The organism is Streptomyces asoensis, from assembly GCF_016860545.1.
GTDB lineage: Bacteria > Actinomycetota > Actinomycetes > Streptomycetales > Streptomycetaceae > Streptomyces > Streptomyces asoensis.
In genome coordinates, this window is sequence record NZ_BNEB01000002.1 from 857,143 (window position 1) to 972,485 (window position 115,343).

The window sequence follows — 115,343 nt, forward strand, 5'->3', positions numbered from 1 at the left end:
AACAGTCGTCGACCACAACAGCGCGTGCCGGGCTCTGATTCCGGTCCCTGCCTGCGAAGTCGGGCCCGCCCGCCTAGGCTCGCCTCGTGCTGCGCATCATCGACGCCCGAACCGGCCAACCCGTCGTCGCCGCCCCCGTCCGCCGTGGGCTGACCCGGGTGGAGGCCCATGCCTCGGGGTACGGGGCCGGGTCGCTGCGGATCCTCCTCGTCGCCGATCTGCTCGTCCGCGCGCTGGAGCTGGGCGGCACGCCCGTGTGGGCGCTGCTGTCGGGCGAACGCGAGCAGGCGGAGCTGAGGGCGGGGGCCACCGCCCTCGGTACGCACCCTTTCGAGGACGGCCGTGACCCCGGCGCGGGCGCCGGGGTGGGCGAGGCGCAGATCCTGCACGTGGTGGGGGAGGAGGGTGCGGCCCCCGACGGCGTGCGGGTCGCCGTCGCACCCGCGCAGGGGACCGTTCCCGGGGGCCGCGGGGCGGGCCCCGCGGCCGAGAGGGCGGCCACCGACCACGCCGTGCTGCGGTTCGCCCTTCTCTCCCGGCCCCGCACGGAGCCCGTGCGGCTCGACGAGGACGCGCTGGGCGAGGCCCGGGACACCCTCGCGCGCTGGCGGCGCGCCGTCGCCGACTGGGCGCGCCACCCCTCCCGGCCCGTGCCCGACGAGGTCCGGGCACGGTTGCGCTCCGCCTGGGAGGACGACCTGGACCTGCCCGGGGTGCTGCGGATACTGCGGGGGGTGGAGGACGCCGGGCCCGAACTGCCCGAGGGCGCCCGCTTCGAGACGTACGCCTACGCCGACCGTCTGCTCGGCCTCGACCTCCTGCGCGGAGTGGGGGCCCCGGCGTGACCGGCCCCGGCGGGACGCCGCCGCGCCGGCTGGTCGTGCTGAGGCACGCCAAGTCGGCCTGGCCGCCGGGTGTCCCCGACCACGAGCGGCCGCTCGGCCCGCGCGGACGCCGTGACGCGCCGGCCGCGGGCCGGGTGCTGGCCGGGGCGGGCTTCCTGCCCGACCTCGCCCTGTGCTCCACCGCGGTCCGCGCCCGCGGGACCTGGGAACTGGCCGCCGCCACCTGGGACACCCCGCCTCCCGTGCGCTTCGACCCGCGGCTGTACGGCGCCGGCGCCGGCGAACTCGTGGACATCGTCCGCGAGACGCCCGCGGAGGTCGGCACCCTGCTGCTGGTGGGCCACAACCCCGGCCTGGAGGAACTGGTCCTCACCCTCGCGGGGGACGGCCCGGCGGACCTCCTGGACGAGGTGCGGACGAAGTTCCCCACCTCGGCGATCGCCGTCCTGACCTCGCACGCACCCGACTGGTCCGCCCTGACACCGGGCACGGCCGCGCTGACCGCCACCGCGGTGCCGAGGGGCACGGCGCCGCGGAAGGACGGACGCGGGGACGGGCCGCGGGGGGACTAGCCGACGTGCACGCGCGGCCGGCGTCCGGGTTCGGGCTCCGCGCGGCGCAGCACCTCCCGGGTCACCGGGGCCACCTCGCCGTCCCCGAAGACCAGGAAGCGGATCAGATGGCTCACCGGGTTCCCCTCGGTCCAGCTGAAGTACGCGTGCGGCACCTGCCCGGTGCGGTCGCGCAGCTTCAGCAGCACCGCGGCGATCGCGTTGGGCACCGTGGGACCGGACACGCGCAGCCGGCGGACGCCGTGCTTCTCGTCGCCGCGCACGGTGATGTCCGCCGTGAAGTCGGAGGAGTCCCGCACGAACACCTCGATGAACAGCACCGGGCCGCCACCGGCGATCGGGGTGTGCTCCCGCTGGTCCCACTCCTTGGCGCGGTACGCGCGCGTGCTGTGTTCGCGCGGCTCGTTCGCGATCAGCTGGAGCGGACCTTGCCGCGCGGCCTCGTCGACGAACCGGGTCGCCGTCTCGTCGAGGGAGACCTCGGCGGCGCGCAGCTCGAAGGCACGGCGCACCCGTGAGCCGAAGGACGTGACCAGGATGGCGAGGATGAAGATCGCCGCGATCTTGATGCCGTCCGGCCGCTCGATGACGTTCGCCACGAGCGTGTAGACGAACACGGCGGTGATGACGCCGAAGCCGACGGTGGCCCGGCGGTGTCCGCGCCGGTGGACGGCGACCGTCGACGCGAACGCCGCCGAGACCATGAGGACCAGCACGCCGGTCGCGTAGGCGCCGCTCTGGTCGTCGACGTCGGCGTTGAACCACAGGGTGATGAGGACGGCGGTGGCCATGAACACCAGCACCAGGGGACGCACCGCGCGCGTCCACTCGGGCGCCATGCCGTAGCGGGGCAGATAGCGCGGGACGAGGTTCAGCAGACCGGCGAGCGCGGAGGCGCCCGCGAACCACAGGATCGTGATCGTCGAGACGTCGTAGACCGTGCCGAAGGCCTCGCCCAGGTGCTCGTGCGCGAGATAGGCGAGAGCGCGCCCGTTCGCCGGACCACCGCTCTCGAAGTCCGCCTGCGGGATGAGGACGGTCGTCGCGAGCGACGACATCAGCAGGAAGCAGCTCATGATCAGCGCGGCCGTGGTGAGCAGCTTCCGGGTGTCCCGCACCCGCCCCTTCGGCTCCTCGTAGGTGTCCGTCGGATCGCCCTTGACCTGCGGCATCACCGCCACGCCGGTCTCGAAGCCGGACATGCCGAGAGCCAGCTTCGGGAAGACCAGCAGGGACACCCCGACCATGGCCCAGGGCGAGGAGTGCTCGGCGGTCATTGCGTCCGTCCAGTCCCTGATCCGCACGGGGTGGGTGAAGATCTCCCAGGCGGAGGCGCCGAGCACCACCAGGTTGAGCAGGAGATAGGACGCCACGAGCGGCACCGCGATGCCGATGGCCTCCCGGAAGCCCTTGAGGAACACCGCGCCCAGGGCGCCCACCAGGACCAGGGTGATCCACTCGTTGCCGGAGCCCATCCAGTGCGGGGCGAAGGGGTTCTCCACGACGTGCGCGGCGGCGTCCGCCGACGACAGGGTGATCGTGATCATGAAATCGGTGGCCGCGAAGCCCAGCAGCACCAGCACGAAGATCTTCCCCGACCACCACGGCAGCAGCCGCTCCAGCATGGCGATCGATCCCTCGCCGTGCGGACTCTCGTGCGCCACCCGGCGGTACACGGGCAGCGCGCCGCACAGGGTCAGCGCGATCAGCACCAGGGTGGCGAGCGGGGACAGCAGGCCGGCCGCGAGGGCGGCGATGCCCGGCTGGTAGCCGAGGGTGGAGAAGTAGTCGACGCCGGTCAGGCACATCACCCGCCACCAGCGGTGGCCCGCGCGCTCCTCGTCCGGTGTCGCGTGCGGGCCCGGGTGACGGGCGCTCTGCTCGCTCAGCCCCTCCAGAAGCCAGCCGCGCCACCGGGAGGACGGCGCGGCCGCGCCCTTCTCCTTCTCCCGGGTGCCGGTCATGCCGCACGCTCCCTGTACCTCGGCGGGTCCTCGTTCTCGGTCACCCTCGTTGGTTACCCCGGACATCGTCGCCCGCACCTGTGCCGGCGTCGACCCCGCGATCACCGCTTACGCTGGCCCGATGCAGGACGAGTACCGCACGGTCGCCCACGCGGGCGTGCACGAGACCGAGGTCAACCGCTCCCGCTTCCTGTGCGCCCTCGCCCCGGCGGCCACCGAGCAGGAGGCGCAGGAGTTCATCGCGTCCGTCCGGAAGGAGCACGCCGACGCCACGCACAACTGCTGGGCGTACGTGGTGGGCGCCGACGCCGGCGTGCAGAAGGCGAGCGACGACGGGGAGCCCGGCGGCACGGCGGGCGTCCCGATGCTCCAGATGCTGCTGCGCCGCGACGTGCGGTACGTCGTCGCCGTCGTCACCCGCTACTACGGCGGCGTCAAGCTCGGCGCGGGCGGCCTCATCCGGGCCTACGGCGGCGCGGTCGGCGAGGCGCTCGACGCCGTCGGCACCCGCACCCGCCGCCGCTTCCGCCTGGGCACGGTGACCGTGGACCACCAGCGGGCCGGCAAGGTCGAGAACGACCTGCGTTCGACGGGTCGCGCGGTACGGGACGTCCGCTACGGCGAGCAGGTCACCATCGAGATCGGTCTGCCGGACTCGGAGGTGGACGCCTTCCGCGCGTGGCTCGCGGACGTGACGGCGGGGACGGCGCGTTTCGAGCCGGGCGGCGAGGCCTACGGCGACGTGTGAGCACCCGGCCGCGGCCCCCCCGTACCGCCGTGGCGCGCGAGCCGTCCCGCCCGACCCGTCCCACCCGGCCCGTACCGCGCACGCTCCCCGCGCCGCCCGTGACAAGTGACACGTGGCGTGGCGCGACGGGCAAAGGTGTGGTCGGTATGTCCTTGAATGGGGCTTATCCGCACCGGTATGACGGGGCGATACGGGAGTAACCGCCCGTGCTGTCGGACCCGGCCGTTAGTCTCGGGGATCATGAGGCTCCTGCACACGTCCGACTGGCATCTGGGCCGGGCGTTCCACCGGGTGAACATGCTCGGCGCCCAGGCCGCGTTCATCGGTCACCTCGTCACGACCGTGCGTGAGCGCGAGGTCGACGCGGTCGTCGTGTCGGGAGACGTGTACGACCGCGCGGTGCCCCCGCTGGCCGCGGTCGAGCTGTTCGACGACGCCCTGCACCGCCTCGCGGACCTCGGCGTGCCCACCGTGATGATCTCCGGAAACCACGACTCGGCCCGCCGGCTCGGCGTGGGCGCAGGGCTCATCGGACGCGCGGGCATCCACCTGCGGACCGACCCGGCGGCCGCGGGCACGCCGGTCGTCCTGGAGGACGCCTTCGGCGAGGTCGCCTTCTACGGACTGCCCTACCTCGAACCCGCCCTGGTGAAGGACGAGTTCGCGGTGGAGAAGGCCGGACACGAGAGCGTCCTGGCCGCCGCGATGGACCGGGTGCGCGCCGATCTTGCCGCCCGCCCCCGCGGGACCCGGTCCGTCGTCCTCGCCCATGCCTTCGTCACCGGCGGGGAGCCGAGCGACAGCGAGCGGGACATCACCGTCGGCGGGGTCGCCTCGGTGCCCGCCGGCGTCTTCGACGGGGTCGACTACACCGCCCTCGGGCACCTGCACGGCTGCCAGACCCTCACCGAGCGGGTGCGCTACTCCGGTTCCCCGCTGCCGTACTCCTTCTCGGAGAGCGAGCACCGCAAGACCATGTGGCTCGTCGACCTCGACGCGGACGGCGGGATCGGGGCCGAGCGGATCGACTGCCCGGTGCCGCGCCCCCTGGCCCGTGTCCGCGGCCCCCTGGCACAGCTCCTCGCCGACCCCGCCCTCGCACGCCACGAGGACGCGTGGGTCGAGGCGACCCTCACCGACGCCGTCCGCCCGGCCGACCCCATGGCCCGCCTCGCCGAGCGCTTCCCCCACACCCTGAGCCTCGCCTTCGAACCGGACCGCGCGCCCGGCGACCCCGACGTGTCGTACGCCCGGCGCCTGGCCGACCGCAGCGACCAGGAGATCGCCGAGGACTTCGTGGCCCATGTCCGCGGGGCCGCCCCCGACGCGCGCGAACAGCGCGTCCTGCGTGACGCCTTCGACGCGGTGCGCGCCGACGACACGGTCCGCGAGGTGGCGCGGTGAGGCTGCACCGGCTGGACCTGACGGCCTTCGGCCCGTTCGGAGGCGCCCAGCGCGTCGACTTCGACGACCTCTCCGCCGCCGGACTGTTCCTGCTGCACGGGCCCACGGGCGCCGGCAAGACCTCCGTCCTGGACGCCGTCTGCTACGCGCTCTACGGCTCCGTGCCCGGCGCCCGCCAGAGCGGCCAGGGCCTGACCCTGCGCAGCGACCACGCGGCCCCCGGCACCCGCACCGAGGTCACCCTCGAACTGACCGTCGCCGGACGCCGGCTGGAGATCACCCGGCAGCCGCCCTGGGAGCGGCCCAAGAAGCGCGGCACGGGCACGACCGTCGAGAAGGCCCAGAGCCTGCTGCGCGAGCACGACACGGCCGCCGGCGCCTGGAAGGACCTCAGCCGCTCGCACCAGGAGATCGGCGAGGAGATCACGCAGCTGCTCGGCATGAGCCGCGAGCAGTTCTGCCAGGTCGTCCTGCTGCCCCAGGGCGACTTCGCGCGGTTCCTGCGCGCCGACGCCGAGGCGCGCGGCCGGCTCCTGGGCCGCCTCTTCGACACCCGGCGGTTCGCCGAGGTCGAGAAGCGGCTCGTCGAGCGCCGCCGGACCACCGAGGCACGCGTGCGTGAGGGCGACTCCGCCCTGCTGGCCGACGCGCACCGGATGCAGCAGGTGGCCGGGGACGCCATGGAGCTGCCCGACGCCGCGCCGGGCGATCCGGGACTCGCCGAAGCGGTGCTGGCCGCGGCCGCCGTCGCCCGCAGCACCTCCCGCGAGCGCCTCACGACCGCCCACTGCGCCCGCCTCGCCGCCGAGTCCGCGCAGGCCGCCGCCGAACACGCCCTGGCTCAGACGCGCGAGCGGGCCCGGCTCCAGCGCCGGTTCGCCGAGGCGAGCGAGCGGGCCGCGGCGCTGGAGGACGGCGCCGGCGCCCACCGGGACGCGCTGGAGCGGATGGAGCGGGGACGCAAGGCGGAGTCCGTCGCGCCCGCGCTCGAACTGCGCGAGAGCGCCGACGCCGAGCACACCGCGGCGGCCGCCCGCGCGGCACGCGCGCGTGACCTGCTGCCCGCACGGTTCGCGGACTCCGGGGCCGCCGGACTCGCCGCCGCCGCCCGCCGGACCGCCGAGGAACTGGGCGGACTGGAGTCGGCCCGCCGGGCCGAACGGCGGCTGGCCGACCTCGTCGCCGAACGCGCCGACCTGGACCGGCGCGAGCGCGACGACGAGGACGTCCTGACCGAGGCCGGAGCCTGGCTCGCGGGCTGGGACACCGCGCGCGAGGACCTCCGGGCCCGCGTCGAGTCCGCGCAGGAGGCCGCCACCCGGGCCGAGCAGCTCGACGGCCGGCGCGAGCCCGCCCAGCGGCGCCTGAAGGCCGCCCGGCGGCGCGACGACCTCACGCGCGAGCTGGAGAGCGGGCGCGCCCGGGCCCTCGCCTCCGGGGAGCGGGCCCAGGCGGCCCGGTCCCACTGGCTCGACCTCAAGGAACAGCGCCTGAACGGCATCGCCGCCGAGCTGGCCGCGACCCTCGCCGACGGCACGCCGTGCGCCGTCTGCGGCGCCACCGAGCACCCCGCGCCCGCCCGCAAGGTCGCGGGACACGTGGACCGCGAGGCCGAGGAGCGGGCGCTCACCGCCTCCCGGCAGGCGGACGAACGGCACGCGCAGGACGAACGGGACCTCGGTCTCGTACGGGAGGCGCTCGCCGCCGCCACTGCCGAGGCCGGCGACACCCCGGCCGACCGGCTCGCCGCCGAAGCGCGCGAGGCGGAGGAGCTGTACGCGCGGGCCCGTCGGGACGCCTCCGCGCTGCACCCCGCGCGCGAGGAACTCCGCCGGGCCGAGCAGGAGCACGAGCACCGCACGCGGGCGCAGCGCGAGGCCGCGGTACGGGCGGCCTCCCGGGTGGGCCACCGGGAGCGCCTGGACAGCGAACGGCTCGTCCTGGAGGAGGAGCTGACTCAGGCCCGGGGCACGGCGGCCGGCGTCGCCGCGCGCGCCGCCGAGCTTGAGGAGCTTGCGGCCCGGCTCACCGACGCGGCCGACACCGCCCGCCTCGCCGAGGAGAGCGCCGTACGCCTCAAGGCGGCCGACGGACGCCTCGACGAGGCCGCGTTCCGGGCGGGCTTCGACACCCCGCGGGCCGCCGCCGACGCCCTGCTCGACGCCGCCGCCCACCGGGAGCTGCAACGGCTGCTGGACGCCCGGCAGTCCGAGGAGGCCGCCGTACGGGCGGTCCTCGCCGAACCGGAGACCGTGGCGGCCGCCCGTCGGCCGTCCGCCGATCTCGCCGCGGCCGAACGCGCGGCGGCGAGCGCGGCCGAGCGGTTGCGCACGGCCGCCTCCGCGCAGGACGCCGCCGCCCGCCGCTGCGCCGAACTCGACCAGCTCTCCGCGCGCGCGGGCGACGGTGTGCGCCGGCTCGGCCCGCTGCGCGAGGAGTACGACCGGGTGGCCCGGCTCGCCGGTCTCGCCGCCGGCACCTCCGCGGACAACGAGCGCAAGATGCGGCTGGAGGCGTACGTCCTGGCCGCCCGGCTGGAACAGGTGGCCGCCGCCGCGACCGCCCGGCTCCAGCGCATGTCCTCGGGCCGCTACACCCTCGTCCACTCCGACGACCGGACCGGGCGCGGCCGCAGCGGGCTCGGTCTGCACGTCGTCGACGCCTGGACCGGGCGCGAGCGCGACACCGCCACCCTGTCGGGCGGCGAGACGTTCTTCGCCTCGCTGGCCCTGGCCCTCGGTCTGGCGGACGTCGTGACCGACGAGGCGGGCGGGGTCCGTCTCGACACCCTCTTCATCGACGAGGGGTTCGGCAGCCTGGACGACCAGACGCTGGACGAGGTCCTCGACGTGCTCGACTCGCTGCGCGAGCGCGACCGCAGCGTGGGCATCGTCAGCCATGTCGCCGACCTGCGCCGCCGCATCCACGCCCAGCTGGAGGTCGTCAAGGGGAGAACGGGCTCCGTGGTGCGGCAGCGCGGCTACCGGCCCAGCGGACGGCGGGGCAGCGGCGAGGAGTAGACGACGCTCGTCGTCACCGAACCCAGGGCGCCGATCTTGCCGGACACCTCTTCGAGGTGCCGCATGGATCGGGCGGTCACCTTGATCACGAAGCAGTCGTCGCCGGTCACGTGGTGGGCCTCCAGGATCTCGGGCGTGACGGCCACGAGGTCGTGGAACGGCTTGTAGTTGCCGTTGGGGTAGCGCAGCCGTACGAAGGCCAGGATCGGCAGGCCCAGCCGTTCGGGGTCGACCACCGCCGCGTACCCCTGGATGACGCCCGCCTCCTCCAGCCGCCGTACCCGCTCGGTCACGGCGCTCGGCGACATCGCCACGGCACGCGCCAGGTCGGCGAAACTGGCCCGTCCGTCGCGCTGGAGGACCTCGAGAATGCGCCAGTCGGTGGCGTCCGGGGAATACGCGGTCATCAGCGAGAGATAGCAGGGGAATCCCCGGCGGAGCAAGGCGCGGGCCGGGGAATGAGCCTTCAGGGCGCCGTCCGCCCCGCGTAGATTCTTCGCCAGGAACCGCGGTGACCAGCCGGAACACCGCCCGCGGAAAGGCGTGCCATGACCTCTGTGACCACCCCGACGACCGTCAGTCCCGTCCTGCGCGTCGCTCCCGCCGCCCCCGCAGAGGCCGCCGCCCACTTCCGGGCGAGCCTCGCCCTGTACGCCGACGTGTCCGACGTGGCCGCGTCCCTCGCCGCCGGAGGCGACCCCGGGTTCGTCGTCGTCGACTCCCGCTCCACCGAGTCCTGGGACCAGGGGCACGTGCCCGGCGCCGTGCACCTGCCCACCGCGCTGATCGCCGGGCAGGCCGCGGGTCTCCTCGTCCGGGACGTGCCGGTCGTCACCTACTGCTGGGGCCCCGGCTGCAACGGCGCCACCCGTGCGGCCCTCGCGCTCGCCGAACTCGGTTACCGGGTCAAGGAGATGCTCGGCGGCTTCGAGTACTGGGTGCGCGAGGGCTTCGCCTACGAGACCTGGGAGGGCCCCGCGCGGCGCGCCGCCGATCCGCTCACGGCGCCCGTCGACGCGCCGGACTGCGGCTGCTGACGGGCGCGCCCGGAGCCGCGCGGCGGGTGGGTGCCGCGCGGCCCCGGGACCGGGTCTCAGAGCCGGGCCAGCTCGTCCACCAGGTCGTCCAGGCCCAGGGAGCCCTGCGAGAGGGCGGCCATGTGCCAGGACTTGAGGTCGAAGGCGTCACCGTGGCGTTCGCGCGCCTTCTCCCGGCCCAGCAGCCAGGCCCGTTCGCCGAGCTTGTAGCCGATCGCCTGGCCGGGCATGGTCAGGTAGCGGGTGAGCTCGCTCTCGACGAAGTCCGCGGGGCGGCTGCTGTGCCCGCCGAAGAACTCCTGGGCCAGATCCGGGGTCCAGCGCTCACCCGGGTGGAACGGCGAGTCCGCCGGGATCGCCAGCTCCAGGTGCATGCCGATGTCGACGATCACCCGGACCGCCCGCATCATCTGCGCGTCCAGGTAGCCGAGCCGCTGCTCCGCGTCGGTGAGGAAGCCGAGCTCGTCCATCAGCCGCTCCGCGTACAGGGCCCAGCCCTCCACGTTGGCGCTGACGAGCCCGACCGAAGCCTGGTAGCGGGAGAGGTCGCCGGCGATGTGCGCCCACTGGGCCAACTGGAGATGGTGGCCGGGAACGCCCTCGTGGTACCAGGTGGAGACCAGGTCGTAGACCGGGAAACGGGTCTGGCCCATCGTCGGCAGCCAGGTGCGGCCCGGCCGCGAGAAGTCCTCCGTCGGAGGCGTGTAGTACGGGGCGGCCGCACCCCCGGGCGGGGCGATCCGCGACTCCACCCGCCGTACCCGCTCGGCGAGTTCGAAGTGCGTTCCGTCGAGCTGCTCGATCGCCCGGTCCATCAGGCCCTGGAGCCAGTCGCGGACCTCGTCGACGCCCTCGATGTGCCTGCCGTGCTCGTCGAGGTGGGCCAGGGCCTCCCAGGGCGTCTTCGCGCCCGGCAGGATCTTCTCGGCCTCCCGCTCCATCTCCGCGAGCAGCCGGTGGTACTCCGCCCAGCCGTACGCGTACGCCTCGTCGAGGTCGAGGTCGGTGCCGTTGAAGTAGCGGGACGCGCGCGCGTAGCGCTCACGGCCGACCGTGTCCGGGGCGCCCTCGATCGTCGGCGCGTACACGTCGCGCATCCAGTCCCGCAGCTCCACGACGGCCGCCGTCGCCGCCCGGGCCGCCTCGTCCAGTTCGGTGCGCAGCGCGTCCGGCCCGGCGGCGGCGAAGTCCTCGAACCAGCCGCGGCCCGCGCCGTCCGTGTCCGACCACTCGGTGAGCTGTCCGACGAACGTGGCGGTCGGGCGCGGCGCCGCGTAGAGCTTGCGCTCCAGGCCGAGCGCGAGCGACTCCCGGTAGCCGGCCAGCGCCGCGGTCACCGCGCGCAGCCGCTCCGCGACCGCAGCCCAGTCGGCCTCGGTCCCGGTGGGCGTCACGGTGAACACGTCGCGGACGTGGTGCGGCGGCGTGGCCATATTGCCCACGGCGCGCAGTCCCTCGTCGGCGTCGAGCACGGCGAGTTCGGCGGTGAGCCGCTCACGCAGCAGCCGCGCGCACCGGCGCTCGATGTCACTGTCCGCGCCGGGCCTGCGTTCCGCCTCGTCGAGCTCGGCCAGGGTGTCGCGCGCGAGCCGCGCGAGCGCCTTCTGCCCGGCGGGCGAGTAGTCGGGCAGCCGGCTCGAGCTCTCCTGCACGCCGAGGTAGGTACCGGTCACCGGGTCGAGGGCGATGAAGCCGTCGACGTAGGCGTCGGCGACCTCGCGGGGAAGCGGGTTGCTGGTGTGTGACATGCGCCCCATCCTCGTACGGGGCGGCGGCGCGCGTCACGCCGTTTGTCCCGAACCCGTCGGCGGCAGCAGCGGTCCGCACTCCCACTGCTGGAAGATCAGCCGGGTCTCGACCCGCGCCACCTCCCGGTGCGCCGTGAACTCGTCGAGCACCAGCCGCTGGAGATCGGCCATGTCCGCGACGGCGACATGGACGAGGTAGTCGTCGGGGCCCGTGAGGTGGAAGACGGTGAGTGCCTCGGGCAAGGCCCGGATCCGCTCCACGAACGGTCCCACCAGTTCCCGGCGGTGCGGCCTGACCTGCACCGACAGCAGCGCCTGGAGCCCGCGCCCCAGTTTGGCCGGATCGAGCCGCAGCTGGTGCCCCAGGATCACCCCCGAGCGGCGCAGCCGGGTCACCCGGTCCAGGCAGGTCGACGGCGCCACACCGACCTGCGCCGCGAGGTCCCGGTAGGTGGTCCGGGCGTCGTTCTGAAGCAGCCGCAGCAGCTGGAGATCGACCGGGTCCAGTACGACGGATTCAGCCATCGGCCGAACGTAGCACGGTGTTCGCACGCAGCGCCCCGTTCGATGTTCACCCTGCCGTCCATGGACTCAGCCCCAGCGAGCACGCACGCGTACGACGACGTACGCCGACCCGCGTCGAGAGCGCCCCGCGCACTGGCCACCGAGGCCGTGCACGCCGGGCGGGACGATCTGGCCCGGCAGGGTCTGCACGCCCCGCCGATCGACCTGTCCACCACCTACCCCTCGTACGACAGCCGTGCCGAGGCGGCCCGCATCGACGCGTTCGCCGCCACGGGGGCGGAGCCGGACGGACCGCCCGTGTACGGCCGGCTGGGCAATCCGACGGTCGCCCGTTTCGAGACGGCCCTCGCCCGTCTGGAGGGCACCGCGAGCGCGGTGGCGTTCGCCAGCGGCATGGCGGCGCTGAGCGCGGTGCTCCTCGCGCGCGCCTCGACGGGACTGCGGCACGTCGTCGCCGTCCGGCCCCTCTACGGGTGCAGCGACCATCTGCTGACCGCCGGGCTGCTCGGCTCGGAGGTCACCTGGACCGACCCCGCCGGGATCGCCGACGCGCTGCGCCCGGACACCGGTCTGGTCATGGTCGAGTCGCCGGCCAACCCGACGCTCGCCGAGGTGGACCTGCGGGCCGTCGCCCATGCCTGCGGCTCGGTGCCGCTGCTCGCCGACAACACCTTCGCGACGCCGGTGCTCCAGCGTCCCGCCGAGCAGGGCGCGCGGCTCGTCCTGCACAGCGCCACGAAGTACCTGGGCGGCCACGGGGACGTGCTGGCGGGGGTGGTGGCCTGCGACGAGGAGTTCGCGGGACAGCTCCGGCAGATACGTTTCGCCACGGGTGGCGTGCTGCATCCGCTGGCCGGCTATCTGCTGCTGCGGGGCCTGTCCACCCTGCCGGTGCGGGTACGGGCCGCCTCCGCGACCGCCGCGGAACTGGCCCGGCGGCTGGCCGCCGACCCGCATGTCGCCCGCGTCCACTACCCGCGCATCGGCGGCGCGATGGTCGCCTTCGAGGTGCACGGCGACCCGCACGAGGTGATCGCGGGGGTCCGTCTCGTCACCCCGGCCGTCAGCCTCGGCAGCGTCGACACCCTCATCCAGCACCCCGCGTCGATCAGTCACCGCATCGTGGACGAGCGGGAGCGGCGGGGCGCGGGCGTGAGCGACCGGCTGCTGCGGCTCTCGGTCGGCCTGGAGGACGTCGACGACCTGTGGGACGACCTCCGGACGGCACTCGCGGCGAGCGCGACCGCGAGCACGACCGCTCCTGTGCCGGAGCGCGGCGCCGCCGTCGTGTGAGGGACGCCGGGCCCGCGGCCGGGACCGGCCGGGCAGGACTTCACCACCGCGCGAACGGCGGTGGTGAGGTCCTGCCGGGGGTGTGGGCGGCACGGGGCCGGCGCGGTGCCGACGGCGCCGCGTGCGCGCCCGGCCCGGCGGTGTCGCCGCGCCGGGCCGGGCGGCGTCGGCCGCCTCGCAGGTCAGTCGCGGCTCGGTCGCTGGTCAGTCGCGGGTGACGCGACCGTCGTACCGTTCGGAGGCCGCCCGCGCGCCGCCGGCGGTTTCCAGGCGGGCGGTGATGACCAGGGTCCCGTCCTCGATCTGGTAGTCGAGGGGGAGGCCCAGACCACGCATCGCGGCGACCATGCCGGTGTTGGAGGCCTGCGTCACGGCGTAGACGCTCTCGCAGCGTGCCTCGACGGCCATCGCCACCAGACGTCCCAGCAGTTCGGCCCCGATGCCGCGCCGCTGCCACTGGTCCTCGATCAGCAGCGCGACCTCCGTCTCGTCGCCGTCCCACAGCAGGTGACCGAGGCCGACGACGCGGCCGGACGGTGTCTGCACGGCGAGGGTACGGCCGAAGCGGGGGCTGAGCAGGTGCCGGAGATAGCGGTCCGCGTCGCCCACGGGCCCGTGGTACCGCATGCCGAGCGTGCGCGGCGAGCACCGCTCGTGCATGGCCTTCGCCGCCGCCAGGTCACCGGTGTCGGCCCGGCGCACGGCGATCGCGTTGCCCTCGGGCAGCGTCAGCACGTCCTGGCCGTCCGGGACCCGGGGCCCGAGCCTGGCGTCCAGCTCCACCAGCGCACGCGCGCGTGCGAACTCGGTCGGCGTGAACGGCAGGTACGGCCGCTCCACGGTGATCACTCCGCCCTCCGGCGCCCGCAGGCGCATCACGGTGTCCTCCAGCACCCCTTCCACGGGCACGCCCTCCGGCCCGCGGCCGCCGCCCCCCGCCGTGGCGGGCAGCGAACGGATCGTGCAGCGGCCCAGCAGCTGACGCAGCGCCAGGGGCAGTTCGGCCGCGTCGAGGGCGGTGCGGGTGGCCAGGCCCAGGACCCGGGTCGGCGCGTCCACCAGGTCGTGGGCGTCGGCCCGTTCGATCCAGGTGCGGCTGCCGCCGGCCAGCGCCACGGCCCGGGTGATCCCGGCGGCCGCCAGGGATCCCGGGGCGCGCAGCAGGAACTCGTCCACCGTGTCCTCGCCCAGCGGGTGGGTCTGGAGGCTCAGGATGTCCACCCGGTGGCCGGCCAGCGCGGCGCAGAGCGCGGCCAGCGACCCCGGGGCGTCCTTCACCGTCGTACGCATCCGCCACAGCGCGCTCTGCGCGGTGTCCCCGGTGGGGACGGCGGACGGCCCGGCCTGCGGCTCCTCGGAGTGCGGCCGGGCGTCGGTATCGCTCGTGGGCGGCGCGTGACCGTGGCGCCGTGCCCACCAGGTGTGGAAGCCGGCCGTGGCGACGAGGAGCGCGGCGGAGACGGAGAGCAGCACCGGACCGTCGGGTCCGTGGCCCACCAGGTTCGCCACACCGTCGGCCACCGCGACCGCCGTGAACAGCGCGGCGAGCTCCACCACGTCCCGTCGCCAGTGGTGCACAGGGCGTCCGCGTTTCGCACGCGTCACATCAGACATGTCTCGAGTCATGCAGCCACTGTGGAGGAATGGTGTTGCGTGATCACGAACGGTTTGTGACTGATGGGTAAAGGTTCCCAATGCCCGTTTTGTAAATTCTTCTACGATCACGCCCCGCACGGACGTCACGACCGTGCCGCGCACCGGGGGATGACGCCGGTGCGCGGCACAGCTCCGAGGGTACGGGACGCCGTCCTACTGCCCGACGCGTCCCGGCTGGAGCACCTGTGTGAACAGCACGGTCCCGTCCTGCTCGCGCAGACGCACCGTCAGCTCCCCGCTCGCGCCGTCGATGTCGACCTCGCCGAAGAACTGGTAGCCGCCGGCCGGTGACACGTTGGACGCGGTCGGCGCCTTCACGAAGACCCGCTCCGGCCCGAAGGTGCCGTCCAGCGCGCTCGCCGGGAAGGCGCCCGCGTTGAGCGGACCGGAGACGAACTCCCAGAACGGCTCGAAGTCCTTGAACGCGGCGCGCGACGGCTGGTAGTGCTGCGCCGAGGTGTGGTGCACGTCGGCCGTCAGCCACACCGTGCCGGTGATCCGCCGGTGCTTGACGAAGCGCAGCAGCTCGGCGATCTGGAGCTCACGGCCCAGCGGCGCGCCCGGGTCGCCCTGCGCCACGGCCTCGATGTTCGCCCTGCCCTCGGTGGCGTCCGGCACGACCAGCCCGAGGGGCATGTCGGCGGCGATCACCTTCCACACCGCGCGCGAGCGGGACAGCTCCCGCTTCAGCCATTCCAACTGCTCGGCGCCCAGGATGCCCTGCGGGTCCGTCCGCTGGTCGTCGGGCGAGTTGGCGTTGCGGTAGGTCCGCATGTCCAGCACGAACACGTCGAGCAGCGGACCGTGGCGCACGACCCGGTGGACCCGGCCCTCCCGGGCGCCCGGACGCAGGGTCGAGACGGGGAAGTACTCGCTGAACGCCCGCCGGGCACGCCCCGCGAGCACGTCGACGCTCTTCACCGTGTACCGGGTGTCGGAGTCGGCGATCACCTCGCCGGGATACCAGTTGTTGCGGACCTCGTGGTCGTCCCACTGGATGATCGAGGGCACACGCGCGTTGAAGCGCCGCAGGTTCTCGTCGAGCAGGTTGTAGCGGAAGTTGCCGCGGAACTCCGCGAGGGTCTCGGCGACCTTGGACTTCTCCTCGGTCACGACGTTGCGCCACAGGGTGCCGTCGGGCAGCGCCTGGGTCGCGGTGATCGGACCGTCGGCGTAGATGTTGTCACCGCTGCACAGGAAGAAGTCGGGATCGAGCGCGGCCATCGCGTCGTAGATGCGGTAACCGCCCCGTTCCGGGTTGATGCCCCAGCCCTGCCCGGCGAGGTCGCCGGACCACAGGAAGCGCACGCCGCTGCGTCGCCCGAGGGGTGCGGTCCGGAAGGTGCCCGTCACCGGTTCGCCGGTGCGGCGCGGGTCGTCCGGATCGGCGAGCAGCACGCGGTAATGGATCTGCTCGCCGGCCGGCAGACCGTGCAGCCGGGTCGTGCCGGTGAAGTCGGTACCGGCGCCGAGCAGCGGGCCGTGCCGGCGGCGGGCACCGCGGAAGGACTCGGTCGCCGCGGTCTCGACGACCATCCGCGCCGGGCGGTCGCTGCGCACCCACACCAGACCGGAGTCGGAGGTCACGTCCCCCGTCTGGACACCCCACCCCGCTCCGGGCCGCCCGGAGAGCGCGAGGGCGGGGGCCGCGCCGACGGCGGAGGGCAGGGTCAGGGCCGCGGAAGCGGCGAGCGAGCCGCGCAGGACGCCGCGGCGCCCGGGGAACGGACTGGGTGACATGGAGGGGCCTCCTGGGGCGGGAACCGGCCGGTGTGCACCGCCACAACTACTGGTACGGCGCTGCGCACACGCAAACCGCAAGTGAACAACCGGCCGCGCATCCGCGGGATCCGCCGCGCCCGCCGGGCTCACCCGTCGGCGAGGGCCTGCGCCATCAGGCGTACGCCGTCCCGGATGCGCGCGGGCGGCACGTGCGCGTAGCCGAGGACGAGACGCGGACCCGGGTCGCGCTCGTCACGCGCGTGTGCGTACTGCGCCAGGGCCCGCACCTCGATCCCGGCCGCCGACGTCCTTTCCAGGAACCGTTCCTGCGGCCCGTACCGGGCGGGGAGTTCGGCGATGACGTGCAGTCCCGCCGCGATCCCCGACACCTGGGCCCCGGGGAAGTGCTCCCGCAGGGCGTCCACGAGCGTGTCCCGGCGCTCGCGGTAGGCCCGCTGGCAGCGGCGCAGCTGACGGTCGTAGTCGCCGCGTTCCACGAACCGGGCGAACAGCGCCTGGTCGAGGGCCGGGTGGCCGAGGTCCGTCGTCCGCTTGCGCTCGACGACCTCCTCGGCCAGTGCTCCGGGGACGAGCAGCCAGCCGAGCCGCAGTCCCGGCGCGAGCGACTTGCTGACCGATCCGGTGTACGCCACCCGCTCCGGGTCCAGGCCCTGGAGCGCGCCCACGGGAGCCCGGTCGTAGCGGAAGTCGCCGTCGTAGTCGTCCTCGACGACGAAGCCGTCCTCGGACCGTGCCCAGTCCAGCAGTTCGGCGCGCCGCCGCGCGGAGTAGGCGATGCCGGTGGGGAACTGGTGCGCCGGAGTCGTCACCACCGCCCGGACACCCGACGACCGCAGCGGCTGCACGGCCAGTCCCTCGTCGTCGAGCGGCAGCGGTACGACGGTGACACCGGCCGCCGCGTACAGGGCGGTGTGCCGCGGGCTCCCCGGGTCCTCGACGCCGACGGCCCGCGCCCCGCGCGCGTGCAGCGCCAGGGCGAGCAGCGCCGTCGCCTGGGCCACCCCGGAGACGACGACGATCCGTTCCGGGTCCGCGACCACGCCCCGGCGCCGGGCGAGGAGACCGGCGAGCGCGGTACGCAGCCGGGGCAGCCCGCGCGGGTCGGGGTAGCCGAGGTCCTCGTGGGGCAGGTCGGTGAGCACGGCCCGCTGTGCGGCGGCCCAGGCGGTGCGGGGGAACAACGACAGGTCCGGGGTGCCGGGCACGAAGTCGGCCCGTAGGCCGGGGGCGTGCGGGGCGAGGTCACGCGCGTGTGGCCTCGCGGCCCGCACCGCGCCGCTCACCCAGGTCCCCGCGCCCCGGCCGCTGCGCAGATACCCCTCGGCCGTGAGCTGCTCGTACGCCTCCGTGACCAGGCCGCGGGAGACCCCGAGGTCGGACGCGAGATCCCGGCTGGACGGCAGCCGGGTGCCCGGGGCGAGGCGCCCCGACCGGACCGCGTCGCGCAGAGCGGCCTGGAGGGCGCGCCCTCGCGCGCGTGCCGGAGCCGAAGCGGCCGGCAACAACACCTCCCAGGCCACGGACCCGCCCTCGGAGCCGCCCGAAGGGCCGTGCGGCGGGGCGGGCGCCGGGCCGGACGGCGGCTCGGGCGGAGTACCGGACGCAGCACCGTACGCCGGGGCGGGCGGAGTACCGGGCGCAGGTCCGGACGGAGCGCCGGGCGGGGCATCGGGTGGCGCGTCGGGCAGAGTGCCGGGCGCAGGGTCGGACGCCGTACCGGGTGGCAGGCCGGACGGAGCACCGTACGTCGGGGTGGGCGGAGGGCCGTGCGGCGGGGCGGGATTGGTCCCCGATGGCGTCATGGAAGTGGACCTTAACCGGGGCCGCCGGTCTTCCTAGCGTCGCCTGCATGAATGCCGACACCCGGCGCGGGTCCCTGCTCGCCGCGCTCGCCTGCCTCCTCGTCGGAGGCTCGTTCACCGCCAACAGCGTCCTCGGCGCCTACCCCTACGCGGGCGGTCAGGCGCTGCGCTACGGCCTCGCCTGTCTGCTGCTCGTGCCGATGGCGGGCGCGGGCGCACCGGCCCGGCTGCGGGCGCTCGGCCCCGGCCCGTGGCTGCGTCTGGCGGTGCTCGCGGCGGTCGGCACGGTCGGCTTCAACGTGGCGGTGCTGGCCGCCGAGCGGTCGGCGGAACCCGCCGTGCCCGGCGTCCTGGTGGGCTGCGCGCCGGTCGTCGTGGCGGTCGTCGTCCCGTTCCTCGACGGGCGGCGGCCCCGCCGGCCGGTCCTCGCCGGGGCGTCGCTGGTCGCCCTCGGCGCGCTGACGGTGCAGGGGTGGGGCCGCACGGACGGCGCGGGACTGGCCTTCTCGGTCTGCGCGCTGGCGGGGGAGGTCGGCTTCGCGGTGCTGGCGGTGCCCGTCCTGCGGCTGCTGGGGCCACGGTTGCTGGCCGCGACGGTGTGCGGGATCGCCGCGGCCGAGGCCACCGTGGCCGGGGTGCTCCTGGACGGCGGTGCGTGGCTGCGGCGGCCGGACGGCACGGAGGCCGCCGCGCTGCTGTGGCAGTCGGCCTTCGTCACCGTCGTCGGCTTCGTGTGGTGGTACATGGGCATGCAGCGCATCGGCGCGGAGCGCGCCACGCTCTTCTCCGGGCTCATCCCGGTCGCGGCGGCGGCCACCGCGCCCCTGGTGGGCACGGGGTACTACGGCCCCGCCCAGGCCGTCGGCAGCGCCCTGGTCGGGGCCGGGGTCGTCCTGGGGGCGGGGGCGCCGGGGCGTGTCGCCGCAGGGTCAGCGGCTGCTGCCGTCGAGCAGCACGCGCGCGACGAGCGCGGGATCGTCGCTCATCGGGACGTGGCCGCAGCCGGGCAGCCGCACGAGGCGCGCGCCGGGGATGATCCGCTTGGCGCGGACGCCCTGGCGGCGTACGAGCAGCAGGTCGCGGGTGCCCCAGCCGACCGTCACCGGGACACCGGGGAGGTCGTCGGTGAATTGCACGGTGATGCCGGCCAGGAGGGTCTGGTCGAATCCGGTGGCACCGGCCAGGGCCAGCGTCTCGGCGACCACGGCCTCGGGTGAACGCCGGGCCGGACGGGCGTAGATGGTGCTGGTGAGAGCCGTGCGGCCGGCCGCGGTCCCCGCGAGCCGCCGGACGAGCGGCAGGGGCAGACGGCGGGCGATTTGGCGCATGGTGACCAGGACGCCGAAGGCGTAGCGCCGCTCGGCCTGCGACCAGAACCCCGCGGGGGACAGTGCGGTGACGGACCGTACGAGCTTCTCGCGCCCGAGTTCCAGGGCGATCAGACCGCCGAGGGAGTTGCCCGCGACGTGCGGCCGGTCGAGTCCCAGCGCCTCGCAGAAGGCGCCGAACACGGCGGTCGTGGTGGGCAGGTCGTAGGCCAGCCCGTCCGGCAGCGGCGGTGACACGCCGAAGCCGGGCAGGTCCACGGCGATGACCTCGCGCTCGGTGGCGAGGATGTCCACCACCGGGTCCCAGGCCTGCCGGTGGTGTCCGATGCCGTGCAGCAGGAGCAGCGGCTCGCCCCTGCCCACGCGTGCGTAGGAGACGGTGACGGGCAGCGGCCCTCCGGGGGAGGGGACCGTGAAGGAGACGGTGTCGGACATGGGGAGCTCCTCGACTGGACGGGCCGTGGGCCGGCCGGCGGACGCCGTAGACAGCTTGTCAGCAAAAGCTACCGACCGGTAGCCCCGAGGGTGGTGCCGAACTTCGCCGTCACGACGGCCGAACTCCTCCGTCGCCCCGGCCGAACTCCGGCGTTGCGACGGCGAGTTTGCCGGAGTGTCACGAGAACGCGCCCGTGCGAACGCCCCGTGAACGCTTGCGTGCCCGCGGGCCGCCGGGCCCCCGCAGGATCGAGGATCGGTCTGGGGGATTGGTCTTGACCAAGGGTGGGGGCCGTCCTATGGTCGCAGAGAAGTACAACAACCTTTAATAAACAAGGGCGCGAAAAAACGCCGCCGGACCACGGTGATTGCGGAGGACAGGGTGGGGACCACGCAACTGGAATCGGTACCGGAACCGAAGTACTGGCACCTCAAGACCGTGCTCAGCGAGGCACTCGACTCGGAGTTCACCGTCGGTGAGATCCTGCCCAACGAACGTGACCTGGCGGCCCGCTTCGGCGTCGCCCGCGCCACGCTCCGCCAGGCGCTCGAGCAACTCGAACTGGAGGGCCGCCTCCAGCGCCGCCGCGGGGTCGGCACCACCGTCGCACCGCCGCGCATGGGGGTCGCGGTCGGAACCGGACGGCAGGTCTGGCCCAGCACGGGCGACGACGCCTGGCAGCCCGTCGACTGCGCGCTCGCGGCGCCACCCGCGGCCGTGGCCACCGCACTGGAGAGCGCGCGCGACCAGGCCGTGCACATCGTGCGGCGCTCACGGGTCTCGCACGGCCAGCCCGTCGCCGCCGAACTGCTCTACATCCCCTCGACGTCGGTGCCCGACCTCTCGGCGATCGACGCCCCCTCCGAGGCGGCACGCGCACGTGCGGTGCTGCGCGAGCTCCAGCGCCTCGAACTCCAGGGCCAGGACAGCGCCGTGGAGCTGGGTTCGGCCCGCGCGGACGACGCCAGGGAACTGGACCGGCTCCCCGGCGCGCCCGTCCTCGTCGTCACCACCCGCTTCTTCGCCGAGGGGCGCACGGCGGCGCTCTCCGTCGCGACCTACCGCGCGGACACCTGCCGGCTGACCTTCACCGCCTCCGGCGGCGTGGAGATACACCACGGCCCGCAGCAACAGGCCTCCTGAGACACCCCGGCCGCCCCGGCCGGACACGGCGGGCTCCCGCACGGCCCGCACCCCGCCGCCGCACGGACGGCCCGACCGCGCCCCGGAATCCCACCGGGGCGCGGCGCGTGCCACGGCCGGTCACCGCCGCGCCGTCACCGTCCCCTCCACCGCGAACAGCTCCTCCTCGACGTGGTCGAGGGCGAGCCGCAGCGCCCCCGTGGCCACCGCCGCCTCACCCAGCATCGACAGCGCCACCTTCGGCGGGCGCAGGCAGTAGCGCGCCAACTCCTGCCGCAGCGGCTCCAGCACGCCGTCCAGCCCCGCCGCCCAGCCGCCGATCACGACCAGTTCGGGATCGAGCGCCAGGACCAGCGCGGCCACGTCGTGCACGAGCCGCTGGATGAAGCGGTCCACGGCTGCCCGGGCCTCCTCGTCCCCCTCGCGGGCCTGGGCGAACACCCTCGCGACCGCCTGCTCGTCCAGTGGGTGCAGCGGCTCGTCGGTCACCGAGAGCAGCGTCTCCGGCGTCACCTCCCGGCCCAGCAGGTGCAGCGCGCCGATCTCCCCGGCCGCCCCGCCGTATCCCCGGTGCAGCCGCCCGCCGATCAGCGAGCCGGCCCCCGGACTCAGGCCGGCCAGCACGAAGACGACGTCGTCGGACTCGGTCGCCGCGCCCTTCCAGTGCTCGGCCACGGCCGCCGTGTTGGCGTCGTTCTCCACCAGCACCGGGCACTTGAAGGAACGGCTCAGGCGCTCGCCCAGCCGCAGCCCCGTCCACTCGGGCAGGGCGGTGCCCAGCCGGACCGTTCCGTCCGCCTCCACGATCCCCGGCGTCGCGACACCCACGGCCCGCAGCGAGCTGCGCGGCACACCGGCCCGGCGCAGCAGCTCGGCGACCGCCGTCCGCAGCCGGTCCAGCCGCTCGTCCGCGGGGGCCGACTCGTCGACCTCCTTGGCCTGCGCCCCCAGGATCCGGCCGTCCAGGTCGGACAGCAGCGCGGCCACCCGGTGCGAGCCGATCTCCAGGCCCAGCAGGTGCCCGGCCTCCGCCCGGAACCGGAAACGCCGCGCGGGCCGCCCCTGCCGCCGCGCGACCCCCTCGTCGGCCGCCTTCTCCACGACGAGTCCCGCGCCGATGAGGTCCTCCACGACCCCCTCGACGGTGGGCCGGGACAGACCGGTGACGCGGGTGATCTCCGTCAGCGTCGCGCAGTCCGCGGCACGCAACGCGTGCAGCACCACCGCGGAATTGATCCTTCGCAGCAGCGAGGGATCCCCGCCCGTCAGCTGCCCCAACGTACGTCCTTCCAGCTCGTGCGCGTATTGGGCGGATCGTACTCGGCGCGGCGGACCCCGGCGAGCATGGATTCCGTACCGAGACCTCCGGTGCCGCGCGCACACCTGCGGGAGGGGTCCGGGCGGAGGGCCGCGCCGGGGTCGCACACCGAGGTGACGGCCCGCCAATTGTCAGTGCCGGCGGGTTTACTGGAACTCATGGACATCGACAGGTACCTCGGGCCCGGTCACCGTACGGCGGCCTTGGTGACCAGTCACGGCCTGAGGACCGCGGACGCCGCGGTGCGTCTCGCCGAGGTGGAGCGGTTCCACGAACGGAGGGAGGAGCTGGCCGCGAGCCTCACGCATCGGTGGGGGGCGCCGTACCACTGGGGCCTCCAGACGGTCCGGCTGCGGACGGCGACCGAGGAGATACCCGAGCCCTGGGCCGGACTGAGCCTGCGCGCCGACGACGTCTACCTCTGGCGGACGGATCGAGCGCCGCAGCCCGCCGACCAAGGGCCACCGGCCGGCCAAGAGCCACCGGCCGACCGAGCGCCGGGGACGGACCCGGCGGGGGAGTACGGCCGATGGGTGGCGCTGGGCGTGGCCGATCGCGATCCGTGCGACGAGGTCCGGCTCCTGCTCGTCGTCACCGACACCGACCCGCCCTGACGGCCGGACACCGGACCACCCGACACCGGCACCGGGTGCCGGACCACCGGACGTCAGTCCTCGGCCGCCGTCCGCAACCGGGCGAACTCCTCGGCCATCGTCGCCGCCGTCCAGTGCGCGTTCAGGCCGCTGGGGTTGGGCAGCACCCACACGCGGGTGTCCCCGATCAGCCGCTCCTGCGGGCCCACCACGGCCTTGCGGTCGTCGAAGGCCGCCCGGTACGCCGTCACGCCGACGACGGCCAGCCAGCGGGGCCCGAGCCGGGTCACCTTCTCCGCGAGCAGCCGCCCCCCGTCCCGGTACTCCTGCGCCGACAGCTCGTCCGCCCGTGCCGTCGCCCGCGCCACCACGTTGGTGATGCCGAGCCCGTAGGACAGCAACTCCCGCTGCTCGGACGGTTTCATCAGCCTCGGTGTGAAGCCCGACAGGTGCAGCACCGGCCAGAAGCGGTTGCCGGGGCGGGCGAAGTGGTGGCCGGTCGCCGCCGTCATCAGGCCCGGGTTGATACCGCAGAACAGCACACGCAGGCCGCCCGCGACGACGTCGGGTACGAGCCGGTCGCGGGCGGCCTCCAGTTCCGCCGGGGTGAAGCGGGTCAGAGGATCGCTCCGGGGGTGTAACCGGCCGCCTCCGGGCGCTGCTTCACGATCTCCTCGATCCGGCCGACGACCGTCGCCACCTGGGCCGCCGCGGCGCCCGTGAACGACAGCTTGTCGGCCATCAGCGCGTCCAGCTGCGCGCGGTCCAGCGGCAGCCGGCCGTCCGCGGCCAGTTTGTCCAGCAGCTCGTTGCGCTCGGCGCCCTGCTCGCGCATCGCGAGGGCCGAGGCGACGGCGTTCTCCTTGATCGCCTCGTGCGCGAGCTCACGGCCCACGCCCGCGCGCACCGCGCCCATCAGCACCTTGGTGGTGGCGAGGAACGGCAGGTAGCGGTCCAGCTCACGGGCGACGACCGCCGGGAAGGCGCCGAACTCGTCGAGGACCGTCAGGAAGGTCTCCAGCAGGCCGTCCAGCGCGAAGAACGCGTCCGGCAGCGCGACCCGGCGGACCACCGAGCAGGACACGTCGCCCTCGTTCCACTGGTCGCCCGCCAGCTCACCCGTCATCGACGCGTAGCCCCGCAGGATCACCATCAGGCCGTTGACGCGCTCGCAGGAGCGGGTGTTCATCTTGTGCGGCATCGCCGAGGAACCGACCTGGCCCGGCTTGAAGCCCTCGGTGACCAGCTCGTGCCCGGCCATCAGCCGGATCGTCTTGGCCAGCGAGGAGGGGGCCGCGGCGAGCTGCACCAGCGCGGTGACGACCTCGTAGTCCAGCGAACGGGGGTACACCTGGCCGACGGAGGTGAAGGCCTGCGCGAAGCCCAGGTGACCGGCGATCCGGTCCTCCAGTTCGGCCAGCTTGGCCGCGTCGCCGCCGAGCAGGTCCAGCATGTCCTGCGCGGTGCCGACCGGGCCCTTGATGCCCCGCAGCGGGTACCGCGCGAGCAGTTCCTCCACACGGCCGTACGCGACGAGCAGCTCGTCGGCCGCGGTCGCGAACCGCTTGCCCAGGGTGGTGGCCTGCGCGGCCACGTTGTGCGAGCGTCCGGCGACGACCAGCTCGCCGTACTCGCCGGCCAGCTTGCCCAGACGCGCCAGGACGGCCACCGTGCGGTCGCGGACGAGCTCCAGCGAGAGCCGGATCTGGAGCTGCTCGACGTTCTCCGTCAGGTCGCGGGACGTCATGCCCTTGTGGACCTGCTCATGGCCGGCGAGGTCGTTGAACTCCTCGATGCGGGCCTTCACGTCGTGCCGGGTGACCTTCTCGCGCTCGGCGATGGAGGCCAGGTCGACGGTGTCCAGGACACGCTCGTAGTCGGCGATCGCCGCGTCCGGCACCTCGATCCCGAGGTCCTTCTGGGCCCGCAGCACGGCGAGCCAGAGCTGACGCTCCAGCTTCACCTTCTGCTCGGGCGACCAGAGCGTGGCGAGCTCGGCGGAGGCATAGCGGCCGGCGAGGACGTTGGGGATACGGGGCTTGGCGGGAGCAGAAGTCACGTGGACGGATTCTACTGGCGATTCGTGCAGGTCGGCGCACCGCTCCGTTCGGCCGATCCTACGAGAGCGGCGTCACTCCGGACGTCCCCGGGCGGGCGGGGACGGGATCTCCGCCCGGCCCGCGTCGCCGTCCGTGCCGTGCCGCAGGCTCCGCCTCCTAGGCCCGTTCCTCCTGCGCCCGTTCCTCGTACGGCAGCAGATCGGGCCGCTTCGGCGGCAGACCGTCGCCGGAGGAGCGGCCGGTCAGCCGCCGGCCTATCCAGGGCAGGAGGTACTGCCGGGCGAACCGGGCGTCCGCCACGCGCCGCGCGCCCCAGCCGGGCGGCAGCGTCGCCGGCATCGGCGTGTGCCACTCGGTGTCCTCGGCGTCGTGCCCGAGGGTCTGCCAGACGGCCTCCGCGACCCGGCGGTGGCCCTCCGCCGTCAGGTGCAGCCGGTCGACGTCCCACATGCGCGGGTCGGCGAGCGACGGGGCGCCGTACAGGTCCACCACGAGCGCGCCGTGCCGTGCGGCCAGCTCCTCGACGTGGGTGAACAGCTCCTCCATGCGGGGGCGGAACCGCTCGAGGACCGGCCCCTGCCGGCCCGGGCTGCGCATCAGCACCAGCTCCTTGCAGGCCGGGGTCAGGCGCTCCACGGCCTCCGTCAGCAGGCCTTTGACCCGGCCCATGTCGCACTTGGGACGCAGGGTGTCGTTGAGGCCGCCGACCAGGGTGATCACGTCGGCGCCCATCGCGGCGGCCACCGGCACCTGTTCCTCGACGATCTGCCCGATCAGCTTGCCGCGCACCGCCAGGTTGGCGTACCGGAAGCCGGGGGTGCGGGCGGCCATCCGCGCGGCGAGGAGGTCCGCCCAGCCCCGGTAGGAGCCGTCGGGCAGCAGGTCCGACATGCCCTCGGTGAAGGAGTCGCCGAGAGCGACCAGGCTGGTGTGTGTGGGGTTCGTCTGCATGGCGACATAGATGGTAGCCCGAGTCCCATACTTAGTGGTCGGTCCCCTTCGGCCACCGGGCCCCCTTCGGCCACCGAGCCCCGCGTGACCGCGGGCCCGGTCCGGTGGCGGCGTCGCCGCCCCGTGGACCGGGCCCGCGGTCACGGCCTCTCACCTACCGCTCACGCCCGCTGCCCGAACAGCTCCTGGAGCACGTCCTCCATGGTCACCAGACCGGACAGCCGCCCGTCGGAGCCGAGCACGGCCGCCAGGTGCGTACGGCTGCCGCGCATCGCGGTGAGGACGTCGTCCAGCGGGGTCGCCTCCCGCACGCGCGCGATGGGCCGCATGTCCGCCGAGCGGAACGGCCGCTCGCGCGGCGACGCGTCCAGCGCGTCCTTGACGTGCAGGTAGCCGACGATCCGGCGGCCCTCGTCGACCACCGGGAACCGGGAGAACCCGGATTCGGCCGCCAGCCGCTCCAGCTCCTCCGGCGTGACGCCCACGCGCGCGTAGACGACCCGCTCCAGCGGCAGGACGACGTCCCGCACCGGCCGGCGGCCCAGTTCCAGGGCGTCGTGCAGGCGTTCCAGGGCGCGGTCGTCGATCAGACCCGCCTCACCCGCGTCCTTGACGATCTGGGCCAGCTGGGCGTCCGAGAAGGCCGCGGCGACCTCGTCCTTGGTCTCGATCCGCAGCAGCTTCAGCAGCCCGTTCGCGAACGCGTTGATCGCGAAGATCACCGGACGCAGCGCCCGGGCCAGCGTCACCAGCGGCGGGCCGAGCAGCAGCGCGCTGCGCACCGGCTCGGCGAGCGCGACGTTCTTGGGCACCATCTCGCCGAGGAGCATGTGCAGGTACGTCGCCACCACCAGCGCGATCACGAAGGACACCAGGTGCCCCGCGCCCTCGGGCACGCCGACCGCGTGGAACACGGGTTCCAGCAGGTGGGCGATGGCGGGCTCGGCGACCACACCGAGGATCAGCGTGCACAGCGTGATGCCCAGCTGCGCCGCCGCCATCAACGCGGACACGTGCCGCAGGCCCCACAGCACGCTGCGGGCGCGCCGGTCGCCCTGCGCTCCCTTCGCGCCGTTGCCGTCCTCGAGGTACTGCTCGATCTGGGAGCGCCGTACGGAGATCAGCGCGAACTCGGCGCCGACGAAGAACGCGTTCACGACCAGGGTCGCCAGTGCGACGAGCAACTGGATGGCGGTCACTTTCCGGCCTCCTGTTCCGAGCCCTCGGCCGGGGCGAGCGGCGCGTGCAGCAGCACCCGCGCGGCCCGGCGGCCCGAGGCGTCCACGACGTCCATGCGCCAGCCGGCCACCTCCACGGTGTCGCCGACCGCCGGTATCCGGCCCAGCTCGCTGGCGACCAGGCCGGCGAGCGTCTCGTACGGTCCCTCGGGGGTGTGCAGCCCCACGCGCGCGAGCTGGTCGGTGCGGGCCGCGCCGTCGGCCGAGTAGAGGGTGCGGCCGTCGTCGTCGGTGCCGGCGGCGGCCAGGTCGGACGTCTCGTGCGGGTCGTGCTCGTCGCGGACCTCCCCGACGACCTCCTCGACGATGTCCTCCAGGGTGGCCACGCCCGCGGTGCCGCCGTACTCGTCGATGACGACGGCCATCGTCCGCTTGCCGGACAGCCGGTCCAGCAGGCGGTCCACGGTCAGCGACTCGGGCACGAGCAGCGGCTCGCGCATCAGCTCGGCGACGGGCACGCGCGGGCGGCGCTCCGCAGGGACGGCCAGGACGTCCTTGATGTGCGCGGTGCCGACGACCGAGTCGAGGCTGCCGCGGTACACCGGGAACCGGGACAGGCCCGTCGCCCGGGTCGCGTTCGCCACGTCCTCGCAGGTCGCGCTCGCCTCGAGGGCGATGACCTGCACGCGCGGGGTCATCACGTTCTCCGCCGTGAGGTCGGCCAGGTTCAGCGTGCGCACGAAGAGCTCCGCGGTGTCCGCCTCCAGGGCGCCCTCCTTGGCGGAGTGCCGGGCGAGGGCCGCCAGCTCCTGGGGGCCGCGGGCGGCGGCCAGTTCCTCGGTGGGCTCCACCCCGAACCGGCGCACGATGCGGTTCGCCGTGTTGTTGAGGTGGGTGATGAAGGGGCGGAAGGCGGCGCTGAACCAGCGCTGGGCGTTGCCCACGCGCTTGGCGACCGTCAGCGGGGAGGAGATCGCCCAGTTCTTGGGCACGAGTTCGCCGACGACCATCAGGAACACGGTCGACAGGGCCGTACCGAGCACCAGCGCCACCGAACTCGCGGTGGAGCTCGACAGGCCGAGCGACTCCAGCGGCCCGGAGATCAGCTTGGCGATCGACGGCTCGGAGAGCATGCCGACCACCAGGTTGGTGACGGTGATGCCGAGTTGGGCGCCGGAGAGCTGGAAGGTGAGGTTCTTCACCGCCTTGAGGGCTCCGGAGGCGCCGCGCTCGCCGCGCTCCACCGCCCGTTCCAGTTCGCTGCGCTCGACCGTGGTGAGCGAGAACTCCGCGGCGACGAAGGCGCCGCACGCGAGCGACAGCAGGATCGCCACCAGGAGCAGCAGGATTTCGGTCATCGGTTCACCTCCGTCCCATGGTCGGACAGGGTGGTGCCGGGCGCGCGGTGTCGCGTGGTGGTGGGGGTACTGGGAGGCTCGCCCATGGGCGGACGCTCACACCTTTCGTCAAGTCATCGGGGGACCGCGCGGACGATCCGTGCGGTCCCCCCAATAGTAAAGGATCGGCAAAAGGGCCCCGAAGAGGCTCCGGTCAGGCTCCGAGTGGCTTCACCCAGCGCCGCCACTTCTCCTCGGGCGCGTACCCCGCCGCGCGCCAGGCATGATGCGCCGTCTCGTTACGGGTGAGGACCATCGCGTCGCCGCGCCGACCGCCGAGCGCGACGAACCGTTCCTCCGCGGCGGCCAGCAGTGCCGCCCCGATGCCCTGACGGCGGTGCCGCGGATCGACCGCCAGCCGGTACAGGTGGCACCGCCAGCCGTCGAACCCGGCGATCACCGTCCCGGCCAGCGCGCCGTCCCGCTCGGCCAGGATCAGAGCTCCCGGGTCGCGCGTGATCAGCCGTTCCACGCCGCTTCGGTCGTCGCTGATGCTCGTGCCCTCGGCGGCGCTCTTCCAGAAGGCCAGCACGGTGTCGAGGTCCTCGGGCCCGGCGGCCCGAATCCGCAGATCGATCATGGGCCGATCCCACCACGGGCGGTCCCGGCCCGGACGCGATTTCCAGCATGCGGACCGCCCGTGCGACCCGCTCCGGCCGGGCGCCCGTCACTCGTGCGCGATCGCCGCCAGAACGTTCATCCGGGAGGCGCGCAGCGCGGGCAGCAGGGCCGCCACCACTCCGACGACCGCGGATCCCACCACGACCGCGACGATCGTGCCCCACGGGACGGCGAACGCCTTCATGCCCTGCAAGGCCAGCACCTGCTGTATGCACACGCCCCACACCAGGCCGAGCCCGAGCCCCAGCACCGCGCCGAACACGGCGATCACGACCGACTCCAGCCGGATCATCCGGCGCAGCTGCCGCCGGCCGAGACCGATGGCGCGCAGCAGCCCGATCTCCCGGGTCCGCTCCACCACCGACAGCGCCAGGGTGTTGACCACACCGAGCACCGCGATGACGATCGCGAGCCCGAGCAGCGCGTACACCAGGTACAGCAGGACGGCGATCTGATCGTGCACCAGCTTCTTGTAGTCGGCCTGGTCGCGCGCCTGCACCTGCGGATAGGCGTCGAGGGTGCGCTCCAGACGGGGACGCAGCGTGTCGCCGTCCGTACCGGAGGACGCGTTCACGTACAGCGCGGAGTCCTGGCCGCCCGGCACGTACTTCTCGACGGTGGCGATGCCCAGGAACAGCCCGCCCTCCATGCCGAAGCCGTCGCCGCCGTCCTGGTCGGTGAGGGCGCCCACCTTCAGCGTCGTGGTCCGGCCGCCGGGGAACTGCACCGGCAGCACGCTGCCCAGCCGCACCCCGTGGTCGCGGGCGAAGTCGACGTCCATGCCGAGAGCGCCGTCGGCCAGCGCGGCGGCCGTACCGCCCGCGGCGTACGTGACGTGCGCGACGTCGTCCACCTGGTCGTCGTAGCCGCTGGCGGTCGTCTCCACCCGCTTGCCGTCCGGCAGCCGCACGGCCAGCGGCGCGAACCGCTGCCGTACGACGAGGCCGACGCCGTCGGTGCGGCGCACCGCGTCGGTGACCTCCGCCGAGAACGGCGTGAAGTTGGCGTTCTGGACGACGAAGTCGGCGCCCAGCGTCTTGTCGATCTGCTGGTCGAACGACTTGGACATCGAGGCGCTCGCCACCGACATCCCGCCGACCAGCGCGAGCCCCACCATGAGCGCCGCCGCCGTCGCGCCCGTGCGGCGGGGATTGCGCAGCGCGTTGCGCTGGCTCATCCGCCCGACCGAGCCGAACAGGGCGGGGAAGGCGCCGCCGAGCACCCGGATCACCGGGCGGACCAGCAACGGCCCCGCGATGACGGTGGCGACGAGGGTGAGGACGACCCCCAGACCCAGCAGGGAGGCGGCGGACGCCGTCTTCGAGGCGGCGGCGCAGCCGGCCAGCGCCGCCACGCCCAGGGCGCCGACCACGGATCCCACCACCGCGCGCACCTTCAGCGGCCGGCCCGTACCGGCGATGTCGGCGTCCGCGAGGGCCGCCATCGGCGACACGGTCGCGGCCCGCCGGGCCGGGAGGTAGGCCGCCACGAAGGTGACGCCGACACCGACGACGTACGCCGAGACCGGGGTCGCCCAGCCGACGACCATCTCCGCGGCGTCGAGGTTCATGCCGAACGTGCTCATCAGCTTGATCAGCCCGGCCGCCAGACCGATGCCGGCGGCGAGGCCGAGGGTGGATCCCACCAGACCGAGCAGCACCGCCTCGGTGAGCACCGAGCGGCGCACCTGGCGGCGGTCGGCGCCCAGGGCACGCAGCAGGCCCAGCTCGCGCGTGCGCTGGGCGATCAGCATGGAGAACGTGTTGACGATCAGGAACACGCCGACCAGGACGGCGATCCCGGCGAAGCCGAGCATCACGTACTTGATCACGTCGAGGAAGCCGCCGAGGGCCTCCGACGACGACTTCGCCTGCTCCTCGGCGGTCTTCACGTCGTAGGTGCCGGTGCCGACCGCGGCCACGATCCGCCGCTTGAGCACGTCGTCGCTCACGCCCCGCGCGGCGTCGACGGAGATGCTCGTGGCCTTGTCCGCGGACCCGAGGAGCTGCGTGCCGGCGGTCGCGGGGTCGAGGTAGACGAGGGCCGCGCCCGGGTTGGTCGTGGTGAAGGTCGCGATGCCGACGATCTTCACCTCGAAGCTGCCGGGCTGGGCCATCACGGTGAGGGTGTCGCCGATCCCGACGTGCTTCTTGTCGGCGGTGTCGGCGTCCAGCATGGCCTCGCCGCCGCCCCGGGGGGCGTGGCCGGAGGTCAGCTTCACCGGGCTGCGGTCGGTGACGAACCAGTCGGTGGCGATGGTGGGCGCGCCGGTGGTGGGCCCGACCGACTCGTTGTCGCGGTCGACGACGGTGATGTTCTCCACGCTCACGTCCGCGTGGGTGGCCGCGACGCCCTCGACCCGGGCGACCTGCCGGGCGAGGGAGGCCGGGACGGTCTGCACGGCGCCGGTCGGCACGGACGCCTTCAGGTCGTCCTCGGGCTGGACCGTGACGTCCGGGGACGTGGAGGCGAAGAGCCGGTCGAAGGTGCGGGTCACCGTGTCGGAGAAGATCAGACTGCCCGCGACGAACGCCACCGACAGCACGACGGCGAGCGCGGACAGCAGCAGCCGGCCCTTGTGCGCGAGGAAGCTGCGCAGAGTCGCTCTCAGCACCGGATCACTTCTCCTCGGCGTCGGCGCGGGTGTCCGGGACGGCGGTGCCGTCCTCGCCTTCGCCGCCGTCGAACTGGGCGCGGATCACGTCGAAGCGTTTCATGCGCTCCAGCACCGCCTCCGCCGTCGGCCGCTCCATCTCGTCGACTATGCGGCCGTCGGCCAGGAAGAGCACCAGGTCGGCGTGGGCGGCCGCGCCCGGGTCGTGGGTGACCATGACGACGGTCTGCCCGAGGTTGTCGACGGCCTCCCGCAGGAACGCCAGGACCTCGAGCCCGGCCCGCGAGTCGAGGTTGCCGGTCGGCTCGTCCGCGAAGATGAGCTCGGGGCGGGAGGCGAGCGCCCGGGCGCAGGCCACCCGCTGCTGCTGGCCGCCGGACAGCTGGGCGGGCCGGTGCTTGAGCCGGTCGCGCAGCCCGAGGGTGTCGATCACCCGGTCCAGCCACTCCCGGTCGGGCTTCTGGCCCGCGATGTCCATGGGGAGGGTGATGTTCTCGGCCGCGTTGAGCGTCGGGATCAGGTTGAACGACTGGAACATGAACCCGATCCGGTCCCGCCGCAGCCGGGTCAGGTCCCGCTCCTTCAGCCCCGTGATCTCGGTGCCGCCCAGCCACACCTGGCCGGCCGACACGGTGTCGAGTCCCGCCAGGCAGTGCATCAGCGTCGACTTGCCGGAGCCGGACGGGCCCATGACGGCGGTGAAGCGCCCGCGCGCGATGTCCACGTCCACCGAGTCCAGGGCGAGCACGGCCGTCTCCCCCGAGCCGTACGCCTTGGTCAGAGCACGGGCGCGGGCCGCGATCCGGTCGGCCGGGGCCGGACCGGGGGCGTGCTCCGCAGCAGGTGTGGACAAAGCTGCCTCCTCGCTCATGGGGACGTGCCGGGTCTGCCGGTCGCCCGGCCGAGCGTAGTGTGACCCGGCGCACACCCGGTATCCGTTTTCGGATCCCGTGCGCCCTTGCCGTTGCTAGCGGTCCGGCGCTAGCTTCGAGGTATGGCGAAGACCCAGCTGAACGTCCGCGTCGACGAGGGCACGGCCCGCGCGGCCCGCGAACGCGCCACGGCCCGCGGCATGAGCGTCAACCGCTACATAGAAGAGCTGGTCAGACGGGACGCCGGCGAGGTCGGCCACACGTTCGTCGAGGCCGCGAGCGACTTCATGAAGCAGTACGAGGCGCTCTTCGTGGAGGAGTTCGGCGCCGAGCGCGAGGGCGGCACGCACGAAGGTCGCCGCTGATCCCTTGAGCGACCTGCGCATCGACCTCGCCTGGCTTCTCATGCTCGCCGAACAGAACACCCCGGGCGACCCCCAGGTCACCGACTGGGGAGCCCTGGTCGCGGCCGTGGCCCGCCACCAGGCCGAGATATTCGACGTCCCCGTGTACGACGACCCGGCCGCCCGTGCCGCCGCGCTCCTTCAGCTCCTCATCCACGTCCCGGCGCTGGAGCGCTCCAACGCCCTCTTCGCCTGCGCCGTGGCGTACGCCTACCTCGTCGCCAGCGGACTGAAGGTCGCCACCTCGCCCGAGCAGGTCCGCGACCTGGCCCGCCTGGTCAAGGACGGCCAGACCTCGGTCGCCGACATCGCGCGGGAACTGCGCGCCTGGAGCCGGTGAGCCGCTGCGCGCACAGCGCGGACGGGCCCGCCCGGGACGCTCCCCGGACGGGCCCGCCGCACGGCCGCGGCCGTACCCGTGTGCGGTGCCGCACGCGTCACCTGACGAAGTCGCGCACCTTCTCGTACACGCCGTGGTCGTTGTTGATGTCGGTGTGCGAGATGCATCCCACGCCGACGTTGGTGGCCCCGCTCAGCAGCGCCGAGGAGTCCGGGTCGATGGCCGAGTCGCAGTTCGACCAGTAGGTCGCGTAGTTCACGCTGCCGGGGGTCTCGTCCCCGGAGTTGAGCGCGGTGAGGAAGGAACTGCCGGTCACCATCTCGGCGCAGGAGGTGTAGAGCCAGCTGCACCACGAGGCGACCGACGTGCCGTGGTTGGTGCCGGCGACGGAGACGAAGTCGTCCACGTACGCGGTGCCGCCGAGGTTCTTGAGGTAGTAGCGGGAACTGAGCGTGCCCATCGAATGGACGACGACGTCGACCTTGGACGCACCGGTTCTCGCCCGTACGTTCTTGATCTCCGTGGCCAGTTGGGAGGCGGTGGTGACGTTCGACTGCGACCAGCTGTACGTCCAGGCGTCCAGCTCTGCGGCCGTGTAGCCGTCGGCCTTGAAGTCGGCGACCCAGTCGGACCAGCTGCCGGAGTCGCTGCTGATGCCGTGCACGAAGACGATCGGGTCGTGCGTCGCGGCATGGGCTGTGGGGGCGGAGAACGACAGTGACAGAAGGAGCGAAGAGACCACGGCCGAGAGGGCCGCGGCGATGCGACGCTTGTGGCGCTGCATGATGCCTCCTGAAACGTGTGGGGTTGCCAGGAGTGTCGGCCGGGTCTACGCGCGGCGCATCGGCAGAATCGCCAGTCTTTACGGTTCAAGTAACCCGCCAGTAACGTCTTGTGGGTGGTGACACCGGTGAACCCCTGGCCCCTGGAAGGCACTTCGCCACCGACGCCCCGGAACGCCGCCCGCCTACCGGGCCCGCCGCTCTCCGAAGGCGTACGCGTGCGGGTGCTGCGCCTCGTGCACGGCGACCCGCGCGCCGCCGCCGAACTCGTCGCGCGGCTGACCGGCAGGCAGGCGGCCGGCCTCGACCCGCTGCCGGCCGAACCCGCCGACCTCGCCCCCGAGACGCTGCGCGCCCACCGCGGCGAGGTCCGCGCGCTGCCCGACGGCACCCGGCTGGTGCTGCTGCTCGCCGCCGCCGACCAGTACCCCGTGGCCACCCACGCCTTCCTGCGCGCCGTCGCCGCCGTCCGCCTCGACACCCGCCCCCTGGAGGTGGCCGAGGCGGCCGGGATCGCCTACGCCACCGCCGGCGGCGTCGGATTCCGCGACGCCTGGACCCGGATCGCCGCCTACGAGACGGCCGCACCGGCCGACCGCCGGGAAGCCCACCGGCTGCTGGCCCGCGTCCTGCACGGCCCGGCCGAGGCACCCCGCCGGGCCTGGCACCGGGGCGCCGGTGCGCTCGGCCCCAGCGCACGGCTCGCCGCGGAACTGACGGCCGCGGCCGCCCGGGCGCGCGCCGCCGGCGACCCGGCGCTCTCCGGAGCCCTCGCCGAACGCGCCGCCGCGCTCTGCGCCGACTCCCGCGAACGCGCCCGGCTCCTCGCCCACGCGGCGGCCGACGCCTGGTACTCCGGCGACGGCGACCGGGCCCGCGCCCTCGCCGCCCGCACCGCCGCCGACGCCCTCACCGGTGTCCTCGCCCTGCGGACCGGACACGCGGGGGAGGCGTTCGACGCGCTGCTGGCCGCGGCGGTACGGGCCGCGCGCCCGCACCCGGCGCGCGGCGGCCCGCAGCGGCCCGCGCCCGCCGCCCCCGCCCCCGGCGCGGTCCGGGCGCCGTCCCCGACCGCCCACCTGCTGGCCCGGGCCGCCGAAGCCGCCGTCTACACCGGCGACCTGCGCCGGTCCCCCGAAGCACTGCTCGCCGCACAGCAGCTGGGCATGGAGGCGCCCGGGGTGCTCGGCGGGCTCGCCGCGGCCGTGGACGGACGGTACGAGGACGCACGGGACCTGCTGGAAGCCACCGCCGGGCGGTGCGGTCCGGGCGGCGACCCCACCCTCCTGCTGCACGCGGGCATCGCCGCGCTGATGCTCGGCGACCACCCCCGCGCCGTCACCGCCACGGTCCGGGCGGCAGCGGCGGCCCGCGCCCGCGGCGTCACCGCCGCCGTGTCCCAGGCCATGGAGTTCCGCGTCTACGCCGAGTTCTGGACCGGCCGTCCGCGCGCCGCCGAGGCCGCCGCCCTGGACGCCCTGCGACAGGCGTACGCCACCGGACAGGACAACGGCGCCTGCCACCTCCAGGCGGCCCTCGCCATGTTCGCCGCACTCACCGGCGACGACGACCTGTGCCGGGAGCGCGCCGCGGCCGCCCGCTCCCACGCCCTCGCCCACGACCTGGGCCTGCCCGCCGCCCTGGCGCAGTGGGCTCTGGCCTTCCTCGACCTCGCCTCCGGCCGCTTCGACGCCGCCGCGGCCGGGCTGCGCGCGCTCGCCGCCTCCGGTCCCGGACACGGCCACCGGGCGATCCGTCACCTCGCCACGCCTCACTACGTCGAGGCCGCGGTCCGTACCGGCGAGATACGCGTGGCGCGTGTCGCCCACGCCGGCTACGACCGCTGGGCCCGCGCCGTCGGCGGCGCCGACGACCTGGCACTCAGCGCCCGCTGCCGGGCCCTGCTCAGCCCGGGCGCCGACGCCCTGGACCACTACCGCGAAGCCCTCGCCCTGCACGCCGACGGCACCCGCGCCGTCGAACGCGCCCGTACCGAGCTGCTGTTCGGCAGCGCGCTGCGCCGGCTGCGCCGCCGTACGGAGGCCCGCGACCGGCTGCACAGCGCCCTGGCGGCGTTCGAGTCCTTCGACGCCCCGCACTGCGCCGAGGCCGCCCGCGCCGAACTGCGCGCGCTCGGCGCGCCCGCGAGCCCCGTCCGCGACCACCGGAGCCCCACGGCCCAGCTGACCGCCCAGCAGCTCCTGGTCGCCCGGATGGCCGCCGACGGCGCCACCAACCGCGAGATCGCCACCCGCCTGGCCCTCAGCCCGCGCACCATCGACCACCATCTGCGGGGCGTCTTCACCCGCCTGGGCATCCGCTCCCGCATCGAACTCGTCCGCCTTCTCGCGGACCCGGCCGACGAGTAGGCCCCCGCCCCCCGGCACCGGTGCCGGAGGTCAGGGGCCTGTCCGCAGGCGATACGGCGGTCAGCTCTCCGCGCCGGTCCGCTCCCGGAAGGCCTCCGCCTCCCAGGTGCCGTCCAGCCGGGGCGCCAGCCAGCCCGGCGCCGCGGCACGGAAGCCGGCCGGGGGGAGCGCGCCGGCACCCGAGGGCAGCGCGCCGAGCAGCGGGGCCCCGGCCACCTCCGGCAGATCCACGACGTTGCAACGGGACGCGAGGTCGGGGGAGTCGGGCCAGCTGCCGATCACCACACCCAGCAGCTCGACACCGCGCGAGCGCAGCTCTCGGGCGGTCAGCTCCGTCGTGTTCAGCGTGCCCAGCCCCGCCGACGCCACGACCAGCACCGGCGCCCGCAGCAGCTGCGCCACGTCGGCCAGCGTGCCGCCCGCCTCGTCGAACCGTACGAGCAGCCCGCCCGCCCCCTCCACGAGCACCAGGTCGTGAGCGGCGGACAGCTTCTGCGCCGCCTCGACGACGTCGTGCGGCCGCACCGGCGCCAGGCCCGCCCGGCGCGCCGCCGTCGCCGGGGCCAGCGGCTCCGGGAAGCGGGCCGGTTCGGCCGTCGTCACCGCGCCCGCGAGCCGCGCCACCTCGTCGGCGTCCCCGCGCTCGTCCGGTCCCACACCGGTCTGCGCGGCCTTCAGCACCGCCACCGACCGGCCGGCCGCGAGCGCCGACGCGGCGATCGCGGCCGTCGTGACGGTCTTGCCGACCTCCGTGCCCGTCCCCGTGATCACCAGGATCGGCATGTTCATCCCTCCCGCGCCGCGGCGCACACCGCGCGCGCGATCCGTGCCACGTCCGCGTCGTCGGTGACGTAGGGCGGCATCGTGTAGACCAGGTCGCGGAACGGCCGCAGCCAGACGCCCTCGCGCACGGCCGCCCGGGTGGCGGCCGCCATGTCCACCGGGTGATCGAGCTGGACGACACCGATCGCACCGAGGACCCGGACGTCCCGTACGCCCGGGATCTCCGCGGCCGCCGCGAGACCGTCCCGCAGCCCCGACTCGATCCGCTTGACCTCCGCCTGCCAGTCCTGCCCGAGCAGCAGCTCGATCGACGCGCAGGCGACGGCCGCGGCGAGCGGGTTGCCCATGAACGTCGGCCCGTGGGCCAGGACCGGTACCTCGCCCCGCGAGATCCCGTCCGCCACCCGCGAGGTGCACAGCGTGGCCGCCATCGTGAGATAGCCGCCGGTCAACGCCTTGCCGACGCACATGACATCCGGTGTCACCGCGGCGTGCTCCGCCGCGAACAGCGCGCCCGTGCGCCCGAAACCGGTCGCGATCTCGTCGAACACCAGCAGCACGCCGTGCGCGTCGCACGCCTCGCGCAGCACCCGCAGATAGCCGGGGGAGTGGAACCGCATCCCGCCCGCGCCCTGCACCACCGGCTCCACCACGACCGCGGCCAGCTCGTGGGCGTGCCGCTCGATCGTCTCGCGCAGCAGGTCGGCGTACGCCTCCTCGAACTCCACCGGAGGCGCGTCCACGAAGACCTGACGGGGCAGCACCCCGCTCCACAGACCGTGCATCCCGCCCTCGGGATCGCACACGGACATCGGCTGCCAGGTGTCGCCGTGGTAGCCGCCGCGCCAGGTCAGCAGGCGCTGCTTGGCCGGACGGCCCAGCGAGCGCCAGTACTGGAGGCACATCTTCACGGCGACCTCGACCGACACCGACCCGGAGTCGGCGAGGAACACGTGCTCGAGACCTTCGGGCGACATGTCGACAAGGTGCTTCGCCAGGCGGACGGCCGGCTCATGGGTGAGTCCGCCGAACATCACATGGCTCATCCGGCCCAGTTGCTCGCGCACGGCCTCGTCGAGCACCGGGTGCCGGTAGCCGTGGATCGCCGACCACCAGGACGACATGCCGTCGACCAGGTCGTCCGAGCCGTCCGCCGGCCGCAGCCGGACCCCGCTCGCCGACTCCACGACGAGCGGCTCGGCCCGGCCCGGCATCGGACCGTACGGGTGCCACACGTGCCGCCGGTCGAGCTCCAGCAGCTCGGGCACGCCGAGCGGCGCCCGCTCAGGCATTGGGCGCGAGGTCCGTCCCGGCGCCGCGCCGGCGCACCGCGACGAGGTCCGTACGGGCGTCACCGGCAGCCGGAACCGGGGCCCCGGACGCGGCCGGGGCCGGGGCCGACGCCGCGGCCGGCACGGACCCGCACACCCCGCCCTCCTCGTGCGACCCGCACGCACCGCCCTCGTGCGACCCGCACCCGCCGCCCTCGTGCGACCCGCAGCCCGCGCTCTCGGAGGAGCCGCAGCCGCCGCCCCCCGCGACCCGGTGTCCGGGCAGGGTGACCTGCTCCGCGCCCTCCACCTCGAACCCGGCGTCCGCGATCATCTCCAGGTCGGCCTTGCCCGCCTGGCCCTCGGTGGTGAGGTAGTCGCCCAGGAAGATGGAGTTGGCCAGGTGCAGCGCGAGGGGCTGCATGGTGCGCAGGTGCACCTCGCGGCCGCCCGCGATACGCACCTCGACGTCCGGGCAGACGAACCGCACCATCGCCAGGATGCGCAGACAGCGCTGCGGGGTGAGGTTCCACTCCTTGGCGAGCGGGGTGCCCTCCACCGGGATGAGGAAGTTGACCGGAACGGAGTCCGGGTCCAGCGCGCGCAGTGAGAAGACCACGTCCACGAGGTCCTCGTCGGACTCGCCCATGCCGGCGATCAGACCGGAGCACGCCGACAGACCGGCCGCGTGCGCCTTCTGCACCGTGTCCACCCGATCGGCGTACGTGTGGGTGGTGGTGATCTCCCCGTACGTGCCCTCGGAGGTGTTCAGGTTGTGGTTGTAGGCGTCGGCGCCCGCCTCGCGCAGCCGTTCGGCCTGGCCGTCGGAGAGCAGGCCCAGACAGGCGCACACCTCGACGCCCTCGTTCCCGTCCTTGATGGCCTTGATGGTGCCGGCCACCCGGTCGACGTCACGGTCCGTCGGACCGCGCCCGGACGCCACCAGGCAGACCCGCTTGGCCCCGCCCGCCAGCCCGGCCGCGGCCGCCCGGGAGGCCTCCTCCGGCTTCAGCCAGGTGTACTTCAGGATCCCGGCCGTCGAGCCGAGCCGCTGAGAGCAGTAGGAGCAGTCCTCGGGGCACAGTCCGGACTTCAGATTGACCAGGTAGTTCAGCTTCACCCGGCGCCCGAACCACTGCCGGCGCACCCGGCCGGCCGCGGCCACCACGTCCAGCACGTCGTCGTCGGAGGTGGCCAGCACGGCCAGCGCTTCCTCGCGGGTCGGCAGCTCGCGCCGAAGCCCCTTGTCCACCAGCGTGTTCAGCAGGTCCATGAGAGCCGATCCTGTCCTACGCACCCGCTCCCGGCCAAGGTAGGGATCACACAACACACCCGGTTCGACGTGTGGGTATTGCCACACCGTGGGCGGGCGACCGTGCCGCTAGTGTCTGTCCGCTACCTACAAAAGCACCGGAGGACCCATGGCGTTCGGCTGGATCGACGAACAGGCGGAGCTGCGCCGCCGGGCCGGCCTGGTGCGGACATTGCGGCCCCGTCCTGCGGACTCGCCGCTCCTCGACCTCGCGAGCAACGACTACCTGGGCCTCGCCCGCCACCCCGAGACCGTGGCGGGTGCCGCGGCGGCGGCACGCGCCTGGGGCGGCGGAGCGACCGGCTCACGGCTCGTCACCGGCTCCACCGAACTCCATGCGGAGCTCGAGCGCGAGCTCGCCGAACACTGCGGGTTCGAGTCGGCCCTCGCCTTCTCCTCCGGCTACGCGGCCAACCTCGCGGCGGTGACCGCACTGGCCCCGCACGGCTCGCTGATCGTCTCCGACGCGGGCAACCACGCCTCGCTCATCGACGGCTGCCGCCTGGCCCGCGGCACCACCCAGGTCGTCGCGCACGCCGATCCGGACGCGGTGCGCAAGGCGCTCGGCACGCACGCGGGCCCCGCCGTGGCCGTCTCCGACACGGTGTTCTCGGTGGACGGCGACGCCGCCCCGCTGGCCGCTCTGGCGGCCGCCTGCCGGGCGTACGGCGCCGGACTGGTCGTGGACGACGCCCACGGACTGGGCGTGCTGGGGGAGGGCGGGCAGGGCGCCGCGCACGCGGCGGGTCTGGCGGGTGCGGACGACGTCGTCGTCACGGTCACGCTGTCCAAGTCGCTGGGCAGCCAGGGGGGCGCGGTGCTCGGGCCCGCCCGGGTCGTCGAACACCTGGTGAACGCGGCCCGGACGTTCATCTTCGACACGGGGCTCGCGCCGGCGGCGGCGGGCGCCGCGCTGGCGGCGCTCAGGCTGCTGCGCCGGGAGCCGCAGCGCGCGGCACGCGCGCGTGCGGTGGCGGGGGAGCTGCACGCGCGCCTGACGGCCGCGGGTCTGGAAGCGGTGCGTCCGGACGCCGCGGTCGTCTCCGTGCGTGCGCCGTCCCCGGAGGCGGCCGTGCGGTGGGCGGCGGACTGCCGCTCGGCGGGTCTGGCCGTGGGCTGCTTCCGTCCTCCCTCCGTGCCCGACGGCATCTCGCGCCTGAGGCTCACCGCGCGTGCGGACCTCTCCGGGGCCGAGCTGGAACGCGCTGTACGGGTGATCGGCGAAACACGGCCATGAGTCGGCGTGACACGGCCGGGAACCGCCGCCGACCGATCGCGGTGCGGTCGGTCAGCGGAACACGGCCGTGAAGTCCGTCCAGCTCTCGGGGGAGAAGAGCAGGGCGGGCCCGGCCGGGTTCTTGGAGTCGCGCACGGCGAGCAGACCGGCCAGGGGACCGGCGGCCGGCCTGGCCGTCTCGACGCAGTTGTTCGCTCCCGTGCTGTAGCTGCTGCGCAGCCACCGCACGTCCGGGAGCCGGTGGGGGTCGGTGCTGGAAGGTACGTTCCGCGGCAGTGCGGACATGGTGCCTCCTTATGCGCCTGCTATCGCGGCGATGTAATCCGATGAGTCCCCGGGCGAAAGAGCGTGCGCCCGAAGGGCGTTGAAGGCCTCGGTGTAGGCCTGGAGGTCTTCTTTCCGTTCGAGATAGAGGCTACTCGTCAAGTGGTCTAGAACAACCACATCCAGATCAGAAGTGCGCGAAAATGAGAAGATAACGAAAGGGCCGGTGACGCCGATATGTGCTCCGGCGGCGAACGGCAGTACCTGGAGCCGTACTTGGGGCAGCCGGGCGGCCTCCACGAGCCGGCCGAGCTGGCGCGCCATCACCTCGGGTCCGCCCACCTCGCGCCTCAGCACCGACTCGTCCAGCACCGCGTTCAGCTCCAGCGGAGGCGTCGCCCGCAGCACGTCCTGGCGGGCCATCCGGACCTCGACCAGGGTGTCGAGCTGGTCCTCGTCCGCCCCTTCCACGGCCGCCCCCGTCACCGCACGGGCGTACTCCGGCGTCTGGAGCAGCCCCGGGACCACCGTCGTCTCCAGGGTGCGCATCGCGCTGGCCTGGGACTCCAGGCTGATGAAGTCCCGGTAGGCGGGCGGCAGCACCCCGCGGTAGGCGTGCCACCAGTGGTCCCGGCCGCCCCCGCCGTCGGCGGCGCCCGCCAGGGCCAGCATCAGTTCCCGCAGCTGCGGATCGGCCACCTCGTAGGCGTCGAGGAGTAACCGCACATCGGCCGGTTTTGACCCACTGATGCCCGTCTCGATGCGGCTCACCTTGGACTGGTGCCAGCCCACGAGCCGGGCCGCCTCACCACTGGTGAGGCCGGCCCGGGTGCGCAGATTGCGCAGTTCGGCACCCAGTTTGCGGCGGCGCACCGCGGGACCGTGCTGCACTGCCTCCTCCTTACCCCTGACGGGTCGGCCAAATACGCTCTGCCGTCGCAGAGTTCACCGCATCGGGCGACAGATATATGCATAACTTGGTGGATCGCCACCCGTTACCGGCGCGGTAATGGCAGTCTGGCGAAGAAGCACCAGTCCGGGACCGTACTCGAACGATCCGCACCGTGTCGGGCTCCCGGTCCCGTGGAAAGGGACGACGTCGCCATGGCAGATCACCTGGAAGCATCCATCACTCTGCCGAGCGACCCCGCCTCGGTCCGCGCGGCCCGTGCCTTCGTGGCCGACGCCCTGGGCGAGTGGGGCCTGCCGGCGGAGGCGGATCAGGCCGACACCGTCCGGCTCATCGTCTCGGAACTCGCCACCAACGCCGTGCAGCACACCTTCGGGCAGTCGCCCACCTTCACGGTCGCCCTCGCGCTCGTCCGCGACGAACACCTGAGCGTCGGCGTCACCGACAGCCACCCGAGGTTCCCCAAACGACTGCCGGCCGCGGTCCAGCAGGACAACGGCCGAGGCATGGTGATCATTCGCTGGCTGACCGCGGAGTGCGGCGGCAGGCTGAGAGTGCGGCCCACCCGGGAGGGCGGCAAGACGGTCATCGTCGAGCTCCCGTGGGCCGTCCCGGCGGCGGAGCCGGTGGCCGGCGCCCTGGCGGCACCGGCGGAGAGTGAGCTCCCGGGGCGGTGAAGGCGCGTCAGGACGCCCTGTACCGCCCCGGGAGACACCGCCCCGGGAGAACCCCCGGGGAAGCGCCACCCCGGCCGTGGACCGGCTCGTGAGGCCGGTCCACGGCCGGGGTCCGGTACCACGGCCCGTCCTAGCGGACCCGGCCGTACCAGACGCTCTTGGTCCAGATCTTCTGGAGCTTCACCACGTCACCGGTCTTCGGCGAGTGCCATATCTTGCCCTTGCCCGCGTAGATCCCGACGTGGTAGACGTTCGACCCCGAGTGGAAGAAGACCAGGTCGCCCGCCTTGCGGCTGGACGCCTTGATGTGCTTCGTCTTGTTGTACTGCTGGGCCGCCGTCCGGGGCAGGCTCTTGCCCGCCTTCTTGAACGAGTACAGCGTGAGCCCCGAGCAGTCGAACCTCTTCGGTCCGGTGGCCCCGTACTTGTACGGAGCACCTTTCTTGGAGGCCGCGATCTGAAGTGCCTTGGCCGCCGGTGTGGCGGCCGCGGCGTCGGGGGACAGCCCCGGGACCACGACCGACCCGCCCACGGCGGCGATGGCGAACGCCGAGGCCGTACCGGCCCGGACCATGAGCGACGGGACCCGATTGAGCGCAGTCATGCGCAACCCTTCGTCAGCCGCCTGTGAAGGATGACCTGTCGGATTCGGGCTGGCGAAGTTGCCCGGCCGCTCGCGCGGCTTCACCCCAAGGGCTGCTCGGCCCGGTCATGGCGTGACCGTCCCGGCGACCCGTCGTGCTTGGGTCCTCCACTCCTGCCGATGCACTCCTGTCGACCGGTCATCCGGGCGGCGGCAGGACTCGGCGTCCGCCCGGACCGCCCCGCCTCTTGTGGCGGGGGCTTGTCGTCAGTCAGGGATCTTGGCTCACGGATGTCCGAAAATCCCAACGGAACCGGGGATTTGTGGGGTTACTCACCACTCACCCGTTCGGGTGAACACTCTGATGGATCATCAGGTGCCGGGGCGCCTCGGGGCCTCCCACCAGCCACGACGTCCCGCGATCCGCTCCCCGGGCGCCCTTTCGCGCAACTTCCTGGCGTCCGGGCGAACAGTAGACGTTCTGCCGAACGGGGGTACGCCTTCTGGGTCGTTTCGACTCCGGCCGGGTCGTCGCGTCCGGCCGCGGGCCGGCCCGGCCGAAGGTGTGGCGCGGTCAACTCTCGTCGAGCGGCGGCAGCGTGACGGGAGCCGTGCGGCGCTCGCCGTCCAGCACGCGCAGCGCCCGCGCGAGCGTCGGCGCGAGCAGCTCGCTCTCACCCCTTCGGTGCATCGGCGAGAGCGCGTCGCGCAGCGCGATCGCCTTGGTCACCAGCGCATGGGCCGCGCGCAGTCCGCGGTAGGTGTCGCCCTGGTGGGCGGGGTTGATGCGGCCGAGCATGTCGACACGTCGAGATAATCGTCGATCAGCTCCGCCTCCGCGCGGGTCGGCGCGGGCAGCGGCGGCAGCTCGGGCACCATCGCCGGCTCACCGCCCGCCGTGCGGGCGGCGGGCCGAGGGCCTGCGGCCGGGGACGATCCCGCCGACCAGGCCGTACGCCACGGCGTCCTCGGCGGTCAGGAACGTCTCCCGCTCGACGTCCGCGGACACCTGCTCCGGCGTCCGTCCGGTGTGCCGCACCAGCAGTACCCGAGTCCGGCTTGCCGGCCGATGACTCCGCGCCCGGCGGGGCGGGCGGCCCGGTCCGCGGCGGCGCGGCACCTACTCGGCCGGCCGGCCTGCGAAGGCTTACGCGACCAGGGCCCGCCTCGGGGTTTCGGGGGTGGGGGCGGCCGGGGTCGGGGGCTGCTTCAGGAGGCTGCCCGGTACCACCGCTCCGAGGCCGAGCGCGGCCCACCACAGCAGCGTCAGCGCGGGGCCGACCGCCGCCGCGCCGTCGAAGAACGACACCGAGCGCAGCAGGGTCGTACCGGCACCCGGCGGCAGCCACTGGCCGATCGTCCCGACCGGCTCCGGCAGCATGCGCGGTGCCGAAGCCGCCCCGGAGAACGGGTTGCCGAGGAACATCACGAGGAACGACACCGCCCCGATGCCCGGCGTGCCGACCAGCGCGGCGCAGCCGGCCACCGCCGCGCTCACCGCCAGCGTCGACAGCAGCACCGCGGCCTCCGCCCACCAGTCGCCGGTGAGCACCCCGAGCCAGCTGTGGGCCAGCGCGGCCGCGACCAGGCCCACCAGGGTGGCGGCGCCGACCAGCGCGCCCACCGTGCGGATCCCGCGCAGGCCCAGCAGGGACACCACCGCACCCGCCGCGATCCCGGCAAGGGCCGGCGGCAGCACGCTCGCGCCGAGGGCCGCGCCGCGCGGATCGGTGGCCGGGGCCGCGACGACGTCCACGGTCCGCAGTCCGGCGCCCGTGGCGGCCGTCCGCTCCGCGACGGCCTCCCGGAGCAGCTGGGCGACGACCGGACTCGCGGCCGAGGCGGTCGGCAGTTCGGGTCCCTCGGCCGTGACGACCACCGCGCCGTATACGGTCCGGTCCTCGACCGCCGCACGGGCGGCCTTCCCGTCGGCGTAGTGGTGGAGGTCGAAAACCCCTTCCTGCTGGGCCGGTTGCCGCTCCAGCGGGGCCGTCGCGGCGGCCGGACCGGCGACGCCGAGCGGCAGGACGACGGCGACGAGGCGCCGGGACGCGGACATGGCTTCTCCCAGAAGCGGACGGGTCGCTGTGGACCGTGCAGAGCGGGCCGTGCCGAGCGGACGGGTCACAGCAGGCAGTGCACGCGGATGGTTCGTGGCGGACGTTTTAAAGAGAAGGATCGTTCGTTCTGTGTTGGGGGCCATGGCCCGTGTATCCCAGGCGCACCTCGACGCCCGCCGTCGGCAGATCCTCGACGGCGCGTCGGTCTGCTTCGCCCGCAACGGCTTCCACGCCACGTCCGTGCAGGACGTGCTCAAGGAGGTCGACCTGTCCGCCGGGGCCGTCCACCGGTACTTCAGCGGCAAGGAGGAGCTGATCGCGGCGATCGTCGGCGAGGTGCTCGGCCAGGTGCGCGAGGCCTTCGAGGAGGAGTCCCGGCACGTCCCGCCACCGCCGCCCGACGCCCTCGTCTCCTCGGTCCTCGGCCGTTTGCTGGCCGCCCGGGAGTCCCTGACCGTCGACGGGCGGCCGGCCTTCCCTCGTCTGATCATCCAGGTGTGGACGGAGACCCTGCGCAACGAGGACCTGGCGGCGCTGCTGTACGAGGGCTGCACCGGCGTGCGCGAGGCGTGGAGCCGGATCGTCGTCGCCTATCAGGACGCCGGCATGATGCGGGCCGACGTGCCCCCGGACCATGTGGCGCGCACGATGATCGCCGCCGTCCTGGGCTTCCTCGTCCAGCAGTCGCTGTTCGGGCCCGCCCCGGTCGAGGTGCTGCGCGACGGCCTGCGCGCCCTGATGAGCGTGTCGCCCCCGCTGTCGGGCGCCTGAACCGATCACAGCTCGGTTAACTTCCTCGAAATGCGGCCCGATTAGCCTGCCGGTCCACGCCACCAGGGGTCTTCACCCCGTGGCAGCGGCAGCCGGGCCCCGCACGGCCCGGAGCGAGGATGTGAGGTGGGACGTGCAACTGACCCCGCACGAGCAGGAGAGGCTGCTGATCCACGTGGCGGCCGACGTGGCAGAGAAGCGCCGGGCCCGCGGCCTCAGGCTCAACCACCCGGAGGCCGTGGCCCTCATCACGTCGCACATCCTCGAAGGCGCGCGTGACGGCCGGACGGTGGCCGAGCTCATGTCCTCCGGCCGCAAGCTGCTCACCCGCGACGACGTCATGGACGGCATCCCCGAGATGATCCACGACGTCCAGGTCGAGGCCACCTTCCCCGACGGGACCAAGCTCGTCACCGTCCACGACCCGATCGTCTGAGGGGCTCGATGATTCCCGGAGAGATCCTGTTCGCGGACGGGCCCGTCGCGTACAACGCGGGCCGTGAGGTCACCCGGCTCACCGTCCTGAACGCCGCCGACCGGCCTGTCCAGGTCGGCTCCCACTACCACTTCGCCGAGGCCAACCCGGGCCTGGAGTTCGACCGCGCGGCCGCCCGCGGCAAGCGGCTCGACGTCGCCGCAGGGACCGCCGTGCGCTTCGAGCCCGGCATCCCCGTGGAGGTCCGGCTCGTGCCGCTGGCCGGCGCCCGGATCGTGCCCGGGCTGCGCGGCGAGACCGGAGGTGCCCTCGATGTCTGAGATCTCCCGTGCCGCCTACGCCGACCTGTTCGGCCCGACGACCGGCGACCGTATCCGGCTCGCCGACACCGACCTGCTGATCGAGATCGAGGAGGACCGCTGCGGCGGCCCCGGACTCTCCGGCGACGAGGCGGTGTTCGGCGGCGGCAAGGTCATCCGCGAGTCCATGGGGCAGTCCCGGGCCACCCGCGCGGACGGCACCCCCGACACCGTCATCACGGGCGCGGTCGTCGTGGACCACTGGGGTGTGGTCAAGGCCGACATAGGCATCCGCGACGGACGCATCACCGGCATCGGCAAGGCGGGCAACCCCGACACGATGGACGGGGTCCACCCGGACCTGGTGATCGGCCCCGAGACGGAGATCATCGCGGGCAACGGGCGCATCCTGACGGCCGGCGCCGTGGACGCGCACGTGCACTTCATCTGCCCGCAGATCGCCGACGAGGCGCTGTCCGCCGGTGTCACCACGCTCGTCGGCGGCGGCACCGGGCCCGCCGAGGGCTCCAAGGCGACCACCGTGACGCCCGGCCCGTGGCACCTCGCCCGGATGCTGGAGGCGATGGAGCAGTACCCGCTGAACATCGGCTTCCTCGGCAAGGGCAACACCGTCTCGCAGGAGGCGATGCTGTCGCAGATCCGCGGCGGCGCGCTCGGGCTGAAGCTGCACGAGGACTGGGGGTCGACACCCGCCGTCATCGACGCCTCGCTGACCGTCGCCGACCGGACCGGCATCCAGGTCGCGATCCACACCGACACCCTCAACGAGGCCGGTTTCGTGGCGGACACCCTCGCCGCGATCGCCGGACGCGGCATCCACGCCTACCACACCGAGGGCGCCGGGGGCGGGCACGCCCCGGACATCATGACCGTGGTGTCCGAACCGCACGTCCTGCCGAGCTCCACCAACCCGACGCGGCCGTACACGGTGAACACCGCCGAGGAACACCTCGACATGCTGATGGTGTGCCACCACCTCAACCCCGCCGTCCCCGAGGACCTGGCGTTCGCCGAATCGCGGATCCGGCCCTCGACCATCGGCGCCGAGGACGTCCTGCACGACCTCGGGGCGATCTCGATCATCTCCTCCGACTCGCAGGCCATGGGCCGCGTCGGTGAGGTCGTCCTGCGCACCTGGCAGACGGCGCACGTGATGAAGCGGCGCCGCGGACCCCTGCCGGGGGACGGCCGTGCCGACAACCACCGGGTACGCCGCTACGTCGCCAAGTACACGATCAACCCGGCGCTCGCCCAGGGCCTGGCCCGCGAGATCGGCTCGGTCGAGAGCGGCAAGCTCGCCGACCTGGTGCTGTGGGAGCCGGCGTTCTTCGGCGTCAAGCCGCACCTCGTCATCAAGGGCGGGCAGATCGCGTACGCGCAGATGGGCGACGCCAACGCGTCGATCCCGACGCCGCAGCCGATCCTGCCGCGTCCGATGTACGGCGCGATCGGCCGGGCGCCCGCGGCGAACTCGTTCAACTTCGTCGCACCACTCGCCATCGAGGACGGGCTGCCGGAGCGGCTGCAACTGGGCAAGCGGTTCGTGGCCATCGACTCCACCCGCGCGGTGACCAAGGCGGACATGCGGGAGAACGACGCCCGGCCGCGCGTCCAGGTCGACCCCGACAGCTTCGCCGTGCACATCGACGGCGAACTCGTCGAGGCGACCCCGGCCGCCGAACTGCCCATGGCACAGCGTTACTTCCTGTTCTGAGGCCCGCTCCCGACATCTGCACCCGACATCTGCACCTACACCCGGCACCTGGCCCCGGGCGCGGAGGAGACGACTGTGACAAGGGCAGCACTGCTCGTCCTGGCCGACGGCCGCTTCCCCGCCGGAGGGCACGCGCACTCCGGCGGGGCGGAGGAGGCCGTGAAAGCGGGCCGGATCACCGACGCGGCGAGCCTGGAGGCCTTCTGCCGGGGGCGACTGCACACGGCGGGGCTGGTGTCGTCGGCGCTGGCCTGCGCGGCCGCGGCCGGCGCGGACCCGGCGGAGCTGGACGCGGCGGCGGACGCCCGTACCCCGTCCCCGGCGCTGCGGCTGACCGCCAGGAAACTGGGCCGGCAACTGGTGCGGGCCGCCCGCGCGGCCTGGCCGAGCACCGAACTCGACGCCCTGGCGGCGCGGTTCCCCAAGGGGGCGCATCAGCCGGTGGTGCTGGGCCTGACGGCGCGGGCCGCCGGGCTCGGGCCGCAGGACGCGGCGTACTGCGCGGCCTACGAGAGCGTGAGCGGACCGGCCACCGCGGTGGTGCGGCTGCTGGGTCTGGACCCGTTCCGGGCGACGGCGGTGCTGGCCCGGCTCGCTCCCGAACTGGACCGGGTCGTGGACCGGGCGGTGTCCGCCGGGACGGCGGTGCCGGCGCGGGGCACCGACGTGCTGCCCGCGGCGTCCGCGCCGCTGCTGGAGATCGGAGCGCAGGCCCACGCCGCCTGGCCGGTACGGCTGTTCGCCTCGTGACAGCCCGCCGGCCCCACCGGAGGAGGCAGCCGTCCGCGCCCCGCTTCCCCTTGCCGACCTCCGGGGCACCGACCCCCGGGGGCAGTCCTCGGACGCCCGTTCGCACCGGAACGGGTCCGTCCCCAAGCGCCGGGCCGGCTGAAGCCGTCCGGACCGGCTGAACAGGAGTCGCTGTGCACCTCGACCACCCCCATGGCGGCCCCGCCGCCGTCGGCGCCGACGCCCGCCGCGCGGACGGCACGCGCCGCGCCCTGCGCATCGGCCTCGGCGGTCCCGTCGGGTCCGGCAAGACCGCCACCGTCGCCGCCCTCTGCCGGGCCCTGCGCGACGAACTGTCCCTCGCCGTCGTCACCAACGACATCTACACCCGCGAGGACGCCGATTTCCTGCTGCGCGAGGCTGTGCTGCCGCCCGAGCGGATCACTGCCGTCGAGACCGGCGCCTGCCCGCACACCGCGATCCGGGACGACATCTCCGCCAACCTCGAAGCCGTGGAGGACCTGGAGGACGAGGTCGGGCCGCTCGACCTGATCCTCGTGGAGTCCGGCGGGGACAACCTCACCGCCACGTTCTCCAAGGGGCTCGTGGACGCGCAGATCTTCGTCATCGACGTGGCGGGCGGGGACGACATCCCCCGCAAGGGCGGCCCCGGCGTCACGACCGCCGACCTCCTCGTCGTCAACAAGACCGACCTCGCGCCCCATGTCGGATCCGACCTCGCCCGCATGGCGGCCGATGCCAAGGCCCAGCGGGCCGAACTCCCGGTCGTCTTCCAGTCGTTGCGCGGTGAGACAGGCGTCGGGGACGTGGCCGCGTGGGTGCGGGCCCGGTTCGCGGCCTGGACGGCGTGACATGAGCGGGGTGCACGCCACCGCACGGATCGTGGCGCGCGACGACGGACGCGGCGGAACCGGTCTGCCCGTCCTGGAGAGCGACGGACCGCTCGCCCTGCGGCGCACTCGGGGAACGGGCGACGAGGCACGCGTGATGCTCGTCGGTGCGATGAGCGGGCCGCTCGGCGGTGACCGCTTCGCCGTCGAGGCGGACGTCGGCAACGGCGCCCGCCTGCACGTCCGTTCGGCCGCCGCCACCATCGCCCTGCCCGGGCAGACGAAGGAGGAGGCCCACTACGATGTACGGCTGTGCGTCGCGGACGGCGGCGAACTGCACTGGATGCCCGAGCAGTTGATCTCGGTGAAGGGGAGCGGCCTGTCCGTCACCACCCGGGCCGACCTCGGGGCCGACGCGCGGCTCGTGCTGCGCGAGGAGCAGGTGCTCGGACGGGCGGGGGAGGAGCCGGGGACCCTCACGAGCCGGCTCTGCGTACGGGTCGCCGGACGGGTCGTCCTCGACCAGGAGCTGTCCTGCGGCCCCGGTGCGCCCGCGGGCTGGGACGGGCCGGCCGTCCTCGCCGGACATCGGGCGGTGGGTCAGATCGTGCTGGTGCGACCGGAGTTCGCAACGGAGCCGGTGACGGCGCGGAGCGTCGGAGAGCACGCGTGCGTGGTGCCGCTGGCCGGCCCCGCCGCCCTGGTCACCGCGGTCGCGCCCGACGCGCTGCTCCTGCGGCGCGTGCTGGACACGGCGCTCGCCGATCTCCACATCCGGTGAGCGGGACATCACGTTCCGGTTATCGGATTGGCAAAGAAGGTCAACGACACCTTTTCTCGGACGCCTCACAGCCGCGAGGATCCCTCTGCCGCCATCACCAGGTAGGGGAGTTCCCACTTGAAGGACATACGACCGAACAAGCGCGTCACCGCGCTCGGCTCGGCCGGCGTACTCGTCGCCGCGACGATGCTCGCCGGCGCTTTCGCGGCGCCCACCGCGAGCGCGACCAGCGGCCGTTCGGGCCAGGACAGGGAGGCGCGCGGCGCCGCCGTCGCCGCGGAGCGTGCCGCCGAGGCCGGCGTCGACTGGCAGGACTGCCCGGCCGACTGGGGCCTCGAGAAGCCGATCCAGTGCGGCTGGGTCAGCGTGCCCCTCGACTACGCCAAGCCCAACGGCAAGCAGATCAAGCTCGCCGTCGACCGCATCGGCAACACGGGCACGGCCAAGGAGCGCCAGGGCGCCCTCGTGTACAACCCCGGCGGCCCCGGCGGCTCCGGGCTGCGTTTCCCGCGCCGCGTCACCACCAAGGCCCCCGTGTGGGCCAACGTGGCGAAGGCCTACGACTTCGTGGGCTTCGACCCGCGCGGTGTCGGCCACTCCGCGCCCATCTCCTGCATCGACCCGCAGGAGTTCGTCAAGGCCCCCAAGGCCGACCCGGTCCCGGACAGCGAGGCCGACAAGCTCGCCCAGATCAAGCTCGCCCGCGAGTACGCCGACGGCTGCTACGAGCGCAGCGGCGAGATGCTCCCGCACATGACCACGCCGAACACCGTGCGCGACCTGGACGTCATCCGCGCCGCCCTCGGTGAGAAGAAGCTCAACTACCTGGGCGTCTCCTACGGCACCTACATCGGCGCCGTCTACGGCACCATGTTCCCGGGTCACGTGCGCCGCATGATCGTGGACAGCGTGGTCGACCCCTCGCGGGAGAACATCTGGTACGAGGCCAACCTCGGCCAGGACATCGCCTTCGAGGGTCGCTGGAAGGATTGGGAGGACTGGGTCGCCGCCAACGACGCGACCTTCCACCTCGGCACCACCCGTGCCGCCGTCCAGGCCAAGTGGCTGGCGCTGCGCGCCACCGCGAAGAAGAGCCCCCTCGGCGGTCTCGTCGGCCCGGCGGAGCTGATCTCCTTCTTCCAGAGCGCCCCGTACTACGACTCCTCGTGGATCCCGGTCGCCACCGTCTTCAGCAAGTACGTCGCCGGGGACACCCAGGCGCTCGTCGACGCGGCCGCGCCGGACCTCACGGACACGGCGGGCAACATCGCCTCGGAGAACGGCAACGCCGTCTACACCGCGGTCGAGTGCACCGACGCCAAGTGGCCCACCAGCTGGCGCAAGTGGAACGCCGACAACACGCGGCTCCACAAGGACTACCCGTTCATGACCTGGGCCAACGCGTGGATGAACCTGCCGTGCGCCTACTGGCCGGTCAAGCAGCAGACGCCCGTCGAGGTCAAGACCCACAAGGGCCTGCCGCAGGTGCTCATCGTGCAGTCCACGAACGACGCGGCCACCCCGTACAAGGGTGCCGTCGAGCTGCACAAGCGGTTCAAGGGCTCGCGTCTGATCACCGAGAAGGACGCCGGTTCCCACGGCGTCACGAGCCTGGTGAACACCTGCATCAACCCGCGGGTGGACGCCTACCTGCTCACCGGCAAGCTGGACACCGCGGACGTGACCTGCGCGCCGCACGCCACGCCCAAGCCGTAGGCACCGGCCGCCCCCCGGCTCGCACGGTGGGGCGGCGGTGACGACGAGGGGCGGCCGGATCACTCCGGCCGCCCCTCGCTCGTCGCGTGCCACCCGTCCCGCGTGCGGGGCGGGCGCGTGATGACGAAGCGTTCCCCGACTGTCCGTCAGCGGGACGGCAGTCGGGGGAACTTGCTCCCCTTCTCGGCCTTCGCCGCCTTCGCCGCGGCCTGTTCCTCCGCCTTGACCACGGCCGCGTACTCGTCCACGTACTCCTGCTCGGACAGCGTCAGGATCGCGTACATGATCTCGTCGGTGATGGCGCGCAGCACCGCCTTCTCGTTCTCCATGCCGAGGTAGCGGGAGAAGTCGAGGGGTTCGCCGAAGCGGATCGCCACCGGGTGCAGGGTCGGGATCTTCTTGCCGGGCGGCTGCGCCTCGAAGGTGCCGATCATCGCGCAGGGGATCACGGGCGCCCGGGACTTCAGCGCCATCACCGCCACGCCGACCTTGCCCTTGTACAGGCGGCCGTCGTGCGAGCGGGTCCCCTCGGGGTAGATGCCGAGCAGTTCGTCCTTGCCCAGTACCCCGAGGCCCTCGCGGATCGCGGCCTGTCCCGCCTCCTTGCCGGAGCGGTCGACCGGGATCTGGCCCGCGCTGCGGAAGAAGGCCGCGGTGAGCCTGCCCTTGAGACCGGGACCCGTGAAGTACTCGGCCTTGGCGAGGAAGGTGATGCGGCGCTTGAGGATCGCGGGCATCAGGAAGTGGTCCGAGAACGACAGGTGGTTCCCGGCGATGATCGCCGCGCCCGAGTCCGGTACGTGCTCGAGGCCTTCGATCCGCGGCCGGAAGGCCAGTCTCAGCAGGGGGCCCAGCAAGACGTACTTGAGCACGTAGTAGAACAAGGGGTCGCTCCTCACTCCGGCGGATCGGCGGGATGGCCGCCTGACCAGGGTGCTGCTCCTGGACGGTCCGCAGCAAGCCGCAGGGAGCCTCCGGCAGCCGTCGCGCGGCCGTCGGTGGGGCGCGCGCGGCGCTTTTTCGTCGAATCTCCACGGATCCTGCCGCAACCGTGTCGGGTCTCACATCAGGCGCGGGCGAGACGTCGCAGATGTCGCATTGATTTCGATGGATCTTCATCAAGTTCTTACTTACCCTCCGTCATTGACCATCTTTTCTCAGTGCTTTCTCACTGAGTCGTGTTGTGAACTGCGAATGCGGGGGCGCGTGTTGACGCGAAGACATGCCCGGACGTCGGCCTTGGCGCTGGCGCTGGTGACGGCCATGGGGATCGGGGTGACGCCGGTGACCGCGGCGGTCGCCGCCGCCCCGACCGCACCGACCCGGACGAAGACCACGGCCGGGAACGGGGCGGCGACCACGCAGGACGCCCTGGCCGAGGCGAAACGGTCCGGCAGGAGCGTCGAGGTCGGATCTCTCCGGTCGGAGAGCAGCGATGTGTACGCCACGCCGGACGGAAACCTGGAGGCGCGCGAGTATCTGCGTCCCGTACGGACCCGCGTCGGGGGCGAGTGGAAGCCGGTCGACACCGATCTGGTGAAGACCTCGGAAGGGACGGTCGCCCCGGGCGCGACCACCGTGGGTCTCGAGTTCTCCGGGGGCGGCGACGCGCCCTTGGTGCGGATGGAGAAGGCTGGGCGCGAACTCGCCCTGTCCTGGCCGGGCGAGCTGCCCGCCCCCGTCCTCGACGGGGCCACGGCGACCTACCGCGACGTCCTGCCGGACGTCGACCTGCGGATGGGCGCCCAGGAGGACGGCTTCACCCAGTTGCTCGTCGTCAAGTCCGCCGATGCGGCGGCCGACCCCGAGCTGACCCGGCTGCGCCTGAAGCTCTCCGCCGACGGGATCGACGTCCGTGAGACGTCCGAGGGTGGCTTGGAGGCCGTGGACGAGGGCGCCGGCAGCGCGGTGTTCGAGGCGCCCAAGCCCGTGATGTGGGACTCCAGCACCCGGGAACCCGCGCAGCGGGACGAGGCGCCCCCCGCGAGCGCCCCAGCGGGGAACGCCACCCCGGAGGGGAAGGCGTCCCCGGCCGGGAAGGCCGCCTCGGGAGGCAGGGCTGCCTCCGTCCCGGATTCCGGTGGCGGGGAGACGGCCACCGCTGCCGCCGCGGCGGCGGGGCCCGGCGCGGGCGGACAGACCGGCGCCGCGGGTGACGAGCCCGCCGCCGGGGAGTCGGCGAAACTCGCCCCGGTCGGGGTGGACATCCCGGCCGGCGGCAAGGAACTGGTCCTGACCCCGGACGCGGAGGTGCTGAAGGGCGAGGACACCACCTACCCGGTGTTCATCGACCCCCAGTGGTACTCGCCGCGCGCCGGCGCGTGGACGATGGCGTCCAAGTACTGGGCGTCCTCACCGCAGTGGAAGTTCAACGGCGAGAACAACGCCGGCCTCGGCTACTGCGGCTGGGCCTACTGCCAGCCGAACGACACCAAGCGGCTCTTCTACCGCATCCCGGTGTCCAAGTTCGCGGGGAAGACCGTCCTGTCCGCCGAGTTCGTGGTCCGGAACGTGTGGTCCGCGTCGTGCAGCGCGCGCAGCGTGGAGCTGTGGCGCACGAAGGACATCTCCTCGTCGACCACCTGGAACTCGCAGAACGCGGCCGGCTTCTGGATCGACAAGCTGAGGACGGACTCCTTCGCCCATGGCTTCGAGGGCTGCTCGGCCAAGGACGCCGAGTTCGACGTGAAGTCGGCCGTGCAGACGGCGGCCAACGCCAGGTCGTCGACGATGACGTTCGGCATGCAGGCCGCGAGCGAGAGCGACATCTACGGCTGGAAGCGGTTCTCGGACAAGGCCTACCTCCGGGTGAAGTACAACCGCCCGCCGTCGCAGATCAAGATGTCGCAGCTCACCATGGAATACGGCGGCACCTGCAAGCGCCCGGCGGACGCACCGCGCGTGCGCACCCTCGGAAAGATCTACGCCAATGGCGTCACGGACCCGGACGGCGACACCGTCGGCGTGCAGATCGAGGCGGCCTGGGACGCCGGCGACGGCAAGGGAACGATCGCCCGTTGGAAGCCCGCCCGGACCGGCTTGAAGAAGTCCGGCTCGAGCTTCTCGCTGACCCTGCCCTCCTCCCTGCCCGAGAACAAGCAGATCAGCTGGTACGCACGCAGCTACGACGGAGCGCAGTACTCCCCGTGGTCCAGCGCGGGGGATCCGACCGGCTGCTACTTCACCTACGACACGAAGGTCCCGAAGGCCCCGGCCGTCACGTCCGCCGAGTACCCGGCCTCCGACCCGGAGAATCCGCAGGACCCGTGGTTCGACGGGGTCGGCCAGTACGGCTCGTTCCAGCTCAAGGCCGCCGACACCGATGTGACCAAGTACTGGTTCGGCATCAACGGTGACCCCACGTCGAAGAACACGATCACCACGGCCGCGGGCGCGGCGAAGATCGCGAGGATGCTGCCGGCCAAGTCCGGCCTGAACTTCGTCACCGCTCGGGCCTTCGACGCGGCCGGCAACGGTTCCGAGATCCGGACCTACCAGTTCCGGGTCAAGGCGGGGCAGCTCGAACGCGCCGACTGGGCGATGGACGAGGCGACCGGCGCCACCGAGGCGGCCGGCAGCGCCCCCGAGCAGACCGCTGCCCTGTACGGCGGTGCGACGCCGGGCGTGGAGGGCAGGTTCGGCAAGGCGGTGCAGTTCGACGGTGTCGACGACTACGCCGCCACCGACGTCGCCACGATCAACACCGACGTCAGCTTCTCGGTGTCGGCCTGGGTGAAGCTGTCCGCCGTGCCGTCCGGTGCGGCGGTCGTGGCCTCCCAGCGGGGCAACAACGCGCCGGGCTTCGAGCTGTACTACTCCAAGGGCTACGACCGCTGGGTGTTCAACCAGTACAGCGCCGACAGCACCACCGGCACCCCCGTACGGGCCATGCAGGCCGCGGCGGGCGGGGTCGCGGCCGGGGAGTGGACGCATCTGGTCGGTGAGTACGCCGCCGGGGAGAAGCTGCTGAAGCTGTACGTCAACGGCAAACTGGCCGGGACCACCGCCTACTCCACCGCGTGGAACGCGCGGCGCGGCATGGTGATCGGCGGCAGCTTCCTCGGTGACACGCCGACGTCGCCCTTCCCCGGCGCCATCGACGAGGTGAAGACCTTCGAGAAGCCGCTGTCGGCGGGCGAGGTGTCGAGCCTCTACGACGCGAACACGATCGGTGCCGGACGCCCGGCCCGCGCCGTCTTCCACCTGGACGAGGCGGCCGACGCGACCACGCTGGTGGGCCGCGCCGATGTGAATCCCGTGGTCCTCAAGGGCGGCGCCACCGCGGGCTCGCCCGGGGTGGACGGCAGGGCGCTGACCCTGGACGGGACGGACGACTACGCCGCCACCAGCGGTCCGCACATCAACACCTCGTACAGTTTCGCCGTCTCGGCCTGGGTGCGGCTGCCCAAGACCAAACCCTCGCACGCGGCGAGCGTCGCCTCGCAGACCGGCGACGTGGTGACGGGGCCGGAGCTGTACTACTCCAGCTCCTTCGACCGCTGGGTGTTCAACCAGCACAGCGCCGACACCGCCGACTCCACGGTGGTGCGGGCCATGCAGCCGGAGGGCACCACCGCGTACGGCGGTGAGTGGACGCATCTGGTGGGTGTGCAGGACACCGTGGCCGACCAGCTCTCGCTGTATGTCAACGGGACCCTGGCCGGCACGACCGCCCTGCCCTCGACCTGGTACGCCGGGGGAGCGGTACAGATCGGAGCCAGTGCCTTCGAGGGCAAGGCCACCTCGTTCTTCCCCGGCCAGATCGACGACGTACGCCTCTTCGACCGGCCGGTGTCCGCCGACGAGGTGCAGCAGCTGTTCAAGCAGCGCGCGTTGCTCAACGCCCGCTGGAAGCTGGACGCCGTCACCGGATCCGCCTCGCCGGACGACGCCGGCCGGACGGCCGCCCTGTCGCTCGCGGGCGGCGCGAAGATCGGCGCCGGGTTCATGGAGGGCGGCCTGGAGCTGGACGGCAAGGCCGGATACGCGAGTGCCCCGGCGGTCCCCGTCGACACGAGTGCCAGCTTCACCGTCACCGCCTGGGCCCGTGCCGCGTCGATCCCCACGCAGAACGCGGCGGTGGTCAGCGCGGAGGGGACCGACCGCAGTCCGTTCGCGGTGCACTTCGTGCCGGATGCGAACAACCCCGCGGGGCTGGGCAGCTGGGAGATCGAACTGCCGAACGCGGACGCCTCGGACGCCACCACGGCCCGCCTGGCCAACACGGAGTTCGACGACGTGACCGACTGGAACCACCTGGCCCTGGTCTACGACGGCTTCGCCAAGCAGGCCCGCCTGTACGTCAACGGCGTGCTTCAGGAAGCCGCGTGCGAGGACGCCGACGGCGACGGCACGGCTGACGACACCTCCTGCCAGGACATGATCGCCTGGGGCGAGAACATGCTGACCGCCAAGGCCGGCAAGTCGCTCCAGGTCGGACGGACGAAGACCGGCGCGACAGGCGCCGAGTACTTCCCCGGCGTGATCGACGACGTCTGGTTCTTCCAGGGGGCACTCGACGACAGCCAGGTCGGCGAGCTCGCCGGCTCCTGGTTCGACGTGCCCACCCAGGTCCCGGCCGGCAGCTGAGGCTGCCACGGGCGGTGCGCCGGGACGACGCCCCGGCGCACCGCCCGTACCTCCTGGTCCTCCACGCCTTTTGGCGCACTCCGCATCTTTCAACAGTGACGCCTGCGCCCCGCCACGGGCGGGACCGGCGCCACGCAGCGACGGACGGCATACGCATGAGACGCAAACCCCCACGTTCCTCACCCGCAGCCCTGAACCGACCGGTGTCCCTGGTCGTGTCGGCCCTGATGCTCGGTGGACTGATCCAGGCCGCCGCCTCTCCCGCCCAGGCCGCCGGACACCCCCTGCCCGGCGTGCCCAGGGCCGACAAGGCGGTCTCCGGCACCGACGGCATCAAGGTCAGGCCCCGCACTCTGACCGCCGGCCCGAAGACGCCGGGCAAGAAGCCCGAGAGCTCCTGGCCCGAGGCCGCCACCGCCACGGTGGAGCTGCCCCGAGGCGCCACGGAGAAGACGGCCACCGCCGAGCGGGCGGGTGGACTGCCGCTGACGATCGCCCCGGTGAAGAAGGCCCGGGAAGCGGTACAGGGGACGGTCGAGGCCGCGGTACGAGGCCGCGAACAGGCCCGACGCGCCGGTGTCGACGGACTGCTGTTCACCCTGGAGGCCAAGGACCACCCCCGGGGCGTGACCCGGTCCGGCCTCGCACCGACCGAAGCCGGCATGGTCGCGGTCACCGTCGACTACGCGGACTTCGCCCGGGCCTACGGCGGCGGTTACGCCTCCCGGCTGCACCTCGTGCGGCTGCCGGCCTGCGCCCTCACCACGCCCGCCGAACAGGCGTGCCGCACGGCCACCCCGGTCCCGGCCCGCAACGACACCGACCGGCAGACCCTCACCGCGAACGCGGTGAGCCTGCGCTCCGGCGGGACGACGGTCCTGGCCGCGGCTGCCGAGACCGGCGGTGAGAAGGGTGACTTCAAGGCCACCTCCCTCTCCCCGTCGGCGACCTGGACCACCAATCTCAACACCGGTGACTTCACGTGGTCGTACGACATGCCGACGCCCGACGTGCCCGGCGACCTCACGCCGGACGTGAGCCTGGACTACTCCTCGGGCTCGATCGACGGCCGCACCGGCGGCACCAACAACCAGGGCTCCTGGGTGGGCGACGGCTTCGACCTGTCGCCCGGCTTCATCGAGCGCCGCTACAAGCCCTGCGCCGAGGACGGCGAGAAGAAGGCCGACGGCAGCAAGCCGGGCGACCTGTGCTGGTCCTACGACAACGCGTTCATCTCCTTCAACGGCAAGGGCGGTGAGCTGGTCCCGGCGGGCAAGGACGAGTTCCGGCTCAAGCAGGACGACGGCACCCGCGTCGCCCGGCTGACCGACACCGCGCGGGGCAACGGGGACGACGACGGCGAGTACTGGCGGGTCACCACCCCGGACGGCACCGCCTACTTCTTCGGCTACCACAAGCTGCCCGGCTGGACGAGCGGCAAGGAGACCACCGACTCCACCTGGACCGTGCCGGTCTACGGCAACAACACGGGCGAGCCGTGCCACGCCTCCGACTTCGCCGGATCCTGGTGCCGGCAGGCCTGGCGGTGGAACCTCGACTACGTCGTGGACACCCACGGCAACGCGATGGGCTACCACTACGTCCAGGAGTCCAACTCCTACGGCCGCAACCTCAAGGCCGACGACGACACCCCGTACACCCGCGGCGGCTACCTGGAGCGCATCGACTACGGGCTGCGCTCCTCCCGGATGTTCGCGGACAAGCCCACCGCCCAGGTCGTCTTCGACAACGCCGAGCGGTGCCTGCCGCAGGACGGCGTCACCTGCGCGGTGGACACCATCGACGCCAAGGCCGCCTACTGGTACGACACACCGTGGGACCTCAACTGCAAGGCCGACACCAAGTGCGACGACGGCCGCCTCTCACCCTCCTTCTGGACCCGTAAGCGGCTGACCGGAGTCACCACCCAGCTGCTCAAGGCGGACGGCACCTACGGCAAGGTCGACTCCTGGAAGCTCGGCCAGCGCTGGGGCATGGCCGACACCGACTACCAGCTGCTCCTCGACAGCGTGCAGCACACCGGCCACACCGGCACGACGCCGATCACCCTGCCGAAGACCACCTTCGCCTACACCCAGCTCGCCAACCGGCTCGACCGGACCGGCGACGGCTACGCCCCCTTCATCAAGTCACGCCTGTCCAGCGTGGCCGACGAGTCCGGCGGCCAGATCGACACCACCTACTCCGCGCCCGCCTGCGACGCCGACGCCCTGCCGACCCCGCAGACCAACACCACGCGCTGCTTCCCGCAGTTCATCGGCGGCGACAGCACCGACGCCCCCGACCGCGAGTGGTTCAACAAGTACGTCGTCACCTCCGTCGTCGCGACCGACCGCACCGGGGGCGCCCCCGACCAGGTGACCGCCTACGAGTACCTCGACGGCGCCGCCTGGCACTTCGACGACGACGACGGCCTCACCAAGGAGAAGTACAAGACCTGGTCGCAGTGGCGCGGGTACGGCCACGTCCGGGTGAAGAACGGCGGTCAGGGCGGCGCGGCCGCCATGAAGTCGCAGGAGGACCACTGGTTCCTGCGCGGCATGGACGGCGACCGCAAGGACACCGCGGGCGGCACCAAGTCCGTGACCGTCGCCCTCGAATCGGGTGAGGGCGACCCGATCACCGACCACGCGTCGGCCGCGGGCCTGGAGTACCGGACCGCCGCGTTCGACCGGCCCGGCGGCAAGGTGATCGCCAAGACCGTCAACCGGCCCTGGCACCACGAGACGGCCAGCAAGACCCGCGACTGGGGCACCGTCACCGCCGACCTCACCGGAGTTTCCGAAAGCCAGGCCTGGACCTCCCTGGACGACGGCGCGGGCGTCAAGTGGCGCACCACCTCCAGCTCCGCCACGCACGACACCGTCGCCGGCCGGGTCACCCAGGTCGACGACCGCGGCGACACCGGCACGGCGGCCGACAACCAGTGCGTGCGCACCACGTACGCCACCAACGCCGACAAGAACATCCTGCTCCTGCCCTCCCGGGTGGAGACCGTCGCCAAGGCCTGTGACGCCGCGGTCGACCGGAGCAAGGACGTCATCGACGACATCCGCACCGCCTACGACGGAGGCGCCTACGGCGCGGCGCCGGCCAAGGGCGACCCCACGGGCACCGCGGCCCTGAAGAGCCACAGCGGAACCAAGGCGACCTACCTGGAGGCAGGCGCCACCTACGACGACTACGGCCGCGAGCTGACGGTCACCGACCTGACGGCCGACCTCACCGTCACCGGTGACGCCGCCCCCGTCCGTACCGTGCGCGCCGACGGCCGTACCACCACGACGGCCTTCGTCCCGACCACCGGACTGCCCACCCGGACCAGGACCACCACCCCGCCCGCCGACCCGGCGGTCCCGGCCACCGCCCAGACCACCGTCAAGGACCTGGACCCGCTGCGCGGGCTGCTCCTCAAGCAGACCGACACCAACGACAACGTCACCAACTACGCCTACGACGCGCTCGGCCGCTCCACCAAGGTCTGGCTCGCCGACCGCGCCACGAGCGGCGTGCCGACGTACGAGTACGACTACACGGTCACCGAGGGCAAGCCGGTCGCCGTCGCGACCAAGCTGCTGAACAACGAGGGCGGCCAGATCACGTCGTACAAGCTCTACGACGGCTTCCTGCGGGAGCGGCAGTCCCAGGCGCCGGGCCCGGACGGCGGCCGGATCATCTCCGATGTCTTCTACGACGAACGCGGCCTGGCCGCGAAGAAGTTCGCCCCGTACTACAGCACCGGAAGCCCCGTCACCGAGCTGTTCAAGCCCGCCGACGCGCTGTCCGTGGAGACCCAGACCCACACCGCCTTCGACGGTCTGGGCCGCGCGGTCGAGGAGAAGCAGCTCGCCGGAAACGGTGACGGCGGTGCCGTCCTCGGCACCACGAAGACGATCTACGCGGGCGACCGCACCACGGTGATCCCGCCGGTCGGCGCCACCACCGTCACCACCCTCACCGACGCCCGCGGCAACGTCACCGAACTGCGCGAGCACCAGGCGCGGGCGCCCGAGTCGGCGTACGACACGACCACCTACGAGCACACCCCGTCCGGCGAGCTGCTGAAGGTCACCGATCCGGCCGGCAACAGCTGGAGCCACACCTACGACCAGCGTGGCAACCAGCTCTCCCTCACCGACCCCGACAAGGGCCGCACCGACACCAAGTACGACGACCGCAACCAGGTGATCTCCAGCACCGACGCGAACGGCACCCTGGTCAACGCCTACGACGGGCTGGGCCGCAAGACCGAACTGCGCGAGGGGTCCGCCACCGGCAGGCTGCGGGTGAAGTGGACCTACGACACGGTGGCCGGTGCCAAGGGCCAGCTTGCCGACTCCACCCGCTACGTCGGCGACGCCGCGTACACCACCTCGGTCACCGCCTACGACAAGCTGTACCGCGCGACCAGGACGGCGACCGTGATCCCGGCCGCCGAGGGAGACCTGGCCGGCACCTACCAGTCCGGCACCGCCTACAAGCCCTCCGGCCTGGTCGCCTCGCTCAGCTACTCCGCGGCCGGCTCCCTGCCGGGCGGCTCGGTCAACTACACCTACGAGGACCGGACCCTGCGGCCGGTCTCCGTGTACGGCCAGGGCATGACCTCCACGGCCACCTACAGCCAGACCGGCAAACCGCTGGTGTACAGCTTCGGGCTGACCAGCGGCGGCAAGAAGACGCAGGTCACCAACACCTACGAGTACGGCACCCAGCGTCTGGCGACCACCCGCGTCGACCGCGAGGGCCAGCCCGGCGTCGACCAGAACGTCACCTTCCGCTACGACGAGGCCGGCAACGTCCTCTCCCTGAACGACGTCTCCCGCACCGGCACCGACAACCAGTGCTTCAGCTACGACCACCTGCGCCGCATGACCGAGGCGTGGACGCAGGGCGACCAGACCTGTGCCGCGACGCCGTCCGCCGCCAAGGTCGGTGGCCCGGCCCCGTACTGGCAGTCGTACACCTACGACAAGGCCGGCAACCGGCTGACCGACACCCAGCACCACACGGGGGGCGACACCACCAAGGACGTCAAGCGCACGTACGAGTACCCCGCTCCGGGGACGCCCAAGGCCCACACGCTGACCTCGGTGACCAGCCAGGGGCCGGCCGGGACGACCAGGACCGACTACAAGTACGACCCGATCGGCAACACCACCGACCGCGGCAGGCAGCACCTGGACTGGGACGCCGAGGGGCTCCTCACCAAGGTGACCGAGCCCGTCGACGGCAAGCCGGACAACGTCACCGAGTACCTGTACGACGCCAACGGCAACCGGCTGCTCTCCCGTACCGGCGCCCGCACCACCCTGCACCTCGGCCACACCGACGTCACCCTCGACAAGGGCGCGGCCAAGGCCAGGGCGACCCGCTACATGGACCTCGGCAGCGGCCACCAGGCGATCCGCGCAGACGACGGCACCTTCTCCTTCACCCTCGCCGACCACCACGGCACCGGCCTGCTGGCCGTCGCCGCGACGGACCTGGCCCTCACCCAGCGCAGGGTCCTGCCGTTCGGCACCGTCCGGGGCACCGCCCCGGCCGCCTGGCCGAGCGCGCGGGGATTCGTCGGCGGTATCGACGACACCAAGGACACGGGTCTCACCCACCTGGGAGCCCGCGAGTACGACCCGCAGACCGGCCGGTTCCTCTCCGTCGACCCGGTGATGAACCTGTCCGACCCGCAGCAGATGAACGGCTACACCTACGGCAACAACAACCCGCTGGTGTACGCCGACCCGGACGGCAAGTTCTTCGGGTTCGCCGCCCTCTTCAAGGCGGTGAAGAAGGCGATAGCGAAGCTCTTCAACAGGGTTCCCAACGCGAACCCGGGCTTCATGCAGCGGCGGGCGCAGGCTCCGGCGGTGAGCAACAAGAAGCTGTCCGGGGCGCTCCAGCAGATCTATCCCAAGGCCAGGGCGAAGCAGGTCTTCGGCAACGGGAAGATGTCGACGGCGCTCGTCTACGAGTTCAACACCGGAGAGCGGCTCCCCGGCAAGGACGAACTCCACGTCCAGAAGGGATGGTCGACCATGAAGGCCCTCTCGGAGGTCCTGGACCTCGACCGCAAGGCCAGGGAGACGGAGAAGGGCGACAAGAAGCACCTGCTGTCCGACAAGGACCTGGCCGTCGCCAAGGCCGAGGCGAAGGAACTCTGGGACGCGCTGAACTCGCGCGACGTCACGGGCAACGTCAAGAAGACGATGGACGCCGACGCCGGCATGAAGTCCTCCGTCAAGAAGAACTTCGACGCCGTGATCAAGACGCCCGCCGTGAAGGACCTGACCGGTCAGGACTTCACACCGGCCACGAAGTTCAAGGGCCCGGCGCCCGTCGGCCAGCCCACCCGGCTGCGTGGCTTCTCCCGCACGCTGGGCGTCGCCGGCGGCCTTCTCCAGGTCGCCCAGGCTCCCTCGTACGTCAGGGAGTACGGCTGGGGCAGGGGCGGCTGGGAGATGTTCAAGGACATGGTCGACCCGGTCGGAGCGAGTGACTCCACGGTCGACCCGTTCGTCGACCAGGGTGGGGGATCATCGATCTGCGACCCGTCGAGCGGCAACTGCGCCTGACACTCGCCGAGCCCGGGGGCCTGCCGCGCACCATGCGCGGCGGGCCCCTCCGCTTCCCCCGGCCTTCCCCCGACAGCGGCACGACGACGAGACCCCGACCTGGAAGAGACATGAGCGAGATCCCCCTCTCCGACATTCCGGCGCTCCTGCTGCGCACCCTGCCCGAAACCGCGGATTTCATCGCACAGAAGTACGAGATGTCCGCGGAAGCGGCCGTGCTGACCGAGGAGATGACCGCGGACCTCTACGAGGTCCTCGCCGAGTGCCTCACCGCACCGGTCCTGATGCCGCAGCTGAAGAGCGCCACCCCGGACACGGAACTGCTCGCGCGCTGCTGGGACTTCGTGGAACGGCTCACCGCGCACTCCCTGGAGAGTGTCCGGGGCGCCGCCTACTTCGAGGTCCTCGAACAGCTCCTGGACGCCGACGGCCTCGTGGAGGCCGCCTGGCCGTACATGGGGGAGCGGACGCGGGCCCGCACCCTCACGATGCTGGACTTCTACGGCGTCCGGCTGCCCGGCATCGACGGACGGTAGTGGGCGGGGGCGGCGACCGGCGGTGGCGCCGGGCGGCCGCCGCCGCCTCACAGCCGTACGACGACCAGGGCCGTGTCGTCGGTCGCGCCGCCCGGCGGCAGGAGCTCCAACAGGACGGCGTCCGCGAGGGTTTCGGGGTCGGCTTTCCGGTGCCGCACCAGGGCGTCGGCGAGTCGGGCGAGCCCCGTGTCGATGTCCTCGCGCCGCCGCTCCACCAGCCCGTCGGTGTACAGGGCGAGGGTGGCGCCGCTGTCGTAGGAGGTGCACGCCTCGGGCCGCCGCACCGGCGTGGGGCGGGCGTCGAGCGGGGGGTCCGTGGCCCGGTCGAGGAACTCCACCCGGCCGTCGGCGTGCACCAGCACGGGCGGCGGGTGACCGGCGCTGCTGTAGGTGATGGTGCGGTGGTCGAAGTCGATGAACGTGGTGACCACCGTGGCCGATTCGGCGCCGTCCACGACGTGCGCGTACCGGCCGAGGATGTTGAGCGCCTCCGCGGGGCCCCCGGCGACCCGGGAGGTCGCGCTGAGCGCGCTGCGCAGCTGGCCCATCACCCCGGCGGCCTCCAGTCCGTGCCCGACCACGTCCCCGACCGACACCCCGACGCGGTTGCCGCCGACCAGGTCCACCAGGTCGTACCAGTCCCCGCAGACGTTGAGCGCGCCGACCGCGGGCCGGTAGCGCACGGCGGCCCGGTGGTGGCCGACCTGACGGCCCGCGGGCAGCATCGCTTCCTGGAGGGCGATGGCCACCTCGCGCTCGCGGGCGTGGGCCAGCCGCAGCCGCTCGTTGAGTTCCTGGAGTTCGCGGGCGCGGGTGTACAGCTCGGCCTCCAGGATGCGTCGGCTGCCCGCCCGCTCGGCGGCCCCGCCCGGTCCGCGGCGCCCGCGGGCCCGGATCAGTTCGGTGACCTCCTCCACCCGGTGCACCACCAGCACCACCGAGCCGTCGGGTCCGTGCACCGGCGCGTTGACCGGGCTCCAGTAGCGTTCGTCCCATTCACCGGGCTGCTCGGCGGACTCGACGTCGTAGCGCTGGAGCGCCATCGCGTCCCGCTCGCCCGTGCTGAGCACCCGCCGCAGGGAGGCCTCCAGGTTGCGCATGCCGCTCGCGGCCCCGTCGTTGGGATTGTCGGGGAAGACGTCGAAGAGGTGCCGGCCGACCATCTGCTCACGCCTGCGGCCCGCCACCCGCAGGTACTCGATGTTGACGTCCGCGTAGACCAGCTGGGGCGTCAGCAGGGCCACCATGCCCGGCAGGGCCTGGAACACCGCCGCGTAGTCGATCGCCGTGTCGTTCATGGATGCGCCCCATCCGCCGGTTTTGCGTCATTTTCTCATGTCATGTGACGACGAGGCGTCCTGGCGGGCGGACCGTTCACGCACCGGGGCCGGTGAGCGGCTGCTCGGCCCAGATGATCTTCCCTTCGGGCAGGAAGCGGGTGCCCCAGCGCTGGGAGACCTGCGAGACCAGCAGCAGCCCGCGGCCGCCCTCGTCGGTGGCGCGCGGATGGCGCAGATGCGGTGCGGTGGTGCCGCCGTCGAAGACCTCGCACACGAGGGCGCGCTCACGGATCAGCCGCAGCCGGATCGGCCCGGTGGCATAGCGCAGGGCGTTGGTGACCAGTTCGCTCACGATGAGCTCGGTGGTGAACGACAGGTCGGCCAGTCCCCACTCGGCCAGCCGGCGGCCCGCGGTCTTGCGGGCCTCGGCCACCGCCGCCGGATCGGCCGGCAGCTCCCAGTCGGCGACCCGGTCGGCGGCCAGCCGGCGGGTACGGGCCATCAGCAGGGCCACGTCGTCGTACGGCCGGGTGGGCACGAGGGCGTCGATCACGGCCCGGCAGCGCAGGTCGAGCGCCTGCGGCCGCTGCTCCAGCGCGTGCCGCAGCCGGTCCCGGTCGGTGTCCAGCGCCCACTGTTCCCCCCGCGCCAGCAGGCCGTCCGTGTGCAGCGCGAGCGTGCTGCCCTCCGGCAGGACCACCTCGGCGGCCTCGAACGGCGGACCGCCCGCCCCGAGCGGCGCCCCCGGCGGCAGCTCGACGAACGTCACGGTCCCGTCCGGCAGCACCACGGCCGGCGCGGGATGCCCGGCCGCCGCGATCGCGCACCGCCCGTCGACGGGGTCGTAGACGGCGTACACGCACGCCGAGCCCACCGTCCGGGTGCCGTCCGGGGAGGGACCCGCCGCCGCCTCCTCCCGGGCTCCGCCCTCCTCGTCGTCCATGCGGGTGACCAGGTCGTCGAGGTGCGCCAGGATCTCCTCCGGCGGCAGGTCGAGGGCGGCGAGGGTGCGCACGGCCGTCCGTACCCGCCCCATGGCCGCGGCGGCGTCGATGCCGTGTCCGGGGACCTCGCCGACGACCAGGGCCACCCGCGCCCCCGACAGCGGGATCAGGTCGTACCAGTCGCCGCCGAGGCCGGTCAGCTCGTCGGCCGGCCGGTAGCAGGCGGCGACCTCCACCGCGTCCTGCTCGGGCAGCCGGCGCGGGAGAAGGTTGCGCTGGAGCACCAGGGCCGCGTCCCGCTCGCGGGTGTAGCGGCGGGCGTTGTCCACGCAGACGGCCGCCCGGGAGACGAGGTCCTCGGCGAGCGCCAGGTCGTCCTCGTCGAAGGGCTCGCGCGTGCGGCGGCGCAGGAACGTGGTGACGCCCAGGACGGCGCCCCGCGCCCGGACCGGCACGATCAGGGCGCTGGGCGGCTCGGCCCCTGCGGGCAGCCGGGTGACCCACTCCTCGGTGAAGGGGTCCAGCGGGTCGCGGGGGTCCAGCCGCTCGACCTTCCACGGGCGTCCGTCGAGCAGGGCGCGCAGCGCGGGCGAGCCGGCCCGGTACACGACCGCGGGGCAGTCGGAGACGTCCCCCGGTCCGCCGGCCGACCGCAGCCCCGCCCGGCGCAGGGTCACGGAGTCGTCCGGGCCCCGCGTCGTCTGCTCCGACGCCGGTTCGGCGCCGCGCAGCACCGGCGCCGGCAGATCCACGGTGACCACGTCGGCGAACTCCGGCACCGCCACGTCCGCCAGCTCCTGGCAGGTCCGCGCGATGTCCAGGCTGCGGCCGATCCGCCGGCCGGCCCGGTCCAGCAGGGCGAGCCGCTGCCGCGCACGGTGCCGCTCGGTCATGTCCACGACCGTGTAATAGATGCCGATCGGGCCGCCCTGGTCGTCGTCCAGCCGGGTGAACGACAGCATGTGGGCCGTCTCGCGGTGCGGAGCGGTCCGGAACCGGCCCACGAGCTCATAGCCGGTGACGGGCTCGCCGGTCGCCAGCACCCGCCGCATCTGGGCCTCGATCGCCTCGGCGTCCAGACCCGGCTGGACGTCGGCCAGCCGCAGCCCCAGCCGGCGCTCGGGCGGCCCGCCGCCGAACCGGGCCAGGGCCGCGTTCGACCACACGAAGCGCAGATCGGTGTCGACCATCGCTATGCCGATCGGGGAGCCGCCGATCATCTTCTCCAGCACCGAGCGGCTCATGTTCCAGCCCCGGGCGTCGGCCATCTCGTTCAGCAGCACCAGCCAGCGGGCCCGGCCGCCCGGCTCGTGGGCCGAGGTGAACCGCGCCATCACCGGCACCGGCCGGCCGTCCTTGCGGCGGGCCGACAGCAGCCCCGCCCAGCCGTCGGCCCTGCCGCACCGTTCGAGGACGTCCGGCACCCGCACGGCGTCCCCGTGGGCGAGCAGCCCGGCCAGATCCATGCCCACGGCCTCGGCGGCCGGATATCCCAGCAGGCGCTGGGCGTCCGGGGTCCAGCTGGTCACCACGCCCCGTGCGTCGAGCAGCAGGGGCGCGGTGTCCGCCACGTCGAACCGCCGGCGGGCAACGTCGTCCTCGTCGTGTGTGCCCACGGTCGACCTCTCTGTCGCTGACAGTGGTCTACCACCTCCCGACCCAATCATCACCCTGCCCGCACGGCGCCGGCCGGGCCACCCGGGAGCCGGGCGCCGCGCCGGACGGGCCGTACGGGCCCCCGGAGGGTGCTCAGCCCCGCCCGGCCAGCACCCGCTCCAGGGTGGCCAGCGCCGAGGACAGCTCCTCGCCGGTGATCGTCAGGGGCGGCGCCAGCCGGATGGTCGAGCCGTGGGTGTCCTTGACCAGGACGCCCTCGCGCATGAGGAGCTCGCTCACCTCGCGGCCCGTGCCCAGCGCCGGGTCGACGTCGACGCCCGCCCACAGACCGCGCGCCCGGAAACCGACGACCCCCTTGCCGACCAGCGCGGTCAGCCCGTCCCGCAGGACGACGCCCAGCTCGCTCGCCCGCTGCTGGAACTCGCCGGTCTCCAGCAGTTCCACCACCGCGGTGCCGACCGCGGCCGCCAGCGGGTTGCCGCCGAAGGTCGACCCGTGCTCGCCCGGCCGCAGCACCGACAGCACCTCCCGGCGGGCCACCACCGCCGACACCGGCACGATGCCGCCGCCCAGCGCCTTGCCGAGCAGCAGGACGTCGGGCACGACCCCCTCGTGCTCCACGGCCAGCGTCCGTCCGGTGCGACCGAGCCCGGACTGGATCTCGTCCGCGACGAACAGGCAGTTCCTGCGCCGGGTCAGCTCCCGCACCCCGGCCAGATAGCCGTCGTCGGGGATGACGACACCCGCCTCGCCCTGGATCGGTTCGATGAGCACCGCCGCCGTCGTCTCGTCCACGGCCTCCTCCAGCGCGGCCAGGTCGTTGTACGGCACGATCCGGAAGCCCGGCGTGAACGGCCCGAAGCCCGCCCGCGCCGTCTCGTCCGTCGAGAAGCTCACGATCGTCGTCGTGCGGCCGTGGAAGTTGTCGGCGGCGACCACGATCGTGGCCCGGTCGGCCGGCACGCCCTTCACCTCGTAGGCCCACTTGCGGGCCACCTTGATGCCGCTCTCGACGGCCTCGGCGCCCGTGTTCATCGGCAGGACCATGTCCAGGCCGGTCAGCTCCGCGAGCCGCTCGGCGAACCCGGCCAGGCGGTCGTTGTGGAAGGCCCGGGAGGTCAGGGTGAGGAGGTCCAGCTGACGGTGGGCCGCCTCGATCAGCAGGGGGTGCCGGTGACCGAAGTTCAGGGCCGAGTAGCCGGCCAGCATGTCGAGGTAGCGGCGGCCCTCCACGTCCTGCACCCAGGCGCCCTCGGCGCTCGCGACGACCACGGGCAGCGGATGGTAGTTGTGCGCGAGGACCGGCTCCTCGGCGCGGATCAGGTCGGCGGAGGTACGCGTACGGACGGCGGGAGCGGTCATGAACGGATCTCCTGGGTGCAGCACTTGATGCCGCCGCCGGCCTTCTGGAACTCGGAGAGGTCGACGGGGACGGGGACATATCCGCGCTCGGTGAGACGGGAGGCGAGGGCCTCGGCCCGGGGCGCGATGAAGACGTGGCGGCCGTCGGAGACGGAGTTCAGGCCGAAGGCCATGGCGTCCTCGCGGGTGGCGAGCACCGCGTCCGGATACAGCCTGGCCAGCACCTCACGGCTGCCGGAGGAGAACGCCTCCGGGTAGTACGAGATGTTGTCGTCGTCGAGGACGAAGAGCGCCGTGTCCAGGTGGTAGAAGTGCGGGTCCACCAGGGTCAGGCTGATCACCGGATGGCCGAAGAACTCCTGCACCTCCCGGTGCGCCTCGCGGGTCGTGCGGAAGCCGGTGCCGGCCAGCACGTACCGGCCCGTCCAGACCAGGTCGCCCTCGCCCTCGCAGACGGACTGCGGCCGGTGGACGTCGTAGCCCGCCGCCCTGAACCAGGTGTCGTAGTGGACGGACTCGGGACGCCGCTCGGGCGCGTGGAAGAGCGAGCCGAAGACACGGCCGGCGACCACGACCGCCGAGTTCGCGGCGAACACCATGTCCGGAAGACCGGGGGCCGGCTCCACGGTGTCCACGGTGTGGCCGTGGGCACGGTAGGCGCGGATCAGTGACTGCCACTGTTCCTGGGCGAGGTCCACGTCGACCGGGGTGTCGGGACGCATCCAGGGGTTGATCGCGTACTGCACGGCGAAATGTCTGGGTTCACAGACGAGAAAGCGCCGGGGGCGCCGCATACGGCTGTCGGTCACAGAGAGGTACCTCCACCTTTCCCTGTCCTGCGGTGTCGACCTGGGGTTGACACCACGGTAGGAACTGACCGGGACGCCCGACAAGGAACAACCATTGCGTGTCGACGCAGTAATGCTGCGCAATCGGCGTAGCGAACGCACGATCACTGCGCCGACCGGGGTTTATTCGGGAGCCGGCTGGCTCGCACCCGCCTCCGGGCTGTCCGGCAGCAGGTGCGACAGCACCATCACGCTGATCGTCTTGCGGATGAACGGCTCGGCCCGGATGCGCTCCAGCACGTTCTCGAAGTGCTCCACGTCCCGCGCCCGCACGTGCAGCAGCGCGTCCGCCCCGCCCGTCACCGTCATCGCGGCCGTGATCTCCGGATGGTTGCGCGCCACCTCCGCCAGGCGCCTCGGGGGCGCCGCGCCCTCGCAGTACACCTCCACGTACGCCTCCGTGCGCCAGCCCAGCGCCGACGGCCGCACGGTGGCCGTGAACCCGGTGATCACCCCGCTCTCCCGCAACCGGTCCACCCGCCGCTTGACCGCCGTCGACGAGAGCCCGACGGCTGTGCCGATCTCGGCGAAGCTCGTCCGGGCATTCGCCATCAGAGCGGTGATGATCTTCCGGTCGAGCTCGTCGAACGGGGCAGGCGCGCTGTTCATGGGCGCACTGTATCCAGCACATACGTCCACACCCCCGTACATGTCCAGGCGTGCGGATCACCCCTACACTCCACCCTCATGCTGCGCGCCCTCGCCGTCGACGACGAACGCCCCTCCCTGGAGGAGCTGCTGTACCTGCTGGCCGCCGACCCGCGGATCGGCACCGTGGAGGGCGCCGGGGACGCCACCGAGGCGCTGCGCCGGATCAACCGCGCCCTGGAGTCCGGGCCCGACGGGCCCGAAGCCATCGACGTGGTCTTCCTGGACATCCAGATGCCCGGGCTCGACGGTCTCGACCTGGCCCGGCTGCTCACCGGGTTCGCCCGTCCGCCGCTGGTCGTCTTCGTCACGGCCCACGAGGACTTCGCCGTCCAGGCCTTCGACCTCAAGGCCGTCGACTACGTCCTCAAACCCGTGCGCAAGGAACGCCTCGCCGAGGCGGTCCGCCGCGCCGTCGAACGCGGGGCGGCCGAACGGCGGGGTCCCGCCCCGCGCATCCCCGTGCACGAGCCCGACCCGGACCACATACCCGTCGAACTCGGCGGCGTGACCCGGTTCGTGACCGTCGACGACATCACCCACGTCGAGGCCCAGGGCGACTACGCCCGGCTGCACACCGAGCGCGGCAGCCACCTCGTGCGCATCCCGCTGTCCACCCTGGAGGAGCGCTGGCGCGCCCGCGGCTTCGTCCGCATCCACCGCCGCCACCTCGTCGCCCTGCGGCACATAGGAGAACTGCGCCTGGACGCGGGCACCGTGAGCGTCCTGGTCGGCGGCGAGGAACTCCAGGTCAGCCGCCGCCACGCCCGCGAACTGCGCGACCTGCTGATGAGGAGGCCCTGACCGTGCCGAACCAGGACCCGGTGGAACGGCGGGTCGTCGTCACCGGTCCCGCGCGCCGCACCCGCCGTACCCGGCGTGCCTCCGGCTATCACCGCCCGCGGACCGAGATCGACGAGCAGACCACCCTCGGTCACACCTACGTCCGCTCCCTGATGCGCTCCCAACTGCGCGCCGCTCTCGGGGTGTTCGCGGTGCTCGCCCTTCTGGTGGGCCCGCTGCCGCTGCTCTTCGCCGCCATGCCCGACGCCCGCCGGCTCGAATGGGCCGTCCTCGGGTTCTGTCTCTACGCCCCGCTCGTGCTGCTCGCCCGCTGGTACGTGCGCCGCGCCGAACGCAACGAACGCGACCTCATACGCCTGGTCGAGGACCGGTGAACTCCGCCTTCGCCGTCCCGGCGGTCGCCCTCGTCGTCGTCGCGACCGTCCTCGTCGGCGCCTTCGGCCTGCGCATCTCCCGCACCACCTCCGACTTCTACGTCGCCTCCCGCACCGTCGGCCCCCGCCTCAACGCGGCCGCCATCAGCGGCGAGTACCTCTCCGCCGCCTCCTTCCTCGGCATCGCGGGTCTGGTCCTGGTGCAGGGTCCGGACATGCTCTGGTACCCGGTCGGCTACACCGCCGGCTACCTGGTGCTGCTCCTCTTCGTCGCCGCCCCGCTGCGCCGCTCCGGCGCCTACACGCTCCCGGACTTCGCCGAGGCCCGCCTCGCCTCCCAGCCGGCCCGGCGGCTCGCGGGCGCCTTCGTCGTCGGCGTGGGCTGGCTCTACCTGCTGCCGCAACTCCAGGGCGCAGGGCTGACGTTGACCGTGCTCACCGGCGCCCCCGACTCGCTCGGCGGGCTGATCGTCGCGGCCGTCGTCACCGCGACCGTCGCCGCGGGCGGCATGCGCAGCATCACCTTCGTCCAGGCCTTCCAGTACTGGCTGAAGCTCACCGCCCTCCTCGTCCCCGCCCTCTTCCTGGTGCTGGCCTGGCAGGGCGACGGGGCGCCCCGCGACGCCTTCGGCGAACCGGCCACCTTCCGCGAGCAGCGCGTCGTGCGCGTCGGCGACACGATCGACCTGCGACTGGACCGCCCGCTGACCGTCACGGTGGACGGCACGGTCGACGGACGCCCGCACCGGGGCGCCCTGCTCCGCCTGGCCGCCGGCACCCACCACATCGAGCGGGACACCCGTCTCACCTTCGCCGCGGGCACCGCCGTGCCCCTCGCCGAACGCGGCAGCAACGGCGGCATGTCCACCTCCCTGGCGGCCGGCCGCGAGGAACGCCCCCTGTACGCCACCTACGGGCTGATCCTCGCGACCTTCCTCGGCACCATGGGCCTGCCGCACGTCGTCGTCCGCTTCTACACCAGCCCGCACGGCGTCGCCGCCCGCCGCACCACGGTCGCCGTCCTCGTCCTCATCGGCGCGTTCTACCTGCTGCCGCCCGTCTACGGCGCCCTGGGCCGCCTCTACGCCCCCGAGCTGGCCCTCGGCGGCGACGCCGACGCGGCCGTCCTGCTGCTGCCGGACCGGGTCGTCGGCGGACTCGGCGGGGACCTGCTGGGCGCGCTGGTCGCCGGGGGAGCGTTCGCCGCGTTCCTGTCGACGGCCTCCGGGCTGACGATGGCCGTGGCGGGCGTGCTCACCCAGGACGTCCTGCCGACCCGCGGCGTCCGGCACTTCCGGCTGGGCACCGGCCTCGCCATGGCCGTGCCCCTCGCCGCGAGCCTGCTGGTGGGCGGGCTGCCGGTGGCCGACGCGGTCGGGCTGGCGTTCGCGGTGTCGGCGTCCTCCTTCTGCCCGCTCCTGGTCCTCGGCATCTGGTGGCGCCGCCTGACCCCGCCCGGCGCGGCCGCCGGGATGCTGGTGGGCGGCGGTTCGGCGTTCGCCGCCGTCGCCGCGACCATGGCGGGCTTCCCCGGCACGGGCGGTCTGCACGCCCTGCTCGCCTGGCCCGCCCTGTGGTCCGTGCCGCTCGGCTTCCTCACCATGATCCTCGTCTCGCTGGCCACCCCGGGGCGGGTGCCCGCCGGCACGGAGGCGATCCTGGCCCGGTTCCACCTCCCCGAGGAACTGAGCACCCAGGAACTGCGGGCGGCGGAGGCGAAGGCATGAGCGGGTTCCTCGCGGGCGTCTGCATCGCGATCCTGCCGTTCCTCGCCGCGGGCTTCTGGCTGGGCCGGCGCACCGCGCGCCCGGAGAACCTCGGCGGCCTCGGCACACCCGTCGAGCACGCCACCTTCGAGACCCTGCACACCGCCTCGCTCGCCGCGCCCCCGCTGCGGGCCGGCCTCACGGAGGAGACCGCCCGCCGGTCCGCGCGACGGCTGCGCACGCTGCTCGGCACCGACGCGCTGTGCCTGACCGACGAGAAGGAGGTGCTGGTCTGGGACGGGGCGGGCTCGCACCACCGCACCGAGATCGCGGGGCGGCTCACCGGCCTTCTGGAGAGCGGCCGCGGCGAGGCCTTCCGGCTCTCCTGCGAGCACGCCGACTGCCCGGTCCGCTGGGCCGTCCTCGCCCCGCTGACCGTCGACGACCGGGTGCTCGGCGCACTCGTGGCCTGCGCGCCCCGCGAGTCGGCCGTCCTGGTCCGGGCCGCGGGGGAGGTGGCCCGCTGGGTCAGCGTCCAGCTGGAGCTCGCCGACCTCGACCAGTCCCGTACGAAGCTGATCGAGGCGGAGATCAAGGCCCTGCGCGCCCAGATCTCCCCGCACTTCGTCTTCAACTCGCTCGCCGTGATCGCGTCCTTCGTGCGCACCGACCCCGAACGCGCCCGGGAACTGCTGCTGGAGTTCGCCGACTTCACCCGCTACTCGTTCCGCAGGCACGGCGACTTCACCACCCTCGCCGACGAACTCCACGCCATCGACCACTACCTGGCGCTGGTGCGGGCCCGCTTCGGCGACCGCCTCGCCGTCACCCTCCAGATCGCCCCCGAGGTCCTCCCGGTGGCCCTGCCGTTCCTCTGCCTCCAGCCGCTCGTGGAGAACGCCGTCAAGCACGGCCTGGAGGGCAAGGCGGACAAATGCCACATCCAGATCACCGCGCAGGACGCCGGCGCCGAGGCCCTGGTCGTCATCGAGGACGACGGCGCCGGCATGGACCCGGTCGCGCTGCGCCGCATCCTGGCCGGCGAGGCCAGCCCGTCCGGGGGCATCGGGCTGTCCAACGTCGACGACCGGCTGCGCCAGGTGTACGGCGACGACTACGGCCTGGTCATCGAGACGGCCCCCGGAGCAGGCATGAAGATCACCGCCCGGCTGCCGAAGTACCAGCCGGGCGTGCACTCGGCGGCCGGTCTCACCGGCGCATAGGGCCCGCGCGGCGCACGGCCACGGGCCTCAGCCCGACTTCGTCACGATCATGCTCAGCGTGATCAGCCCCAGCACGACCCAGCCGAACCACAGCCAGCCGTTGCTGCCGAGCGCCACCGAGTAGGCGGTCACCGCGACCAGTCCGCCGACGGTGAGCACTCCCATGGTCTTCGTGGAACTGTCCGTCGTACCCGCCATCGCGACACCCTCCTCGGGGCGGCCCTCCGCAGGGCGCATCCCCTCCATGGTGCCCCGGCTTCAGCGTCCGTGGGTGTCGAGTGACGCAAGATAGGCGTTGTACGCCGCCAGCTCCTGGTCGCCGTCCCGGTCGGCGGCCCGGTCCTTGCGCCTGGCCTGGCGCTGCTCCGAGCCGTACCACTGGAACAGCAGCGCGATCAGCACCAGCACCGACGGGATCTCGCTGAACGCCCACGCGATGCCCCCGGCCGCGTTCTGGTCGGAGAGCGCGTCGATGCCGAGCGAGGCGGGCGGATGCTCGAACGTCGAGACCATCGGCTGCGACGCCATCATCAGCGCGATGCCGAAGAACGCGTGGAACGGCATGCCCGCGAACAGCTCCAGCATCCGCATCAGATAGCCCGGCCGGTTCGGCCCCGGGTCCACACCGATGATCGGCCAGAAGAACACCACGCCGACGGCGAGGAAGTGCACCATCATCGCGAGATGCCCGGCCTTCGACCCCATCAGGAAGTCGAACAGCGGGGTGAAGTACAGCGCGTACAGGCTCGCGATGAACAGCGGGATCGTGAACGCCGGATGGGTGATGATCCGCATGTAGCGGCTGTGCAGCAGCATCAGCAGCAGCTCACGGGGCCCCTTGCGGCCCCGCCCCGCGGCCGGCAGCGCGCGCAGCGCGAGCGTCATGGGCGCGCCCAGCAGGAGCAGGATCGGCGACAGCATGCTGATCACCATGTGCTGCACCATGTGCACGCTGAACATGACCATGCCGTAGTCGTTCAGCCCGGTGCACATGACGAGCAGGACGGTCAGCACACCGACGGCGAACGAGACGGTCCGTCCCACCGGCCACGCGTCACCGCGCCGACGCAGCCGCAGGACCCCCCACCCGTAGAGCCCGAGCCCCACCAGACAGGCGACGAGGAAGAACGGGTCCGCCGACCACTGAAGCCCTCGCCCCAGCGTGAACGGCGGCAGATCCATCGTCATGCCGTGCCCGCCGTGATCCATTGCGCCGGCTCCTGATTCGTGGGGGGTTGTACGTTTCCTGCCGCCCACCAGAGTAAAGAAGCCCCCGGCGATCTCCGTCACCGGGGGCTTGTCGGGAGCTCGGCCGCCCTACAGGACGGTCTCCGCCTCCGCGTACCGGTCCTCGGGAACGGTCTTGAGCGTCGCGACGGCCTCCGCCAGCGGCACCATCACGATGTCCGTCCCGCGCAGGGCCGTCATCTTCCCGAACTCCTGCCGGTGCACGGCCTCCACCGCGTGCCAGCCGAACCGGGTGGCGAGGACCCGGTCGTACGCGGTCGGTGTGCCGCCCCGCTGCACGTGCCCGAGGATGACCGGCCGGGCCTCCTTGCCGAGCCGGGACTCCAGCTCGATGGAGAGCTGCCGGGCGATGCCGGCGAACCGCTCGTGCCCGTAGATGTCCTTGGCGCCCTCGTCGAAGGCCATGCTGCCCGCCTTCGGCTTCGCGCCCTCGGCCGCGACGACGATCGCGAACCGCTTGCCCGCCTCGAACCGCTCGCCGACCCGCCGGGCCAGCTCGTCGATGTCGAAGGGCCGCTCCGGGACGACGATGGCGTGGGCGCCGGCCGCCATGCCGGACTGGAGCGCTATCCAGCCGGTGTGACGTCCCATGACCTCGACGACCAGTACCCGCTGGTGGGACTCGGCGGTGGTCTTCAGCCGGTCCAGGGCGTCGGTCGCGACACCCACCGCCGTGTCGAAGCCGAAGGTGACGTCGGTGACCGCGATGTCGTTGTCGATGGTCTTCGGCACCCCCACGATGGGCAGCCCGCTGTCGTACATCAGCTTCGCCGCCTTGAGCGTGCCCTCACCCCCGATCGGGATGATCGCGTCGAGGCCGAGTTCCTCGACATGCCCGCGGGCCCGCTCCACGCCGTCGCGCAGGTGCGAGGGCTGGACCCGGGAGGAGCCGAGGATCGTGCCGCCGCGGGCGAGGATGCCGCCCACCGCGTCAAGGTCGAGCTTGAGGTAGTCGCACTCCAGGAGGCCCTTCCAGCCGTCCCGGAAGCCGATGACCTCGTCGCCGTGGTCGGCGACGGCACGGTGCACGACGGACCGGATGACGGCGTTCAGGCCGGGGCAGTCGCCGCCGGACGTGAGGACACCAATGCGCATAGCCCGAAACAACCTTCTCCACGTGGGCCGGACCCGGACCACACTGTCCGGCTCGAATCCCCGCCACCCTAGCGGCAGGAGGGGGCCGGGCCGAAGCACGCGTCCGCCTGCTGGACGTGCCCGCTCACCTGTGCGGATGCACCGTCAGACGGGCTGGTGACGGCACCCTGGAAATCAGGTGAACACACGGTCGGAGCGGGCGGTGGCGCGGCGGCCCGTGGCGGGCCGCCGCGCCACCGTGCTCACGCGGGCTGCTGGGCGGCGGCGATGCGCTCGCTGCGCAGCGCCTCGTACCAGTGGTCGTCGATCGGCGGGAGCGCGTTCACGTCGAGCGCCAGCTTGAGCAGCAGGTCCGCGATCAGCGGGTTGCGGGCGAGCACGGGGCCGTGCATGTACGTGCCGAACACGGTGTCGTTGTACGCGCCCTCGGTGCCGTCACCGGTGCCGTTGCCCTTGCCGAGCGTGACCCGGGCCAGGGGGCGGGCGGTCGGGCCGAGGTGGGTGACGCCCTGGTGGTTCTCGAAGCCGGTCAGCGGGGGCAGGCCGAGACGGGGGTCGATGTCCCCGAGGACGTCGCCCACGCACCGCTCGCCCTCGCCGCGCGTCGTCGTCACGTCCAGCAGCCCGAGGCCGGGCTCGCGCTGGCCGAGGTCGTTGACGAACTCGTGGCCCAGGATCTGGTAGCCGGCGCAGACCGCGAAGACGATCGCGCCGTTGTTCACCGCCTGGTACAGGTGCCCGTCACGGCGCAGCCGCTCCGCCGCGAGGCGCTGCGGCCGGTCCTCGCCGCCACCGATGAGGTAGATGTCGCCGGAGGTGGGGATCGGCTGGTCGCTGCGCACGTCGAGACGCGCGACGTCCAGGCCGCGCTGGCGGGCGCGGCGCTCGACGACGAGGGCGTTGCCCTGGTCGCCGTAGGTGCTCAGCAGGTCCGGGTAGATCCACACCAGCCGCAGTTGGTTGTCGCTCATGGAAACGTCCTTCGGGGTCAGTTGCCGACGCGGCGGCGAAGGTCCTGGAACGCGGTGTAGTTCGCGATGACCTCGATCCGGCCGGGCGGCGCCTGCTGCACGGCCTGGTCGAGGTTCTCGCAGACCTGGAAGTGCTGGTTGGCGACCTCCAGACGCACCGCGAGGTCCAGCTTGCGGTCACCGACGACGAAGATCGGGTGGCCGGTCAGCCGCGTGTAGTCGACGTCCCACAGCCAGGAGGTGTCGGTGCCGTCGGCCCCGCGCGCGTTCACCGAGAGGATCACCGGGGTGGGCGGCGGGTCGATCAGGCTGAACGTCTCCAGCCAGCCCGCCGGGTTCTTCGCCAGCAGCAGCCGCAGGTCGCGGCCCTGGAACTGGACGACGTCATAGCGCCCCGCCACGGCCTGCACCTGGTACATCCGCTCCAGGGCCACCTGCGGCGGCACCCCGAAGACGGCGGCGACGGCGGCCGAGGAGGCGGCGTTGGCCTTGTTGGCGCGGCCCGGCAGCTGGAGGTGGATCGGCCAGGCGGACCCGTGCGGGTCGAGGACGTGGTCGCCGGAGAGCGCCCAGCTCGGCGTCGGACGCCGGAACCCGCACTCACCGCAGAACCAGTCGTCGCCGGGCCGCTGCATGACGCCGCCGCAGGACGGGCACGACCAGGCGTCGTCCTTCCACATCTGCCCGGCGGCGACCCAGATCACGTTGGGGGAGGAGGAGGCGGCCCACACCACCAGCGGGTCGTCGGCGTTGGCGACCACGACGGCCTTCGAACCGGCGAGCCCCTCACGCCAGTTCTCCGCGAGCATGCGGGTCTCCGCGGCGCGGTCGAGCTGGTCGCGGGAGAGGTTGAGCAGCGCGATGCACTTGGGGGCGGTGTCCCGGGCCACGCCCGCGAGGTACTTCTCGTCGACCTCGATCACGCCGTAGCGGGCCTCGGAGCCGCCGGCGAGGGCCGAGGTGATGCCGGCCGGCATGTTGGCGCCCAGCGCGTTGGACACGACCGGGCCGGCGGCGCGCAGCGCCTCGGCGATCAGCCGGGTGGTGGTGGTCTTGCCGTTCGTCGCCGAGACCAGGATCACGTCCAGGTTCTGGGCGAGCCGGGCGAGGAGGTCGGGGTCGAGTTTGAGCGCCACCCGGCCGCCGATCACCGAACCGCTGCCGCGCCCCGCGGCGCGCGACGCCGCCGCGACCGCCTTGCCGGCGGTCACGGCGATCTTGGCCCGCGGCGTGAGCGGGTCCGAGTTGCCTGCCATCAGTTCTCGATCCTCCTTGCGTACGCGCCGCGCCTCTGCCGTACGGCAACGTGGTAGGTGGTCAGCCTATCGAGATCCATTCGCACTCCCGAATCCCGGCACCACCTCACGCCCGTGAGCGGCATGCGCGTGTCAGAAAGGACCGTACCCTTGCCGCCATGCGACACGGCTCCATCCCGGGCGCCCACGGGCGCGTCCGGCCCCTCTCCCTGCTCGGTGACCCCGTCCTGCACACGCGCTGCGAGGACGTCACCGACTTCGGTCCCGAACTCGCCCGCCTGGTCGAGGACATGTTCGCCACGATGTACGCGGCCCAGGGCGTGGGTCTCGCGGCGAACCAGGTGGGCGAGCCGCTGAGGGTCTTCGTCTACGACTGTCCCGACGACGAGGACGTCCGCCATCTGGGACATGTGGTCAATCCCCGGCTGGTGGAGGCGGACGGCATCGTGCTGCGCGGCCCCGAGGGCTGTCTGTCCCTGCCGGGTCTGGAGGCGGGCACGGAGCGCCACGACCACGCGGTGGTCGAGGGGTTCACGGTGACGGGCGAGCCGGTCGCCGTGCACGGCACGGGGTTCTTCGCGCGGTGCCTCCAGCACGAGTACGACCACCTGGAGGGGACGGTCTACGCGGACCGGGTCACCGGGTGGCGCAAGGGAAGGCTGATGCGCCAGGTCGACCGGGCCTCCTGGCATCGCCAGGGGTCGCGGGGCTAGGCGGCGGGCCGGGGCACGGTCGCGTGCCCCGGCGCGGCGGGGGGTGTCAGAAGCCGGGTCCGCCGACCTTGTCGCCCGCCGCCGCCAGGCGGCCCCACAGCAGGTCTGCCAGACTGCGTACCAGTTCGGCCCGTGAACAGGGCCGCTCGCCCAGCCACCAGTCCCCGGCCGCGTGCATCATGCCGACGATCCCGTGTCCCCACACCCGGGCCAGCTGCTGGCTCCCCGGTCCGAGGTCCACCCGGTCCTCGATCACCTGGGCCAGCTCCTCGCCCATCCGCCGCAGCAGAGGAGCCGAGTGCTTGCCCACGTCGAAGCCCTGTTCGCCCGGCGACCCGTCCGCCGGGTGCATCAGGAACCGGTAGACCTGAGGACGGGCCTCGATCGCGTAGAGGTAGGTGTCCAGCGTGGCCTCGACCCGCTCGCGCCGTTCGGCGGGAGCGTCCAGCGCGGCCCGCAGCGAGTCGAGGAGGGCGTCCGTGTGCCGCTTGGCGAGCGCCGCGTACAGTCCGCCCTTGTCGCCGAAGTGCCGGTAGAGGATCGGCTTCGTGATCCCCGCCTCCGCCGCGATGGCGTTCATCGAGGCCTGCGGGCCGTCGCGCAGCACCACCCGGTCGGCGGCTTCCAGCAGCTCGCGCCGTCGGCGGTCGGCGGACCGTTGTTGCTCGGTCCGCTGCGTGGTGTCCATGTGCTCTCCCCACCCGTGCTGATTCGGTGACGCCTGCGCAAACTAACACCTGGCAGCAGCCTGACACCGAACGGGCCGGGAGGCTCCCGGGCCGACCACAGGAGTTGACTTTTCCTACCGACCGGTAACAGACTCGCGTTACCGCTAGTAACACGCACGTTCCGCCGCTGGAGGGGACATGGCCGAGTTCACCATGGAGCTCAACGACGAACAGAAGGAGGTCCGGGACTGGCTGCACGGCTTCGCGGCCGACGTCATCCGCCCCGCGGCCGCCGAATGGGACGAGCGTGAGGAGACTCCCTGGCCGGTCATCCAGGAGGCCGCCAAGGTCGGCATCTACTCCCTCGACTTCTACGCGCAGCAGTACTTCGACCCCACCGGCCTCGGCATCCCGATGGCCATGGAGGAGCTGTTCTGGGGCGACGCGGGCATCGCCCTGTCGATCGTCGGCACCGGCCTCGCCGCCGTGGGCGTCCTCGCCAACGGCACCGAGGAGCAGATCGGCACCTGGATCCCCCAGATGTACGGCGACGCCAGTGACGTCAAGGTCGCCGCCTTCTGCTCCTCCGAACCCGACGCCGGCTCCGACGTCGCCTCCCTGCGCACCCGTGCGGTGTACGACGAGGCCAAGGACGAGTGGGTGCTCAACGGCACCAAGACCTGGGCGACCAACGGCGGCATCGCCAACGTCCACGTCGTCGTCGCGGCCGTGGACACCGAGCTCGGCTCCAAGGGCCACGCCTCCTTCATCGTCCCGCCGGGCACCCCGGGTCTCGCCCAGGGCCAGAAGTTCAAGAAGCACGGCATCCGCGCCTCGCACACCGCCGAGGTGATCCTGGACAACGTGCGGATCCCCGGCTCCTGCCTCCTCGGCGGCAAGGAGAAGCTCGACGAGCGGCTCGCCCGGGCCCGGGAGCGGGCGAAGTCCGGCGGCGAGCGCGTGAAGAACGCGGCGATGGCGACCTTCGAGGCCTCCCGGCCGGCGGTCGGCGCCATGGCGGTCGGCACGGCCCGCGCCGCGTACGAGGTGGCGCTCGACTACGCCAAGACCCGTGAGCAGTTCGGCCGGCCGATCATCGACAACCAGGGCGTCGCCTTCCAGCTCGCCGACATGCGCACGCAGATCGACGCCGCGCGGCTGCTGGTCTGGCGCGCCTCCTGGATGGCGATCAACGGCAAGCCGTTCACCGCCGCCGAGGGCTCGATGTCCAAGCTGTACGCCAGCGAGACGGCGAAGACGGTCACCGCGCAGGCGGTCCAGATCCTCGGCGGCAACGGCTACACCCGCGAGTACCCGGTGGAGCGGATGCACCGCGACGCCGCCATCTACACGATCTTCGAGGGCACCAGCGAGATCCAGCGGCTGGTGATCGCCAGGACGCTCTCCGGGATGCCCATCCGCTAGGACGGCGGCTGCGGCGGCTGGTGCGGGTGCGTGGGGGCTGTCCGCGCGGTTCCCCGCGCCCCTTGAGCGGGTGCACCGGAGCCCCTTGAGCGGGTGCACCGGAGGTGCCTGTCAGGGGCGCGGCGAACCGCACGACAAGCCACGACGCACCGGCACCCGGCAGCGGACCCGCCCGCTAGGGCGTCCCTCCGCTGCTGTGCGCGATGCACGCCACGTCGATACGGTCGGCCAGCTTGGCCAGTTCGATGGTCAGCGCGGCCACCGTGTCCTCGTCGAGCCCGTCCGCGCCCGCCTCGACGAGATGCAGCCACCGCCCGCCGAGGGTGCGGAGCAGCTTGCTCACGTCGGCCGCGGACACCTGCAAGGTCCCGCGGTCGTCGACGATCAGCGGCAGAGTCACTTCGCGGTTCACATCCGGGATCGTAGCCGCGCGGCGCTCACGCACCGTGCCAAACCGTGGTGATGTTGCAGAACTCCCGGATTCCGTGCCCGGACAGCTCACGGCCGTACCCGGACCGCTTCACTCCGCCGAACGGGAACCCCGGGTGCGACGCGGTCATCCCGTTGAAGAACACACCGCCGGCCTCCAGGTCCCGCACGAAGCGGTCGACCTCGGCCTCGTCACGGGTCCACACGTTGGAACTGAGGCCGAACGGCGAGTCGTTGGCGATGAGCACCGCCTCGTCCAGGTCGGCGGCCCGGTACAGCGTCGCGACCGGCCCGAACGCCTCCTCCCGGTGGACGCGCATCTCGCGGGTGACCCCGGCGAGCACCGTCGGCGGGTAGTACCAGCCGGGCCCGTCGGGCCGTTCGCCCCCGCACAGCACCTCGACGCCGCTGCGCCGGGCGTCGTCCACCAGTTCCTCGAGGTCCGCCCGGCCCTGTTCGCTGGCCAGCGGACCGACCTCGGTCTCCTCGGCCAGCGGATCGCCGACCTTCAGCGCCGCCATGCCCGCCACGAACCGCTCGGCGAACGCGTCGTACACGTCCGTGTGAACGATGAACCGCTTGGCGGCGATGCACGACTGACCGTTGTTCTGCACCCGCGCGGTCACCGCGATCCGCGCGGCCCGGTCGATGTCCGCCGACGGCATGACCACATAGGGGTCGCTCCCGCCCAGCTCCAGCACCGTCTTCTTGATCATCTCGCCGGCGGTGGCGGCGACCGCCCGCCCGGCCGGCTCGCTCCCGGTCAGCGTCGCCGCCTTCACCCGCTCGTCGCGCAGGATGTCGTCGACCGCGCCGGAACCGACCAGCAGCGTCTGGAAACAGCCCTCGGCGAAACCCGCCCGGTGGAACAGGTCCTCCAGGTACAGGGCGGTCTGCGGGACGTTCGAGGCGTGCTTGAGCAGACCGACGTTGCCCGCCATCAGCGCCGGCGCGGCGAACCGGACCACCTGCCACAGCGGGAAGTTCCACGGCATCACCGCGAGCACCGGCCCGAGCGGCCGGTAGCGGACCAGGGCCCGCGCCGCCCCCGAGTCCTTCACGTCGGCCGCGGACGGCTCCTCGTCGGCCAGCAGCTCCGCCGCGTGCTCGGCGTACCAGCGCATGGCCCGCGCGCACTTCGCGGCCTCCGCCCGCGCCTGCTTGACCGGCTTGCCCATCTCGGTGGTCATCACCCGGCCGATCTCCTGCTGGTCCTCGTCCAGCAGGTCGGCGGCCCGGTTCAGCAGCCGCGCCCGTTCGGCGTACGTCGTCGTCCGGTACGTACGGAACGTGGCCTGCGCGAGCTGGAGACGGCGCTCCAGTTCCTCCTCGCCCATGGCCTCGTACGTCTTGAGCGTCTCGCCGTTCGCCGGGTTCACCGTCGCGATGGGCATGACCGACCTCCTGAAGAGCTGACTGTGCTTCGACCTTCCCGCGCCCGGCCCGGAGCCGCAACGCGTGCGCATCCGCTCAGGCCGAGTGCTCCGTGAGCCGGTCGAGAAACGCGGCCTGCGCCGTGACGATCACCTCGCGGGCCCGGCCGAGCGTGAACCACGCCACCCGGTCCAGCTCCGGGAACTCCTGGAGCCGCCCGGAGCGGGGAGGCCACTCCATGGTGAAGGTGCCGGGCTCGACGTCCGCCGGGTCCAGATCGGCCTCGATCGCCCAGACGGTCACGATCTTGCCGTTCGTCTGGCGGACCTCCCCGAGACCGATCGCCTCGCCGTCGGGCGGCGGCAGCCCCAGCTCCTCCCCGAACTCCCGGCGGGCCGCGTCCCAGGCGGGCTCGTCCGGCTCGTACTCGCCCTTCGGGACGGTCCACGCCCCGGCGTCCTTGCGCGCGAAGTACGGACCGCCCATATGGCCCAGCAACACCTCCCGGCCGGTGTCGGTATGCCGGAACAACAGCAGTCCCGCGCTGCGCTTCGCGGTGGGTGTCACGGACCCACCTCCGGGTGCGCGGCGAGCACGGTCTCCACCGTGTCGGCCTCCTCGGGACGCTTGTCCTCGCGGTAGCGCAGCACCCGGGCGAAGCGGAGCGTGACACCGGCCGGGTAACGGGTCGAGCGCTGGAGGCCGTCGTAGGCGATCTCCACGACGAGTTCGGGACGCACCGTCACCACGTACCGGCTCTCCTCGACGGCCAGTTCCCTCAGCCGCTCCGTCTGCCAGGTGAGCAGCGCGTCGGTCAGCCCCTTGAAGGTCTTGCCGAGCATGGCGAAGCCGCCGTCCGCGGTGCGGGCGCCGAGGTGCAGGTTGGAGAGCTTGCCGGTGCGCCGTCCGTGCCCCCACTCGGCGGCCAGCACCACCAGGTCGAGCGTGTGCACGGGCTTGACCTTCAGCCAGGACGCGCCCCGCCGGCCCGCGCTGTAGGGCGCGTCGAGGGCCTTCACCACGACCCCCTCGTGGCCGCGCAGCAACGTCCGCCTGGAGAACTCCTCCGCCGCTTCCGCCTCCTCGGGGCCGGACACGAGCGTGCGGCGCACCCGCATCGGCCCGGGCACCAGCCGGGCCAGTTCCGCGTGCCGCTCCGCGAAGGGCAGGTCGAGCAGGTCCCTGCCGTCCACGGACAGCACGTCGAAGAACACGGGGGAGACCGGGACGGCCGCGGCGGCCGCCGCCACGTCCACCCGGGAGCCGACCCGGCCGGCGGTCTCCTGGAAGGAGCGGGGCCGCCCCGACGCGTCGAAGGCGATCACCTCGCCGTCCAGCACGAACCGCGAGCCCGCCAACCCCCGTGCCGCGGACGTCACTTCCGGAAGCCGGTCGGTGATGTCGTCGAGCGTGCGGGTGTACAGGCGTACGTCGTCGCCGTCGCGGTGCACCTGCACCCGGATGCCGTCGAGTTTCTCCTCGACCGCGCAGACGCCGAGCTTGCCGACCGCCTCGGTGACCGAGGACGCGGTGTGCGCGAGCATCGGCAGGACCGGACGGCCGACGGTCAGCCGGAAAGCCTCCAGCGCCGCCGGACCCTCCGCGAGCAGTGCCCGCGCGACCGTCTGGAGGGATCCCGCCAGCATCACCGCACGGCGTACGTCGGCGGGGGGCGCGCCGGTCGCCCGGGCCAGGCCCTCCACGGCGACGGCGTCCAGCGCGCCCTGGCGGACCTCACCCGTGATGAGTCCGAGCAGGAAACGCTGTTCGCCGGCGGTCGCCGCGCCCATCAACTCGCCGATCAGACGTGTCCGTTCGGCCTGCGAGCCGGGGCCCGACACCCGGCCGAGCTCGCTGAGCAGGGCGTCCACGGCCCGCACGGTCAAGGTGGGTTCACCTGCCGGGGCGACCGGCACACCCAGCACCTTCCAGCCCACGCCGAGGCGCCCCTGGGGCAGCCGCCCGGCCAGGTAGGGGATGACGAGAGGTACGTCGTCCGCCTCCACCTCCCGGAAGAGTTCGGCGAGCAGGTCGATCTTGCGGGAGCGCGCCGAGGTGGCGGCGACCTCCCGGGACACGTCGGCGAGCCGGGTCAGCAGCATGCAGCCATGGTGCGGCGCGCTCCGCCTTTTTACACGCCGGGGAACGGGCCGCTTCTCGTCTGCGGGCGCGTTGCGGCTGGTCGCGCGGTTCCCCGCGCCCCTGAGGGCGCTGCCGAACAGCAGCCTGATTCGCCCGGACCGCTCAGTGGGAGGCCGCCGTGTCGAGGTCGGCCATCAGCAGCTCGCCGTTGATCGCGGCGCCGGCCCGGTAGCCGCGGCTCGCGGCGTTCACGACCTGCTCGGCGAAGCCCGACGCGTTGCCGGCCGCCCACAGGCCGGGCACGGTCGTCAGGCCCCGTCCGTCCACCACGGGGTACGTGCCGAAGGGGGTCTCGTTCATCTCGGCGCCCAGCCGGGCGAGGAGGTCGGTCCGGGGAACCGCCCTGGGTGCGACGAACAGCACCTCGCGGTCGTGGACGCTCCCGTCCGCGAGCCGGACCCCGGTGAGCCGGTCGTCCTCGACGGCCAGTCCGGCCACCTCTCCGGGGACGACCCGCACACCCGCCGCGGCCAGCCTGCGCAGGTCCTCACTCGTGAGTTCCGCCTCGGCGACCGCGTGCAGGAAGAGGGTCACGTCCTTCGACCACTGGGACACCATCAGTGCCTGGTGGACGCTCGCCGCCGTCGTCGCGAGCACGCCGAAGGCCTGGTCGCGGACCTCCCACCCGTGGCAGTAGGGGCAGTGGAGCACGTCCCGGCCGAAGCGCCCGGCGAGGCCGGGGACCGGCGGCAGCTCGTCCCGCAGGCCGGTCGCGACGACGAGCTGCCGGGCGTGCACGGTCCGGCCCGCCCCGGTCGTCCCGTCCCCGGCGAGCCGCACGGCGAAGTCCTCGCCGAGGGTGGCGTCCACCGCCCGGTCGCGGACCAGCTCCACCCCGTACCGCGTGATCTCCGCGCGTCCGACGGCCAGGAACTCCGCGGGCGGCATCCCGTCCCGCGAGAGATAGCCCTGCATATGGGCGGCGGGCGCGTTGCGCGGCTCACCCGCGTCGACGACCAGGGTGCGGCGCCGGGCCCGCCCCAGGACGAGCGCGGCGGACAGACCGGCCGCGCCGCCTCCGACGACGATCACTTCGTACGGTCCTGCCTTCTCGGTCACGGTGACCACCTCCGCCGCCACCGTCGCCGCCCGGACCCTCGAACGACAAACAACTTTGCCGGTTCGGCAATATGGAGTCATGACCACCGACGACGTACTCGCGGAAGTGGGGCCGAGGCTGCGCCGGCTCCGGAAGGAACGGGAGGTGACGCTGGCGGCGCTGTCCGAGTCGACCGGAATCTCCGTCAGCACCCTCTCGCGGCTGGAGTCCGGGCTGCGCAAGCCCAGCCTGGAGCTGCTGCTGCCGATCGCACAGGCCCATCAGGTGCCGCTGGACGAGCTGGTGGGGGCGCCGCCGGTGGGGGATCCGCGGGTGCGGGCCGAGCCGATCGTGCGGCACGGACGCACCTTCTGGCCGCTCACCCGCCAGCCCGGCGGACTCCAGGCGTTCAAGGTGCTCGTCCCCAGGAGCGACGAGCGGCCCGAGCCGCGCACCCACGAGGGCTACGAATGGCTGTACGTCATGTCCGGGCGGCTGCGGGTGGTGCTCGGCGAGCACGACGTGGTGATGACGGCGGGCGAGGCCGCGGAGTTCGACACGCGTGTGCCGCACTGGTTCGGGTCGACGGGGGAGGGGCCGGCCGAGTTCCTGAGCCTCTTCGGGCCGCAGGGCGAGCGGATGCACGTACGGGCGCGACCACGGCGCGGCTGACGGGGCGCGGGGTGCGGGGGCGGGCCCTGGTCACGGGGTGTGGGGGCGGGAGCGGGGCGGGCGAGGGCGGAGGTGACCGGGGCGGAGGTGGCCGGGGCCGGGGTGACGCAGGCGACTCTTCGGCGCAGGCTGTTCCCTAGGGGCAAGCGACCGCTTAGTATGCGATCGACCGGTCGGATCGCCGGTCGGACGACGCAGTCCCGTGGAGGCTCCGCATGCAGGCATGGCAGGTGCACGAGAACGGCGAGCCGAGCGAGGTGATGCGGCTCGAGGAGGTGGAGCGGCCCACGCCCGGCGAGGGCCAGGTCCTGCTCAGGGTGCGTGCCGCCAACGTCAACTTCCCGGACGTGCTGATGGTCCGGGGCCACTACCAGGTGCGGCCCCCGCTGCCGTTCACTCCCGGCGTCGAGATCTGCGGCGAGACCGAGGACGGCCGCCGCGTGATCGCCAACCCGGCGCTGCCGTACGGCGGTTTCGCCGAGTACGCGGTCGCCGACGCGGCCGCGCTGCTGCCCGCCCCCGGGGCGCTGGACGACGCCGAGGCCGCCGCGCTGCACATCGGCTACCAGACGGGCTGGTTCGGCCTGCACCGCAGGGCGCACCTGGAGGCCGGCGAGACGCTGCTCGTGCACGCCGCCGCCGGAGGCGTCGGCAGCGCGGCCGTGCAGCTCGGGAAGGCCGCGGGCGCGACCGTCATCGGCGTCGTGGGCGGCGCCGAGAAGGCCGCGGTGGCCCGGGAACTGGGCTGCGACGTGGTGATCGACCGCCGGACCGAGGACGTCGTGGGCGCCGTGAAGGCGGCCACCGGCGGCCGGGGCGCCGACGTGATCTACGACCCCGTCGGCGGCGAGGCCTACGCCCAGTCCGCGAAGGCCGTCGCCTTCGAGGGCCGGATCGTGGTCGTCGGCTTCGCGAGCGGCACCATCCCGAACCCGGCGCTGAACCACGCCCTCGTCAAGAACTACTCGATCCTCGGCCTGCACTGGGGCCTGTACAACACCAAGAACCCGAAGCTGGTCCAGCACTGCCACGAGCAGCTCACCGAGCTGACCGCCCGGGGCGCGATCCGGCCGCTGGTGAGTGAGCGCGTCCCGCTCGGCGAGGCCGCGGCCGCCGTGCAGCGGGTCGGCGACGGCGTCACCACCGGCCGCATCGCCGTCGTACCGCAGAACGGAGCCGCCGTATGACCGACGCAGCCGAACTCGAGCGCCGCACAGCGCAGTTGCTGGCCGAGCACCCGCCCGCCGACACGGACCCGGCCGACTTCCTCAAGGCCCGCTTCGACGCGGGCCTGGCCTGGGTCCACTACCCCGAAGGGCTCGGCGGACTGGGCGCGCCCCGCTCCCTCCAGGCCGCCGTGGACGCCGAGCTGGCGGCCGCCGGCGCCCCGGACAACGACCCGCGGCGCATCGGCATCGGCCTCGGTATGGCCGCGCCGACCATCCTGCGCTACGGCACCGAGGAGCAGAAGCGCCGGTTCCTGCGGCCCCTGTGGGTGGGCGAGGAGGTCTGGTGCCAGCTGTTCAGCGAGCCCGGCGCCGGATCCGACCTGGCCGCGCTCGGCACCCGAGCCGTCCGTGAGGCCGGGGGCGACTGGATCGTCAACGGGCAGAAGGTCTGGACGTCCAGCGCGCACGTCGCCCGCTGGGCCATCCTCATCGCCCGCACCGACCCGGACCTGCCCAAGCACGCGGGCATCACCTACTTCGTGTGCGACATGACCGACCCCGGCGTCGAGGTCCGGCCGCTGCGCCAGATCACCGGCGAGGCCGAGTTCAACGAGGTGTTCCTCACCGACGTGCGCATCCCCGACGCGCACCGCCTCGGTGACGTCGGCGACGGCTGGCGGGTCGCGCAGACCACCCTCATGAACGAACGCGTCTCCATCGGCGGCATGCGGCTGCCCCGCGAGGGCGGCATGATCGGCCCGGTCTCGAAGACCTGGCGCGAGCGGCCCGAACTGCGCACCCACGACCTGCACCAGCGGCTGCTGAAGCTCTGGGTGGAGGCCGAGGCGGCCCGTCTCACCGGCGAACGCCTGCGCCAGCAGCTCGTCGCCGGCCAGCCCGGCTACGAGGGCTCCGGCATGAAGCTGGCGTTCGCCCGCCTCAACCAGGAGATCAGCGGCCTGGAGGTCGAACTCCGCGGTGAGGAAGGCCTGTTGTACGACGACTGGACGATGCGCCGCCCGGAGCTGGTGGACTTCACCGGCCGGGACGCCGGATACCGCTACCTGCGCTCCAAGGGCAACAGCATCGAGGGCGGGACCAGCGAGGTCCTGCTGAACATCGTCGCCGAGCGCGTCCTGGGCCTGCCGTCCGAGCCGCGCACCGACAAGGACGTCGCCTGGAAGGACCTCGCCCGATGAGCGCACAGCCCGATCTGCTCTACTCCGAGGAGGAGGAGGCGCTGCGCGCCGCCGTCCGCGACCTGCTCGCCGACCACTGCGACGCCCCCGCGGTCATCGCGCGCACGGAGTCGGACGCGCCGCACGACCTCGCCGCCTGGAAGGCGCTCTCCGACGGCATGGGTCTCGCGGGGCTGCTGGTGCCCGAGCGGCTGGGCGGCCAGGGCGCCTCCCACCGCGAAGTCGCCGTGGTGCTGGAGGAGTTGGGGCGTGCCGTCGCCCCCGTGCCCTATCTGACCAGTGCCGTCGTCGCCACGGAGGCGCTGCTGGCCGTCGGGGACGAGGAACTGCTCGGCCGACTGGCGTCCGGGCGGACGATCGGCGCCCTCGCGGTCGGCCTGCACACCGCGCCGGGTGCCGCGCCGAAGGCGGTGCGCGTCGAGGACGGCCTGCTCCGGGGAGAGGTGTCCGCCGTCGCGGACGCCGCCGTCGCCGACGTGCTGCTGGTGCCGGCCGACGACGGCGGGCTGTACGCGGTCGACGCCTCGGCCGTGACCGTCACCCCGCAGGTGTCCTTCGACCTCACCCGCCCGCTCGCGACGGTGACCCTCACCGGTGCCCCCGGCCGCCGCCTCGGCGACGCCGGACCCGCCGTGCGCCGCGCCCTGCGGGCCGGGGCCGGACTGCTCGCCTCCGAGCAACTCGGCCTCGCCGACTGGGCGTTGACCGAGACCGTGCGCTACCTCAAGGAGCGCAAGCAGTTCAACCGGCCGGTCGGCGGTTTCCAGGCCGTCAAGCACCGGCTGGCGCAGCTGTGGCTGGAGGTCGTCAACCTCCGGGCCGTCGCCCGGGGTGCCGCCGACGCCCTGGCGACCGGCGCGGACGTCGACATCGCGGTCGCCGTCGCGCAGGCGTACGCGGCGGGGGTCGCCGTGCACGCCGCGGAGGAGGCGCTGCAACTGCACGCCGGGATCGGGATGACCTGGGAACACCCGGTCCACCTCAACCTCAAGCGCGCGAAGGCCGATTCGATCGCGTACGGGACCGCGGGCGCCCACCGGGACGCCGTGGCCGAACTGGTCGACCTGCGGGCTCCCTGACCCGCCCCGCTCCGCCGGTGCAGCCCGCCCCCGCCCGGGGCGGGCTCCTCCGTGTCCGCGGCCGGAAGGAGTGAACAACCGGCGGCGGACCGGCCAACTCCTGCCGTGCGCGGGTTCCCTGACCGCGCGACAGCCCATACTCCCTGTGGTCCGGCCCGCCCCGCAGGGAGGAACAACATGGCTCTCGTCACCCGCCGCCGCGTGCTCACCGGTCTCGGCGCCACGGCCGCCGCGGTGCTCGCGCCGCCCGCCGGCAGCGCCTTCGCCGCCGGACGGCGGCACGGCCCCCACCCGCTGTGGCGGGCCCACGCCCACAACGACTACGAGCATCCCCGTCCGCTCCTCGACGCCCTCGACCACCGCTTCGGCAGCGTCGAGGCCGACATCTTCCTCGTCGACGGCGAGCTGCTCGTCGCCCACTCGGCGGACCGGCTCGACCCCGCCCGCACCCTCGACTCCCTCTATCTCGCCCCGCTCGCCGCCCGGGTGCGCGCCGGGCACGGCTCGGTGTACCCGGGGTACCGGCAGCCCCTCCAGCTGCTCATCGACATCAAGACCGAGGGCGCGTCGACCTATCTCGAACTCGACCGCCGACTCGGCCGCTACAAGGGCCTGTTCACCACCTACGCCCACGGCCGTGTCCGCTCCGGTGCGGTCACCGCCGTCGTCTCCGGCGACCGCGCGGCCCGCGCCCCCATGGAGGCGCAGACCGTCCGACGGGCCTTCTACGACGGCCGGCTCGCCGACCTCGGCACCTCTCAGGCGTCGTTCGCCTCGCTGATCAGCGACAACTGGACGCTCAATTTCACCTGGTCGGGCATCGGCGCCTTCCCCGAGGCGGAGCGGCAGAAGCTGCGGACCATCGTGCGCACCGCCCACGCCCGGGGGCAGCGGCTGCGGTTCTGGGCGACGCCCGACCTCGCGGGACCCGCCCGGGACGCGCTGTGGGCCGAACTCCTCGACGCCGGGGTCGACCACCTGAACACCGACGACCTGGCCGGGCTGGAGGCCTTCCTCGACGCCCGCCGGACGGCGTGACCCCTTCGGGCGGCCGTCCCCGACCCTGCACGACACCACTCGTTCGGCGGACGGATCAGCCGCACGGACGAACATCGCGTTGGGTCACACTTGCGCCCGAACGGTGTGAGAACGGACCTGGCGCAGGAGGTTGACGGTGGCCATCTCGATTTCCGCGGTGCTGTTTCTGCTGATCCTGGCGGTGATCTTCACGCGCAACGGCGGGCTCAAGGTCTCGCACGGCCTGGTCTGCCTGCTGCTCGGGTTCCTGCTGGCCGGCACCGGCATGGCTCCCACCATCCACAGCGGTCTCACGGCCACCGCCGACATCGTCGGCAGCCTCCGGCCGTGAGGCCGCTGCGGTTTTGCTCCTGAACCGGACGGCTACTCGGTGAAGACCCCGATGCCGTTCGCCACCGGCCGCTCATAGCCGTCGGACGGATGGTTGCGGACCGTGACGCGGGCCGACCCCGCGGGACGGGCCACCAGGGTCGACGAGCCGCCGCCGTCCAGGCTGAACCCCTCGGTCGCGCCGAGGCTCTTCAGCGCGGCGGCGACCTCGGCGATCGTCAGGCCCCTGCGGTAGGCGGTGGCGCCGTCCAGCGCGAACAGGAAGACCCGCTTCCCGCCGTTGCCGATACCCACCGCCGTGCGCACCGCCGAGACCGATGTGTCCAGGCCCGCCGGCGCCTTGGCACCCGACAGGATCGGATAGCCGCCCACGGCGAAGCCGTACGCCGAACCGGCCGCCGAGGTGAGCCCGTAGCGCACCGCCACCGCCTGGCCCTTGACGAGCCGTTTCAGGCGCTGCGCACCCGCCTCCCGGCCGACGAGGACCGTGGTGCCGGCCGCGATGGTGCCGCTGCCCGGCGCGGCCGACGTCGACACGACCCGGCCCTTGCGGACCGTCACCTCGTAGGTGCGGGTGCTGCACGCGGCAGCCCGTTCGGTGTCCGTGCCGCAGGTGGCCCGCTTGCGCGAGACACCGCCCCAGTCCGAGGTGTACGCGCCGACGGAGTTCTCGGGCAGCGCGTACTGGTTGACACCGCCCAGCGGCAGCCGCCGTCCCCGGATGCTGTACGACCCGTCGAGGGACAGGCTGTCGAGCCGGGCCCTGCCGTCGGTGCCGACGCCGACCACGGCCCTGGTGTCCGTACCCGGAGGCAGTGCCGGTCCGAACCGCTGGGCGTCGGGGACCGCACCCTTGAGCACCCTCCCGTTCGCGATCGCCGGCCCCACGCTCGCCCCGGTCGCCTCGACGCCCGGGTGCTGCGTCTCGCTGATGTTGAAGAAGTCGCCGTTGATGCCGGCGACCGCGTTCCGGCTGTCCGCCAGTGAGGAGACGGCCGCCCGGGACGCGACCGCCCCCGGGTACAACAGGCCGAGGCGCACATGGGTGTTGGTGAGATCGACGCTGAGCACGTGCGCGTGCGCCGTCCCCGCGGCCGCCGGGAGGTCGTACTGGCGGTATGCCACGCCGGCCGCCACGGTGGTCCAGGTCGCGGCGTCGGCCGGGGCCGCCCCGGCGAGCGCCGCACCGGCCACCGTGCCGAGCGCCACGAGCAGCGTCACCGCCTTTCTGCCTTCTCCGGACCGCTGCTGATGTCGTGTCACTGACCCCCCTGGGTTGTTTGGTCCGCAACCATCTCATGACCTGCGGGAACGTCCGCGGGAGGGCGTGGGTGAAGACCACGGGAACGGGTGAGGAATCCCACGATTGCGGGTGGCGCGTACCGCCGTTCGGCCGCGCCGCCGGACCGCCTGTGCTAACGCACGCGCGGGTCGGGAGTGCGAGGGGCCCGGGGCGTGCGGGCTCGGGGGTGGGGGCGACGGCCGGCCGGGTCAGCCGTCGTCGCCCGTCCGCTCGTCGCCCGTCCGCTCGTCGTACGGGGTGAAGTGGGCCGGGGCGTGGTCGATCGGGAGGTCGGGTCGCCAGGCGGTCAGGGACTGGGCGCTGCACTCGAACAGGGACGGCGGCAGGCGGTCCAGCGGGTACCAGCGCCAGTCGCCGACGCTCTCGCCCGGCTGGTCGGCCGGCTCGCCCTCCCAGTCGGTGACGACGGCGCCCACGGTCATCCGCACGACGCCACCGACCTGGTCGAGCGACGTGCCGAGCAGCCGTACCCGCGCCGGGTCGGCCCGCAGCCCGGTCTCCTCGCGCAGCTCCCGCACGACCGTGTCGCGCAGCGACTCCCCGGGTTCCACCGTGCCGCCCGGCAGCTCCCAGGTGCCCCGGCGATGACGGCCCAGCAGCAGCCCTCGGGGACCGTGCAGGATGGCGCCGACGCCGATCGCCGCGTGGGCGACGGGCGGGCGGCCGCTGCGCGGGCGGGCGAGCACGCGGGCCGGGCGCCGGGCCCGGAACACGCGGTACGCGGCCGGGTTCCCGGGGTCGGGCGATGTCACCGGCACGACGTCCGTCACGTGCAGCCCGTGCGCGGTGAGCAGTTCCTCCCACACCTCGGGGGCCGGTACCCACATGTGGACCGTCGTGCCGCCACTGCCGGCGAACCGCAGGGTCTCCGGCCGGGCGACCGCCTCCGCGGTCGGCCCCTGTCCCAGGGAGTTGGTGTGCAGCACGGAGAAGCACAGCGTGCCGCCCGGCGCGAGGGCGGTCGCGAGCGCGGGAAGGAGGCGCCGCGGGTCGACGTAGGGGACCGCGCCGACGGAGTAGATCACGTCGTACGGCGGCGCGGTCCGCAGGTGCTCGACGGCGTCGGCCCGGATCAGCCGCAGCCCGGGCAGCGAACCGTACCGGTCCCGGGCGCGCTCGATCTGGCCCGGTGCGAGATCGACCGCGTCGACGGTCGCACCGTGCGCGCCGACCAGCCGGGCGGCATGACGGGCCGTTCCGCAGCCGAGGTCCAGGACCCGCCGGCCCGTCAGCTCACCGAGGAACGACTCGTCCGGCCCCGCGCCGGGAAAGCCCCAGTCGATCCGGTCCGCCTCCGCGAGCGCCGTGCCGCGCCGCAGGTGGTGCGTGGCGTACGCCTGCCAGGCCTCGGCGTTTAGGGACTCCGGGCCGCCGGGGGCGAGGGGACGGGGCATGGGCGGGCCTCCACGGGACGACGGTCGGTGCTCACCGGGCCAGACGATTCTTACCGGACCCGGCGTGCGGCAACCGCGGGCCGCCCGCCGTCGCTCAGTGCACGGGGTGCTTGCTGAGGATGGACACCCGGTTGAAGGCGTTGATGGTGACGGCCACCCAGATCACCGCCGAGACCTGGTCGTCCGTGAGCACGTCGAGGGCGTCGGCGTAGGCGCTCTCCTGCGTCGCGGCGTCGCAGGGCACCGTGGTCGCCTCGGCCAGCGCCAGCGCGGCGCGCTCCAGAGGGGTGAACAGCTCGGTGTCCCGCCAGGCGGCCAGGACACCCAGCCGCCGGGTGTCCTCACCCGCGCGCAGGGCGGCCCGGGTGTGCACGTCGAGACAGAAGGCGCAGCCGTTGAGCTGCGAGACGCGCAGGTTGATCAGTTCCACGACGGAGCGCTCGAGTCCGGCGTCGGCGGCGGTGGCCCGGACGGCCTCGGACGTCTGGACCAGCGCGTGGTACGCCTTGGGGCTCTGCTTGTCTATGAAGATCCGTCGAGTCATAGCTGGTCATCAAACCATCAGGCGGGCTGCGGGGTGAGACGGCGGTGGCCCTTGCGGTCGTAGTAGGAGGCCATCGCGAAGCCGAACAGCAGCCCCGCGGCCGCCCCGATCGCGATCATGGTCCAGGCCCGGGTCAGTCCGGCGTCGCCGCGCGCGTCGAAGTAGAGGATCGCCCGGACGCCGTCGCTGAGCTGGCGCATGGGCTCGAAGTGCGACAGGAAGCGGTAGAAACCGGGGACGGCCTGGAGCGGGACGGTGGCGCCCGAGGAGGGCAGGCCGAGCACGATGAACACGAACATGGACACCAGCTGGCCGATCCCGCCGAAGGCCGCGTTGATGGCCTGGACGCCGAGGCCCACCGCGAGGGACGCGCAGTAGGAGTAGATCCACAGCAGCGGGATGTGCGTCGCGTCCATGCCGAGGGCGCTGACGCACGCCAGCAGGACGAGGGAGACGCTCAGGACCGTGATGCCGGCCGTCATGAGCATCTTCAGCAGCAGCGTCTGGGTACGGCTGATCGGCACCGTCGGCAGCCGGGTGTGCCAGGGGCCGATCTCGTTGTCGGCGTAACCGAGGGCGGTGTCCACGCCGTTGCTGATGACGTTGCCGCCCATGAAGCCGGCCAGCACCAGCAGCAGGGTGTAGTAGAAGGCGCTCAGGCCGAGCCCGCTGTGGTCACCGAGCGCGTGGCCGACCTCGGTGGCGACGAGGACCGGATCGGCGAGCAGCAGCTTCCGCGTCGAGTCCGCTCCGGGGGCGGCCGCCGTCAGCCGTTCCCCGATGGTCCGCGAGGCCTGCTGCGCAGCCGTGGTGGTGATCTTGCTCGCCAGCGAGGAACCGAGGCTTCCCTTCGCGGGGTTGGTCAGGACGGTCAGCGTGGGCCGCGCCGTGGCGTGCGTGGTGGTGAGCGCGGTCACGGAGTCGGTGAAGTCCGCGGGGACGACCAGGGCGCCGTAGACCTTGCCCGAGTCCAGCTCGTCCTGGGCCTCGGCCCGGGTCAGCGTGCGCCACTGCGCCGTGTCGTCGGAGGAGTCAGAGGTGATGGCGGCGGCGATCTGCGTGCCCAGGTTCTGCCGCTGTCCGGCCGGAGGCTTGCCGGTGTCGCCGTTGACCAGGGCGATCGGAAGGTGGTGCAGGTCCTGCTGCGGGCTGACGACACCGCCCATGTAGAGCAGCGACAGCAACAGGGCGAGCAGCCCGGTGAGGACCGTGGGCACCAGCCACAGTCGGGGGCGGCGCAGGAGCACGACGGCGCGTGCCTGCGGTCCGGTGGCGGGGGTCGTGCCGTCGGCGGTCATGGTTCTCCGTCGGGGTGTGGGGCCTGGTGGGCGGATGTCCGCTCCGGGGCCGGCCGCCGGTGGCCCGCCCACGGATCGCCCACGGATCGCCCGCGGTGGCGCCGGCCGGGAGGTACGGCGTCGTCCCGAAGTCTCGCCCCTCCCGCAGGCAGGCGAAAGGCAGGCGCCTGCCGAACCCCCGAGGACCAGCCGGATGGGGCCATCACCCTCCGACGGCGAAGATCACGGCGCCTGCCGTCCCGACACGGTGCAGGGGCTGACGGGGCGGCCGGTGATGCCGGGGCGACGTCCCGTAGGGGTCCGCTGGGGGTGAGGGGCGTTCCGTCCGTGGGGCGGCCGGACGGGTGAAAGAATGCGGGGTGGGTCCACGCTGCCGTGGCGGTCGGCGTTCCGGGGGTGTGGGGGACCGGAAGGATGCGTGCGGCATGATCGAGTGGGTGTTCCTCAGGGCGGGCGCCAGGCCCGTGCCGCAGCCCGTCGCCACGCCGGTGGTGTGGGCCACGGCCTTCGCAGGCGCGCTCGTCCTGGTGGCGCTGCACAACGTGCTGGTGGGCTCCGACCGGCCCGGGTTCGCGCTCGCCGCGCTGTCCCTGCTGGCGGCGCTGCTCGGAGTGTGCGCGCGGTTCACCGCGGCACCCGGCACCGCCGTGCTGTGCTGGCTGATCCTCAACGGTTTCGCCGTTCCACCGGCCGGCACGCTCACCTGGGCCGGTCACCGGGACACCGCCTGGCTCGTCTGCCTGTGCGCGGCGGCTCTCGTCGGCACGGTGCTGGCCCGGATCGGTCAGGCCCGTGCCGCCTACCGCCGGATCGCCGCCGAGGTGGTCACCCCGTCGGCCGACCCGGACGGCGGGGCCGTCGGCCACTGACCCCCGCCCCGCGGGCCCGACCCGCGTCGGAGTGCGTGTCGTCGGGGGCGGGACGTGATCCGGGACATACGTGTTGTCGGCCATATGGCTTATCGAGGCCTTTGGGTAGCTTGGGGTGCTTGCCCTGTTTGCGGATCCTGCGGCGGGGCGTGTCACCTGCCCGCTGTCCCCTCCAGGAGACCCATGCGCTTGCGAACAGCCTCCGTGCCACCCCTCGTCCTGGCGGGCGGTGTCCTGACCGTCGGCGTCGGCGCCCTCTATCTGACCGGGGTGGTCCTCACCAGCGGTGAGATCGAGTCGGGGACGACGGTGCGCGGTGTGGACATCGGGGGCCTCAGCCGTACGGAGGCCGTGCGCAGGCTGGACGCACACCTGGCGGCGGCCGGCCCGCGGGAGCTGACGGTCCGGGTCGGGGGCCGCACCGCGACCGTGGACCCGCGCTCGGCCGGCATCGGCTTTGACGCCGCGCGCACGGTCGACCGGGCGGCCCGCAACGGCTCCGACCCGGTGGGCGTGGTCCGCGGCCTCTTCCGCACAGGAGGCGGCGACGAGGAACCGGTCGTGCGGGTCGACGAGGCGAAGACCCGCGCCACCCTGGAGAAGCTGGCGAAGACACTGGACCAGGGGGTCCGCGAAGGCGCCGTCGGCTTCACCGGCGCGCGGGTCCGGCAGGTCGCCCCGAGCCCGGGGCACACGCTGGACGTGGACGCTGCGGTCGGCACCCTGCGGGCCTCCTTCCTGCGCGGCGCGACGGGGGAGATCACGGACCTCCCCGCCCGCGAGACACGGCCGAAGGTCACCGAGGACGAGGTACGGCGGGCGGTGCGCGACTTCGCGCGCCCGGCCGTCTCCGCGCCCGTCACCCTCACCGCGGACGGCAGGCGCGTCACCGTCGCCCCGGCCGTCCTGGGCGAGCACCTGACGATGCGGCCGGACGGCGCCGGCAGGCTGGTGCCGGAACTGGACGTCCGGGGGCTGCGGGCGGCGCCCTCGGTGGCCCGCCCCCTGGCCGCCGTCACCACGACCCCCGAGAACGCCGTCCTCGGGCTGGACGGCGACCGGGCCGTGGTCGCCCGGGACGCCCGGACCGGCGTACGGATCACCGACAAGGCGCTGGGCAAGGCGGTCCTGCCGCTGCTCACCCGGTCGGGCGGAGCGAGGACCGGGGAGGTGGCCGTGGAGCGGACCCGGCCCGAGGTGACCCGGGAGAGCGCGCCCCGGCTGGGACTGAAGGAGCGGATGTCGTCCTTCACCGTCCACTTCGAACGGGCCGCGTACCGCACCAAGAACATCGGGCGGGCCGCGCACCTGATCGACGGCTCCGTCGTCCTGCCCGGCGAGACCTGGAGCTTCAACCGCACCGTGGGGCAGCGCACCGAGGCCAACGGCTTCGGCGAGGGCATCATGATCCTCGGCGGCGAGTTCACCAAGGCACCCGGCGGCGGGGTCTCCACCATGGCCACGACCATGTACAACGCGATGTTCTTCGCCGGTGTGCGGCCCGTGGAGCACGGTGCCCACTCCTTCTACATCGAGCGCTACCCGGAGGGCCGCGAGGCGACGGTCGCGTGGGGCAGTCTCGACCTGAAGTTCGCCAACGACTCCGGACACGCCCTCTACGTCCGGGCCCGGGCCACGGACACCTCGGTGACCGTCGACTTCCTCGGCACCAGGAAGTACGACGAGGTCAGGTCGGTGACCGGGCCGCGTACCCGGGTGACGCAGCCGCGGCACAAGGTCGGCACCGGCGAGCAGTGCGTGCCGCAGACCCCGCTGGAGGGCTTCGACGTCACCGTCCAGCGGGTGTTCTACGACGGCGGCAGGGAAGTGCGGCGGGAGCCGTTCCGCACCCACTACACCCCGCGGGACGAGATCACCTGCGAACCCGCCCGGTGAGCGAAGGCGGAGGCGGGGCGGGGTCGGGGTGAGGGCGGTGGCAGGTGGTGACACCCGCGCGCCACGGGCAGGCCAGCGCCGCGAAGCCCCCCTGGGCGACGACGTCCACGGTGAGGGTGTCCCCGCCGCGCAGGACGCGCCGGTCCAGGACCAGACCGCCGGCGCCGTCGAGCACCGTCTCCACCAGCCACCGTCCAGGCCCGAGGGCCAGCGGTACCGACGCCGTGCGGGCGGCCCCCGCGTACACCCCGCCCACGAACCAGCGGTCCCCGCTGCGGCGGGCGAGCACCGCCTCCTGCCCGGGCCGCCCCGTGAGCAGCCGGGTGTCGTCCCAGGTCGCCGGGAGCTGGTCGAAGTAGGCCCGGGCGAGCGGCCGTTCGTCGTACGACGCGGGGGTGCCCGCGAACATCTGGAGCCCCGACTCGTAGAGCACGCCCAGCCCGACCTCCGCGGCGTCGGAGTTCGGACGCAGTCCGACGCGCTGGAAGGCGCCCGGGGTGAAGTCCATGGAGCCGACGACGTTGCGGGTGAAGGGCAGGGTGGTGAGATGGGCGGCGGTGTTCGTCCGCTTCTCCTCGCCGCCGACGCCCTCCAGCGTCATGACGTGCGGCCAGGTCCGCTGGATGCCCTTGGGGATCGTGGAGCCGTGGAAGTCCACCATGAGGTGGTGGGCGGCGGTCTCCGGGAGGACGGCGTCGTACCACCGGAGCATCGACTGCGCCTCGGAGTTCATGAAGTCGATCTTGACGCCCTTGACGCCCCACTGCTCCAGGGTGGGCAGCCACCGCGCGCGTTCCTCGGGGGTGTCGAGGTCGCGCTGGTGGATCCAGACGATGATCCCGACGCCCTTGGCCCGCGCGTACGCGACGAGTTCCGGCATCCAGCTGTTCGCCTGCCAGTCCGGGTCGGTGACGTCCCACTCGTCCTTCTTGAAGTACCACCCCGAATCGACGGCCTCGTAGGGCCAGTTGCGTGCGGCGGCGTAGTCGACGTAGGCCTTCTGCGCCGCGAGGCTCTGCCCGGCCGCGCGGCCCCCGGCGAGCCAGGTCCACAGCACGGTGCCGGGCCGGATCCACCGGGTGTCGGTGACCTCGGAGGCGGGGGCGAGGTCGTCGGTGAAGGTGGACCGGGTGACGGTCGCGAGGTCACCGGTGACCAGGGCCCGCCAGGGGGTGGCGAGCGGGCCGTCGGCCTCCACCCGTTCGTCGGCGAGCCGGACGCGGTAGGTGCCGCTGCCCTGGGTGTGGGCGAGCCGGGCCCCCGAGTACGCGCCGGTGAGACCGGACTCGGCGAGCAGGGTGTAGCCGCCGGGGGTGGCGAAGAGCGCCTGCGGTGAGTAGGCGCCGGTGGGCGCGCTCGCCGCGGTGTACGGGGCGAACTGGCCCTCGTTGTCCGTCCGGTAGGTGCTGAGCCAGGCGCCCGCCTCGGACGGCAGGGTGAACGCGGAGGTCTCACCGAGGACGTCGCCGTACCCGGCGGGCAGGACGTACCGGTAGGCGACGCCGTCCGCGGCGGCGCGCACGACGAGGTCGAGCCGGGCCCCGGCCGGCGTGGCGAACGACAGCCGGGTCTCGGTCATCCGTACCCGCCGGTCCAGGCGTTTGCCCGACGCGGCCCGGTACCGCTCGTCGACGGTCCGGTCCGTGCGGCGCAGGAAGCGCAGATCCCGGGAGAGGTCGGCTCTTTCGGTGACGATGCCGACGGGGGACGGCTCGACGACCGTACGGCCCTCGCGGGACACGCCGATGCCGAGGGTGCCGGTGGCGCCGTCCAGGGAGATCCGGGCGCGGGGCCCGTGGGCCGCCGCCGTGACGGCCCAGTCGCGGTCACGGGGGCCCGGGTCCTGCCCGGCCCGTGCGGGAACGGTCGTGAGGAGGGTGGCCACCAGCCCGGCGCACAGTGCGGTGACCGCGGTTCTGATCGGAGCAGCCATGGGAGGTCTTCCTGTCAGGGATCCGGGCGGGCGGTCGGCTACGGCAGGCCCCAGGGCGCGCCCGGTTCGCTCACGGTGACCGGCGCGACGACGAGGTCGGGGCGCGGGCCGGCGTGGATGAGCACCTCGCGGCCTTCGGGCAGGTCGACGGAGAGCACCCCGTCGCCCAGGTCGCGGGTGGCGGCCGGAGTGCCGTCGTCCAGGAGCACGGTGAGCCGGCCGGCGAGGCCGTGCCGCACCGAGAGCGGCTCGCCCGCCAGGCTCCTGATCCGGACGAACCGGGTCGTCCCCGCGGTACGGACGGCGCTGACCAGGAAGGCGCCCTCGGTGCGGAAGTCGTGCAGGGTGACGTCGGCCCAGGCCTTCGGGACGGCCGGGAACACCTGGATCACGCCGTTCCAGCTCTGGCAGAACATGTCGTGCAGGGACTGCGAGGCGGACAGCGGCGTCTCGATGACGGGACCGGCCTCGGTGTAGTGGGTGTTGGCCCGGCAGGGATAGCGCGTGGTGGGGTCGAAGAACTTCCGCAGGTACGAGATCGCGGTGTCGCCGTCGCCGGTCATGGCGTACATCGACGCGGCCCCGGTGTAGCTGTAGCCGCGATGGGCGCCGGTCAGCGCGTGCCAGTGCACCAGCGACTTCCTGATCAGTTCGCGGTTCTCGGGCTGGTCCCAGTTGACGAGGTACAGCGGGTACACCATGAGCAGGTGCGAGTAGTGCCGGTGGGACTGCGCGTACGGGGTGTCCGCGCCGATCATGAAGCCGTTGTCGTCGACCGGGTACGGCGTGAGCTTGGCCAGCACTTCCTGCCAGCGGGGGATCAGCTCGTCGTCCAGGTGCAGCAGCCGTGCGCTGTCGAGGAGCGTCCGGCAGCCCCAGCGGACGAGGGCCAGGTCGTAGTTGGTGTCCTGGGGAGGCACGACGGGGTACTCGGGGGAGAGGGTGCTGGGCAGATGGAGCCTTCCGTCGCTGCCCGGGGTGAGGAAGTGCAGGTAGTAGTTGATCGCCCGGCGCAGCACGGGGAAGACGGTGTCGCGCAGCATCGAGCGGTCCATGGAATGCCGGTAGGACAGCCACACGTTGTGCAGCGCCCAGGTGAGGTCGCCGGTCTCGGCGCCGGTGCCGGGCCGCCCCACGCCCCGGTCGGCGAACATGTCCGAGCTGCGGCCGACGCCCGAGCTGTCGGTGCGGTAGGCGGCGGGCACGTTCGCGGTCAGCTGTTCCTGGTTCTGGCGCAGCGTCGTGGCGAGCGAGTCGAGTTCGGGGTGGTTGAACCCGTGGACGAGCCAGTACTCCAGCTGGACGTTGAGGTTCCACCACACGGCGGGCCACGGGGTGGGCTCCAGCCAGGGCCCGCAGGTGGCCATGACGGGCCCGCCGGCGCGACTGGCGGAGGCGACCTTGTAGAGCTGGATCCAGTGGAAGCTCTGCAGCCGCTCGTCGGGGAACGACACGAAGCTCTTCGGGTAGAACGCGTGCCACCAGTCGGTGTGCCGCCGCCTGAGCGCCCCGTAGGAGGCGGCGCGCCGCAGGTTGCGCAGCGAGTCGGCCTCGGCGGCGGTGGCGGAGGGGAAGCCGTGGCCGACGCTGATCAGCAGCTCGCCGCCGGTGCGGCGGTAGGCGGTCGCCGTCGATCCGCCGCCCGTCAGGGGCTGGAGCACCTGCTCGGTGCCGTCGGCGGCGGTCCTGGTGGTCCAGGCCGGGTTGGCCGTGTAGCCGGCGGGCGGCTCCTCCTGGATCCTGCGCGGGCTGAGGGCTTCCTCGGGGTGGAAGGTCCAGGTGACCTGCTCGCCGCCGGTGGCCGTCACCCGGGTGGCCAGGACCTCGTCGTGGACGAACGCGGAGAGGGTGAGGGTGCCGGCGCTGGTGGTGACGGTTCCGGTGAGTTCGGCGTTCCACAGGCTCAGCCGCCAGTCGACGCCGGTGATGGTGCCGACGGGATCGAGCGTGAGATGGCCGACGGGCAGCCGGCAGGTGCCCCAGCCGCTGCCGAACTCGGGCCGGTGGTCCTGGACCCGCCCGTGCTGGACGGTGAAACGGATCCGGTCGGCGCCGGGCTCCTGGTAGACCATGCTGCCGAGCAGTCCGTCGCCGAGGAACGGGCCCTCGTACCAGCGGGTGGGCAGCCGGCTCCACCGCAGGTCCTGGGCGCGCAGGAAGCCGGCCCAGGCGCTGTCGGTGGTCATGGTGGAGCGGAGTTTCCACGGGCGGGCCCGGACCGCCGCGTCCTGGTCGGTACCGGCGGCCCGGGCCGCCGGTAAATCCTCTTCCGCGTGGGCCGCCACGGGCAGGGCCGCGGCGGCCGCACCGCCCAGCGCGGTACCGATCACGGCTCTGCGGGGCAGGGGGGAGCGCTCCCCGGACTGCGAGGTCATCATCGTCCTCCGGATCTGACGGGCCGTCGAGACATCGGGTGTATCCGGAACTTAGGGAGACCCCGTGGGGCTGTCAATGCCCTGTGGGCCTTGACTGATCCGATGTCTTGGACTTGCCTGTGGGCATGTTCCTGACTCGGGCCCGTCCCCCGCCGTGGGAGGGCGCGCCACGGCTCCACCGGTGAGCCGTTCGAGGAGTGCGGCACCACCGACCCGCCACCCGGGCCCCGCTCATGCCGGGGTCCCCTTCCGCGCCGGCGCTACCGCACGCGGCGACCCGTGTCCGCCCGGTCCGCCGATCGCTCCGCCGGCTCGGGGCGGCCTCGCACCCAGCCGAGCAGCATCACCGAGCACACCGCCGCCAGGGCGCACCAGGTCGAGACGAACTCCAGACGCCACAGCGCGAAGCAGGCCGCGGCGCCCGCGCCCACCACCGCCCCGAGAGCCACCAGCCCGCGGTCCCCGCTCAGCAGCAGCGAGCCGACGGTGGACAGGAGGTACCCGGCCACGAGCACGGCGGGGAACGGGAGGCCGACCGCGTACCCGACGGTGTGACCGCGGATCTCGGCCGTCACCGGCCCGGTCGCCATGCCGTACGCGAGCGCGGCGGCGGTCGCGGCGCCCAGCACGACTAGCGCGGTCAGCCTGCGCCGGGCCGGGGGCCGGGCCGCGCACCACACCCCCGCCGGCACCCACACCGCCAGCAGCGGCAGCGCGATCACGGCCCAGGCCACGGTGGCGGGTCCGCCGCCCCCGTCCGCGTGCCAGACCGCCGCCTCGACGATCTGGTGGGCCCCGAGCAGCAGTGGCAGCGCGGCGAGGGGAAGGTCGCGCGGGGCACGCGCCCGGGCGACACAGGCCGCCCCGACCGCCACCACACCGGCGCCCACGGCCAGGTCGGCCGTCGCACTCCAACACATCACGCCACCCAGGGATAGAGCGTCGCCGGATCCGTTCATGTCGCGCTGTGCTTGCCACGCTACGACCCGCCGTGCCCGTCCCGAGCGCCCGCCGGCGGCGCGCGGGGCCACGCTAGGCTGTCCGGGTGGGTGGAAGGCTGTCCGCGGACCGTCCCGACCGTTCGGCGGCGGGCGCCCGGCAGGGATCGAAGGGGGCCACGGGTGGACGCCTCGCGCGGAGCCGGCGGTTTCGGGCCGGCGCACGGCGCGGCCGTGCTGGAGGTGGGGCCGTTGTCCGGCAGACCGGGCATCCGTGCCAGGGGCGAGATCAGCGAGCTCACCCGCCCGCCCTGGGAAGCGGCCCTCGCGGGACTGGCACGGGAACACGCGGACGTCTCCTACGTGGAACTGTCCGAAGTGGGGTTCGTCGACGTGGCCGGGGTCGCGGCGCTCGCCGTCACGGCGCTGGGCCTGCCCGGAGGCCGCATGGTCGTGGAGCACCCGCCGCCCCAGGTGCCCCGGGTCCTGGGTCTGTTCTGGCCGGGCCTCGGCAGGATCGAGGTGGCGCCGTGACGAACACGGTCGCGACCCACGAGGCGTTCGAGCACCCCGCCCTGTTCTACCGGGACGCTCAGGAATACGTGGACCGGACGGTGTCCTTCGTGCAGGAGGGCCTGGACCTCGGTGAACCGGTGGCGGTGGCCGTGCCCGGCCCCAACCTCGAGCTGATCAGGACCGGTCTGGGGGCGGACGCACAGGCCGTGCACCTGCTCGACATGACGGTGGCGGGCCGCAACCCGGGCCGCATCATCCCCGGAGTGCTGCGCGCGTTCGCCGACGCCCACGAGCCCGGCCGGGTGCGGATCATCGGGGAGCCGGTCTGGGCGGGCCGCAGCACGGTCGAGTACCCGGCGTGCGCCCAGCACGAGGCGCTGATCAACGCCGCCTTCGAGGGCCGGCCGGTGACCATCCTGTGCCCCTACGACGCGACGGGCCTGGACGAGGAGGTCCTCGCCGACGCGAGGAGCACCCACCCGACCGTGCTGACCGGAGACACGGAGCAGGTCAGCGACGCCTACGACTGGCGCGGGGTCGTCGCCCGGTACAACGAGGCGCTGGTGCCCGCGCCGGACGCCGCCGTGTTCTCCTTCGGCGCCGACGAGCTGTACGCGGTGCGCGCCTTCGCGGTCGAGGAGGCGGGACGGCTGGGCCTCACGGGTCAGCGGCTGAACGACGCGGAACTCGCGGTGGCCGAGCTGACGACCAACAGCGTGGTGCACGGCGCCGGACGGGGAACCCTCGCCGTCTGGGCCGCCGAGGGACAGGTCGTGTGCGAGGTCCGGGACGCCGGCCGGCTGTCCGACCCGCTGGCCGGGCGCAGGCCGCCCGCGCGCGGGCAGATCGGCGGCCGCGGCCTGATGCTGGTCCACTACGTGGCCGACCTGGTCCGTCTCCACACCGGCGACGAGGGCACGACCGTCCGCTTCTACCTCGGCCGCTGAGCCCCGCACGGGCCGGACCGGACCTGATCGGGACCGGTTCGGACCGCCTCGCGAGCCCTGGTCCCGGCGCGGTCCGGCATCGTTGCGCCGCCGGGTCCGGGGGTCAGACGGTGTCGCGCAGCGCGGTCCAGGTGGCCTTGTTCACGACCCCGTCGGCGGTGATCCCCCTGGCGCTCTGGAAGGAGCCGACCGCCGCCTCCGTCTCGGGACCGAAGTCGCCGTTCACGCCGGAACCGCCCACGTCGTAGCCGCGTTCGACGAGCATGCACTGCACCTGCCGCACCCGCTTGCCGGTGTCGCCGGGGCCGGTGCGGGCCTTGCCCGCGTAGTACCCGCAGTCGGTGATCCAGGGCGGGGCGGCCGGTTCGGTCGGGGCGCTGTCCGCGGACCCGCTCGGCGAGGCGGAGGGGCCGGTACCGCCGACCGCGGTGGCGGTGGAGTCCGGCCGCCCGTCCGGCGGCGACGCGGTGACCCGGGTGGAGACGACGGCTCCGGAGGGCGCCGCGCCCCCGGCCGTGGTCGGCTCCGCCCGCCCGCCTGCCGAGCCCGCGGCGGAGGCCCGGTCCCAGCCGCCGGAGGTGGCCGGCGGAGCCGCTGCCCCGCCCGCGGGACCGCCCGATGCGGAGGAGTCCGGCCGGGACGGGGCGGCGGACACGGAGGTGTCCGGGCGCGTGAACACGAAGAGGCCCGCCGCGACGGCACACAGGGCGGTGGCGCCCGCGGCCGCCACGACCCGCTTCCTCGGCGACCAGGCCCGGACGGCCGTCGACCGCGCGGGCGCGGCCGGGGGCGCACCGCCGTGCCCGGCGTCCGGAACTCCCCCGGCCACGGCCGACGTGCCCGCCTGCGGCGCGACCCCGACGGGCGGCGACGGCTGTCCCGGCACCGCCCGGTTCACCGAGGGGTGCAGCCGGGCGGCCCGGGCGACGGGCAGGCGGTGCAGCGTCTCGTAGGCCCGGCGGCGGGCCAGCATCCTGTCGTGCACCGGCTCGGGCCAGCCCGCCTTGCCCGCGTGCGGTCCGGAGGTGTCGATGAGCTCCCCGGGGGTCGGACGCCCTTCCGGTTCCTTCGCCAGACAGGCGGTCAGCAGCGCGCCCAGCTCCGGATCGGCCGCGGAGACCGCGCCGGTCACCTCCGGGTTCGGCTCCTCGAAGGCGACCCGGTGCATCACGTCGACGCCGGTGCCGTCGCCGAACGGGGCCCGGCCGGTGGCCGCGTACAGCAGCGTCCCGGCCAGCGAGAACACATCGGAGGCCGCGTCGCAGTGGCCCGTGCGCAGATACTCCGGCGACATGTAGGCCGGGGTGCCGACCCGGTTGCCGGTACCGGTGATCGCGCTGGCGTCCGCGGCCTTCGCGATCCCGAAGTCGATCACATGGGCGCCCACGAGCGACAGCAGCACGTTGGACGGCTTCAGGTCCCGGTGCACGACCTCGGCCGCGGCGAGGGCGGTGAGTGCCCGCCCCAGCTCCGCCACCAGTTGCCACACGGCGGCCGGCGGCAGGGCTCCGTCCGTGCGCACCACGTCGGCCAGGTCGAGACCCGGGATGTACTCCGTGGCCATCCACAGCAGTTGGTCGTCCCAGCCGGTGCCGCGTAATCTCGGCGCGTACGGCGGGCCGAGACGGGCGTGCACATGCGCCTCGTGCACGAACCGGCGCTGGAAGCGGACGTCCTCGGCGTACTCCGGCCGGATCACCTTCACCGCGAACAGCCCGGGGCCGTCGTCGGCGGCCCGGGCCAGATAGACCCGCCCCATCCCGCCACTGCCGAGCAGCGCCACGGGCACGAAGGCGCCCACGCGGACCGGGTCACCGGCCCGCAGCGGTCCGGCCCCGGTCCGCCGGAGCGCGGCGGCCTCGTCCGTCGGGGAGTTCGCCGGGTCCGCGGGGTGCGGCAGGGGCTGGAGGTGGTCGGACACGGAACTCCCGAAGTGATGTTCGTCGTAAGTCAGTTCGCCCTGTACGGGACACCGAATCTAGCCGAGCCACGGCCCGTGCTCAGGGTTTCCGGCGGTTCCGTCCGGCCCGTGGCGCGTGCGGGGCGGACCCCGGGCGGACCCCCGGGCGGCGCGACGCAGGCGGGTGAAGCCTGAGCCGCCGTCACCTCCACGGGGCATGCATGAGGATCTCCGCCGTATCCGGCCGGGTCGGCGGAATCGACGCGCTGGAGACGAGAGTGATGAACGAACGAACCGAAGACACCGGCCCCCGCACGGTCAGGGTGCCGGTCCTCATCGTCGGCGGCTCCCTGGTCGGCCTGTCGACCTCGTTGTTCCTGGGACGGCTGGGCGTGCCCCACCTGCTGGTGGAGCGTCACGCGGGCACCTCCATCCACCCGCGGGGCCGCGGCAACAACGTCCGCACGATGGAGCTCTTCCGGGTGGCGGAGGTCGAGAAGGCGATCCAGGACGCCGCCGCCACCCTGGCGGACAACCACGGCATCCTCCAGGCCCCCACCCTGGTCGGCGACGCGGGCGAATGGCTGTTCCGGGACATCGACCCGGGCGGCGGTCTGGCCCGCTTCAGCCCCAGCTCGTGGTGCCTGTGCAGCCAGAACGACCTCGAGCCGGTTCTCCTGGACCACGCCCGCGCCCACGGCGGGGACCTGCGCTTCTCCACCGAGCTGATGTCCTTCGACACCGACCCGACCGGTGTCACCGCGGTGGTCAAGAGCCGGGAGACCGGCGAGCACACCACCGTCCGCGCCGACTACCTCGTCGCCGCGGACGGCCCGCGCAGCCCCGTCCGCGAGCAGCTCGGCATCGGTCAGAGCGGACCCGGCGACCTGTTCCACAACGTCAGCCTCACCTTCCGCTCGCGCGCCCTCGCGCAGGTGGTGGGCGACCGCCGCTTCATCGTCTGCTACCTGACCAGCCCGGACGCCGACGGCGCCCTGCTGCCGGTGGACAACCGGGAGAACTGGGTCTTCCACGCTCCCTGGCACCCCGAACACGGCGAGACGCTGGAGGAGTTCACCGAGGAACGCTGCGTCGAGCACATCCGCCGGGCCGTCGGGGTCGCCGACCTCGACGTGGAGATCACCGGCAGGGCGCCCTGGCACGCCGCCCAGCGGGTGGCCCGCAGCTACCGGTCGGGACGGGTCTTCCTGGCCGGTGACTCGGCCCACGAGATGTCGCCCACCGGGGCCTTCGGGTCCAACACCGGCATCCAGGACGCCCACAACCTGGCCTGGAAGCTGGCCGCGGTGCACGAGGGCTGGGCGGGGGAGGAACTCCTCGACACCTACGACGCCGAGCGGCGCCCCGTGGCCGAGGCCACCAGCGCCCGGGCCGCCGCCCGGTCCGCCGAGCACAGCCACCCGGGATTCGCCGCGCCGCCCGCGGCGGGCGGCGGCGGTCCCCAGCGGGGCATCCTCAACGTGGCCCTCGGCTACCGCTACCCGCAGGGCGCGGTCGTCGGCGCCGACCCCGGCGTCCCGGTCGTGCCGGAGGGCCTCGACCTGACGGGCGCCCCCGGCAGCCGGGCACCTCACCTGTGGGTCAGGCAGGGGGAGCGGCGCCTGTCCACCCTCGACCTCTACGAACGGTCCCTCGTCCTGCTCAGCGACGCCGGTGAGCAGCACGCGTGGCACCGGGCCGCCCTCCGCCTCGCCGAGGGGTCGGCCCTTCCGCTCAGGTCGTACCGGGTGGGCACCGGGGCCGGGGCCGACCTGGTGCCGGAGGGCGACGCCGACTGGGCCGAGCGCCACGGCGTGGGACGCGGGGGCGCCGTCCTCGTGCGGCCCGACGGGTTCGTCGCCTGGCGTTCGGCGGGTCCGGACGCGGATGCCGAGGCCACCCTGCGCCGGGTCCTGAAGACCGGGCTGGCGGTCGGCTGACCCCGGTGGCATCACCCGTGTGAACGCCCCGAGTGGTGCCGCGGCGACCGGCGGCTGACGGTGGATCACGTCCCGGTCGGGTCCCCACGGCTGACGAGGTGTCGGCTGCCCGGTCGCGACGGAAGGACCATCAGATGCGTTCAGCTCGCATGATCCTGGCCACCGCGGCGGCCTCGGCCGCCCTCGCCATCGGCGCCCCGGGCGCCTACGCAGCCGGTGACACAAACCACGACGACTCTTCCTACAGCAAGGAGGACACCTCCTCGTACAGCACCGACCACGACAGCCAGGAGGACTCCACCGCCAAGGAGGAGGACTCCACCGCCAAGGAAGACCACGGCAAGGAAGACCACGGCAAGGAAGACCACGGCAAGGAGGAGAAGGACGAGCACGGCAAGGAGGAGCACGGCAAGGAGCACGGCAAGCCCAGCGGCGGCATGCACACCGGCGGCGGGGCCCTGGCCCTGACCGGAGACAGCGGTGACCGCGGCGCGGCCAAGGACCCCCGCTTCGACCCGGAGACCTACAAGGACAAGGACAGCTCCGGCGGCCACGGCAACGACTCCTGGAACGGCGGGCACGAGGAGTCCGAAGGCGGCTGGAGCAAGGAGCACGACAAGCCCAGCGGCGGCATGCACACCGGAGGCGGCGCCCTCGCCACCCCCACCACGACCGCGGCCGGACTCGGCATCCTCGCCGTCGCCGGCACCGGCCTCTACGCCCTGCGCCGCAAGAAGAGCGCCCCGGGCGCGGCCTGACCCGTGCCGGACGCGATAGCGCGGCCGCGGCCGCCACGCATGCCCCCGCGTGGCGGCCCGGCCCGCTCCCCGTGCTCTGTCCGCTCCGCTGCCGCGCCCGAGTGAGGTGGTCCTCCCATGGCAGTTCCCCCCTCTTCCGCCCCTTCCCCCTCCGACCCCGCCGGCGAGCCGCCGCCCGCCGAGGAGGGACGGTCCCGCACCGGTCTGACGATGATCTGCGCCGCGGCCGCGGCGCTCCTGGCGCTGAACCTGTTCGGCGGCAACGACACCTCGTCCGGCGCCCCCAGTCCGCCGCACGCCCCGCCCGCGGCCGGATCGCTCCCCGCCGCCTCGGGCGCGGGCGCAGCGCAAGCGGACGGCGGGGCCCCGGCGGGCAAGCACCTGCCGCGCTCCAGGCCCGTGCGGCTGCTCATCCCGAAGATCGCGGTCGACGCCCCCTTCACCGACCTCGCCATCGGGGCCGACGGACGGCTCGAACCCCCGCCGGCCGCCGACGTCAACCTCGTCGGCTGGCACGCCGCCGGAGTCTCCCCCGGCGAGGCGGGCACCGCGATCATCGCCGGGCACGTCGACACCAAGACGTCCCCCGCCGTCTTCGCGGGACTCAGCGGCCTGACCAAGGGCGACGGCTTCCAGGTCCTGCGGGCCGACGGCAGCAAGGCGTCCTTCCGCGTCGACGACGTGGAGACCTTCGACAAGGCCGACTTCCCCGACGAACGCGTGTACGCCGACACCGCGCAGGCGCAGGTGCGGCTCATCACCTGTGCGGGCAACTACGACAGGCGCGTCAAGGACTACACGGACAACCTGGTCGTCTTCGCCCATCTCGTCTGACGTCCGGGCGCCCGGTCACCCGCGTAGTTCATCCGAGTCGCGCGCTCGCGGGGACGGGCACAGGATCGAGGCACGCTGACGTCGCATCACCGCGGCCGACGTTCACTTCCCCCCTCCGCGAAGGAGATGTGCGCAGGATGACCACCACGTCCGAACGTGTTGCCGGTTCGCGGGCGCGACAGGCGTCACAACGTGTCTCCCAGTCCGTGTTCGACGGCTCCCGGCTCCGCGTCGTCCTTCTGGTCGACGTCTACGACGGGGCCCAGCAGCAGTTCCTCGAGGCGTACGAACAGCTCTGCAACCAGGTCGCGTCCGTCCCCGGACATGTCAGCGACCAACTGTGCCAGTCCATCGAGAACCCCTCCCAGTGGCTCATCACCAGCGAGTGGGAGAGCGCCCCGCCGTTCCTCGCCTGGGTCAACAGCGAGGAGCACGTGGCGATGGTGGAGCCGCTCCACAGCTGCGTGCGCGACACCCGCTCGCTGCGCTTCCACGTCGTGCGCGAGACCGGCGGCCCGGCGACGGGCGCCGACCGCGCCGAGCGCAGGCTCCAGTCGTCCCCCCGGATCGGCGACGGGGTGATCCGCCACGCGCTCACCTTCACCGTCAAGCCGGGCAGCGAGGAGATCGTCGCGAAGATCCTCGCCGACTACGCCTCGCCCGAGCCGCAGGTCGACGACACCACCCGGCTGTGCCGCACCTCGCTGTTCATGCACGGCAACCGGGTGGTCCGCGCCATCGAGGTGCGCGGCGACCTGCTCTCCGCGCTGCGCCACGTCTCCCGGCAGCCCGAGGTGCGGGCCGTCGAGGAGGCCATCAACCCCCATCTGGAGCAGGACCGGGACCTGAACGACCCCGAGTCCGCCCGGGTCTTCTTCACCCGTGCCGCGCTGCCGGCCGTGCACCACGTGACGGCGGAGCGGATGGACGCGCAGGCCGAGCGGTACGCCCTGTACTACCCGACCCGGGCGGACGGCGGCATGAAGCTGGCCGAGCTGCTCGCCCGGCAGGACGAGGCGGCGGCCGACGACCCGCGCAGCCCGGTCCTGCGCAGCACGATCTTCCAGCGCGACGACTGCGTCGTACGGCTGATCGACGTGCGCGGCGGACTCGAGGCCGCCGACCCCGGACAGGCCCTCGGTCTGTCCGACCCCGGACAGGTGGCCGAGCTGACGACGCTCGAGGACGACGCCGCCGGTGCGTCCGCGTCGAAGGACGGCCGTCTCGCGCGCTTCCTCGAACGGGCGCGCATGGATCTCGTCACCGACCGCCGGTCGCCCGACGCCTGATTCGTCATCGGTGCGGGGGGGCGGTGCCCCGCCCCTCCCACGCCGGTGCAGTACTTCATCGGA

At 73.3% G+C, this 115,343-nt stretch carries 96 protein-coding genes and 2 pseudogenes; 46 read left to right on the forward strand and 52 right to left on the reverse strand.

Annotated features, from left to right (window positions below):
* Positions 1-86: 86 nt before the first annotated feature.
* On the forward strand, positions 87-845 hold the full coding sequence (locus Saso_RS07005; protein WP_189927413.1) for a hypothetical protein: 759 nt from the start codon (positions 87-89) through the stop codon (positions 843-845).
* On the forward strand, positions 842-1,417 hold the full coding sequence (locus Saso_RS07010; RefSeq protein ID WP_189927414.1) for a SixA phosphatase family protein: 576 nt from the start codon (positions 842-844) through the stop codon (positions 1,415-1,417). Before Saso_RS07005 ends, Saso_RS07010 begins: the two co-directional genes overlap by 4 nt.
* Here Saso_RS07010 and Saso_RS07015 read toward each other — a convergent pair.
* The gene (locus Saso_RS07015) at positions 1,414-3,381 is read right to left on the reverse strand and encodes an APC family permease (protein WP_189927415.1); all 1,968 of its coding nucleotides are present in this window, start codon (positions 3,379-3,381) and stop codon (positions 1,414-1,416) included. The genes Saso_RS07010 and Saso_RS07015 overlap by 4 nt on opposite strands.
* 121 nt (positions 3,382-3,502) lie before the next feature.
* Between Saso_RS07015 and Saso_RS07020 the strand changes: the two genes are divergently transcribed.
* The 3 genes from Saso_RS07020 to Saso_RS07030 all read left to right on the forward strand — a co-directional run bounded on the left by Saso_RS07020 (position 3,503) and on the right by Saso_RS07030 (position 8,553).
* Positions 3,503-4,129, forward strand: a complete 627-nt coding sequence (locus Saso_RS07020) for a YigZ family protein (protein WP_189927416.1) — start codon at positions 3,503-3,505, stop codon at positions 4,127-4,129.
* A 240-nt stretch (positions 4,130-4,369) separates the two neighbouring features.
* On the forward strand, positions 4,370-5,533 hold the full coding sequence (locus Saso_RS07025; protein WP_189927417.1) for an exonuclease SbcCD subunit D: 1,164 nt from the start codon (positions 4,370-4,372) through the stop codon (positions 5,531-5,533).
* Positions 5,530-8,553, forward strand: a complete 3,024-nt coding sequence (locus tag Saso_RS07030) for an AAA family ATPase (RefSeq protein ID WP_189927418.1) — start codon at positions 5,530-5,532, stop codon at positions 8,551-8,553. The genes Saso_RS07025 and Saso_RS07030 overlap by 4 nt, the downstream gene beginning before the upstream one ends.
* Here the strand turns inward: Saso_RS07030 and Saso_RS07035 are convergent.
* The gene (locus tag Saso_RS07035; RefSeq protein ID WP_189927419.1) at positions 8,514-8,960 is read right to left on the reverse strand and encodes an Lrp/AsnC family transcriptional regulator; all 447 of its coding nucleotides are present in this window, start codon (positions 8,958-8,960) and stop codon (positions 8,514-8,516) included. The genes Saso_RS07030 and Saso_RS07035 overlap by 40 nt on opposite strands.
* 141 nt (positions 8,961-9,101) lie before the next feature.
* On the opposite strand from Saso_RS07035, the gene Saso_RS07040 reads away from it, so the two are divergent.
* Positions 9,102-9,590 (forward strand): rhodanese-like domain-containing protein, encoded by a 489-nt coding sequence (locus Saso_RS07040; protein ID WP_189927420.1) that lies wholly within the window; start codon positions 9,102-9,104, stop codon positions 9,588-9,590.
* Between the two features lie 56 nt (positions 9,591-9,646).
* Here Saso_RS07040 and Saso_RS07045 read toward each other — a convergent pair whose 3' ends face one another.
* Both Saso_RS07045 and Saso_RS07050 read right to left on the reverse strand, forming a co-directional pair.
* Positions 9,647-11,338, reverse strand: coding sequence for a DUF885 domain-containing protein (locus Saso_RS07045; RefSeq protein ID WP_189927421.1), 1,692 nt, complete (start codon positions 11,336-11,338; stop codon positions 9,647-9,649).
* Positions 11,339-11,371: 33 nt separating this feature from the next.
* Positions 11,372-11,863 (reverse strand): Lrp/AsnC family transcriptional regulator, encoded by a 492-nt coding sequence (locus tag Saso_RS07050; RefSeq protein WP_189927422.1) that lies wholly within the window; start codon positions 11,861-11,863, stop codon positions 11,372-11,374.
* Between the two features lie 42 nt (positions 11,864-11,905).
* On the opposite strand from Saso_RS07050, the gene Saso_RS07055 reads away from it, so the two are divergent.
* Positions 11,906-13,156, forward strand: coding sequence for a trans-sulfuration enzyme family protein (locus Saso_RS07055; protein WP_372442406.1), 1,251 nt, complete (start codon positions 11,906-11,908; stop codon positions 13,154-13,156).
* A gap of 204 nt (positions 13,157-13,360) precedes the next feature.
* On the opposite strand, the gene Saso_RS07060 is transcribed toward Saso_RS07055, so the two are convergent.
* From Saso_RS07060 to pdxR, 3 genes are all read right to left on the reverse strand, one after another.
* Positions 13,361-14,782 carry a GNAT family N-acetyltransferase gene (locus tag Saso_RS07060; RefSeq protein WP_230426616.1) on the reverse strand — a complete coding sequence of 474 codons (1,422 nt, stop codon included), beginning with the start codon at positions 14,780-14,782 and terminating at the stop codon, positions 13,361-13,363.
* A gap of 183 nt (positions 14,783-14,965) precedes the next feature.
* A complete protein-coding gene (locus tag Saso_RS07065; RefSeq protein ID WP_189927424.1) occupies positions 14,966-16,552 on the reverse strand; it encodes an alkaline phosphatase D family protein in 1,587 nt (528 codons plus the stop codon).
* A gap of 128 nt (positions 16,553-16,680) precedes the next feature.
* On the reverse strand, positions 16,681-18,057 hold the full coding sequence (pdxR, locus tag Saso_RS07070; protein WP_307822202.1) for a MocR-like pyridoxine biosynthesis transcription factor PdxR: 1,377 nt from the start codon (positions 18,055-18,057) through the stop codon (positions 16,681-16,683).
* A gap of 347 nt (positions 18,058-18,404) precedes the next feature.
* Between pdxR and Saso_RS39225 the strand changes: the two are divergent.
* A pseudogene (locus Saso_RS39225) lies at positions 18,405-18,809 on the forward strand (EamA family transporter); the annotation flags it as partial.
* 477 nt (positions 18,810-19,286) lie between these two features.
* On the opposite strand, the gene Saso_RS07080 reads toward Saso_RS39225, so the two are convergent.
* Positions 19,287-20,120, reverse strand: coding sequence for an alpha/beta fold hydrolase (locus Saso_RS07080; RefSeq protein ID WP_189927425.1), 834 nt, complete (start codon positions 20,118-20,120; stop codon positions 19,287-19,289).
* A gap of 382 nt (positions 20,121-20,502) precedes the next feature.
* Here Saso_RS07080 and Saso_RS07085 point away from each other — a divergent pair, with 382 nt between their 5' ends.
* Complete coding sequence (locus Saso_RS07085; RefSeq protein WP_189927426.1) at positions 20,503-21,264, forward strand: GntR family transcriptional regulator; 762 nt, start codon at positions 20,503-20,505, stop codon at positions 21,262-21,264.
* 120 nt (positions 21,265-21,384) lie between these two features.
* On the opposite strand, the gene Saso_RS07090 is transcribed toward Saso_RS07085, so the two are convergent.
* Positions 21,385-22,542: an ROK family transcriptional regulator gene (locus Saso_RS07090; protein WP_189927427.1), complete on the reverse strand. Its 1,158-nt coding sequence runs from the start codon at positions 22,540-22,542 to the stop codon at positions 21,385-21,387.
* 198 nt (positions 22,543-22,740) lie between these two features.
* Between Saso_RS07090 and Saso_RS07095 the strand changes: the two genes are divergently transcribed.
* Positions 22,741-23,196 carry a hypothetical protein gene (locus tag Saso_RS07095; RefSeq protein WP_189927428.1) on the forward strand — a complete coding sequence of 152 codons (456 nt, stop codon included), beginning with the start codon at positions 22,741-22,743 and terminating at the stop codon, positions 23,194-23,196.
* A gap of 53 nt (positions 23,197-23,249) precedes the next feature.
* On the opposite strand, the gene mug is transcribed toward Saso_RS07095, so the two are convergent.
* From mug to Saso_RS07135, 8 genes are all read right to left on the reverse strand, one after another.
* Positions 23,250-23,795 (reverse strand): G/U mismatch-specific DNA glycosylase, encoded by a 546-nt coding sequence (gene mug, locus Saso_RS07100; protein ID WP_189927505.1) that lies wholly within the window; start codon positions 23,793-23,795, stop codon positions 23,250-23,252.
* Positions 23,792-25,234 carry an adenylosuccinate lyase gene (gene purB / locus Saso_RS07105; RefSeq protein ID WP_189927429.1) on the reverse strand — a complete coding sequence of 481 codons (1,443 nt, stop codon included), beginning with the start codon at positions 25,232-25,234 and terminating at the stop codon, positions 23,792-23,794. The genes mug and purB overlap by 4 nt, the downstream gene beginning before the upstream one ends.
* 157 nt (positions 25,235-25,391) lie before the next feature.
* The gene (locus Saso_RS07110; RefSeq protein WP_189927430.1) at positions 25,392-26,186 is read right to left on the reverse strand and encodes an SGNH/GDSL hydrolase family protein; all 795 of its coding nucleotides are present in this window, start codon (positions 26,184-26,186) and stop codon (positions 25,392-25,394) included.
* A gap of 161 nt (positions 26,187-26,347) precedes the next feature.
* A complete protein-coding gene (locus Saso_RS07115) occupies positions 26,348-27,385 on the reverse strand; it encodes a hemolysin family protein (RefSeq protein WP_189927431.1) in 1,038 nt (345 codons plus the stop codon).
* Entirely contained in the window at positions 27,382-28,722 is a 1,341-nt protein-coding gene (locus Saso_RS07120) for a hemolysin family protein (protein ID WP_189927432.1), read from the reverse strand. Before Saso_RS07120 ends, Saso_RS07115 begins: the two co-directional genes overlap by 4 nt.
* Positions 28,723-28,915: 193 nt before the next feature.
* Positions 28,916-29,341: a GNAT family N-acetyltransferase gene (locus Saso_RS07125; RefSeq protein ID WP_189927433.1), complete on the reverse strand. Its 426-nt coding sequence runs from the start codon at positions 29,339-29,341 to the stop codon at positions 28,916-28,918.
* 87 nt (positions 29,342-29,428) lie between these two features.
* Entirely contained in the window at positions 29,429-31,996 is a 2,568-nt protein-coding gene (locus Saso_RS07130; protein ID WP_189927434.1) for an ABC transporter permease, read from the reverse strand.
* A gap of 4 nt (positions 31,997-32,000) precedes the next feature.
* Positions 32,001-32,849 carry an ABC transporter ATP-binding protein gene (locus Saso_RS07135; protein ID WP_189927435.1) on the reverse strand — a complete coding sequence of 283 codons (849 nt, stop codon included), beginning with the start codon at positions 32,847-32,849 and terminating at the stop codon, positions 32,001-32,003.
* Between the two features lie 141 nt (positions 32,850-32,990).
* Here Saso_RS07135 and Saso_RS07140 point away from each other — a divergent pair, with 141 nt between their 5' ends.
* Positions 32,991-33,233, forward strand: coding sequence for a toxin-antitoxin system HicB family antitoxin (locus Saso_RS07140; RefSeq protein WP_189927436.1), 243 nt, complete (start codon positions 32,991-32,993; stop codon positions 33,231-33,233).
* A 4-nt stretch (positions 33,234-33,237) separates the two neighbouring features.
* The gene (locus Saso_RS07145) at positions 33,238-33,612 is read left to right on the forward strand and encodes a fic family toxin-antitoxin system, toxin component (RefSeq protein ID WP_189927437.1); all 375 of its coding nucleotides are present in this window, start codon (positions 33,238-33,240) and stop codon (positions 33,610-33,612) included.
* A gap of 97 nt (positions 33,613-33,709) precedes the next feature.
* Here the strand turns inward: Saso_RS07145 and Saso_RS07150 are convergent, their stop codons facing one another.
* On the reverse strand, positions 33,710-34,396 hold the full coding sequence (locus Saso_RS07150; RefSeq protein ID WP_189927438.1) for an esterase/lipase family protein: 687 nt from the start codon (positions 34,394-34,396) through the stop codon (positions 33,710-33,712).
* A 114-nt stretch (positions 34,397-34,510) separates the two neighbouring features.
* Between Saso_RS07150 and Saso_RS07155 the strand changes: the two genes are divergently transcribed.
* Positions 34,511-36,763, forward strand: a complete 2,253-nt coding sequence (locus tag Saso_RS07155; protein ID WP_189927439.1) for a helix-turn-helix domain-containing protein — start codon at positions 34,511-34,513, stop codon at positions 36,761-36,763.
* Positions 36,764-36,823: 60 nt separating this feature from the next.
* On the opposite strand, the gene bioD is transcribed toward Saso_RS07155, so the two are convergent.
* Genes bioD through bioB form a run of 3 tightly spaced genes read right to left on the reverse strand, consistent with a single transcriptional unit; the run spans position 36,824 to position 40,090 of the window.
* A complete protein-coding gene (gene bioD / locus Saso_RS07160; RefSeq protein WP_189927506.1) occupies positions 36,824-37,546 on the reverse strand; it encodes a dethiobiotin synthase in 723 nt (240 codons plus the stop codon).
* A 2-nt stretch (positions 37,547-37,548) separates the two neighbouring features.
* On the reverse strand, positions 37,549-38,838 hold the full coding sequence (locus tag Saso_RS07165; protein WP_189927440.1) for an adenosylmethionine--8-amino-7-oxononanoate transaminase: 1,290 nt from the start codon (positions 38,836-38,838) through the stop codon (positions 37,549-37,551).
* The gene (bioB, locus tag Saso_RS07170) at positions 38,831-40,090 is read right to left on the reverse strand and encodes a biotin synthase BioB (RefSeq protein WP_189927441.1); all 1,260 of its coding nucleotides are present in this window, start codon (positions 40,088-40,090) and stop codon (positions 38,831-38,833) included. The genes Saso_RS07165 and bioB overlap by 8 nt, the downstream gene beginning before the upstream one ends.
* A gap of 148 nt (positions 40,091-40,238) precedes the next feature.
* Between bioB and Saso_RS07175 the strand changes: the two genes are divergently transcribed.
* Complete coding sequence (locus Saso_RS07175; protein WP_189927442.1) at positions 40,239-41,366, forward strand: 8-amino-7-oxononanoate synthase; 1,128 nt, start codon at positions 40,239-40,241, stop codon at positions 41,364-41,366.
* A 51-nt stretch (positions 41,367-41,417) separates the two neighbouring features.
* On the opposite strand, the gene Saso_RS07180 is transcribed toward Saso_RS07175, so the two are convergent.
* Both Saso_RS07180 and Saso_RS07185 read right to left on the reverse strand, forming a co-directional pair.
* Positions 41,418-41,651, reverse strand: a complete 234-nt coding sequence (locus Saso_RS07180) for a DUF397 domain-containing protein (protein ID WP_189927443.1) — start codon at positions 41,649-41,651, stop codon at positions 41,418-41,420.
* 9 nt (positions 41,652-41,660) lie between these two features.
* Complete coding sequence (locus Saso_RS07185) at positions 41,661-42,521, reverse strand: helix-turn-helix domain-containing protein (RefSeq protein ID WP_189927444.1); 861 nt, start codon at positions 42,519-42,521, stop codon at positions 41,661-41,663.
* 213 nt (positions 42,522-42,734) lie between these two features.
* Between Saso_RS07185 and Saso_RS07190 the strand changes: the two genes are divergently transcribed.
* A complete protein-coding gene (locus Saso_RS07190) occupies positions 42,735-43,217 on the forward strand; it encodes an ATP-binding protein (RefSeq protein ID WP_189927445.1) in 483 nt (160 codons plus the stop codon).
* A 130-nt stretch (positions 43,218-43,347) separates the two neighbouring features.
* On the opposite strand, the gene Saso_RS07195 is transcribed toward Saso_RS07190, so the two are convergent.
* The 4 genes and pseudogenes from Saso_RS07195 to Saso_RS07210 all read right to left on the reverse strand — a co-directional run bounded on the left by Saso_RS07195 (position 43,348) and on the right by Saso_RS07210 (position 45,859).
* Complete coding sequence (locus Saso_RS07195) at positions 43,348-43,821, reverse strand: C40 family peptidase (protein ID WP_189927446.1); 474 nt, start codon at positions 43,819-43,821, stop codon at positions 43,348-43,350.
* 553 nt (positions 43,822-44,374) lie between these two features.
* A pseudogene (locus tag Saso_RS07200) lies at positions 44,375-44,679 on the reverse strand (hypothetical protein).
* A gap of 7 nt (positions 44,680-44,686) precedes the next feature.
* On the reverse strand, positions 44,687-44,839 hold the full coding sequence (locus Saso_RS07205; protein WP_372442407.1) for an ATP-dependent Clp protease proteolytic subunit: 153 nt from the start codon (positions 44,837-44,839) through the stop codon (positions 44,687-44,689).
* Between the two features lie 108 nt (positions 44,840-44,947).
* Positions 44,948-45,859, reverse strand: coding sequence for an ABC transporter permease (locus Saso_RS07210; RefSeq protein WP_189927448.1), 912 nt, complete (start codon positions 45,857-45,859; stop codon positions 44,948-44,950).
* A 142-nt stretch (positions 45,860-46,001) separates the two neighbouring features.
* On the opposite strand from Saso_RS07210, the gene Saso_RS07215 reads away from it, so the two are divergent.
* The 8 genes from Saso_RS07215 (at position 46,002) to Saso_RS07250 (ending at position 53,178) form a co-directional block, all read left to right on the forward strand.
* Positions 46,002-46,631: a TetR/AcrR family transcriptional regulator gene (locus Saso_RS07215; protein WP_189927449.1), complete on the forward strand. Its 630-nt coding sequence runs from the start codon at positions 46,002-46,004 to the stop codon at positions 46,629-46,631.
* Between the two features lie 133 nt (positions 46,632-46,764).
* A complete protein-coding gene (locus tag Saso_RS07220) occupies positions 46,765-47,067 on the forward strand; it encodes an urease subunit gamma (protein ID WP_162468422.1) in 303 nt (100 codons plus the stop codon).
* A gap of 8 nt (positions 47,068-47,075) precedes the next feature.
* Entirely contained in the window at positions 47,076-47,387 is a 312-nt protein-coding gene (locus tag Saso_RS07225; protein WP_189927450.1) for an urease subunit beta, read from the forward strand.
* Positions 47,380-49,101: an urease subunit alpha gene (locus tag Saso_RS07230; protein WP_189927451.1), complete on the forward strand. Its 1,722-nt coding sequence runs from the start codon at positions 47,380-47,382 to the stop codon at positions 49,099-49,101. The genes Saso_RS07225 and Saso_RS07230 overlap by 8 nt, the downstream gene beginning before the upstream one ends.
* 75 nt (positions 49,102-49,176) lie before the next feature.
* Complete coding sequence (locus tag Saso_RS07235) at positions 49,177-49,851, forward strand: urease accessory protein UreF (RefSeq protein WP_189927452.1); 675 nt, start codon at positions 49,177-49,179, stop codon at positions 49,849-49,851.
* Positions 49,852-50,024: 173 nt separating this feature from the next.
* Positions 50,025-50,702: an urease accessory protein UreG gene (ureG, locus tag Saso_RS07240; RefSeq protein ID WP_189927453.1), complete on the forward strand. Its 678-nt coding sequence runs from the start codon at positions 50,025-50,027 to the stop codon at positions 50,700-50,702.
* 1 nt (position 50,703) lies between these two features.
* Positions 50,704-51,462: an urease accessory protein UreD gene (locus Saso_RS07245; protein WP_189927454.1), complete on the forward strand. Its 759-nt coding sequence runs from the start codon at positions 50,704-50,706 to the stop codon at positions 51,460-51,462.
* Positions 51,463-51,648: 186 nt separating this feature from the next.
* Positions 51,649-53,178 carry an alpha/beta hydrolase gene (locus Saso_RS07250; RefSeq protein WP_372442428.1) on the forward strand — a complete coding sequence of 510 codons (1,530 nt, stop codon included), beginning with the start codon at positions 51,649-51,651 and terminating at the stop codon, positions 53,176-53,178.
* A 146-nt stretch (positions 53,179-53,324) separates the two neighbouring features.
* Here Saso_RS07250 and Saso_RS07255 read toward each other — a convergent pair whose 3' ends face one another.
* Positions 53,325-54,062, reverse strand: coding sequence for a lysophospholipid acyltransferase family protein (locus Saso_RS07255; RefSeq protein WP_189927456.1), 738 nt, complete (start codon positions 54,060-54,062; stop codon positions 53,325-53,327).
* 310 nt (positions 54,063-54,372) lie between these two features.
* Between Saso_RS07255 and Saso_RS07260 the strand changes: the two genes are divergently transcribed.
* The 3 genes from Saso_RS07260 (at position 54,373) to Saso_RS07270 (ending at position 65,893) form a co-directional block, all read left to right on the forward strand.
* A complete protein-coding gene (locus Saso_RS07260) occupies positions 54,373-58,767 on the forward strand; it encodes a LamG-like jellyroll fold domain-containing protein (protein ID WP_372442408.1) in 4,395 nt (1,464 codons plus the stop codon).
* 155 nt (positions 58,768-58,922) lie between these two features.
* Positions 58,923-65,357, forward strand: a complete 6,435-nt coding sequence (locus Saso_RS07265; protein WP_189927457.1) for an RHS repeat-associated core domain-containing protein — start codon at positions 58,923-58,925, stop codon at positions 65,355-65,357.
* A gap of 110 nt (positions 65,358-65,467) precedes the next feature.
* Positions 65,468-65,893: a hypothetical protein gene (locus Saso_RS07270; RefSeq protein ID WP_189927458.1), complete on the forward strand. Its 426-nt coding sequence runs from the start codon at positions 65,468-65,470 to the stop codon at positions 65,891-65,893.
* Positions 65,894-65,940: 47 nt separating this feature from the next.
* On the opposite strand, the gene Saso_RS07275 is transcribed toward Saso_RS07270, so the two are convergent.
* From Saso_RS07275 to Saso_RS07295, 5 genes are all read right to left on the reverse strand, one after another.
* Positions 65,941-67,191 (reverse strand): PP2C family protein-serine/threonine phosphatase, encoded by a 1,251-nt coding sequence (locus Saso_RS07275; protein ID WP_189927459.1) that lies wholly within the window; start codon positions 67,189-67,191, stop codon positions 65,941-65,943.
* 76 nt (positions 67,192-67,267) lie between these two features.
* Positions 67,268-69,733: a SpoIIE family protein phosphatase gene (locus Saso_RS07280; protein ID WP_189927460.1), complete on the reverse strand. Its 2,466-nt coding sequence runs from the start codon at positions 69,731-69,733 to the stop codon at positions 67,268-67,270.
* 133 nt (positions 69,734-69,866) lie between these two features.
* A complete protein-coding gene (gene rocD, locus Saso_RS07285; protein WP_189927461.1) occupies positions 69,867-71,096 on the reverse strand; it encodes an ornithine--oxo-acid transaminase in 1,230 nt (409 codons plus the stop codon).
* Positions 71,093-71,905 carry a dimethylargininase gene (gene ddaH / locus Saso_RS07290; RefSeq protein WP_189927462.1) on the reverse strand — a complete coding sequence of 271 codons (813 nt, stop codon included), beginning with the start codon at positions 71,903-71,905 and terminating at the stop codon, positions 71,093-71,095. The genes rocD and ddaH overlap by 4 nt, the downstream gene beginning before the upstream one ends.
* Positions 71,906-72,067: 162 nt before the next feature.
* Positions 72,068-72,553: an Lrp/AsnC family transcriptional regulator gene (locus tag Saso_RS07295; protein ID WP_189927463.1), complete on the reverse strand. Its 486-nt coding sequence runs from the start codon at positions 72,551-72,553 to the stop codon at positions 72,068-72,070.
* Between the two features lie 78 nt (positions 72,554-72,631).
* Here Saso_RS07295 and Saso_RS07300 point away from each other — a divergent pair, with 78 nt between their 5' ends.
* Genes Saso_RS07300 through Saso_RS07315 form a run of 4 tightly spaced genes read left to right on the forward strand, consistent with a single transcriptional unit; the run spans position 72,632 to position 76,699 of the window.
* Positions 72,632-73,396: a LytR/AlgR family response regulator transcription factor gene (locus Saso_RS07300; protein WP_189927464.1), complete on the forward strand. Its 765-nt coding sequence runs from the start codon at positions 72,632-72,634 to the stop codon at positions 73,394-73,396.
* 2 nt (positions 73,397-73,398) lie between these two features.
* On the forward strand, positions 73,399-73,770 hold the full coding sequence (locus Saso_RS07305; RefSeq protein WP_189927465.1) for a hypothetical protein: 372 nt from the start codon (positions 73,399-73,401) through the stop codon (positions 73,768-73,770).
* A complete protein-coding gene (locus tag Saso_RS07310) occupies positions 73,767-75,497 on the forward strand; it encodes a sodium/solute symporter (protein ID WP_189927466.1) in 1,731 nt (576 codons plus the stop codon). Before Saso_RS07305 ends, Saso_RS07310 begins: the two co-directional genes overlap by 4 nt.
* Positions 75,494-76,699, forward strand: a complete 1,206-nt coding sequence (locus Saso_RS07315; protein ID WP_189927467.1) for a sensor histidine kinase — start codon at positions 75,494-75,496, stop codon at positions 76,697-76,699. Before Saso_RS07310 ends, Saso_RS07315 begins: the two co-directional genes overlap by 4 nt.
* Positions 76,700-76,726: 27 nt before the next feature.
* Here the strand turns inward: Saso_RS07315 and Saso_RS07320 are convergent, their stop codons facing one another.
* The 5 genes from Saso_RS07320 to Saso_RS07340 form a co-directional block, all read right to left on the reverse strand.
* Positions 76,727-76,936: a hypothetical protein gene (locus tag Saso_RS07320; RefSeq protein WP_189927509.1), complete on the reverse strand. Its 210-nt coding sequence runs from the start codon at positions 76,934-76,936 to the stop codon at positions 76,727-76,729.
* A 21-nt stretch (positions 76,937-76,957) separates the two neighbouring features.
* The gene (locus Saso_RS07325) at positions 76,958-77,908 is read right to left on the reverse strand and encodes a cytochrome c oxidase assembly protein (protein ID WP_189927468.1); all 951 of its coding nucleotides are present in this window, start codon (positions 77,906-77,908) and stop codon (positions 76,958-76,960) included.
* A gap of 108 nt (positions 77,909-78,016) precedes the next feature.
* Complete coding sequence (locus tag Saso_RS07330) at positions 78,017-79,042, reverse strand: 6-phosphofructokinase (RefSeq protein ID WP_189927469.1); 1,026 nt, start codon at positions 79,040-79,042, stop codon at positions 78,017-78,019.
* A gap of 242 nt (positions 79,043-79,284) precedes the next feature.
* Complete coding sequence (locus tag Saso_RS07335) at positions 79,285-80,013, reverse strand: type 1 glutamine amidotransferase (RefSeq protein ID WP_189927470.1); 729 nt, start codon at positions 80,011-80,013, stop codon at positions 79,285-79,287.
* Positions 80,014-80,030: 17 nt separating this feature from the next.
* Positions 80,031-81,269 (reverse strand): MurT ligase domain-containing protein, encoded by a 1,239-nt coding sequence (locus Saso_RS07340; protein ID WP_057601976.1) that lies wholly within the window; start codon positions 81,267-81,269, stop codon positions 80,031-80,033.
* A gap of 158 nt (positions 81,270-81,427) precedes the next feature.
* Between Saso_RS07340 and def the strand changes: the two genes are divergently transcribed.
* On the forward strand, positions 81,428-81,982 hold the full coding sequence (gene def, locus Saso_RS07345) for a peptide deformylase (protein WP_189927471.1): 555 nt from the start codon (positions 81,428-81,430) through the stop codon (positions 81,980-81,982).
* A 46-nt stretch (positions 81,983-82,028) separates the two neighbouring features.
* Here the strand turns inward: def and Saso_RS07350 are convergent, their stop codons facing one another.
* Positions 82,029-82,670 carry a TetR family transcriptional regulator gene (locus Saso_RS07350; RefSeq protein ID WP_189927472.1) on the reverse strand — a complete coding sequence of 214 codons (642 nt, stop codon included), beginning with the start codon at positions 82,668-82,670 and terminating at the stop codon, positions 82,029-82,031.
* 178 nt (positions 82,671-82,848) lie between these two features.
* Between Saso_RS07350 and Saso_RS07355 the strand changes: the two genes are divergently transcribed.
* Entirely contained in the window at positions 82,849-84,075 is a 1,227-nt protein-coding gene (locus tag Saso_RS07355; RefSeq protein ID WP_189927473.1) for an acyl-CoA dehydrogenase family protein, read from the forward strand.
* 175 nt (positions 84,076-84,250) lie between these two features.
* On the opposite strand, the gene Saso_RS07360 is transcribed toward Saso_RS07355, so the two are convergent.
* From Saso_RS07360 to Saso_RS07380, 5 genes are all read right to left on the reverse strand, one after another.
* Entirely contained in the window at positions 84,251-84,487 is a 237-nt protein-coding gene (locus Saso_RS07360) for a DUF6213 family protein (protein ID WP_189927474.1), read from the reverse strand.
* Positions 84,488-84,512: 25 nt separating this feature from the next.
* Positions 84,513-85,898 carry an NADP-dependent succinic semialdehyde dehydrogenase gene (locus tag Saso_RS07365; RefSeq protein WP_189927475.1) on the reverse strand — a complete coding sequence of 462 codons (1,386 nt, stop codon included), beginning with the start codon at positions 85,896-85,898 and terminating at the stop codon, positions 84,513-84,515.
* Positions 85,899-85,974: 76 nt separating this feature from the next.
* Positions 85,975-86,445 (reverse strand): NUDIX domain-containing protein, encoded by a 471-nt coding sequence (locus Saso_RS07370; RefSeq protein WP_189927476.1) that lies wholly within the window; start codon positions 86,443-86,445, stop codon positions 85,975-85,977.
* On the reverse strand, positions 86,442-87,980 hold the full coding sequence (locus tag Saso_RS07375) for an ATP-dependent DNA ligase (RefSeq protein WP_189927477.1): 1,539 nt from the start codon (positions 87,978-87,980) through the stop codon (positions 86,442-86,444). The genes Saso_RS07370 and Saso_RS07375 overlap by 4 nt, the downstream gene beginning before the upstream one ends.
* A gap of 142 nt (positions 87,981-88,122) precedes the next feature.
* Positions 88,123-89,079 carry an NAD(P)/FAD-dependent oxidoreductase gene (locus tag Saso_RS07380; RefSeq protein WP_189927478.1) on the reverse strand — a complete coding sequence of 319 codons (957 nt, stop codon included), beginning with the start codon at positions 89,077-89,079 and terminating at the stop codon, positions 88,123-88,125.
* A gap of 79 nt (positions 89,080-89,158) precedes the next feature.
* Between Saso_RS07380 and Saso_RS07385 the strand changes: the two genes are divergently transcribed.
* From Saso_RS07385 to Saso_RS07410, 6 genes are all read left to right on the forward strand, one after another.
* Positions 89,159-89,731, forward strand: a complete 573-nt coding sequence (locus Saso_RS07385) for a helix-turn-helix domain-containing protein (RefSeq protein WP_189927479.1) — start codon at positions 89,159-89,161, stop codon at positions 89,729-89,731.
* Positions 89,732-89,946: 215 nt separating this feature from the next.
* Positions 89,947-90,918: an NADPH:quinone oxidoreductase family protein gene (locus tag Saso_RS07390; RefSeq protein ID WP_189927480.1), complete on the forward strand. Its 972-nt coding sequence runs from the start codon at positions 89,947-89,949 to the stop codon at positions 90,916-90,918.
* Positions 90,915-92,099 carry an acyl-CoA dehydrogenase family protein gene (locus Saso_RS07395; protein WP_189927481.1) on the forward strand — a complete coding sequence of 395 codons (1,185 nt, stop codon included), beginning with the start codon at positions 90,915-90,917 and terminating at the stop codon, positions 92,097-92,099. The genes Saso_RS07390 and Saso_RS07395 overlap by 4 nt, the downstream gene beginning before the upstream one ends.
* Positions 92,096-93,178, forward strand: coding sequence for an acyl-CoA dehydrogenase family protein (locus tag Saso_RS07400; RefSeq protein WP_189927482.1), 1,083 nt, complete (start codon positions 92,096-92,098; stop codon positions 93,176-93,178). Before Saso_RS07395 ends, Saso_RS07400 begins: the two co-directional genes overlap by 4 nt.
* 177 nt (positions 93,179-93,355) lie before the next feature.
* Positions 93,356-94,216: a phosphatidylinositol-specific phospholipase C/glycerophosphodiester phosphodiesterase family protein gene (locus Saso_RS07405; RefSeq protein WP_189927483.1), complete on the forward strand. Its 861-nt coding sequence runs from the start codon at positions 93,356-93,358 to the stop codon at positions 94,214-94,216.
* Between the two features lie 136 nt (positions 94,217-94,352).
* Positions 94,353-94,547: a hypothetical protein gene (locus Saso_RS07410; protein WP_189927484.1), complete on the forward strand. Its 195-nt coding sequence runs from the start codon at positions 94,353-94,355 to the stop codon at positions 94,545-94,547.
* 32 nt (positions 94,548-94,579) lie between these two features.
* Here Saso_RS07410 and Saso_RS07415 read toward each other — a convergent pair whose 3' ends face one another.
* The 4 genes from Saso_RS07415 to Saso_RS07430 all read right to left on the reverse strand — a co-directional run bounded on the left by Saso_RS07415 (position 94,580) and on the right by Saso_RS07430 (position 99,085).
* Positions 94,580-95,809 carry a phosphodiester glycosidase family protein gene (locus Saso_RS07415; RefSeq protein ID WP_189927485.1) on the reverse strand — a complete coding sequence of 410 codons (1,230 nt, stop codon included), beginning with the start codon at positions 95,807-95,809 and terminating at the stop codon, positions 94,580-94,582.
* 228 nt (positions 95,810-96,037) lie between these two features.
* On the reverse strand, positions 96,038-97,243 hold the full coding sequence (locus tag Saso_RS07420; protein ID WP_189927486.1) for a bifunctional class I SAM-dependent methyltransferase/NUDIX hydrolase: 1,206 nt from the start codon (positions 97,241-97,243) through the stop codon (positions 96,038-96,040).
* Positions 97,244-97,337: 94 nt separating this feature from the next.
* Positions 97,338-97,787, reverse strand: a complete 450-nt coding sequence (locus tag Saso_RS07425; RefSeq protein WP_189927487.1) for a carboxymuconolactone decarboxylase family protein — start codon at positions 97,785-97,787, stop codon at positions 97,338-97,340.
* A 17-nt stretch (positions 97,788-97,804) separates the two neighbouring features.
* The gene (locus tag Saso_RS07430; RefSeq protein WP_189927488.1) at positions 97,805-99,085 is read right to left on the reverse strand and encodes a YhgE/Pip domain-containing protein; all 1,281 of its coding nucleotides are present in this window, start codon (positions 99,083-99,085) and stop codon (positions 97,805-97,807) included.
* Between the two features lie 425 nt (positions 99,086-99,510).
* Between Saso_RS07430 and Saso_RS07435 the strand changes: the two genes are divergently transcribed.
* Together Saso_RS07435 and Saso_RS07440 are read left to right on the forward strand one after the other, a co-directional pair.
* Entirely contained in the window at positions 99,511-99,954 is a 444-nt protein-coding gene (locus Saso_RS07435; RefSeq protein ID WP_189927489.1) for a hypothetical protein, read from the forward strand.
* A gap of 183 nt (positions 99,955-100,137) precedes the next feature.
* Positions 100,138-101,850, forward strand: a complete 1,713-nt coding sequence (locus tag Saso_RS07440; RefSeq protein ID WP_189927490.1) for a VanW family protein — start codon at positions 100,138-100,140, stop codon at positions 101,848-101,850.
* Here Saso_RS07440 and Saso_RS07445 read toward each other — a convergent pair.
* From Saso_RS07445 to Saso_RS07455, 3 genes are all read right to left on the reverse strand, one after another.
* A complete protein-coding gene (locus tag Saso_RS07445; RefSeq protein ID WP_189927491.1) occupies positions 101,828-103,783 on the reverse strand; it encodes a glycoside hydrolase family 97 protein in 1,956 nt (651 codons plus the stop codon). The two genes, Saso_RS07440 and Saso_RS07445, sit on opposite strands and share 23 nt — an antisense overlap.
* Before the next feature lie 38 nt (positions 103,784-103,821).
* Positions 103,822-106,158, reverse strand: a complete 2,337-nt coding sequence (locus tag Saso_RS07450; protein WP_189927492.1) for a glycosyl hydrolase family 95 catalytic domain-containing protein — start codon at positions 106,156-106,158, stop codon at positions 103,822-103,824.
* Between the two features lie 260 nt (positions 106,159-106,418).
* Entirely contained in the window at positions 106,419-107,078 is a 660-nt protein-coding gene (locus tag Saso_RS07455; RefSeq protein WP_189927493.1) for a DUF6629 family protein, read from the reverse strand.
* A gap of 201 nt (positions 107,079-107,279) precedes the next feature.
* Here Saso_RS07455 and Saso_RS07460 point away from each other — a divergent pair, with 201 nt between their 5' ends.
* Both Saso_RS07460 and Saso_RS07465 read left to right on the forward strand, forming a co-directional pair.
* Positions 107,280-107,630, forward strand: coding sequence for an STAS domain-containing protein (locus tag Saso_RS07460; protein ID WP_189927494.1), 351 nt, complete (start codon positions 107,280-107,282; stop codon positions 107,628-107,630).
* Positions 107,627-108,559, forward strand: coding sequence for an anti-sigma factor RsbA family regulatory protein (locus tag Saso_RS07465; protein WP_189927495.1), 933 nt, complete (start codon positions 107,627-107,629; stop codon positions 108,557-108,559). The genes Saso_RS07460 and Saso_RS07465 overlap by 4 nt, the downstream gene beginning before the upstream one ends.
* Positions 108,560-108,662: 103 nt before the next feature.
* Here Saso_RS07465 and Saso_RS07470 read toward each other — a convergent pair whose 3' ends face one another.
* Complete coding sequence (locus Saso_RS07470) at positions 108,663-110,480, reverse strand: serine/threonine-protein kinase (RefSeq protein ID WP_229901541.1); 1,818 nt, start codon at positions 110,478-110,480, stop codon at positions 108,663-108,665.
* A gap of 260 nt (positions 110,481-110,740) precedes the next feature.
* Between Saso_RS07470 and Saso_RS07475 the strand changes: the two genes are divergently transcribed.
* The 4 genes from Saso_RS07475 (at position 110,741) to Saso_RS07490 (ending at position 115,280) form a co-directional block, all read left to right on the forward strand.
* A complete protein-coding gene (locus tag Saso_RS07475) occupies positions 110,741-112,399 on the forward strand; it encodes an FAD-dependent oxidoreductase (protein ID WP_189927496.1) in 1,659 nt (552 codons plus the stop codon).
* Between the two features lie 134 nt (positions 112,400-112,533).
* Positions 112,534-113,157 (forward strand): hypothetical protein, encoded by a 624-nt coding sequence (locus tag Saso_RS07480; protein ID WP_203833509.1) that lies wholly within the window; start codon positions 112,534-112,536, stop codon positions 113,155-113,157.
* A 117-nt stretch (positions 113,158-113,274) separates the two neighbouring features.
* Positions 113,275-113,991, forward strand: coding sequence for a class F sortase (locus Saso_RS07485; RefSeq protein WP_189928678.1), 717 nt, complete (start codon positions 113,275-113,277; stop codon positions 113,989-113,991).
* Between the two features lie 137 nt (positions 113,992-114,128).
* Entirely contained in the window at positions 114,129-115,280 is a 1,152-nt protein-coding gene (locus Saso_RS07490) for a SchA/CurD-like domain-containing protein (protein ID WP_189928679.1), read from the forward strand.
* The last annotated feature ends 63 nt before the right edge of the window (positions 115,281-115,343 follow it).

What these genes read in the sequence shown, in the direction of transcription:
- Saso_RS07365 (WP_189927475.1), bottom strand. Translation starts at nt 85,898, where the DNA reads ATGCCCATCGCGACGGTGAACCCGGCGAACGGCGAGACGCTCAAGACG.
- Saso_RS07350 (WP_189927472.1), bottom strand. Translation starts at nt 82,670, where the DNA reads ATGGACACCACGCAGCGGACCGAGCAACAACGGTCCGCCGACCGCCGA.
- Saso_RS07120 (WP_189927432.1), bottom strand. Translation starts at nt 28,722, where the DNA reads ATGACCGAAATCCTGCTGCTCCTGGTGGCGATCCTGCTGTCGCTCGCG.
- Saso_RS07195 (WP_189927446.1), bottom strand. Translation starts at nt 43,821, where the DNA reads ATGACTGCGCTCAATCGGGTCCCGTCGCTCATGGTCCGGGCCGGTACG.
- Saso_RS07165 (WP_189927440.1), bottom strand. Translation starts at nt 38,838, where the DNA reads ATGCCTGAGCGGGCGCCGCTCGGCGTGCCCGAGCTGCTGGAGCTCGAC.
- Saso_RS07015 (WP_189927415.1), bottom strand. Translation starts at nt 3,381, where the DNA reads ATGACCGGCACCCGGGAGAAGGAGAAGGGCGCGGCCGCGCCGTCCTCC.
- Saso_RS07025 (WP_189927417.1), top strand. Translation starts at nt 4,370, where the DNA reads ATGAGGCTCCTGCACACGTCCGACTGGCATCTGGGCCGGGCGTTCCAC.
- def (WP_189927471.1), top strand. Translation starts at nt 81,428, where the DNA reads ATGCGACACGGCTCCATCCCGGGCGCCCACGGGCGCGTCCGGCCCCTC.
- Saso_RS07215 (WP_189927449.1), top strand. Translation starts at nt 46,002, where the DNA reads ATGGCCCGTGTATCCCAGGCGCACCTCGACGCCCGCCGTCGGCAGATC.
- Saso_RS07390 (WP_189927480.1), top strand. Translation starts at nt 89,947, where the DNA reads ATGCAGGCATGGCAGGTGCACGAGAACGGCGAGCCGAGCGAGGTGATG.
- Saso_RS07140 (WP_189927436.1), top strand. Translation starts at nt 32,991, where the DNA reads ATGGCGAAGACCCAGCTGAACGTCCGCGTCGACGAGGGCACGGCCCGC.
- Saso_RS07435 (WP_189927489.1), top strand. Translation starts at nt 99,511, where the DNA reads ATGATCGAGTGGGTGTTCCTCAGGGCGGGCGCCAGGCCCGTGCCGCAG.
- Saso_RS07440 (WP_189927490.1), top strand. Translation starts at nt 100,138, where the DNA reads ATGCGCTTGCGAACAGCCTCCGTGCCACCCCTCGTCCTGGCGGGCGGT.
- Saso_RS07125 (WP_189927433.1), bottom strand. Translation starts at nt 29,341, where the DNA reads ATGATCGATCTGCGGATTCGGGCCGCCGGGCCCGAGGACCTCGACACC.
- Saso_RS07190 (WP_189927445.1), top strand. Translation starts at nt 42,735, where the DNA reads ATGGCAGATCACCTGGAAGCATCCATCACTCTGCCGAGCGACCCCGCC.
- Saso_RS07270 (WP_189927458.1), top strand. Translation starts at nt 65,468, where the DNA reads ATGAGCGAGATCCCCCTCTCCGACATTCCGGCGCTCCTGCTGCGCACC.
- Saso_RS07315 (WP_189927467.1), top strand. Translation starts at nt 75,494, where the DNA reads ATGAGCGGGTTCCTCGCGGGCGTCTGCATCGCGATCCTGCCGTTCCTC.
- Saso_RS07455 (WP_189927493.1), bottom strand. Translation starts at nt 107,078, where the DNA reads ATGTGTTGGAGTGCGACGGCCGACCTGGCCGTGGGCGCCGGTGTGGTG.
- Saso_RS07405 (WP_189927483.1), top strand. Translation starts at nt 93,356, where the DNA reads ATGGCTCTCGTCACCCGCCGCCGCGTGCTCACCGGTCTCGGCGCCACG.
- Saso_RS07020 (WP_189927416.1), top strand. Translation starts at nt 3,503, where the DNA reads ATGCAGGACGAGTACCGCACGGTCGCCCACGCGGGCGTGCACGAGACC.
- Saso_RS07330 (WP_189927469.1), bottom strand. Translation starts at nt 79,042, where the DNA reads ATGCGCATTGGTGTCCTCACGTCCGGCGGCGACTGCCCCGGCCTGAAC.
- Saso_RS07040 (WP_189927420.1), top strand. Translation starts at nt 9,102, where the DNA reads ATGACCTCTGTGACCACCCCGACGACCGTCAGTCCCGTCCTGCGCGTC.
- Saso_RS07430 (WP_189927488.1), bottom strand. Translation starts at nt 99,085, where the DNA reads ATGACCGCCGACGGCACGACCCCCGCCACCGGACCGCAGGCACGCGCC.
- Saso_RS07265 (WP_189927457.1), top strand. Translation starts at nt 58,923, where the DNA reads ATGAGACGCAAACCCCCACGTTCCTCACCCGCAGCCCTGAACCGACCG.
- Saso_RS07050 (WP_189927422.1), bottom strand. Translation starts at nt 11,863, where the DNA reads ATGGCTGAATCCGTCGTACTGGACCCGGTCGATCTCCAGCTGCTGCGG.
- rocD (WP_189927461.1), bottom strand. Translation starts at nt 71,096, where the DNA reads ATGACCGCTCCCGCCGTCCGTACGCGTACCTCCGCCGACCTGATCCGC.
- Saso_RS07150 (WP_189927438.1), bottom strand. Translation starts at nt 34,396, where the DNA reads ATGCAGCGCCACAAGCGTCGCATCGCCGCGGCCCTCTCGGCCGTGGTC.
- Saso_RS07485 (WP_189928678.1), top strand. Translation starts at nt 113,275, where the DNA reads ATGGCAGTTCCCCCCTCTTCCGCCCCTTCCCCCTCCGACCCCGCCGGC.
- Saso_RS07445 (WP_189927491.1), bottom strand. Translation starts at nt 103,783, where the DNA reads ATGGCTGCTCCGATCAGAACCGCGGTCACCGCACTGTGCGCCGGGCTG.
- Saso_RS07400 (WP_189927482.1), top strand. Translation starts at nt 92,096, where the DNA reads ATGAGCGCACAGCCCGATCTGCTCTACTCCGAGGAGGAGGAGGCGCTG.
- Saso_RS07250 (WP_372442428.1), top strand. Translation starts at nt 51,649, where the DNA reads ATGCTCGCCGGCGCTTTCGCGGCGCCCACCGCGAGCGCGACCAGCGGC.
- Saso_RS07320 (WP_189927509.1), bottom strand. Translation starts at nt 76,936, where the DNA reads ATGCGCCCTGCGGAGGGCCGCCCCGAGGAGGGTGTCGCGATGGCGGGT.
- Saso_RS07060 (WP_230426616.1), bottom strand. Translation starts at nt 14,782, where the DNA reads ATGACTCGAGACATGTCTGATGTGACGCGTGCGAAACGCGGACGCCCT.
- Saso_RS07080 (WP_189927425.1), bottom strand. Translation starts at nt 20,120, where the DNA reads ATGTCCGACACCGTCTCCTTCACGGTCCCCTCCCCCGGAGGGCCGCTG.
- Saso_RS07300 (WP_189927464.1), top strand. Translation starts at nt 72,632, where the DNA reads ATGCTGCGCGCCCTCGCCGTCGACGACGAACGCCCCTCCCTGGAGGAG.
- Saso_RS07035 (WP_189927419.1), bottom strand. Translation starts at nt 8,960, where the DNA reads ATGACCGCGTATTCCCCGGACGCCACCGACTGGCGCATTCTCGAGGTC.
- Saso_RS07210 (WP_189927448.1), bottom strand. Translation starts at nt 45,859, where the DNA reads ATGTCCGCGTCCCGGCGCCTCGTCGCCGTCGTCCTGCCGCTCGGCGTC.
- Saso_RS07055 (WP_372442406.1), top strand. Translation starts at nt 11,906, where the DNA reads ATGTTCACCCTGCCGTCCATGGACTCAGCCCCAGCGAGCACGCACGCG.
- Saso_RS07275 (WP_189927459.1), bottom strand. Translation starts at nt 67,191, where the DNA reads ATGAACGACACGGCGATCGACTACGCGGCGGTGTTCCAGGCCCTGCCG.
- Saso_RS07180 (WP_189927443.1), bottom strand. Translation starts at nt 41,651, where the DNA reads ATGTCCGCACTGCCGCGGAACGTACCTTCCAGCACCGACCCCCACCGG.
- Saso_RS07325 (WP_189927468.1), bottom strand. Translation starts at nt 77,908, where the DNA reads ATGGATCACGGCGGGCACGGCATGACGATGGATCTGCCGCCGTTCACG.
- Saso_RS07260 (WP_372442408.1), top strand. Translation starts at nt 54,373, where the DNA reads ATGCGGGGGCGCGTGTTGACGCGAAGACATGCCCGGACGTCGGCCTTG.
- Saso_RS07175 (WP_189927442.1), top strand. Translation starts at nt 40,239, where the DNA reads ATGGCGTTCGGCTGGATCGACGAACAGGCGGAGCTGCGCCGCCGGGCC.
- Saso_RS07385 (WP_189927479.1), top strand. Translation starts at nt 89,159, where the DNA reads ATGACCACCGACGACGTACTCGCGGAAGTGGGGCCGAGGCTGCGCCGG.
- Saso_RS07295 (WP_189927463.1), bottom strand. Translation starts at nt 72,553, where the DNA reads ATGAACAGCGCGCCTGCCCCGTTCGACGAGCTCGACCGGAAGATCATC.
- bioD (WP_189927506.1), bottom strand. Translation starts at nt 37,546, where the DNA reads ATGCCGATCCTGGTGATCACGGGGACGGGCACGGAGGTCGGCAAGACC.
- Saso_RS07355 (WP_189927473.1), top strand. Translation starts at nt 82,849, where the DNA reads ATGGCCGAGTTCACCATGGAGCTCAACGACGAACAGAAGGAGGTCCGG.
- Saso_RS07425 (WP_189927487.1), bottom strand. Translation starts at nt 97,787, where the DNA reads ATGACTCGACGGATCTTCATAGACAAGCAGAGCCCCAAGGCGTACCAC.
- Saso_RS07340 (WP_057601976.1), bottom strand. Translation starts at nt 81,269, where the DNA reads ATGGCAGGCAACTCGGACCCGCTCACGCCGCGGGCCAAGATCGCCGTG.
- Saso_RS07045 (WP_189927421.1), bottom strand. Translation starts at nt 11,338, where the DNA reads ATGTCACACACCAGCAACCCGCTTCCCCGCGAGGTCGCCGACGCCTAC.
- Saso_RS07065 (WP_189927424.1), bottom strand. Translation starts at nt 16,552, where the DNA reads ATGTCACCCAGTCCGTTCCCCGGGCGCCGCGGCGTCCTGCGCGGCTCG.
- Saso_RS07230 (WP_189927451.1), top strand. Translation starts at nt 47,380, where the DNA reads ATGTCTGAGATCTCCCGTGCCGCCTACGCCGACCTGTTCGGCCCGACG.
- Saso_RS07480 (WP_203833509.1), top strand. Translation starts at nt 112,534, where the DNA reads ATGCGTTCAGCTCGCATGATCCTGGCCACCGCGGCGGCCTCGGCCGCC.
- Saso_RS07110 (WP_189927430.1), bottom strand. Translation starts at nt 26,186, where the DNA reads ATGCAGACGAACCCCACACACACCAGCCTGGTCGCTCTCGGCGACTCC.
- Saso_RS07395 (WP_189927481.1), top strand. Translation starts at nt 90,915, where the DNA reads ATGACCGACGCAGCCGAACTCGAGCGCCGCACAGCGCAGTTGCTGGCC.
- Saso_RS07420 (WP_189927486.1), bottom strand. Translation starts at nt 97,243, where the DNA reads ATGCCCCGTCCCCTCGCCCCCGGCGGCCCGGAGTCCCTAAACGCCGAG.
- Saso_RS07375 (WP_189927477.1), bottom strand. Translation starts at nt 87,980, where the DNA reads ATGCTGCTGACCCGGCTCGCCGACGTGTCCCGGGAGGTCGCCGCCACC.
- Saso_RS07475 (WP_189927496.1), top strand. Translation starts at nt 110,741, where the DNA reads ATGAACGAACGAACCGAAGACACCGGCCCCCGCACGGTCAGGGTGCCG.
- Saso_RS07450 (WP_189927492.1), bottom strand. Translation starts at nt 106,158, where the DNA reads ATGACCTCGCAGTCCGGGGAGCGCTCCCCCCTGCCCCGCAGAGCCGTG.
- Saso_RS07095 (WP_189927428.1), top strand. Translation starts at nt 22,741, where the DNA reads ATGGACATCGACAGGTACCTCGGGCCCGGTCACCGTACGGCGGCCTTG.
- Saso_RS07245 (WP_189927454.1), top strand. Translation starts at nt 50,704, where the DNA reads ATGAGCGGGGTGCACGCCACCGCACGGATCGTGGCGCGCGACGACGGA.
- bioB (WP_189927441.1), bottom strand. Translation starts at nt 40,090, where the DNA reads ATGGACCTGCTGAACACGCTGGTGGACAAGGGGCTTCGGCGCGAGCTG.
- Saso_RS07490 (WP_189928679.1), top strand. Translation starts at nt 114,129, where the DNA reads ATGACCACCACGTCCGAACGTGTTGCCGGTTCGCGGGCGCGACAGGCG.
- Saso_RS07225 (WP_189927450.1), top strand. Translation starts at nt 47,076, where the DNA reads ATGATTCCCGGAGAGATCCTGTTCGCGGACGGGCCCGTCGCGTACAAC.
- Saso_RS07335 (WP_189927470.1), bottom strand. Translation starts at nt 80,013, where the DNA reads ATGAGCGACAACCAACTGCGGCTGGTGTGGATCTACCCGGACCTGCTG.